Annotated in this window: 105 protein-coding genes and 4 pseudogenes (1 of these 109 running past the window's edge); 56 read left to right on the top strand and 53 right to left on the bottom strand. The window is 39.0% G+C overall.

The window, feature by feature from the left end; genetic code table 11:
• The 6 genes from PSE83_RS05630 to PSE83_RS05600 all read left to right on the top strand — a co-directional run.
• Window positions 1–459: the 3' portion of a hypothetical protein gene (locus PSE83_RS05630; RefSeq protein WP_004265044.1), read on the top strand. 171 nt of this gene lie to the left of the window's left edge; 459 of the gene's 630 nt are visible here — the last part of the coding sequence; its start codon lies beyond the left edge, outside the window; its stop codon occupies window positions 457–459.
• 169 nt (window positions 460–628) lie between these two features.
• Window positions 629–1,006 carry a hypothetical protein gene (locus PSE83_RS05625; RefSeq protein ID WP_239982552.1) on the top strand — a complete coding sequence of 126 codons (378 nt, stop codon included), beginning with the start codon at window positions 629–631 and terminating at the stop codon, window positions 1,004–1,006.
• A 101-nt stretch (window positions 1,007–1,107) separates the two neighbouring features.
• A complete protein-coding gene (locus PSE83_RS05620; RefSeq protein ID WP_004265048.1) occupies window positions 1,108–1,320 on the top strand; it encodes a hypothetical protein in 213 nt (70 codons plus the stop codon).
• Between the two features lie 573 nt (window positions 1,321–1,893).
• Complete coding sequence (locus PSE83_RS05610) at window positions 1,894–2,319, top strand: antirestriction protein (protein WP_036959035.1); 426 nt, start codon at window positions 1,894–1,896, stop codon at window positions 2,317–2,319.
• A gap of 13 nt (window positions 2,320–2,332) precedes the next feature.
• Window positions 2,333–3,169 carry a DUF932 domain-containing protein gene (locus tag PSE83_RS05605; RefSeq protein ID WP_272660712.1) on the top strand — a complete coding sequence of 279 codons (837 nt, stop codon included), beginning with the start codon at window positions 2,333–2,335 and terminating at the stop codon, window positions 3,167–3,169.
• Window positions 3,170–3,830: 661 nt separating this feature from the next.
• The gene (locus tag PSE83_RS05600) at window positions 3,831–4,538 is read left to right on the top strand and encodes a hypothetical protein (protein ID WP_272660711.1); all 708 of its coding nucleotides are present in this window, start codon (window positions 3,831–3,833) and stop codon (window positions 4,536–4,538) included.
• Window positions 4,539–5,450: 912 nt separating this feature from the next.
• Here PSE83_RS05600 and PSE83_RS05595 read toward each other — a convergent pair.
• Together PSE83_RS05595 and PSE83_RS05590 are read right to left on the bottom strand one after the other, a co-directional pair.
• Window positions 5,451–6,104, bottom strand: a complete 654-nt coding sequence (locus PSE83_RS05595; protein WP_232062771.1) for an RES family NAD+ phosphorylase — start codon at window positions 6,102–6,104, stop codon at window positions 5,451–5,453.
• A 340-nt stretch (window positions 6,105–6,444) separates the two neighbouring features.
• The gene (locus PSE83_RS05590) at window positions 6,445–6,960 is read right to left on the bottom strand and encodes a lipocalin family protein (RefSeq protein WP_004261469.1); all 516 of its coding nucleotides are present in this window, start codon (window positions 6,958–6,960) and stop codon (window positions 6,445–6,447) included.
• A 400-nt stretch (window positions 6,961–7,360) separates the two neighbouring features.
• Here PSE83_RS05590 and PSE83_RS05585 point away from each other — a divergent pair, with 400 nt between their 5' ends.
• On the top strand, window positions 7,361–7,492 hold the full coding sequence (locus tag PSE83_RS05585; RefSeq protein WP_004261473.1) for an entericidin A/B family lipoprotein: 132 nt from the start codon (window positions 7,361–7,363) through the stop codon (window positions 7,490–7,492).
• Window positions 7,493–7,817: 325 nt separating this feature from the next.
• On the opposite strand, the gene gss is transcribed toward PSE83_RS05585, so the two are convergent.
• The 3 genes from gss to PSE83_RS05570 all read right to left on the bottom strand — a co-directional run bounded on the left by gss (window position 7,818) and on the right by PSE83_RS05570 (window position 11,201).
• Window positions 7,818–9,728 (bottom strand): bifunctional glutathionylspermidine amidase/synthase, encoded by a 1,911-nt coding sequence (gene gss, locus PSE83_RS05580; RefSeq protein WP_272660710.1) that lies wholly within the window; start codon window positions 9,726–9,728, stop codon window positions 7,818–7,820.
• Window positions 9,729–10,558: 830 nt separating this feature from the next.
• Window positions 10,559–11,008, bottom strand: coding sequence for a lysis protein (locus PSE83_RS05575; RefSeq protein ID WP_272660709.1), 450 nt, complete (start codon window positions 11,006–11,008; stop codon window positions 10,559–10,561).
• Between the two features lie 52 nt (window positions 11,009–11,060).
• Window positions 11,061–11,201 carry a hypothetical protein gene (locus tag PSE83_RS05570; protein ID WP_198633739.1) on the bottom strand — a complete coding sequence of 47 codons (141 nt, stop codon included), beginning with the start codon at window positions 11,199–11,201 and terminating at the stop codon, window positions 11,061–11,063.
• A gap of 143 nt (window positions 11,202–11,344) precedes the next feature.
• Here PSE83_RS05570 and PSE83_RS05565 point away from each other — a divergent pair, with 143 nt between their 5' ends.
• Window positions 11,345–11,551 carry a hypothetical protein gene (locus tag PSE83_RS05565; protein WP_004261484.1) on the top strand — a complete coding sequence of 69 codons (207 nt, stop codon included), beginning with the start codon at window positions 11,345–11,347 and terminating at the stop codon, window positions 11,549–11,551.
• An 80-nt stretch (window positions 11,552–11,631) separates the two neighbouring features.
• Here PSE83_RS05565 and PSE83_RS05560 read toward each other — a convergent pair whose 3' ends face one another.
• Window positions 11,632–12,024, bottom strand: a complete 393-nt coding sequence (locus tag PSE83_RS05560) for a YgiW/YdeI family stress tolerance OB fold protein (protein ID WP_004261489.1) — start codon at window positions 12,022–12,024, stop codon at window positions 11,632–11,634.
• A 261-nt stretch (window positions 12,025–12,285) separates the two neighbouring features.
• The gene (locus tag PSE83_RS05555) at window positions 12,286–12,807 is read right to left on the bottom strand and encodes a YagU family protein (protein WP_004261490.1); all 522 of its coding nucleotides are present in this window, start codon (window positions 12,805–12,807) and stop codon (window positions 12,286–12,288) included.
• Window positions 12,808–13,280: 473 nt separating this feature from the next.
• Here PSE83_RS05555 and hdeA point away from each other — a divergent pair, with 473 nt between their 5' ends.
• Window positions 13,281–13,583, top strand: a complete 303-nt coding sequence (hdeA, locus tag PSE83_RS05550) for an acid-activated periplasmic chaperone HdeA (RefSeq protein WP_004261494.1) — start codon at window positions 13,281–13,283, stop codon at window positions 13,581–13,583.
• Window positions 13,584–13,778: 195 nt separating this feature from the next.
• On the opposite strand, the gene PSE83_RS05545 is transcribed toward hdeA, so the two are convergent.
• The 5 genes and pseudogenes from PSE83_RS05545 to PSE83_RS05520 all read right to left on the bottom strand — a co-directional run bounded on the left by PSE83_RS05545 (window position 13,779) and on the right by PSE83_RS05520 (window position 17,825).
• Complete coding sequence (locus PSE83_RS05545) at window positions 13,779–14,138, bottom strand: hypothetical protein (protein WP_004261497.1); 360 nt, start codon at window positions 14,136–14,138, stop codon at window positions 13,779–13,781.
• Window positions 14,139–14,505: 367 nt separating this feature from the next.
• Window positions 14,506–15,057, bottom strand: a complete 552-nt coding sequence (locus PSE83_RS05540) for a YagU family protein (RefSeq protein WP_004261499.1) — start codon at window positions 15,055–15,057, stop codon at window positions 14,506–14,508.
• 98 nt (window positions 15,058–15,155) lie between these two features.
• Window positions 15,156–15,958, bottom strand: a pseudogene (locus PSE83_RS20410) (antitermination protein Q).
• Between the two features lie 9 nt (window positions 15,959–15,967).
• Window positions 15,968–16,252, bottom strand: a complete 285-nt coding sequence (locus PSE83_RS05525; RefSeq protein WP_228367525.1) for a hypothetical protein — start codon at window positions 16,250–16,252, stop codon at window positions 15,968–15,970.
• A gap of 433 nt (window positions 16,253–16,685) precedes the next feature.
• Window positions 16,686–17,825: a glycerate kinase gene (locus PSE83_RS05520; protein WP_272660708.1), complete on the bottom strand. Its 1,140-nt coding sequence runs from the start codon at window positions 17,823–17,825 to the stop codon at window positions 16,686–16,688.
• Between the two features lie 763 nt (window positions 17,826–18,588).
• On the opposite strand from PSE83_RS05520, the gene PSE83_RS05515 reads away from it, so the two are divergent.
• From PSE83_RS05515 to PSE83_RS05505, 3 genes are all read left to right on the top strand, one after another.
• Window positions 18,589–20,079: an allantoin transporter gene (locus PSE83_RS05515; RefSeq protein WP_004261518.1), complete on the top strand. Its 1,491-nt coding sequence runs from the start codon at window positions 18,589–18,591 to the stop codon at window positions 20,077–20,079.
• A 100-nt stretch (window positions 20,080–20,179) separates the two neighbouring features.
• Window positions 20,180–21,544, top strand: coding sequence for an allantoinase AllB (allB, locus tag PSE83_RS05510; RefSeq protein WP_272660707.1), 1,365 nt, complete (start codon window positions 20,180–20,182; stop codon window positions 21,542–21,544).
• Between the two features lie 70 nt (window positions 21,545–21,614).
• Window positions 21,615–22,910 (top strand): uracil/xanthine transporter, encoded by a 1,296-nt coding sequence (locus PSE83_RS05505; protein WP_094962125.1) that lies wholly within the window; start codon window positions 21,615–21,617, stop codon window positions 22,908–22,910.
• 191 nt (window positions 22,911–23,101) lie between these two features.
• On the opposite strand, the gene glxR is transcribed toward PSE83_RS05505, so the two are convergent.
• From glxR to PSE83_RS05480, 5 genes are all read right to left on the bottom strand, one after another.
• Window positions 23,102–23,983 carry a 2-hydroxy-3-oxopropionate reductase gene (gene glxR, locus PSE83_RS05500; protein WP_094962124.1) on the bottom strand — a complete coding sequence of 294 codons (882 nt, stop codon included), beginning with the start codon at window positions 23,981–23,983 and terminating at the stop codon, window positions 23,102–23,104.
• A gap of 13 nt (window positions 23,984–23,996) precedes the next feature.
• Window positions 23,997–24,773 carry a hydroxypyruvate isomerase gene (gene hyi, locus PSE83_RS05495; protein ID WP_004261532.1) on the bottom strand — a complete coding sequence of 259 codons (777 nt, stop codon included), beginning with the start codon at window positions 24,771–24,773 and terminating at the stop codon, window positions 23,997–23,999.
• Window positions 24,774–24,785: 12 nt separating this feature from the next.
• Entirely contained in the window at window positions 24,786–26,567 is a 1,782-nt protein-coding gene (gene gcl / locus PSE83_RS05490) for a glyoxylate carboligase (RefSeq protein WP_004261535.1), read from the bottom strand.
• Between the two features lie 177 nt (window positions 26,568–26,744).
• Entirely contained in the window at window positions 26,745–27,554 is an 810-nt protein-coding gene (locus PSE83_RS05485) for an IclR family transcriptional regulator domain-containing protein (RefSeq protein ID WP_094962123.1), read from the bottom strand.
• A gap of 74 nt (window positions 27,555–27,628) precedes the next feature.
• Window positions 27,629–28,114, bottom strand: coding sequence for an ureidoglycolate lyase (locus PSE83_RS05480; protein WP_004261541.1), 486 nt, complete (start codon window positions 28,112–28,114; stop codon window positions 27,629–27,631).
• Between the two features lie 324 nt (window positions 28,115–28,438).
• On the opposite strand from PSE83_RS05480, the gene allS reads away from it, so the two are divergent.
• Window positions 28,439–29,365: an HTH-type transcriptional activator AllS gene (allS, locus tag PSE83_RS05475; RefSeq protein ID WP_004261545.1), complete on the top strand. Its 927-nt coding sequence runs from the start codon at window positions 28,439–28,441 to the stop codon at window positions 29,363–29,365.
• A gap of 11 nt (window positions 29,366–29,376) precedes the next feature.
• On the opposite strand, the gene PSE83_RS05470 is transcribed toward allS, so the two are convergent.
• From PSE83_RS05470 to fdrA, 5 genes are read right to left on the bottom strand one after another with little or no spacing between them, the layout of a single operon-like run.
• Window positions 29,377–30,213, bottom strand: a complete 837-nt coding sequence (locus PSE83_RS05470) for an aldo/keto reductase (RefSeq protein WP_004261547.1) — start codon at window positions 30,211–30,213, stop codon at window positions 29,377–29,379.
• Window positions 30,214–30,246: 33 nt separating this feature from the next.
• Complete coding sequence (locus PSE83_RS05465) at window positions 30,247–31,149, bottom strand: carbamate kinase (protein ID WP_272660706.1); 903 nt, start codon at window positions 31,147–31,149, stop codon at window positions 30,247–30,249.
• A 25-nt stretch (window positions 31,150–31,174) separates the two neighbouring features.
• Window positions 31,175–31,987, bottom strand: coding sequence for a DUF2877 domain-containing protein (locus PSE83_RS05460; protein WP_104872850.1), 813 nt, complete (start codon window positions 31,985–31,987; stop codon window positions 31,175–31,177).
• Between the two features lie 32 nt (window positions 31,988–32,019).
• Window positions 32,020–33,285, bottom strand: coding sequence for a DUF1116 domain-containing protein (locus PSE83_RS05455; protein WP_094962122.1), 1,266 nt, complete (start codon window positions 33,283–33,285; stop codon window positions 32,020–32,022).
• Window positions 33,286–33,295: 10 nt separating this feature from the next.
• The gene (fdrA, locus tag PSE83_RS05450; RefSeq protein ID WP_036958432.1) at window positions 33,296–34,966 is read right to left on the bottom strand and encodes an acyl-CoA synthetase FdrA; all 1,671 of its coding nucleotides are present in this window, start codon (window positions 34,964–34,966) and stop codon (window positions 33,296–33,298) included.
• A gap of 358 nt (window positions 34,967–35,324) precedes the next feature.
• Here fdrA and allD point away from each other — a divergent pair, with 358 nt between their 5' ends.
• The 6 genes from allD (at window position 35,325) to PSE83_RS05420 (ending at window position 42,700) form a co-directional block, all read left to right on the top strand.
• On the top strand, window positions 35,325–36,371 hold the full coding sequence (allD, locus tag PSE83_RS05445) for an ureidoglycolate dehydrogenase (RefSeq protein ID WP_164565004.1): 1,047 nt from the start codon (window positions 35,325–35,327) through the stop codon (window positions 36,369–36,371).
• Between the two features lie 235 nt (window positions 36,372–36,606).
• Window positions 36,607–37,839: an allantoate deiminase gene (allC, locus tag PSE83_RS05440; RefSeq protein ID WP_036958433.1), complete on the top strand. Its 1,233-nt coding sequence runs from the start codon at window positions 36,607–36,609 to the stop codon at window positions 37,837–37,839.
• Between the two features lie 58 nt (window positions 37,840–37,897).
• Window positions 37,898–38,683 carry a (S)-ureidoglycine aminohydrolase gene (allE, locus tag PSE83_RS05435; protein WP_004261565.1) on the top strand — a complete coding sequence of 262 codons (786 nt, stop codon included), beginning with the start codon at window positions 37,898–37,900 and terminating at the stop codon, window positions 38,681–38,683.
• Window positions 38,684–38,840: 157 nt separating this feature from the next.
• The gene (gene uraD, locus PSE83_RS05430; RefSeq protein ID WP_104873608.1) at window positions 38,841–39,419 is read left to right on the top strand and encodes a 2-oxo-4-hydroxy-4-carboxy-5-ureidoimidazoline decarboxylase; all 579 of its coding nucleotides are present in this window, start codon (window positions 38,841–38,843) and stop codon (window positions 39,417–39,419) included.
• A gap of 35 nt (window positions 39,420–39,454) precedes the next feature.
• Complete coding sequence (locus PSE83_RS05425; protein ID WP_050763772.1) at window positions 39,455–40,336, top strand: aspartate/glutamate racemase family protein; 882 nt, start codon at window positions 39,455–39,457, stop codon at window positions 40,334–40,336.
• Window positions 40,337–41,011: 675 nt separating this feature from the next.
• A complete protein-coding gene (locus PSE83_RS05420) occupies window positions 41,012–42,700 on the top strand; it encodes a site-specific integrase (RefSeq protein ID WP_272660705.1) in 1,689 nt (562 codons plus the stop codon).
• Window positions 42,701–43,333: 633 nt separating this feature from the next.
• Here PSE83_RS05420 and PSE83_RS05415 read toward each other — a convergent pair.
• Window positions 43,334–43,912: a hypothetical protein gene (locus tag PSE83_RS05415; RefSeq protein ID WP_272660704.1), complete on the bottom strand. Its 579-nt coding sequence runs from the start codon at window positions 43,910–43,912 to the stop codon at window positions 43,334–43,336.
• Window positions 43,913–43,924: 12 nt separating this feature from the next.
• A pseudogene (tssD, locus tag PSE83_RS05410) lies at window positions 43,925–44,400 on the bottom strand (type VI secretion system tube protein TssD).
• 116 nt (window positions 44,401–44,516) lie between these two features.
• On the opposite strand from tssD, the pseudogene PSE83_RS05405 reads away from it, so the two are divergent.
• A pseudogene (locus PSE83_RS05405) lies at window positions 44,517–44,688 on the top strand (recombinase family protein); the annotation flags it as partial.
• Between the two features lie 406 nt (window positions 44,689–45,094).
• Here the strand turns inward: PSE83_RS05405 and PSE83_RS05400 are convergent.
• On the bottom strand, window positions 45,095–45,964 hold the full coding sequence (locus PSE83_RS05400; RefSeq protein WP_272660703.1) for a hypothetical protein: 870 nt from the start codon (window positions 45,962–45,964) through the stop codon (window positions 45,095–45,097).
• 99 nt (window positions 45,965–46,063) lie between these two features.
• On the opposite strand from PSE83_RS05400, the gene PSE83_RS05395 reads away from it, so the two are divergent.
• The 3 genes from PSE83_RS05395 (at window position 46,064) to PSE83_RS05385 (ending at window position 47,586) form a co-directional block, all read left to right on the top strand.
• Window positions 46,064–46,312: a hypothetical protein gene (locus tag PSE83_RS05395; RefSeq protein ID WP_172766927.1), complete on the top strand. Its 249-nt coding sequence runs from the start codon at window positions 46,064–46,066 to the stop codon at window positions 46,310–46,312.
• Window positions 46,313–46,317: 5 nt separating this feature from the next.
• Window positions 46,318–47,070 (top strand): glycine zipper domain-containing protein, encoded by a 753-nt coding sequence (locus PSE83_RS05390; RefSeq protein WP_004261601.1) that lies wholly within the window; start codon window positions 46,318–46,320, stop codon window positions 47,068–47,070.
• Between the two features lie 63 nt (window positions 47,071–47,133).
• Complete coding sequence (locus PSE83_RS05385; protein WP_272660702.1) at window positions 47,134–47,586, top strand: tetratricopeptide repeat protein; 453 nt, start codon at window positions 47,134–47,136, stop codon at window positions 47,584–47,586.
• Window positions 47,587–47,639: 53 nt separating this feature from the next.
• Here PSE83_RS05385 and PSE83_RS05380 read toward each other — a convergent pair whose 3' ends face one another.
• A complete protein-coding gene (locus PSE83_RS05380) occupies window positions 47,640–47,900 on the bottom strand; it encodes a hypothetical protein (protein ID WP_172766925.1) in 261 nt (86 codons plus the stop codon).
• Between the two features lie 154 nt (window positions 47,901–48,054).
• On the opposite strand from PSE83_RS05380, the gene PSE83_RS05375 reads away from it, so the two are divergent.
• From PSE83_RS05375 to PSE83_RS05335, 9 genes and pseudogenes are all read left to right on the top strand, one after another.
• Window positions 48,055–49,491, top strand: coding sequence for an SEFIR domain-containing protein (locus PSE83_RS05375; protein WP_004261611.1), 1,437 nt, complete (start codon window positions 48,055–48,057; stop codon window positions 49,489–49,491).
• A gap of 269 nt (window positions 49,492–49,760) precedes the next feature.
• A complete protein-coding gene (locus PSE83_RS05370) occupies window positions 49,761–50,267 on the top strand; it encodes a helix-turn-helix domain-containing protein (protein WP_036958437.1) in 507 nt (168 codons plus the stop codon).
• 5 nt (window positions 50,268–50,272) lie between these two features.
• Window positions 50,273–50,869 (top strand): annotated as a pseudogene (locus PSE83_RS05365) (IS3 family transposase); the annotation flags it as partial.
• Window positions 50,870–51,249: 380 nt separating this feature from the next.
• A complete protein-coding gene (locus tag PSE83_RS05360; RefSeq protein ID WP_050763773.1) occupies window positions 51,250–51,993 on the top strand; it encodes a glycosyltransferase family 25 protein in 744 nt (247 codons plus the stop codon).
• A gap of 277 nt (window positions 51,994–52,270) precedes the next feature.
• The gene (locus tag PSE83_RS05355) at window positions 52,271–53,290 is read left to right on the top strand and encodes a glycosyltransferase (protein ID WP_164564998.1); all 1,020 of its coding nucleotides are present in this window, start codon (window positions 52,271–52,273) and stop codon (window positions 53,288–53,290) included.
• Window positions 53,291–54,056: 766 nt separating this feature from the next.
• Window positions 54,057–54,743 (top strand): outer membrane protein, encoded by a 687-nt coding sequence (locus PSE83_RS05350; RefSeq protein ID WP_272660701.1) that lies wholly within the window; start codon window positions 54,057–54,059, stop codon window positions 54,741–54,743.
• Between the two features lie 424 nt (window positions 54,744–55,167).
• The gene (locus PSE83_RS05345; RefSeq protein ID WP_272660700.1) at window positions 55,168–56,442 is read left to right on the top strand and encodes an MASE1 domain-containing protein; all 1,275 of its coding nucleotides are present in this window, start codon (window positions 55,168–55,170) and stop codon (window positions 56,440–56,442) included.
• Window positions 56,443–56,469: 27 nt separating this feature from the next.
• Entirely contained in the window at window positions 56,470–57,771 is a 1,302-nt protein-coding gene (locus PSE83_RS05340) for an HdeD family acid-resistance protein (protein WP_004261638.1), read from the top strand.
• 91 nt (window positions 57,772–57,862) lie between these two features.
• Window positions 57,863–58,195, top strand: a complete 333-nt coding sequence (locus PSE83_RS05335) for a DMT family transporter (protein ID WP_371021498.1) — start codon at window positions 57,863–57,865, stop codon at window positions 58,193–58,195.
• Window positions 58,196–58,435: 240 nt separating this feature from the next.
• On the opposite strand, the gene PSE83_RS05330 is transcribed toward PSE83_RS05335, so the two are convergent.
• From PSE83_RS05330 to PSE83_RS05310, 5 genes are read right to left on the bottom strand one after another with little or no spacing between them, the layout of a single operon-like run.
• On the bottom strand, window positions 58,436–59,575 hold the full coding sequence (locus PSE83_RS05330) for a Gfo/Idh/MocA family protein (protein ID WP_272660699.1): 1,140 nt from the start codon (window positions 59,573–59,575) through the stop codon (window positions 58,436–58,438).
• Window positions 59,576–59,586: 11 nt separating this feature from the next.
• Window positions 59,587–60,651, bottom strand: a complete 1,065-nt coding sequence (locus PSE83_RS05325) for a sugar phosphate isomerase/epimerase family protein (RefSeq protein WP_004261652.1) — start codon at window positions 60,649–60,651, stop codon at window positions 59,587–59,589.
• Entirely contained in the window at window positions 60,648–61,724 is a 1,077-nt protein-coding gene (locus tag PSE83_RS05320) for a Gfo/Idh/MocA family protein (RefSeq protein ID WP_004261656.1), read from the bottom strand. The genes PSE83_RS05325 and PSE83_RS05320 overlap by 4 nt, the downstream gene beginning before the upstream one ends.
• 1 nt (window position 61,725) lies before the next feature.
• On the bottom strand, window positions 61,726–62,976 hold the full coding sequence (locus tag PSE83_RS05315; RefSeq protein ID WP_004261658.1) for an MFS transporter: 1,251 nt from the start codon (window positions 62,974–62,976) through the stop codon (window positions 61,726–61,728).
• Between the two features lie 27 nt (window positions 62,977–63,003).
• A complete protein-coding gene (locus tag PSE83_RS05310) occupies window positions 63,004–63,921 on the bottom strand; it encodes a GNAT family N-acetyltransferase (RefSeq protein WP_096863340.1) in 918 nt (305 codons plus the stop codon).
• Between the two features lie 269 nt (window positions 63,922–64,190).
• On the opposite strand from PSE83_RS05310, the gene PSE83_RS05305 reads away from it, so the two are divergent.
• Window positions 64,191–65,171 carry a LacI family DNA-binding transcriptional regulator gene (locus PSE83_RS05305; protein ID WP_004261663.1) on the top strand — a complete coding sequence of 327 codons (981 nt, stop codon included), beginning with the start codon at window positions 64,191–64,193 and terminating at the stop codon, window positions 65,169–65,171.
• A 234-nt stretch (window positions 65,172–65,405) separates the two neighbouring features.
• Here PSE83_RS05305 and fhuB read toward each other — a convergent pair whose 3' ends face one another.
• From fhuB to galE, 10 genes are all read right to left on the bottom strand, one after another.
• Window positions 65,406–67,379 (bottom strand): Fe(3+)-hydroxamate ABC transporter permease FhuB, encoded by a 1,974-nt coding sequence (gene fhuB, locus PSE83_RS05300; RefSeq protein WP_272660698.1) that lies wholly within the window; start codon window positions 67,377–67,379, stop codon window positions 65,406–65,408.
• Window positions 67,369–68,295 carry an ABC transporter substrate-binding protein gene (locus tag PSE83_RS05295; RefSeq protein ID WP_004261668.1) on the bottom strand — a complete coding sequence of 309 codons (927 nt, stop codon included), beginning with the start codon at window positions 68,293–68,295 and terminating at the stop codon, window positions 67,369–67,371. The genes fhuB and PSE83_RS05295 overlap by 11 nt, the downstream gene beginning before the upstream one ends.
• Entirely contained in the window at window positions 68,286–69,068 is a 783-nt protein-coding gene (locus tag PSE83_RS05290) for an ABC transporter ATP-binding protein (RefSeq protein ID WP_004261670.1), read from the bottom strand. Before PSE83_RS05290 ends, PSE83_RS05295 begins: the two co-directional genes overlap by 10 nt.
• A 48-nt stretch (window positions 69,069–69,116) precedes the next feature.
• Window positions 69,117–71,192 carry a TonB-dependent siderophore receptor gene (locus PSE83_RS05285; protein WP_272660697.1) on the bottom strand — a complete coding sequence of 692 codons (2,076 nt, stop codon included), beginning with the start codon at window positions 71,190–71,192 and terminating at the stop codon, window positions 69,117–69,119.
• 288 nt (window positions 71,193–71,480) lie between these two features.
• Window positions 71,481–73,112, bottom strand: a complete 1,632-nt coding sequence (locus tag PSE83_RS05280; protein ID WP_036958441.1) for a sodium/sugar symporter — start codon at window positions 73,110–73,112, stop codon at window positions 71,481–71,483.
• A gap of 263 nt (window positions 73,113–73,375) precedes the next feature.
• A complete protein-coding gene (locus tag PSE83_RS05275) occupies window positions 73,376–74,380 on the bottom strand; it encodes a substrate-binding domain-containing protein (protein ID WP_004261677.1) in 1,005 nt (334 codons plus the stop codon).
• Between the two features lie 153 nt (window positions 74,381–74,533).
• Window positions 74,534–75,565: a galactose-1-epimerase gene (galM, locus tag PSE83_RS05270; protein ID WP_272660696.1), complete on the bottom strand. Its 1,032-nt coding sequence runs from the start codon at window positions 75,563–75,565 to the stop codon at window positions 74,534–74,536.
• Window positions 75,566–75,599: 34 nt separating this feature from the next.
• Window positions 75,600–76,754 (bottom strand): galactokinase, encoded by a 1,155-nt coding sequence (galK, locus tag PSE83_RS05265; protein ID WP_272660695.1) that lies wholly within the window; start codon window positions 76,752–76,754, stop codon window positions 75,600–75,602.
• Between the two features lie 68 nt (window positions 76,755–76,822).
• Entirely contained in the window at window positions 76,823–77,887 is a 1,065-nt protein-coding gene (locus PSE83_RS05260; protein WP_036958442.1) for a UDP-glucose--hexose-1-phosphate uridylyltransferase, read from the bottom strand.
• Between the two features lie 12 nt (window positions 77,888–77,899).
• The gene (gene galE, locus PSE83_RS05255) at window positions 77,900–78,925 is read right to left on the bottom strand and encodes a UDP-glucose 4-epimerase GalE (RefSeq protein WP_036958443.1); all 1,026 of its coding nucleotides are present in this window, start codon (window positions 78,923–78,925) and stop codon (window positions 77,900–77,902) included.
• A gap of 494 nt (window positions 78,926–79,419) precedes the next feature.
• On the opposite strand from galE, the gene PSE83_RS05250 reads away from it, so the two are divergent.
• From PSE83_RS05250 to PSE83_RS05230, 5 genes are all read left to right on the top strand, one after another.
• Window positions 79,420–80,133 (top strand): IclR family transcriptional regulator, encoded by a 714-nt coding sequence (locus tag PSE83_RS05250; protein ID WP_004261689.1) that lies wholly within the window; start codon window positions 79,420–79,422, stop codon window positions 80,131–80,133.
• Between the two features lie 63 nt (window positions 80,134–80,196).
• A complete protein-coding gene (locus PSE83_RS05245) occupies window positions 80,197–81,825 on the top strand; it encodes an OPT/YSL family transporter (protein ID WP_004261690.1) in 1,629 nt (542 codons plus the stop codon).
• 17 nt (window positions 81,826–81,842) lie between these two features.
• Entirely contained in the window at window positions 81,843–83,048 is a 1,206-nt protein-coding gene (locus PSE83_RS05240; protein WP_164564961.1) for an aminotransferase class V-fold PLP-dependent enzyme, read from the top strand.
• Entirely contained in the window at window positions 83,041–83,766 is a 726-nt protein-coding gene (pepE, locus tag PSE83_RS05235; protein ID WP_137018934.1) for a dipeptidase PepE, read from the top strand. Before PSE83_RS05240 ends, pepE begins: the two co-directional genes overlap by 8 nt.
• Window positions 83,766–84,710 (top strand): DUF1177 domain-containing protein, encoded by a 945-nt coding sequence (locus tag PSE83_RS05230; protein WP_004261693.1) that lies wholly within the window; start codon window positions 83,766–83,768, stop codon window positions 84,708–84,710. The genes pepE and PSE83_RS05230 overlap by 1 nt, the downstream gene beginning before the upstream one ends.
• A gap of 201 nt (window positions 84,711–84,911) precedes the next feature.
• Here the strand turns inward: PSE83_RS05230 and PSE83_RS05225 are convergent, their stop codons facing one another.
• Entirely contained in the window at window positions 84,912–85,541 is a 630-nt protein-coding gene (locus PSE83_RS05225) for an NAD(P)H-binding protein (protein ID WP_004261694.1), read from the bottom strand.
• A gap of 209 nt (window positions 85,542–85,750) precedes the next feature.
• On the opposite strand from PSE83_RS05225, the gene hemP reads away from it, so the two are divergent.
• The 9 genes from hemP (at window position 85,751) to PSE83_RS05180 (ending at window position 93,073) form a co-directional block, all read left to right on the top strand.
• Entirely contained in the window at window positions 85,751–85,924 is a 174-nt protein-coding gene (gene hemP, locus PSE83_RS05220; RefSeq protein ID WP_226617232.1) for a hemin uptake protein HemP, read from the top strand.
• Window positions 85,925–86,023: 99 nt separating this feature from the next.
• Window positions 86,024–86,302, top strand: a complete 279-nt coding sequence (locus PSE83_RS05215; RefSeq protein WP_137018932.1) for a hypothetical protein — start codon at window positions 86,024–86,026, stop codon at window positions 86,300–86,302.
• A 52-nt stretch (window positions 86,303–86,354) separates the two neighbouring features.
• Window positions 86,355–88,370 (top strand): TonB-dependent hemoglobin/transferrin/lactoferrin family receptor, encoded by a 2,016-nt coding sequence (locus PSE83_RS05210; protein WP_036958444.1) that lies wholly within the window; start codon window positions 86,355–86,357, stop codon window positions 88,368–88,370.
• A 25-nt stretch (window positions 88,371–88,395) separates the two neighbouring features.
• Window positions 88,396–89,445: a hemin-degrading factor gene (locus tag PSE83_RS05205; RefSeq protein ID WP_036958445.1), complete on the top strand. Its 1,050-nt coding sequence runs from the start codon at window positions 88,396–88,398 to the stop codon at window positions 89,443–89,445.
• Window positions 89,446–89,461: 16 nt separating this feature from the next.
• On the top strand, window positions 89,462–90,283 hold the full coding sequence (locus PSE83_RS05200) for a heme/hemin ABC transporter substrate-binding protein (RefSeq protein WP_094962091.1): 822 nt from the start codon (window positions 89,462–89,464) through the stop codon (window positions 90,281–90,283).
• A complete protein-coding gene (locus tag PSE83_RS05195) occupies window positions 90,280–91,281 on the top strand; it encodes a FecCD family ABC transporter permease (protein WP_094962090.1) in 1,002 nt (333 codons plus the stop codon). Before PSE83_RS05200 ends, PSE83_RS05195 begins: the two co-directional genes overlap by 4 nt.
• Before the next feature lie 2 nt (window positions 91,282–91,283).
• The gene (locus PSE83_RS05190; protein WP_036958448.1) at window positions 91,284–92,072 is read left to right on the top strand and encodes a heme ABC transporter ATP-binding protein; all 789 of its coding nucleotides are present in this window, start codon (window positions 91,284–91,286) and stop codon (window positions 92,070–92,072) included.
• Window positions 92,073–92,376: 304 nt separating this feature from the next.
• Window positions 92,377–92,589 (top strand): HEAT repeat domain-containing protein, encoded by a 213-nt coding sequence (locus tag PSE83_RS05185; protein ID WP_004261718.1) that lies wholly within the window; start codon window positions 92,377–92,379, stop codon window positions 92,587–92,589.
• 265 nt (window positions 92,590–92,854) lie between these two features.
• Entirely contained in the window at window positions 92,855–93,073 is a 219-nt protein-coding gene (locus PSE83_RS05180; RefSeq protein WP_004261720.1) for a HEAT repeat domain-containing protein, read from the top strand.
• 104 nt (window positions 93,074–93,177) lie between these two features.
• Here the strand turns inward: PSE83_RS05180 and fghA are convergent, their stop codons facing one another.
• The 5 genes from fghA to PSE83_RS05155 form a co-directional block, all read right to left on the bottom strand.
• Window positions 93,178–94,014 carry an S-formylglutathione hydrolase gene (fghA, locus tag PSE83_RS05175; RefSeq protein WP_272660694.1) on the bottom strand — a complete coding sequence of 279 codons (837 nt, stop codon included), beginning with the start codon at window positions 94,012–94,014 and terminating at the stop codon, window positions 93,178–93,180.
• Between the two features lie 10 nt (window positions 94,015–94,024).
• The gene (locus tag PSE83_RS05170; protein WP_004261726.1) at window positions 94,025–95,137 is read right to left on the bottom strand and encodes an S-(hydroxymethyl)glutathione dehydrogenase/class III alcohol dehydrogenase; all 1,113 of its coding nucleotides are present in this window, start codon (window positions 95,135–95,137) and stop codon (window positions 94,025–94,027) included.
• Between the two features lie 17 nt (window positions 95,138–95,154).
• On the bottom strand, window positions 95,155–95,427 hold the full coding sequence (frmR, locus tag PSE83_RS05165; RefSeq protein ID WP_004261729.1) for a formaldehyde-responsive transcriptional repressor FrmR: 273 nt from the start codon (window positions 95,425–95,427) through the stop codon (window positions 95,155–95,157).
• Window positions 95,428–95,619: 192 nt separating this feature from the next.
• A complete protein-coding gene (locus PSE83_RS05160) occupies window positions 95,620–96,537 on the bottom strand; it encodes a bestrophin family protein (RefSeq protein ID WP_272660693.1) in 918 nt (305 codons plus the stop codon).
• A gap of 187 nt (window positions 96,538–96,724) precedes the next feature.
• Window positions 96,725–97,051, bottom strand: coding sequence for a DUF1090 family protein (locus tag PSE83_RS05155; RefSeq protein WP_004261735.1), 327 nt, complete (start codon window positions 97,049–97,051; stop codon window positions 96,725–96,727).
• A gap of 556 nt (window positions 97,052–97,607) precedes the next feature.
• Between PSE83_RS05155 and PSE83_RS05150 the strand changes: the two genes are divergently transcribed.
• Window positions 97,608–98,705, top strand: coding sequence for a fatty acid desaturase family protein (locus PSE83_RS05150; RefSeq protein ID WP_004261738.1), 1,098 nt, complete (start codon window positions 97,608–97,610; stop codon window positions 98,703–98,705).
• A gap of 373 nt (window positions 98,706–99,078) precedes the next feature.
• A complete protein-coding gene (locus PSE83_RS05145; RefSeq protein ID WP_036958454.1) occupies window positions 99,079–100,023 on the top strand; it encodes an ATP-grasp fold amidoligase family protein in 945 nt (314 codons plus the stop codon).
• A gap of 71 nt (window positions 100,024–100,094) precedes the next feature.
• Here the strand turns inward: PSE83_RS05145 and PSE83_RS05140 are convergent, their stop codons facing one another.
• Window positions 100,095–101,237, bottom strand: coding sequence for an MFS transporter (locus tag PSE83_RS05140; protein WP_004261743.1), 1,143 nt, complete (start codon window positions 101,235–101,237; stop codon window positions 100,095–100,097).
• 561 nt (window positions 101,238–101,798) lie between these two features.
• On the bottom strand, window positions 101,799–103,415 hold the full coding sequence (prpR, locus tag PSE83_RS05135; RefSeq protein WP_050763775.1) for a propionate catabolism operon regulatory protein PrpR: 1,617 nt from the start codon (window positions 103,413–103,415) through the stop codon (window positions 101,799–101,801).
• Window positions 103,416–103,660: 245 nt separating this feature from the next.
• Between prpR and prpB the strand changes: the two genes are divergently transcribed.
• The 3 genes from prpB (at window position 103,661) to PSE83_RS05120 (ending at window position 107,239) form a co-directional block, all read left to right on the top strand.
• Window positions 103,661–104,548 carry a methylisocitrate lyase gene (gene prpB / locus PSE83_RS05130; protein WP_004261750.1) on the top strand — a complete coding sequence of 296 codons (888 nt, stop codon included), beginning with the start codon at window positions 103,661–103,663 and terminating at the stop codon, window positions 104,546–104,548.
• Window positions 104,549–104,609: 61 nt separating this feature from the next.
• Complete coding sequence (gene prpC / locus PSE83_RS05125) at window positions 104,610–105,773, top strand: bifunctional 2-methylcitrate synthase/citrate synthase (RefSeq protein WP_094962084.1); 1,164 nt, start codon at window positions 104,610–104,612, stop codon at window positions 105,771–105,773.
• Between the two features lie 11 nt (window positions 105,774–105,784).
• The gene (locus tag PSE83_RS05120; protein WP_272660692.1) at window positions 105,785–107,239 is read left to right on the top strand and encodes a bifunctional 2-methylcitrate dehydratase/aconitate hydratase; all 1,455 of its coding nucleotides are present in this window, start codon (window positions 105,785–105,787) and stop codon (window positions 107,237–107,239) included.
• An 85-nt stretch (window positions 107,240–107,324) separates the two neighbouring features.
• On the opposite strand, the gene PSE83_RS05115 is transcribed toward PSE83_RS05120, so the two are convergent.
• Window positions 107,325–108,365 (bottom strand): galactose-1-epimerase, encoded by a 1,041-nt coding sequence (locus PSE83_RS05115; protein WP_272660691.1) that lies wholly within the window; start codon window positions 108,363–108,365, stop codon window positions 107,325–107,327.
• A gap of 234 nt (window positions 108,366–108,599) precedes the next feature.
• Entirely contained in the window at window positions 108,600–109,529 is a 930-nt protein-coding gene (locus PSE83_RS05110; RefSeq protein ID WP_004261765.1) for a cation diffusion facilitator family transporter, read from the bottom strand.
• Between the two features lie 299 nt (window positions 109,530–109,828).
• Between PSE83_RS05110 and PSE83_RS05105 the strand changes: the two genes are divergently transcribed.
• Complete coding sequence (locus PSE83_RS05105) at window positions 109,829–110,266, top strand: universal stress protein (protein ID WP_004261767.1); 438 nt, start codon at window positions 109,829–109,831, stop codon at window positions 110,264–110,266.
• A gap of 211 nt (window positions 110,267–110,477) precedes the next feature.
• Here the strand turns inward: PSE83_RS05105 and eco are convergent, their stop codons facing one another.
• A complete protein-coding gene (gene eco, locus PSE83_RS05100; RefSeq protein WP_096863322.1) occupies window positions 110,478–110,954 on the bottom strand; it encodes a serine protease inhibitor ecotin in 477 nt (158 codons plus the stop codon).
• Between the two features lie 267 nt (window positions 110,955–111,221).
• On the opposite strand from eco, the gene PSE83_RS05095 reads away from it, so the two are divergent.
• The 3 genes from PSE83_RS05095 to PSE83_RS05085 all read left to right on the top strand — a co-directional run bounded on the left by PSE83_RS05095 (window position 111,222) and on the right by PSE83_RS05085 (window position 113,624).
• Entirely contained in the window at window positions 111,222–111,434 is a 213-nt protein-coding gene (locus PSE83_RS05095) for a DUF465 domain-containing protein (RefSeq protein ID WP_004261774.1), read from the top strand.
• Window positions 111,435–111,710: 276 nt separating this feature from the next.
• Window positions 111,711–112,073 carry a nitrous oxide-stimulated promoter family protein gene (locus PSE83_RS05090; protein WP_004261780.1) on the top strand — a complete coding sequence of 121 codons (363 nt, stop codon included), beginning with the start codon at window positions 111,711–111,713 and terminating at the stop codon, window positions 112,071–112,073.
• Between the two features lie 732 nt (window positions 112,074–112,805).
• The gene (locus PSE83_RS05085; protein WP_004261788.1) at window positions 112,806–113,624 is read left to right on the top strand and encodes a helix-turn-helix transcriptional regulator; all 819 of its coding nucleotides are present in this window, start codon (window positions 112,806–112,808) and stop codon (window positions 113,622–113,624) included.
• 240 nt (window positions 113,625–113,864) lie between these two features.
• On the opposite strand, the gene PSE83_RS05080 is transcribed toward PSE83_RS05085, so the two are convergent.
• Window positions 113,865–115,343 (bottom strand): hypothetical protein (locus PSE83_RS05080; RefSeq protein WP_272525296.1); only part of this gene is annotated, 1,479 nt, incomplete at its 5' end.

The following is a 115,343-nucleotide window of genomic DNA, read 5'->3' as shown; positions in this document are numbered from 1 at the left end:
GGTTTAACGAGTCATGCGGTGAAGATAACTTGGGATAACCCTATCGCTATTGATAGCAATCCGAATGTTAAATCGTTAACTTGCAAAGTGCATCTCACAGCCATGCTATCCGATGATGAAAATAACAATTTAAAACAGCGGATTGATGACATTAACCAAAGGGCGATGAAAGAACCCAGCTACGAGAGTAATAAAAGTTTTATCGCAAATGTGAATAAAACCGCTATTAGTATGGCAAAAACTAGGCAAGTCACGGGTACGGTAGAATATACTCTCTATCAGTCAAAGGGACAGGTGGTGACTGAAGTCAGTAATACGCCAGAGGTGAGCCGAGTCATTAATCATATTGGAGATAATTTATTACGCCCTATAGCAAGAGTGTATGCAGCTCAGCGGGGAGAGTTATCATTAAATAATTTTTATTCTATCGATATTCTGTCTATGTTTCGCGCACGATAAATCAGGGGTAAGGCTCTGAATATAAATACTGTCATTAACTATTTAAATTATCGGTAATAATTAAGGAGAGAGCATGAAAATATTATCATCTCTTGCACTCACAGCTACGCTGCTGAGTGCTGTCCCCACCGCTTATGCCGTACCCAACATCTGGGGTTCCGGCTACGGCATGGGTGTATTTGAGTATATCATCACTGATTCACAGGACACTGAGTTAAATATCAGCTGTACCAGTAATCCCGATGATACTCAGGTGTTACAACACAGTGTACTGGTCACATTGCCGGATGGAAGAATACTGAGTTCACATGACGAAAATACCCAGATCACGCTGGTTACCGGCGATGAACAGTATGGCGTTCCCCCGTCTTTAGGCTGGCGTAATGGGGATAATGCATGGATATCATTCATTGATGCTGTTAGAAAAGCAACATCGTTTGAAGTCTGGATTAACAACAAAAAAGTAGCCCGTTTCACCCCCTCCGCCAGCAATATTCATAAGGTACTCGCTGATATGTCAGTCTGTACAACCCTCACTGCGGATTAGTATCAACGCCTCACAACATCCGTTTTGTCTGAAACGGATGTGCTCACATCCCCCCTACGTTTTTTATTGCAGGCTACTACTGGTAGCTCTAAGGTTTCACTATGTCCTTTTTGAAAATGCTTATCACTGCTTTAGGCAAGGTTCTTAACGGGTACGGAGCCCGTCAGGCACAACAGTTTATTGAAATTCACTTTCGCCAAGCTGGCTATGATGACGATTATATCAATATAGCCAGAGAAGCGGTTACGGTGTTTTTCACCGAGTTGATAACGGCGTTGATGACTCGTATTCTGCGGATCCTTGACAGGATCTGATGCCGTTGAGGCTTTTACAACAGACGACCTGAATCACTGCTCCTTCCTGTCCCCTGAAAGTCATTGAAGCCACTGATGTGGTTCTCGGGATATTTGACCGAGATAAGGAGTACCACCAGCCATCCCTAAACAAGTTACTAACTTGATATAAAAATACAAACAGTGATTACCACATTTAAGCTACATCATCCTGTGATAGTCGTGTCTGCGATAGAAGACTATAACCTACTGAATTCACAGGCCAACTCATACAGATATTACCCGCAGAAGTCTGTAGTGGCATCGCTAGGCAACTACACTCAACTTATAGAACCATCTCTGTAGAAATCCTTTTACTTAATGATTTTGAACAACTTATCAGTGATATCATCAATACCATAGTCGATATCATTCCATTTCCCCCACTGATAAAACATACGATCAGTACTGTCAAAAATAGCATCGTATCCATTGCTAAATCCCTGTGGAGCTTTTTCTTTTAGCTTCTTAAATTAACAAAGCATTGATGACATCAAGCGCCAGTCCTTAACGGGACTGGCGCTTTTTTATTTCTTTTTAATGGAGTCTCAACTTATGAATCATTCAACCGAATCCGCTATCACAATGGAATTAGTCCCTGATGAACAACGCCTTGATTTTTGGCTCAACCATTTTGGTGGTGTGAAAGGCTGGACCACCTTTGAAGTAGTGATCTTCACCACGATGGGCCAATTCTGTGATGAGTATCATGGCGGTTACTGGGAGTATGGCGTGCTCAGTAATGGGGGAGCCTTTATCTACCCTGATATCAACGCAGACATCTTAACCCTATTCAACATGCATAATGGCAATGAAGCCACCGTGAGCCAAGAGGCGGCAGGCATTGCAGTGTGTCTAATCCTGTACAGCATCTGGTCATTCCAAACAGAAAGTGAAGTGATGTGTGACCGCTTTTATCAGCTACGTGACTACGCTTCACAACATTCCGAATCCGCTGCCATTTTCCACTTAATTGATTAATCAGGAGCCTATCATGAGTTTATTAGCTTCGCGCTTTGGTTCTGCTAATAGTATCCGTCGTGACCGTCCACTTACCATCGAAGAATTATTTCGTACTGTACCGAGTGTTTTCTCTGAAGAAAAACATGAGTCCAGAAGTGAGCGATACACTTATATTCCAACCATTACCTTACTCGATAGCCTTCAAAAAGAAGGCTTTTATCCATTCTTTGCTTGTCAGACTCGTGTACGCGATGACAGCCGTCGAGAGCATACCAAACATATGCTACGTCTACGTCGTCATGACCAAATCACGGGTATACAAGTCCCTGAAATTATTCTGCTTAATAGCCATGATGGCTCAAGCAGCTATCAGATGTTGCCGGGACTCTTTAGAGCCGTGTGCTCTAACGGTTTGGTGTGCGGTGATGTATTGGGTGAAGTGCGTGTACCACACAAAGGTGATGTTGTTGGCAAGGTAATTGAAGGAGCTTATGAAGTACTGGAAACGTTTGATTCTGTTACTGAAAAGCGTGAACAAATGCAATCTCTCATGTTACCGCCACCAGCACAGCAAGCCTTGGCACAAGCGGCTTTGACGTATCGCTTTGGGGAAGAGCATCAACCTATTACCGAGGAACAGGTTTTACAGCCTCGTCGCAGGGAGGATAAAAAAGATGATCTTTGGACGATATATCAACGCTTGCAGGAGAATTTAATCAAGGGAGGATTATCAGGTAGGAACGCTAAAGGTAAGCGAGCTCGCACTCGTTCAGTGAATGGTATTGATGGGGATATTAAATTAAATAAGGCACTGTGGGTGATGACTGAAAAGATGCACGAGCATTTTTCTGGAAGGGAAAGGGTATAGAAATAACAGCACATTGTTTTTAAATAATGTGCTTTCTATCTATTTTAGTACAGCCTTATTTTTTTAATGAGTGAAATATATTATCGTTTTTATACTATCCAAAATAGACGTGAATAGGTTTTTTAAAGCATAATTCTATAATACTATTGAGCAAATTTTTTTCCGTCATGATGTGAATTTTATAAAATACCATTTTCTCCTTGTCTTGAATCCGACTGCTATAAATCCCCCAACTCAATTAACTATGATTTTATAGATAATCAATTCAATCTCATACTCACCGAAAGTTACTACACTCGTTCAAATTAAAACAATCACATTGCTTACTTGATTTATTTCAATATGGATAGCCTAATTGATTAGATATGCTTTCATAGAATAAATTGTATAAAACCGGAGAAAAGGTTAACAAAGATAACATTTTGAAATTTAAATGATATGCACCTAACTAAAATTATGCAATAATGCAGTTTTATACTGGAGAATAGAGATTGCCCTCTCGTCTCCACCATATCAAGAATTAGCATGACATACGAATATACAACTGTACTGTCTTGCAGAAATGTCATCATAATTTTGATTAAGGTGAAACTTTGAGTATAAGAAAAAAATCATCTAACTCCGGTGTCGACGCTTTACTTGGCTTTGAGTTTCAACGTAATTGTGCGTTGTATTAGAAAAGAGTATTGATAACTTTACTTTCTCACAATGGATAGAAGCCAAAGCTAATATTGCACTATACAAAAAAATTCAGCAAGATATTATCTCATCCGAATTAAAGCTAGAAGATATAAAAACCTCACTGGCTTCTATGGTTACTGAACAAGAAACATTAATAGAGCGCTCAAAAAAAGAAAAATTATTCAATGAAATTTTTACCAATTATTCAAAACAATTATCCCTTAAACCACTAAATGACCCTAGATACTTAAATTTATATAAAATTAACTCATTTCCTCGCCAAGGCGTTGAACTACACAAAACTGTCATGGCATATCATTTTGCTCTAAATGCAATGATAGCAAAAGCAGATACCGCACATCGTCTCCCATTTTTACTTGATGCAATTCTCAAAGAAGATATTGATGATACAAACCTAGAAAACATTTTATCATTCGTGGGGAAAAACCTACCTACCGATACTCAATCATTTGTATCTATGTCTGAACATTTAAAGGACACTGAAGAAGAAGAAGAACGAAAAGCCATTGATAAAGTACAGATTCAAGGGATAATAAATTCATTCTTCCCGAATAATACAAAACTCTTTTACATTGGTAGAGGTAAAATTGAACGTGGATTTCTTTCACAACCTCTGGATGACTATCAAGAAATTTATGAAGAAACAATTAATCTTACATTTATCTAATCTGTCACATTCTAATAATGTAAATGCATAATAGTTAATAGATGTATAAAGGAGGCTTGAACTAAAAATTCAAGTCTCTAGCAAAATCATCCAACCAAAACATTACTAATGTTAAATTTTTAGGTGGGATTAATTCAACAAAATTTATATAGTGCATAGATTATTGTTTCATTTTTTGGTAAAAATGGTACGTTTCTTAAGTAAGAAACCCTAATCGTTCTCTTACATTTTAATCTCAATCAAAATATTTTTAGGCACCTTATTAGGCACTTTTGAAAAGTTGAATTGAACATTAGCACTATAAAATCATTTAGTTAAGCGACGAATTCAGACTCCGACAGCCTAATTAATTGATTTATAACGAGTTTCAAACCATTTCATGTTGAAATTGTGCTGTAGGATGTACTGCATGACGACATTAAAGCTCTCCCACTACCTCTACTATCGAACCAATACATGATAGTTTCGTAAAACCATCCCGACCATTAGCCTTAATCTTCAATAGCCAATATAATCACTGGCAAGCCCTATATTCAGGAACCACGGAAACGGTCAAGGAATACATTGTCTTTTTCCAGCAGCAACTTAGGTTATTAGTCAACGCATGGCGGCAGCGTGAAATAGATGATTTTCATCTGAATATTGATAAGAGAATTGATGAACTCAGACGGGGGCTTACAAACTATTTCACCTCAATCATTAATGGAATTACCAATAGCTTGCAACTACTCAATAAATATCAATTCAGCTCCCTCACGGGAGTTGAATTCAAAGTAAACATCAATAACTATTTATTATTCAATTTTCTTAAAAGAATTAGGCTTTTTTTACCATCACACTAAATTAATTATCCTTTGCTGAAATATATAATAGTTTTCATGTTAAGCCTTGCAAACATAAAGACATGATTCATTAGGTAGAAGTCTTATACCATGCATTATTTACCTGTTCGGCAATAATATTTATCGTTTTTACCTGATAGGGAGCACAACTAACTACATCGACCGAATCTAAATCAAATATTGCGATGTTATAGCCCTCATCTCCGAAATGGCTTTTATATGCTATTGCATCATACCCAGCACTGCGAAAAAGCTCAGCCAGTATTTGAGTCGGTGCGTAATTAGCCTTATCATCCGACCGCGTAACTGGCGTTGAAAATGCGTTATCAATATCAGTCCAAACAGCTTTCTCTTTCTGTTGTGCTGTAAGCTCTTTTCCACCGAGTATATAACTAAAAATAGGCCCAGAAAGTGAGGGCTTACCATGACCAAGCGAAAGATCGAGTACCCTCAATGGAGATAAAAGTTTGCATGTTGCTAAAGATACATTAGCACCGCCCCAAGGCCGCACTTCAGAAATCGCAGTCCTTACTGTTGTACCTACATATAGCACTGGAATGCCTGAGGGATTTGCACGCCCTTCTTTGGCTCTATCAACCAAAGGCTTCATACGAGAAGCTCTAAAACCTAACATATCCTCTTCGATCCAGTTGCCATCATTATCGGTCCTATCACAAATATCTATACCAAGCTGAGCCCTATAAAAAATGCTCCCCTCTTTCAACTCACGATCTCGTCCCTTGATTGTAGCTAGAACAGTATCAAGGAATACATTCTGCTCTTTACTTAAGATGTAACGGCTAGTCTTGCGAACATAGTCTGCGAATTGTGAATAACTGTCCTAACAAGCAAACTCAGACTGATGAATTAAATTCTTCTTACTAACAGCCATATACGAACCCGCTAAACAAAATTTCTGTTTGTAAATTTCTCAGTCTAATGCATATTATTGATTCTGTTAAATCCCCTATCTATTCAATTGATGTGAAACACAAATAACCGACTCATTTAACATTAATAGCTTCAGTAACCAACACTGTAAAGCTAATCACAAGGAATAAATACTATTGGAATATCAATATTCTTTGCCTATCAAAACCATGGTTACTTGCAAAACTAAGGTATTCATTTAATAACTCTGGTGGCATAGTTGGAGTACGTGATAGCACCCATAGATAATCTTTATTAGGTCCAACAACTAATGAATATTGATAGTTATCATCTAGCTTAATAATATTATAGCCGCCGTAAAAGGGCCCAAAGAATGAAACCTTTAAAGCCCCAGTATCCGAGGATTCAACAAAGTAAGCTTTCCCTATACTCTCTTTCCATTTTTTGCTTTCAGAATTCCATCCTCTATTCACTACTTTTACACCTCCGTCATCACGAAGAGAATAGTTAGCAGAGACTTTACTTAATCCTTTTTCAAATCGATTATCTATTCTCGCTACTTCATGCCATTCGCCAAGGTAACGTGATAAATCAAACTTCTCAACAGGTGATATATCTTTTGGCACTTTAACGCTACATCCGTTAAGTAGAAGCATACTTAAAAACATAAAAATTGACTTCACTCGCATGGTAACTCCGTTGAATATTTCTCGATGAGATACTATCCTACAAAAAATTTGTGACGTTACCTAACCAATTAGGTAAGGCTATTGATGATAATAACAAAAGAAAACCAAATAATAAGTATTGAAAAACATAAAGCATACGGATAAATAGCTCTTTTAATATCATAGAGTATACCCTTTATTGCTAATGTAGATTGATCGCCCAAAATAAGTACTAACACTTAAAATATAGCAGCTCATTTTCATTTGTCAGGTATCACTAACTACGGCAATTACACATAAAAATGAGGGTTTAACCCCAATCTTACTGCTGTATACAGCTAGAAATAGTCATCGAATTGTTCTGCTATAATTAAAAATGATCTTTTGAAACTTATAACTTCAAACTTTAAAGGAAGACAATATGTTAAAAAAAATCAGTTTCCTCATCTGCTCATTAGTTGTTGCTTTCACATTAACTGCCTGTAATACCACTAAAGGTGTTGGTGAAGATATAGAAGCAGGAGGAGAAGCAATACAAAGAGCAGCCCAGTAAACATTAATGCTCTTATTTCAAATGCTAGAGGGTATATTTATTTTGAATCCTCTAGTATTTCCTTATTCATTTAACGAGACTCCAATTTGTATTTTCTTTTCCGTATTTGCTTACACTTTATTCATGTAAAACATTTATAAATATGTCTATGCTGATAGTGTGTTCTAAACTATTGTATCAGTTTATTTTGCCTAGATATTTGGGGCTTTTCTTTGCTTTTCAATTTTTTTATAAATAAAGGCCATCAGCTATTAACTGAAGGCCTAAGAAACTACAAAAAATCAGATTTTAATAATGCCACTTTCAAAATATAACTATATTAATTTTAAAATACACTTTCTAACATAATGGTTTTTTCCAAAAAATCATTATCATCAAGTATCCATAATGGCTCCATATTACTATCTTTTTTGATAACTAATGATGGGTCTGAACGTAAACATGCTCCACCATAGTGACCTCCGACAGTAAATGTGCAGACTTGAATAAAACGCCCTGCAACGTTTGGCAAGCACCATAATTGTTGGTAAATATTTTCCTGTTTATCGAATTGGCCAGAAGTCTCATCTAAAATCGTGTCGCACTCACCTATCAAACCGATATTGTCACCACAGCGGCCTGCTATTGGCTTTATTGCATAACCACTCGAGCGTAACTCGTCACTGATATCAAAACTTGTATTCAAAAGATAGGGATGATAGGGAAATAACGACCAAAGAATAGGTAATATCGCTTTATTACTTGGAATGACTGTCCATAAAGGCTCAAAGACACGAATCTCAGGCTTTAATAATACATCAACTAGTCTGACGTCATTATATTCTGAGTGTCCGGTACGAATTTGTAGCGCTGAATGCTCATAGTCTTTCTCACATTCCTGCCGAATTTGCTCAAGAGCAGTTTCCCACGCCCATGTTTTCCAAACACACTCTAATATACGGCCATCACTATCAACGACTTGACCTGTTTCATTCCAAAATAATTCGTCTAAACCATGAATAATTTTATAATCGAATCCCGCTTCAGTAATTGCATGCGCCATGTATTGCGAATGATAATCTTCTTCACTATCTACATCCTGCATAATATGAATAAACGGTTTAGCTGAAGAATGTTCCCATGTACTAGAAAGTAATTCAGTTAAGTAACCACTTGGGTTTTTGCCATCTTTCAGCTGCCCTACTTTTGCCCACTTATCAATAATTACCCCTGCCTCTGTATGACAAGAAGCTGAATCCGCATTATATTCATAGACTTTTAACCCTCGCTCATCCAAACAAAAGTCTAATCTTCCTGTGATCATATCATGACGCCGATTCTTCCAGGATAAACGTATGCGAGGCCAAAGAATTTCTGGAATATTAAAAAGTTTCAATAAGTTATCACTCTTTAATACTTTTTCTGTCGCATGCAGATACATAAGATGAACTTCATTGGTTGCTTGTATCAGTTTATTTTCAGCGGTACTAGATATTGTAAAATATTCATGAAGAGCGCTATTTAGCGCGCGACCTTGTCTAGCTTGAATATATTTATTTTCTATGGGATTTGAGCTATTCAACCATTCGTTATTATAGTCAATCTTATTATCTATTTTAGCAGCATGAATCTTTAGCAACTCAGGATTAGTATACGCCCCTGAATAAGCATGCTCATCACTATCTGTTTGTATCATCCATCCCAAAATTTTAGTGTCTGGGAAAGTATCTGATAGTGTATATCTTCCTTTATCTCTTTTCAGAGACAATTCTCTTGTCCACTGCTGGCCTATGGGCAATTTATGGTGAATGACATTTTGCTCAGCGATACGTACTTTATCATCATAAACCTTGGTGATAATTGCTATATGGCCTGTTTTATTAAACTCACCCCCCTCATCCCAAATTAACAATGACCCCGCGGCAGGCTTAACAGGACTCCCATTAACAAAAGCTTTTAACGGTAAAATGTCATCATCAACTACGTGTCGTAGAAAGCGCAGAGAAAATACTTCATAGGCCATACCAACATCACTAAAAACAGTACCGTAATTGAGGTATAAAAAACGGCGAGCAAACTCAACGCATTGCCATTTATAGCCCATATATTCATTGCCAATATAACTTCGAAAAGAAATATCTTTTTTATTTTCCACATTAGGCAATGAATCATAATCTGATGAGTATATTGCTACGCCTCCTGGAGCATATCCGAGTAAAGTTCCAAAAGGTTCGTATTCACTACTTAATAACCCCATGTTATAGCTCCATCTTAATAATAAATACATGCTAGCCATAACTATCAGTGTACGCCTATAAAATATGAAAAATCCATTTTTTTGATATAAGAAACTTATCAATAGTTAGTTAAATAAAAGCAACCTGTTAGCACAAAAAAGCTCCCAAGAGAGATCGCCATTTATAGCAACAGTTCCGATGCTCCCTTCTGTGGGTTCTTAGTGTTTTAAATATGTCTGCTATATACCGGGTGAAAAGTGGTTTGATTACTATCTTTACAAAACAATGAGTTCTTTTATTTTCACTTTCAAAAAATGACCTATTTAGCGGTATAACTATTTACAAGAGTTACCCTCAGTTAAATAGACCATCCCTTTTAAGCCCCAATCTAGGGGCTATTTTTTTGCCTTTAAAAAGCCTCTGTTTTCTTAAAAGCTCGCTGTTGTTGTCTTACACAGCCATCAATTTAAAATATTTGGAAATACTTTTGCGTATTTTGAAATACCAACTATATTTAAGGCGATATTTAATTGTATAAAGCAACATATTTAGCCCAACGCTGTGTGGGCTTTTTTTATCCATACAATTTCTGGTACTATAACTTTTAAGGCTCTCACCATTACAGAATCAAGATAAAATCACGTTTTCAAAATATGAACCTTATACACAACCTCCCGATCACAACCATACTTATCGTTACCTCCCTATTTCTTTGCGTTGTATTTATTCTTATTAGTGATAACTATCAAGCAGACGTGACAACTCTATTCTTTAAAGCTTTTATATATCTACTTGCAACTATCTCCTTCTTAAACTTACTTTTTTTAATTAGAACTTTCATTGGCTGGAACTAATGTAAGCACTCCGTTCTAATGTAATCTTGCAAATACAAAGTTTGTTTTTCGTTCTCAACTATCATTTTTCTGAGACGCCAATAATCTTGTTCAGCTGCTTCACTAAGTCGTGCGGAGCTTTCATTGCCTCCGCTTTCGAAGGTATTCGATTCGGGTTTTGGACATTTGGCGTTGACGTACACGCGCTTAGTACCATTACTAACATCATTGCGAAGCTTATCAATTTCAGCTTTTGCATTTGAGAGATCCATTGTGTGAGTTTTGTCGAGTTCGTGAAGTGAGTTAATACGTTTTTGGTAATCCTCATTAATTTTGACCTGCTCTGTCAACTCAACGAGTAGTCCGGCATTTTTGGTATTTAACTCACCTATCCTCTCGTGTTGTTTCCACATTCCCCATATGGCCACCCACGCAGCGATATATAACAATGCACTGACTGTATTCATGGTATCCACTATATAGATAATTAAAAGTTAACTTGCCGACTTTTGTAGTGTTCTATAACTTTCTGGCGCGTTTTTCTAAACTGGCTTTATCAATACCGCATGTATTGTCAGTGAGTCTGTTGGCGCCAAATACAATCATTGATACCGCGAGTAACATAAAGCAAATTACTACCACTATAAGTTTCCATGACATATAGCCGCCTCCGCTTCTCTGCGATTACCTCATCGTTATAGAAGATAAAGAAGCCGTACTGACCAGCTTTATTGATTACTTTGCACTTCACGCTTAACCTTTGATAGCATCAAGAATAGCCCCTTAAAAACAGGATAGACAGTATGCATAAAAACAAAGCTATATTAGTATGTTTTGTTATCGCTTTAGTAACAGCTTGTTCATCAAACACTAAACCCCAAACTAAGTCAGATACTTGCGAGATAAAAATGGATACTCCCGAAGGTAACTTGCCTGGGAAAATAGAGCAGTCCAGTGGAAATAGTCCCGAATGTAAAGCGATTGAAAGAGCTATAGATAAAGCTATCTAACATATGAATTAGACAGAAGCTAGTAAGCGAGTTTTCATTGCAGAAAAGCCCCAATCATGGGGCTCATTAAAAATTTACAGCTATTTATTGATAATGGTTACTCGCTTTACATCAACTTCTAATGAAGCCCACTCTTTATCAATTTCACCATCTAAACGAACTTTTGTTTCAGGTGTCACAACCTGTCCACGCCAGCGCCTATCATCAATATCTACAGCAATTGAGCCAGTACTATCTTTAAATTCGTAAAGCTCTTTACCAATCTGTTTAACAATATGACCTTCAAGTGAAACCCATGCATCATCAGGAAGCTCTTTCGCTTGAACGACAGTTGTTACTGCTTGAGCTGTTGCAACAAACCCACCTTTTGGACCAACAGAACCATCATTCGAAACAAATCCACCAGCATGGTTATTAGCTAATACGCCAAATGAAGCTGCTGATAATACGAGCGCAATAACTGTCTTATTCATAATAATTCCTTTTGTCTGTTAATTTTTTATAGTTTATCAATTAAACCTTAACAGAATCTTAAGGCAAATAATTAACACTTTAGATCGGTTATTGCACATAGCAGCACATGTAACTCTGACCAATCGTGACAGAAAATCTTATGTTTATTTTAACTATAAAAAAGACCGCCTAGGCGATCTTTTATGAATAACTGATATAGCTCAGATGAAAAGTTTAACCTGACCATAAGTTTATTAAAGATTAAGAGTGAACATCACTCTCTACTCAGCGTCTTTTTCTTTAGTTAAACAATAACGCAAGTTTTGCCTAATAGCTTCAATAGACCAAATCCAAAAAGCAGTTCCAACAAACTCAGATATTAGTGCTTGATAACCAGCAGTCCAAAGCCAGCCAGACAATCCTAATAATGGTACAACTAAGCCATGAGCAAAAACAGAAACACCGATACCAAAACATATACCGTGTAATAATTTCACCTTAGGTAAGTATTCAGCGATAACACAATATATAACTGCAATAACTATCGAAAATAATATATGAACACCATTCCCGCCCCAATTAATACTATATCCCATCCAATGATAAGTCATAGTATCTATATTTAGCCCAAGCTTTTCTAACAAGACAATGGGAGGTGGGGTTGTTTCTAGCGTTCTCGGAGGAATCAAACCTTCAAAGCCAGATTTAACTAAAGCGGAAAATATACCCGCAATAATACCAACATATATTGCTATACAAATATGCCTAGAGCTTTTCTTTGTCAATTTAAATAGATCAATCATTATACATACACGCCTTATGAATAGATATTATGAATATAGTAGAGAAAAGGGCAATTGTTTATTATTAGTATAATTATTATTTTTAATGTATTGGGATGCTTGAAGCATAGTAACAAAAGATGGCTCATTAAATATAAATAAAAAATCAACGACAATAAAAAATTCAATCGATACCCCTGCTCAGATCCCTGAGTAATTGTCATAGGGTTTAGCCAGTCAGCCTTGACATGCACCAGAATGAAAAAGTAACTCCCAACTTTGCGTGTGGATTTCAAGAACGGCAGACCTACCACTTGAAATTACTTTATCGTTATAGAGAAAAATTGAAGATATATTTTTATTATTTCAATAATCCGACACATGATAGCCATCAAAAAACAACATTCAAATAATGATTATTTTGCTTTTTAAAATAATAAGTTATATTAAAATAAGCATTAGGCAAGTCTCACTAAAAACAATGAGGATATTTTATGAAAAAAATATTATTTGCTAGCATCATTGCAACATCGTTAATGACCACTTCAGCTTTCGCCGCAACAGATGCAAAACCTGTATCTCAATGGACATGCGAAGATTTCTTAGCAATCGATGATGCATTTTATCCAACAGCAATTGGTGCTGCTGAGATTATTACCCAGAAAGGTAAGGTAGAAGACCCTACTTTAGATATTAGTGGTATTGCAACATCCACTCCGTTAATTGTTGAAGCATGCGAAAAAGCTCCCAAAGAATCATTTATTCAAAAAGTCGAAGCTCATTTGAAAAAAATGTAATCTAAAGACCCCACCCCTCTGGTGGGGTTTTCTTTTATTGTGCATAACTACACATGTAACTATGAACAATCGTAACAGCAAGTCTTATGTTTGTTTTAGGTATAAAACCTGACATTACTGACGGGTCTATAACACGTGTAATATGATATATTTATACTTCGGGATGCTATTCTTTTCAAGACTCACCGATCTGCATTAGTTCAATTTGTATCCATACTCTTCACATTGTTCAATAACACTGCGATACTTATATTCATTATCACCAACCAGAACAACTCTACGTAAGTCAATGTTACCTACAGGCTCAGGCATTGATGTGATGAAAGGGATTGTTTCTTTATTGGATTTAGCGACTAAACCGCAATATGCATCATACGGATTAGCAATCATTTTACCGAGTTTGAACTTTGCAGATATTGGTAATTTAAGGTGGTTTTTTATTAGGCTAACTACCTTTGCTTCTTCTTCCTTATTTAGACCTCTCTCTGCTGCTAAAGCACTGCTTGATACAGCCATAATTGAGATGGCTAGTACTACTGAGAATAATTTACTCATTTAATTACCCCCTCATTAAATATGAACATCAGATATCTATTTAATTTAGATAGATAATATTATTAAAGATTAAATAATGAGGCAATAAAAAACCCCGCTTAATGAATCATCCAACTTTATGGGGTCAGATCACATCGCAAGGTTTCATTCTATAAGTTAGGTGACAACGTATTCACTCTTATCACAATAACATCGAATTTACGTAGCGCATTAGTACTTTTTATGAATATATTGGATGTAAAAAAGCCCGCGATTGCAGGCCTCGAATTGGTTTTATGCGACTAGTTATAGAATGTCCATTTTCGGAAAAAAATAAGCCAGTTCCGGACAAAATGCAACACTCTATACCAGTGAGTGCAAGTATTTTTTATCGTACAGTCCAGCTACCACGTATAGGGCGAGCAAAAGATGCTAAAACTGCAATGAGACATATTTCTATAGATACAGCCCAATAAATATGTCCTAAAATCTCGCTAACTAATTCATAACCATTTAAATTCCAGAGCCAACCAACTTTACCCTCATTATATGAGGGATGACGAAATCCAAATAATGGGATCATTATTCCATGAGCAAATATTGTGATCAAAACACCATATAATACACCATAAAACATTCGAATTTTAGGCAGATAAGCTGATATAAAGACGTATACAAAAGCGAACGCAAAACTAAATAACCAATGGTATAAGGTTACAGCACCACCGACCAATGATCCCTGATAAAAATAATCAAGAGAATGAGAATTGATGCCTAACCAACTAAACCACGCATCAATATTCGCTGCTGGTGGTGATATTTCTCCTGCAACTCTCGGGGGCATATTCACTTCAGAGCCCCATTTAACTAATGAGCTAATGAAGCCACCAATAATAGTTCCCCAAACAACTATCTTTAAATTTATCTTATTACTCCACATAAATACCACCTCATGTAAATTTACAAGTTTTTATTTTTGCACCAAATAACATTAAATTTACAGTTTTAAAATAATTTGAATTTAATTAATTACTAAAACTATTTAATTGTTCGACTAAATGCTTGTTCTGCCATACTTTCCTCAACAAAACACTTACTTATCAATATTTCATAGAACGGCTTCCAATTTCTACGCCATGTTCTTTCATTAAGGTCAGGTACTAAATGTCTTATTGCTTTAAATGCTACAGATGACGGTACACGATTGAAGCCACGCCCAGCACAACGAGAACAATCTTTATAAACTGGTGTCACTTGTAATTCACTCTGAACTTCATCTAAGACCTTGCCCTCCCTTTACAACGACAACGGTTTATTAATTGGCTCTTACTATTACATGACTCACAAATCACTTTTTTAGTTTCCACAACATCGCGCTCTGTATTGGTATATCGCTTGGGCTGGCTCTTGGAAAATGACGGAAAAATAGCTTCCCTCGTTGAATACTTTGTTGTAGTAATTTTTTTATCAAGCATTCATTTCCCACTACATGCTGAACACTGGCAAACCGAACCTGCTGATCGAGCGTAATCCTCAAAAGTCATTTTAGACAGAACAATTAAACAGTAGCCCAATTTATTGCCAGCAGCTTTGCGAACTAATTTAGGCGCTATTTTTAGCGCATATTGAGTCAAGCCCTCCACGGTAGAAAATTTATCCTCTTCACTGACATCATTTTTAGCCAGAAAGGCTGTCATCCCAAACTTAGCTCGTGATTCGGTCATCCCGATCGCAGCCATAATATCAGTACCCGTTAAACGGTCTGGTGACGTACAACTGGCTGAGTCACTAAATGTGGGTGACTTAGGATGGAAGTTCTTTAGTGCATTTACTAATTTCATGCTGCCCGCCTATAAATCATCCCACTGAGTACGTAATGTTTTCGGACATTGAACGTTCTTTTTCCAGAATGCATCTTGGCTAACACGTTTATAGAATTGGCAAATCTCCTTGTGAGTGCGCCCGTCTTGGTTAACCATCAAGCGAACATCGTTAGCCCACTCTGTGAAATTTGGCTCTTTCGGCTCTTGCAGTCCAAGCTCTTTGAATACTTCACACTTGCGGCTAAACAGCCATTCAGCGCACTTAAGGTCATCCGCAGATCCCCATTTCTGTAAGTTAGTCCTGTAAATCACTACCTCTGGGTAACGATTTAAAAAATCAATTTTTGACTAATCGCTGGATTCGTTAGAATTCTGCGATGAAGGATTAGTTACTGATGGATCTTGTTTTGAAGTTACTGACGGATCACCCCCAGATTCTGACGGGTCAGGTTTTGAGGGAACAGATTTTGACGGGTCAAAATCTGCTAGTTGAGGAAATGCAATACGTGCCGCTGAAGCCAGCTTCTCAACATTCAGTTGATAGATATTACTGGCATTACGGTTGCCTTTACGACGCTTCTCTATAGATAACCAAATGCGGATTGGTATTAACCCTATCCACTTTCTAACTACCCTGAATCAAAACAGGTTTTCACAACACTAAAACGGATTTTATCTATTTTATACTAAATGTTATTAATTTTATCGAACACTCAACATCCAAAAAAAATAAAAATAAAATTAATTACAATAACTTACCTAACTGTAAAACTTTTGCAATATTATATGCCGCTTGTTGCACGTTCTCCGCCCCCTGCTTTAATGCCTCATCTAACGGGCTTAATCTTGGCAAAATACTGAAAAAAGCATCGATACCTTCTTGGTGTAGTGCTTCAACGCCTTTACCTAATACACCACTTAATGCAATAACAGGGACATTGTGTTTGGCCGCAACCTTGGCTATTCCTAAAGGCGCTTTCCCCCCTGCCGTTTGCCCATCCATGCTACCTTCCCCCACAATAACCAAATCGGTATCAAAGATTTCTTGCTCTAACTTCACTGCATCAATAACGATATCAATGCCGGGTTTAAGCTTAGCATTCATAAATGCAGCGGCAGCAACAGATATCCCACCAGCAGCACCTCCGCCAGATAAATGCCTAAAATCATTCCCTTTAATTTGTTGGATAAGCTCAGCAAAACGATTTAAACCTTTTTCCAATTCCAATACCATTGAAGCCGTTGCCCCTTTTTGTGGCCCGAATATCATCGCAGCACCCCGCTCTCCAACCAGAGGATTATCTACATCACAAGCCACTTCGATCATACAGTGTTGCAATTGAGGAGACAGACTTGACGTATCAATCGTTGCGATATGATTTAAAACTTCACCGCCCAAACCAAGTTTATTTTGTTGATTATCATAAAAAACAACACCTAGGGCTTGAAGCATACCGACACCACCATCAACGGTTGCGCTACCGCCAATCCCTAAGATGATTTTTTTCACCCCTTTTTCAAGCGCATCTTGAATTAGCTGACCTGTTCCGTAACTCGTCGTCAGCATTGGATTACGCTGCTCTGGACTAACTAGCATTAATCCGCTGGCCTGAGCCATTTCAATAACAGCGGTTTCGCCATTGTGTAATAAACCATAGTAAGCACTTACCATATCCCCTAATGGGCCTTTAACCTCAAGTGATACTCGCTCACCACCTGCGGCTGCAATCAATGCATCAACAGTTCCTTCACCACCATCAGCAATCGGTAAACAAAGGTATTGGGCATCAGGGAATACACTTTTAAATCCTTTAGTTATGGCATTTGCGGCACATTCTGCACTCATGCTTTCCTTGAAAGAATCAGGGGCTATGATAATTTTCATATATGGCTACCTATAGAGCGGTTAAGTAATCAGTTAAATAATATTGTTAATTTCGAAAAATATTATCGGTTATCAAAATACACATTCATTTTTACAAATGCGCGCATATTACTGATAAATAGATTAGCTTATTAAATTGAGAGAATTATATTCAGCACCACTTTCTAAAAAACGTTTTAGCACTGAGTATAGCCATTAACTTCTATTCGTCATTGTATCAAAAAAAAATAATTGATAAAGATTTAATTGGAAAAATTTTCCAATTATTTTTTCATAAAAAAATCAATAAGCTGCATTTAAATCAAAAATAATAAAGCATTAAAACAAACTTAAAATGAATCAAACTTCATTAAAATCAAGAAGAAATAGAGTAAATTAACTTAAATTGAACAAAACATCTCAAAAAAAATACAAAAAAAGAAATAATAAAAAACTAAATATTTTATAACGCATTGTTTATTATGTTATTTTGTCAAAAAAAGCGCTCCAGATCTATTTTTTGGAAAAATTTTTTAAATTTATATTGCATCCATCAGTTAACGGTGGCTATATTGAGTTCAAGAATTAATTCCTGGGTAGTCAATATAATTAATTAAACTGACGCTAATAACTATATATAAACCATTAGTTATTAAGTTGATGTATATATAAAAAATAATATTATTTAAAAAATTAAAACAATAACTTTATTACTTTATTAAAAATTCGATTAGTTAAATCTCTCGCTTTCAAATTTAAATTATATGCGTGGAAGGACTCATATATGAACTATTCAGAAGAAAAAGAGATTTATCGTGAACGTGGTTATACAAATGATTTATTACCTAAAACACCGGAGCAACGAACATGGAAAACATTTAACTACTTTACGCTATGGATGGGTTCCGTACACAATGTCCCAAATTATCTAATGGTTGGCGGTTTTTTTATTCTAGGCCTTTCTACTTTGAACATTATGTTTGCCATCGCACTAAGCGCAATATGCATCGCTTTCGTTATGGTAATGAATGGTGCGGCGGGGTCTAAATATGGTATCCCATTCCCGATGCTACTTCGGGCATCTTATGGAATTAAAGGCTCACTCTTTCCTGGCGTATTAAGAGGCTGTATTGCTGCTATTATGTGGTTTGGCTTACAATGCTTTACTGGTTCATTAGCGCTATTAATATTAATCGGGAAAATTTGGCCTGAATTTTTAAATATAGGCAATGGTGAAACCTATATGGGGGTTACCATTCCAGCCTTTATTGTTTTCATCATTTTCTGGGCAATGAATGTTGCCATAGGACTAGGTGGAGGCAAGGTATTAAATAAACTTACTGCCATTCTTAACCCCTGTATTTATATTTTGTTTGGTGGTATGGCAATTTGGTCAGTTTCTTTAGTGGGCATTCAACCTATTTTGGATTATATCCCAAATGGTATTAGTGAAACGCCAAGTAAAGTATTCTTTTTCTTTATCGTTATTAATAGTGTTGTCGCTGTCTGGGCAGCTCCTGCGGTAAATGCTTCTGATTTCACTCAATATTCGACTAGTTTTAAACAACAAGCCATTGGACAAACCGCTGGCCTGTTAGTGGCTTACTTGCTCTTTGCCATTAGTAGCGTATGTATTTTAGCCGGCGCCAGTATTCACTACGGCGTTGATACATGGAACGTACTTGATATTGTTCAAAAATGGGATAGTTTATATGCCTCACTCTTTGCGGTAGTCGTTATTCTGATGGCGACAATTTCCACCAACGCTGCTGGTAATATTATTCCTGCAGGATACCAAATTGCTGCACTGTACCCATCCAAACTCACTTATCGTCACGGCGTTATTATTGCCAGCGTTATCAGCGTATTAATCATGCCTTGGAAACTAATTGAGAATCAGGACAGTATTTATACTTTCTTGGATATTATTGGCGGTATTTTAGGTCCAGTTATTGGTGTCATGCTATCGCATTATTTCATCGTAATGCGTACAAATATTAATTTAGATGTCTTATATACCCGTGCAGGCGATTATAAATTCTATGAGCACGGATTTAATATTACCGCTTTCGTTGTCACTGTTATTGCAGTTATTTTCTCCCTTGGTGGAAAATTCATCCCTGTATTAGAGCCTATATCACGAGTGTCTTGGTTTGCTGGCGTCATATTGGCCTTTGTTCTCTACTCTTTATTCAAAAAAGACACCACTAAGGTGGTTGAAAATAAAGTAAAAGCTACGAATGATTCAGATATCGGCATAAAAAACCCAATGTAATCTGAATTAAATACCCTATTCAGCCCGTTTTAATATATTGAAAACACGCTGAACAGTAATGTTAATAAATGAAATTATAATCTTATCTAAGGAATACCCTATGTCATACGATTTAATCATTAAAAACGGTACTGTCATTCTTGAAAACGAAGCAATTAAAACAGATGTCGCGGTAAAAAATGGCAAAATTGCCGCTATTGGCTCTGGTTTATCTGGTGCAAAAGAAGAAATAAACGCCGAAGGCCTAGTCGTTTCACCAGGTATGGTTGACTCTCATGCCCACATTTCGGAACCAGGAAGAACACATTGGGAAGGCTATGAAACAGGGACGCGTTCAGCAGCAAAAGGTGGCATCACAACTATCATCGAAATGCCATTAAATCAGCTACCTGCAACCGTTGACCGTGAAAGTATTCAAATAAAATTCGACGCTGCCGCAGGTAAACTGTCAGTAGATGCAGCCCAATTTGGCGGTTTAGTCTCTTATAATCTCGAGAGACTGCACGAGCTAGATGAAGTGGGTGTTGTTGGCTTCAAATGCTTTGTTGCCACCTGTGGTGACAAAACTATTGATAATGACTTCCGTGATGTTGATGACTTTCAGTTTTTACGTGGTGCAGAAATTATCAGTAAATTTAACGACTCTCGTGTATTAGTTCACTGTGAAAATGCATCAATCTGTGATGAATTAGGTCGAGAAGCTGAAGCTCAAGGACGCATAACTGCTCACGACTATGTAGCCTCGCGCCCTGTATATACTGAAATTGAGGCAATTCGCCGCGTGCTATATCTGGCAAAAGTGGCTAATTGCCCAATACATATTTGCCATATCAGTAGCCCTGAAGGCGTTGCTGAAGTGACTAAGGCACGTAATGAAGGACAGGATGTTACCTCAGAATCTTGCCCTCACTATTTTGCCTTAACAACTAATCAGTTTGAAAAAATTGGTAATTTAGCAAAATGCTCACCACCGATTCGTGATGAAGCGAACCAAGAAGGCATGTGGGAAAAACTGTTTAATGGTGAAATCGACTGTTTAGGTTCTGACCACTCACCATGCCCACCAGATATGAAAGCGGGTCATGTATTCAAAGCTTGGGGTGGAATTGCAGGGATGCAAAGCTGTGTTGACTTGATGTTTGATGAAGCAGTGCAAAAACGTGGAATGGAACTCCCATTATTTGCCAAATTAATGGCAACTAATGCAGCTAAGATCTTCGGCCTTAAGCATAAAGGCTCCATTACCGTTGGTAAAGATGCAGATTTCGTGTTCATCAAGCCAAACTCACCTTATGAATTAAAAGCTCAAGATTTAGAGTATCGCCATAAAGTCAGCCCTTATGTAGGGCGCAAAATAGGTGCACAAGTTGCACGCACTATTTTACGCGGAGAAACTATCTACGATATTAATACTGGTGTTCGTGAAACGCCTATCGGGCAATTTATTTTAAAACACCAACAGTAATATGATGTAAATAATACAGCACACTCTTTACTGGGTGTGCTGTATTGTTATTTATAACAGGATGTAATTTATGTTTAGTTTGAACAAAGATAATATGTTATCAGGCTTGCAATGGTTCTTTTTTATTTTCTGTAATACAGTCGTTATACCTCCTACATTACAATCTGCATTTCATCTGAGCAATGCCGCCACTTACACAATTACCCAGTATGCTTTTTTAGCCACATCACTGGCTTGCTTAATTCAAGCTATTTTCGGACACAAGCGCTCTATCATGGAAGGTCCTGCGGGGCTGTGGTGGGGAACGATTTTATCTGTTGCATTTGCAGAGTCTGCTCAAGGAACACCATTAGAGGTTATTGGTGGTAGTTTTGCAGTGGGAATTGCCATTGCAGGGATCATCACTGTCATTATCGGTTTGAGTGGAGCAGGAAAGTATTTGGCTCTGCTATTTTCGCCTGGTGTGATGGCAGTATTCATGCTGTTACTCGGCGCTAACTTAATTACTATTTTTTTAAAAGGTATGTTGGGCTTACCTTTTAGTGCCACAACAGATATTGTCCATATTAATTTCAATACATTCTTGTTAGCTTTATTTATCATGGTATTGATCATTGGAATTATTGTCTTACTCCCTCGTCATATTAATAAATATGCTGTACTGATTGGCTCAATATTGGGTTGGTTATTATTTTCAGTTATCTTTCGAAGTGGCTCAACAGGCGTGAGTGGCATTGGCTGGCAGCTATTCCCTCTCGGAAAAATTGAAACTATCAATTATGGTATTGTCACAACCTGTGTTATTGCCTCACTACTAAATACGTCCAATACGTTTGGCGCGATTAAGGGAACAGATTTATTTCATCCAGATTCGCCAGCAACGCCAGCCATGTATCGTCGTAGTTTTATTAGTTCTGGTGCGCTCACTTTTGCCTGTTCACCACTAGGAATTGTGCCTTTCGCGCCATTTGTTTCTTCAATAGGGCTCATTACTCAAACCAACGATTTTAGTAAAAAGCCCTTTATTATTGGTAGTTTGTTATTCTTTGTTATTAGTTTCGTTCCCGTTTTGTCAGGGTTCTTTTCTACCTTTCCTTTAGTGATCAGTAGTACCGTGATGATGGTCACTTACTTACCTCTGCTTTGGTCTTCTTTGTTATTTATTCGTATTTTAGATTTAAACCCGCGCAATATTTATCGGCTTGCTTTGCCTATTTTTATTGGCATATTTTTGATGAGTGTTCCTCCAACTTACATGCAAGATATTCCATTGATAGTAAGGCCTATCATCACAAATGGGTTATTAATGGGAATTATTATTTCTATTATTCTTGAAAATATATTTAAGTGGGATGCTATAAAATAGAAAAGATAAATAAGTAAGATTTTATAGAGGTAATATGCATTAATTATATTACCTCTTTTTTATTCACTTAATGCTATGCAAAAAAAAAGCCCCAGATACATGGGGCAAATAAACGACTAGTTAAACTGCTTACTACTTACATTTACACTTAAAACATGAGGATCATTACATTCAAACAATTAGACTAAGTATTAGTCTCCTAATTTATGGTTAGCCATAATTTCAATTGCCTTGATTAAGGCTGAATGGTCATTATCTTGACCGCCATGTGCGGCACATAAATTGAAGAGTTCCTGACAGGTCGCGGTATTCGGTAAGCTCATCGATAATGCCTTCGCACCCTGTAAAGCAAGATTTAAGTCTTTTTGATGTAAAGAGATCCTAAATCCTGGGTCAAATATGCGTTTTACCATGCGCTCGCCATGAACTTCAAGGATACGCGAGGATGCAAATCCGCCCATTAATGCTTCACGAACGCGTGCAGGATTGGCCCCTGCTTTTGACGCAAAAACTAATGCTTCAGAAACAGCTTCAATGGTTAATGCAACGATAATTTGGTTGGCAACCTTACAGGTTTGCCCATCCCCATTTCCGCCCACCAAACTGATATTTTTACCCATTAATTCAAATAGCGGTTTTACCTTAGCAAAAGTCGAGTCTTCACCACCCACCATAATGCTTAATGTGCCTTGCTTAGCGCCAACTTCACCACCGGAAACCGGTGCATCTAAATACTGGCCACCTAATTCATTGACTTTTCTAGCGTATTCTTTGGTTTCAATCGGGGATATGGAGCTCATATCCACAATGATTTTGCCTTTCAACGCTGTAGATGCACAGCCGTTCTCACCAAATAGTACCTCCCCAACGTGAGGGGTATCTGGCACCATAACAAAGATAACATCAGCGTTTTCAGTCACTTCTTTAGCTGATGAAAATGTCTTTGCCCCTTCATCTGTAAGATAAGCCGGAATTTGCCCACGAGTATTTACAGCTAGCTCATGACCACCCTTTAATAAGTTAGCAGCCATTGGGCCACCCATAATTCCTAAACCGATAAAGCCTAATTTCATGATACTCTCCTAATTATAAATACGGTTTCATCCAGCCTAAACCCGCTTCTGTTGTTGTCGCAGGCTTATATTCGCAACCGATCCAGCCTGTGAAGCCCATCTGTTCTAGCTGTTTAAATAAATAGGTATAATTAATCTCACCCGTTCCTGGCTCATGACGGCCAGGGTTATCTGCGAGTTGAATGTGGCAAATATGCTTTAATAAACGTTTCATTGTCTCAGTTAGCTCACCTTCCATTCGCTGCATATGGTAAATGTCATATTGGAAGTAAATATTGGCATGACCGACACGCTTAATTACATCTTCGACCTGAGCTGATTTATTCAAATAGAAACCTGGAATATCGTATGTATTCACAGCTTCTACCAGTAAACGTATATTCTCTTTTTCTAACTGCTCAGCCGCATAACGAAGATTTGCTACGAGGGTTTCCATCGTTTTTTCTTCACTAAGAGATGAGTCTTTACGCCCCACTAAGCAGTTAATTTGTTTACAATTCAAGACGTTTGCATATTCAATTGCTTTTTTGACGCCTTCTTGAAACTCTTTTTGCCTTTCAGGCAAACAAGCAATGCCTCTTTCGCCACCATTCCAATCACCCGCTGGAAGGTTAAAAAGAACTTGAGTCAGTTTATTTTCATCTAACTCTTGCTTGATAGACTGTGCTGGAAAATCATAAGGAAACATATATTCTACGGCTTTGAAGCCATTTTTAGCCGCCAATTTAAAGCGCTGCATAAACTCTGCTTCAGTAAATAACATGGATAAGTTAGCTGCAAACTTGGTCATTTTCTCGCATCCTTATTTATATTGATAAAATGCGGTCGCGGTTGGCGCATCGGCTTCAGAAGTTGCTATCTCTTCGAATTCAGTCACATTATCCAACTCGGTTCCCATGGAGATATTTGTGACGCGCTCTAGAATGATTTCCACAACAACAGGCACACTGAATTCTTTCATGAGTTTTTCAGCTTGTTTGAATGCTGGCGCAATATCTTCTGGTTTAAAGACACGAATAGCTTTACAACCTAAGCCTTCAACCACTTTGACGTGATCAACACCGTATTCACCAATGGCATCATTATTGATATTTTCAAAGGAAAGCTGGACGCAATAATCCATATCAAAGCCACGTTGTGATTGACGGATCAGACCTAAGTAAGCGTTGTTCACTAATACATGGATATATGGCAATTTGAACTGAGCCCCGACCGCCAATTCTTCAATCATAAATTGGAAGTCATAATCCCCTGATACGGCAACGACCTTACGTTTAGGATCAGCGGCACATACCCCTAATGCAGCAGGTAAAGTCCAACCTAATGGGCCCGCTTGACCGCAGTTGATCCAGTGACGCGGTTTAAAGATATGCAACATTTGAGCGGCTGCAATTTGCGATAAACCAATGGTTGTGACATAGCAAACATCGCGGCCAAATGTTTTGTTCATTTCCTCATAAACACGCTGTGGCTTCACAGGTACATTGTCAAAATGCGTTTTACGTAACAGAGTACGTTTACGCGCTTGGCACTCATCTACCCATTTGCTGTAATCAGGTAAAGCACCCGCTTGTTTACGTGCTTTTGCTCGCTCAACCAAGAGCGCTAACGCCGCTTTAGCATCGGAGACAATCCCTAAATCAGGGCAGAAAATACGGCCAATTTGTGTAGGCTCGATATCAATATGTACTGTTTTACGGTCACCAACATATTTTTCTACAGAACCAGTGTGTCGGTTCGCCCAGCGGTTACCGACGCCTAATAAGAAATCAGATTCTAATAAAGTGGCATTTCCATAACGGTGAGCCGTTTGTAAGCCCACCATACCTGCCATTAATTTGTGGTCATCAGGGATAGTTCCCCAACCCATTAAAGTTGGAATGACTGGCACGTTACAGATTTCAGCTAACTCTTGCAGCTTGTCTGCCGCGTCCGCGTTAATAACGCCACCACCGGAGATAATCAGTGGCTTTTTCGACGCGAATAACATATCCAGTGTTTTATCAACCTGAGCAACTGTTGCCGCTGGCTTGTAAGCAGGTAATGGTTCATAAGTCTCTGGGTCAAACTCAATTTCAGCGACTTGCACATCAAAAGGTAGGTCAATTAATACGGGTCCAGGACGACCAGAACGCATTAAATGAAAAGCTTGCTGCAATACTCGAGGAACCAATGCGGGCTCTAACACCGTTGTAGCCATTTTGGTGACCGGTTTTGCGATAGACTCGATATCGACTGCTTGGAAATCTTCTTTATGCAATTTAGCTCTTGGTGCTTGGCCTGTAATGCACAAAATAGGAATTGAATCAGCAGAGGCGGAATATAATGCTGTGATCATATCCGTTCCCGCAGGACCTGATGTACCAAGACACATTCCAATGTTACCCGGATTTGCTCTCGTGTATCCCTCAGCCATATGAGAAGCACCTTCTACGTGACGAGCAAGATAGTGTTTGATCCCACCATGCTTACGCATCGCACTATAGAATGGGTTTATTGCGGCTCCAGGAACACCGAATGCGGTTGTGATCCCTTCTTTTTCCAGTACATACATTGCAGCATCAACTGCGCGCATCTTAGCCATAACAACTCCTATTTGGAAAATTTTTCCAACTTTATTTTTTGTCTAAAAAAACCGTTTTAAAAACGGATTATCTATGTATTCTGTACTCGTTGGTTGGTCAGCTCATTGATCACCTGCTAACCACCTGTTAAATAGCCTCTTTTTAGCGGATGATTAACACCCGCTGATCTCTGGTCTTTATGATTGGCGCTCACCTAATGCCGCGCTGATATCCGCAGCAACGTCACGAACCAGTTCCCCTAGCTCAGTAAAACGTTCTTCAGTTACCCTTGCACTAGGGCCCGAAATAGATATTGCTGCTATCACTGAATTATTACGATCAAATATAGGTGCCGCTAAACAATTAAGACCCAGAGCATGTTCTTCATTATCAATGACATAACCCAGTTCTTGATAATGCCCTAACGCCTTTCTCAACACATTAATGCTGGTGATAGTTTTAGGGGTGAATTCTTGTAAACCAGAGCGTGTGACAAGCTCTAACATTTCCTCTTCATCAAGTGGGAACAATAATGCCTTCCCAGCCCCTGATGCATGTAATGGTAAACGACTCCCCAACGGTGCACACATTCTCACTAACGCATGACATTCGCATTGGCGAATTAAAACAGCATCTAAATTATTACGAATAGCCAAGTTTGCCGTTTCCCCTGATAGCAACATTAGCCTGCGCATAAATGGCCCAGCAACTGATACGACGTCCCTATCATTCATATATGTGGCCCCAACTGTGAATGATTGCAGACCGATATGCCACCAGCCAAGCTGTGAGTCTTGAAAAATAAACTCTGATTGCTCAAGGACTTTCAGCAAGCGAAATGTCGTTGATAAAGGCAAACCTAACTGCTCAGATAAAACAGAGACTGATGAGCTACCACCTGAGTTAGCCAGAAATTGAAGAATATCTAACCCGCGCTCAAGTGCTTGCGCACCTTTTGGCGAACTTTTATCTGTCTGTGGTCTTCCTTTTGTGCGTGGTTCAGTCATTTATTTTTACCTTTTATGTTTGCTATCGGCAGAAAGGAATTATATTACCTAGCCCTTATTGCCCAATAGAGTAGTTAAGGAAAAACTATTTGACAAGGCTCAGGGAGATCCTTAACGACACAATTGTCAGCACCGCCTCTATCTACCGTTAAAAAATCCGTTTGTGATTGAAATGCATAAATCGGATGATGCCAAACATCACGGTGATAGTTTACACCCTGCTTACCATTGGTGATAAATGCTCGTAAGGTATCAACTGGGATATCATCCCCTGGCTCAGCAACCACCACAATGAAACGCTCACCATTCATTGGGATAAAAGCTTGGCTGGAAAGCGGATGCTTTTCTAAAAGCTTAACATTCATTGGCATATCAATAGGTTCTGAACGGCTAATACTCATCAGAACGGGACTTGCATCTGTAATCTCTGCCTTACCTAAAGCATGATAACGTTCTGTCGTACCATCATTGATATGAAAAAATTCAGATCCTTCAACTTGGATGACGTCTCCATAGGGGGCAAACGCTTCCGGTGTCAGATCAGATAGAACAAGTTCCATTATTTTCTCCTAACACACTAAAAATTTTAAGCCACTATTTTGTACAACCACCTACATGACAAAATCAGTTTATCAGGTTGTATTACATTTAACATCATTTTTTGGAAAATTTTTCCATAAAAAATCACAGGTCACAGTTTTTCATTTTATTTTATATATAATTCCTTAATATTCAGTAAGATAATAATTACTAACAATTCTCCAGAATTTATACTTATCACTTTCAATTATGATGAAGCCTACTTAATGGATGACGTGAAACAAAATGCAGATCTAAAAAATATTATAAATTGGTTTTTCCTTTGACTTTAGGGAGATACAAACATGTTAGATCAAGAAACGATGACAACCTTTATCACTGTTGCGCAGTGTCAGAGCTTTTCTCAAGCCGCAAAACAACTCTACAAAAGTACTGCAACTATCAGTTACCGGATCAAAATCTTAGAAGAATATGTTGGCGTCCAGCTTTTCACTCGAACGACACGAACCGTTAACCTAACATCTGCGGGGGAATATCTCCTTGAACATTGCCGCGAATGGCATAACTGGTTAAGTAATATGCCAAATCAGTTACGGCTGATTAATGAAGGTGTCGAGCAAGAAATTACGATTGCAATTAATAACTTACTCTATGAGCCAAATGCCGTCGCTGACCTACTCCAACACCTAACCGAGCGCTTTCCTTTCACCCGCCTTAATATCACTCGGCAAGTGTATATGGGGGTATGGGATGCCCTACTCAGTAACAAATGTGATATTGCAATCGGTGTCCCAGGTTCTGAATCATTGGACAGCGACATGAATACCTTGTTTTTAGGCAAAATCGATTGGGTCTTTGCAGTTGCCAATCAACACCCACTTGCCTCTATTGATGGTATTCTTAGCGATGAACAACTGCGTTGTTACCCGACTATCAATGTGGAAGATACCTCGCAAGTTTTATCCAAACGCACTGCATGGCTATTATCAGGCCAACGAGAAATCAAAGTGCCTGATATGAAAACCAAAGTACTCTGTCACCTAAAAGGAACGGGGATCGGCTTTTTACCTGCCTCTATTTGCAAACCCTATATTCAAAACCAACAACTGATTGAGAAATCAATAAAAAGGCCTAGAAGACCGTCCCCCTTATCCTTAGCTTGGAATAGCAATCAGCAAGGGGAAGTATTAAAAACGGTCGTGAAACTGTTCAAACTGCGCGATCCCATCATCCAAAGCTTGCTGAGCCCAATTGACCCAGCAACAAAATAACGTTGAATGAATTACAAAATATCCAGATATTGCTTATGTGTTGGCGGTGGAAAGCTTTCATCCAATAAAGCAATATCGTCGTTGTCTAATACTAACTGGCAAGCGTGCGCATTTTGCAACATATGCGCCCTGCTACCTGACTCAGGAATAGCAACGATCCCATCGCCACGGATCACCCACGCTAATGCAACCGTTGCTGGCACGACCTGATATTTTTGCGCAATCATCTTCAACGTTGGATGTCTAAGTAATTGATTGCCGCTGCCGAGTGGTGAATAAGCCATTAATGGCATTTTTTTATGCCGACACCAGTTAAGTAATGAATAATCAATACCGCGGCTACCAAGGTTATATAGCACCTGATTTGTCGCACAATAACGTCCACCCGCGAGGTGATCGTACATATCTTGCAGTTCATTGATATCAAAGTTAGATATTCCCCAATAACGAATTTTCCCAGCAGATTGCAGTTTTTCGAAACCATTAATAGTCTCTTCGAGAGGAATATCGCCAGCCCAATGCAGCAAGTAAAGATCAAGCCTATCCGTTTTTAACCGGCGTAAAGATGCCTCACAAGCATTAACTAATGCTTTACCTCCGGCATTGAAGGGATAAACTTTTGATACTAAAAACGTTTCATCGCGTCGTCCTGAAATTGCTTTACCAATTAACTGTTCAGAAGCCCCATTGCCATACATTTCAGCGCTATCAATTAATTTTAAGCCTACATCAAGGCCTGCTTGTATCGCTTCAATTTCTTCTTTTGCACTTTTCCGCTGCTGCCCCAAATTCCAACTACCCATGCCAATTGCGGGTAAAACATCATGACCAAATGAAACGTTTTTCATTAATACTTCCTTGATTATCAAAGCAATTAATCACTATGGTATAATTCTAGTGCCTGCCTCTCCTTTCAAGATAGCATCTATTTGCTTTAACGCACCAATATAAGCAGGTTTACCAGAACGCTGTACAAAACGGCTGACCGCCATCAATTTCGGTCCCATAGAACCATCATCAATTGCCATAGGGGCAACCTCTGCTACCGTTGCGCATCTAATCACGCTTTGCTCAGGAGTTCCCCAATTCCGATAGACGGCATCCGCATCGGTTAGAATAATTAGGTGGTCAGACTCAAGCACTTCTGCTAATAGTGCGGAGGATAAATCTTTATCGATAACCACCTCACTCCCACAAAATCCATTATCCTGCTGAATAACAGGAACACCACCGCCACCATTACAGATGACAATATGCTTTTGATCTAATAAGCATTTGATGGCATCAATTTCCAGAATGACTTTAGGTTGAGGAGATGGAACAACCCGACGATAATATTTGCCATCGGGTTTAATCGCCCAACCTAGCTCAGCTTCTAAGCTTTCTTTTTCCTGCTTGTCATACACAGGGCCAATGTATTTAGTGGGGTTTTGATAAGCAGGGTCATTGCTATCAACTTCAACACGAGTGAGCAGCGTTGCTACTGGCTGTTTAGGGTGCTTGCGTCCCAGTTCTTGCATCAGCATATATCCAATCATTCCCTGACTTTCGGCCACTAAAATATCCAAAGGATAAGCAGGAACATCGGTATAAGCTATATTTTGCAAGGCCAATAGCCCGACTTGAGGCCCATTGCCATGTACAATCACCACACGATATTTTTGTGCAAGTTGCCCCAAAGTACCCGCAATCGATGCGATAGCTTGGTATTGATTTTCAGCGGAAAGCACTTCTCCACGCTGCAGTAATGCATTGCCACCTAAGGCGATAACAATAGTTTCCATGTTTGTCCTTGTTTATTCGCGAACGTTAACCCATTTCATCCATACCCGCTAACCACACGCCTATTAACGTATCCGCACCAGAAAAATGGCCGACCTGAAGCAGCAAGCGAACCGCCTGTGATAATTTCATCGGCTGCACTAACGCAGTTGCTAATGTTTGTAGTGGAGTAGAAAAGATGCCCTGGGAAGCAAAACGTAAATAGTTCACACTGACCAGAGTCGTTAATGACCCTAAAGAAGGAGTATCTTGAAAAAAGTTTGGTAAGCTGTCGCTGTCAATCTCTGGATTAAGAAAGGTGACCAATAGCATACCTATTAAGATATCATCAAAGCTTGGTGTTAACCCCGGCCCTCTTCCAATTATCGACTGCCAATCAATACGTTCACCTTGAAGGTATCGTTGATAGTTTGCTTTTAATTCTTTTAGCTCTCGACATAATGGGCCGGTTGTCGCTTCACTCAAACTGCCGTGTAAACCACTTTTCGCTTTCGATTGCCTTAAGATATCCCATAGCGCTGTAAACGTTCCATCAGGGAGTTTTTGTGGCACCAACTTGAGCGATAAGTGTTCTTTTGGTGCAATGAGTTGCCAGTTAGGGCTGACCAATCGATCGTTTTTATACTCAACAAACTCATTCTCATCATTAAAAATAGCTTGAAAATCAGTATCAGAGACCATCCAGCCCATTGGGCTTAATCCTCGACCATAGCGATGTAATGTCAATAATTCACCTGAAGGAGTGACAAAATTAAGTGCATGATTAAAGCGTCCAACGCAATTCAATATTCCTGTTTCTTTAGGTAAGTGAGCGCTAACGGACAGTGCTTGCATGATCATTTTTAAACTCCTTCAGAGTGAAAATTATCGATTTATTCGCTGATACCCATTTTTTCAGCTAGCGCAACAATCGCTTTTTCAAAGCAAGCCAGTGGTGCTCTTACCGTACCCGCACCAATCTGACCAATCCCTGCTTCTTTATGTGCGATCCCTGTATTGATGAGCGGTGTTATACCCGTTTCTACGACTCTACGCGCATCCAGCCCAATACACGCGCCTTGGAAATCCCAAGTCGGAATTTGCAGCATCATGTTGTGTTCTAAGTAAATTTCAGTCATTTCCTCAGACACATCTAATGCGGCGCTCATACCACCACTTGCACCAACAAAACGTGTAACACCCGGTGCTGCTACCATCGCTGCACCGCCGATACCGAACGCCTCAGTGATTGCGCTGTCACCAATATCTGGGTTGGCATCAGCTTGGCTGTAACCTGAGAAAAAGAGACCTTCCGGTGTGTTAACTGGCGCAGTAAACCACTGATCACCCATACCGCTGATTTTCACACCAAAGTTTTTACCATTACGCGTTAATACGGTCACAATGGTGCCATGCTGAATTTCAGCGCCAGCATCCATCGCCGATTTGCAGTAAGCCATTGCAAGATTGAGGAAAAATTGGTCTGTGATACTTAAAAATTGCATCACTTGCTGAAGTTCAGTTTTATCGATATCCAGCGCACTCATGATTGGTGCCAGTTGTCTTAATAACAATGCTGAAGTGGCAATGTTGCGTTGGTGGAATTCATCACCCATGGTAATGCCTTGTGCCATCACCGCCGTTAAATCAATGCCATTTTCTAACGTTTGTAAGGTTTTTTTCAGAACAGGACCTAATGAATCACGCATCCAGCGATGACGTACTTGCACATCTTCACCATATGCCCCAAAACGCATGACTTTACCGATTCCTTCATTCATGTTGCAATATGCAACGTTGCCATGGGTCATATTCTTGACAACTAACATAGGCATGTTGGCGGAAGTAATTCCCCCCATTGGCCCCACTGCTTTTACACTGTGACAAGGAATAAATTCAATCTCGCCATTATTCAATAGGTTAAGTGCTTGATCTTCATTATCGGCCCATTTCTCGAATAAACACGCACCGATACAAGCACCACGCACTGGACCACTCATTTCTTCCCAAGTTACAGGTGGGCCCGCATGCAGTAATTTTTTGCCTTGTTGCAAAGTTGGGATGAGATCTTTTGCAGGTTCAACACTTTGCCAAAAAGGACGAGCGGCACGAATACGTTCAATTACTGCGGTATTTGCTTCTTCAATCGTTGAGTACATATCCAAACCCTTATTTCAATTTTTTCAGAATATTAGCTAATTTTTTATTCCCACCAGCGACTGGAGCCCACTGGTAGTGAACAACTGGAATATCATTGGCTTGTAAGTCATCCGCAAAGCTGCGTACGCCCGCGTTAATGACCGAAACGCTTTGCAGGATATCTTGTTCTTTTTGGGGGAATACAATCACAGGTGGAGAGATAATATTGCATGCCAGCGTCACCGCTTCAGGCAGTGAATTCATCACCGCAATACCGGCCTCTTCTAGATAAGCGATTTGTTCGGAGCGCACTTGAGGATCTTGCTCAGTCCCCGTCACGGTAGCGATAACCGCAATCGGTGAGCTACTTGGACGACTTTCTCTTAATGCTTTGATTTCTTTGGCTAGTGTTTGCGCGGAATCTATTTGAGCACCGTAACCAATAACCACATCCAGCAATAACACCCCAACATCATTTTTCTGAGCAAACGCAGCAATTTGCTGGTTGCGAGTAGAAGGGTCAATCATTGGGTGAGGCTTGCCTTGTGTATAAAAGTCATCACCTAAATCAATAATTCTGTGGCCGTCTTGATTAAGCATCATTCCCTGATCGTGAGCTGCGTCTGTTTGCAGTCCTAATTTTTCTGCCAATAACATTGCGCACTCAGCCGCGAGTGTCCCCCCAGCATATAGGCCTGAAATTTTCTTGCCCTTTGCTTGCGGTTGAAATGCTGCTGCTTTTTCAACACGGCCAAGCATGGCCGCAACACGTGCAGTTTCATCCAATGTTTCAGTAAAGTATAAATTTCCATCCTGTTTGATTTCGGGTTTTGTCCCGAGGAATAATGCGACAACTGGTTTTCCTTGAGCCTTAAGCTTATCAATCACTTTGCTACGGATTTCTTTGGCTGGAGGCTTAGAAACAAAGGCGATAACATCACTCTGCGGATCAGATGCGAGTAATTCAATGGCGGTCATGGCACTGACTCCACCAATTTCCGCCGTTAAATCACGACCACCTAATCCAATCGCATTGGTGATACCTTGTCCCGCAAGCGTAATTTGAGATATCAGCTCTTGAATACCAGTTCCCGATGCCCCAATAATGCCGATGTTTCCTTGTGGTGCTACGTTAGAAAACGCTAATGGTGCCCCGGCTAAGTAAGCCGTACCGCAGTCTGGTCCCATCACTATCAGACCACGTTCGCTTGCTTTCAGTTTTAATCTACGCTCATCCGCTTGCGACACATTATCGGAGAACATCATGACGTTACAGCCATCATCTAATGCTTGGTCAGCCAGCTCTGCGGCAAACTCCCCTGCAATAGAAACTAATACAACATTGGCATTTGGAAGCTTATTCTTGGCCATTCGCCAACTACGAACACGCTGGAGTTTTTTCCCCGTTTGCTGCTGTCCTTGAGCCAATGCTTTGAGTGATTCATCCAGCGCTTGTGCAATTTCATCAACAATAACGGTATCTGCAGATTCAGTTTTAATCGCAACACAGATATCATTCGGTGTTGCTTCATCAAAGGATGAATGCCAAAATCCGGTCGCATCAAGTAACGACTTATTTGCTGGTGTTCCCATCATGACGGAGATTTCTGAAACATTTGGAGATTCACTTAGTTTTCGAGATATCAGCATTAAGCTCACTGAATCTTGGAAGCTCCCTTTTTTTATGAAAGCATGGATCATAGTGACATCCTTTAAACAACTTTTATTAATTGAAGTTTTATTTACTCAATATATGAGATGAAAAAGTAAATAGGCATTTATTGAAAAATAAAATTACAAATAAACCTTACAAATAAGTTGAGAATGCTCACACTTTATATATTGTTAGAAATTCCTTTAAAATACACTGGACATTAAAAGAAAAAACACCAAATTTAAAACTATTAGATTCGTTCTAATAATTAAGGGGCTATTTGCATAATTTTTTATAAAATCAAATAAAAATAATCTAGATCACATTTATAGATAATTTAGTTGTTACATTGGTATCAGCAAAGAGTTTTATTAAACTTCGAAAACACTAAAGGGTTATTTATGTATGAAAGTTTCTAAAGAAAAACTCCATCAGCTCATCGCTAATAAAATCCATGCAGCAGGATTATCTAAAGATCATGCTGATATCGTTTCTGATGTTCTTGTCCATGCCGATGCAAAGGGTATTCACTCCCACGGTGCAGTGCGTGTCGAATATTATGCAGAGCGCATTTCGAAAGGTGGCACAAATAACTCACCTAATTTTACTTTTGATAAAACAGGTCCTTGTAGTGCTGTCTTTGACGGTGATAACGGCGCAGGCCACGTTGCTGCAAAACTGAGTATGGACGAAGCCATTAAAATGGCAGAAGAAAATGGGATTGCAGTGGTAGGAGTGCGCCGTATAGGTCACAGCGGCTCATTATCTTATTTTGTTCAACAGGCTTCTAGTGCTGGCATGATAGGTATTTCAGTTTGTCAGTCAGACCCGATGGTGGTTCCTTATGGTGGTGCTGAAACCTACTATGGTACTAACCCTATCGCATTCTCAGCGCCGGGTGAAACAGATAATATCACTTTTGATATGGCGACTACCGTACAAGCCTGGGGCAAAGTGTTAGATGCTCGTTCAAAAAATGCAAAAATTCCAGATACTTGGGCTGTAGATAAAGACGGTAACCCAACAACAGATCCATTTGCAGTAACGGCATTACTCCCAATTGCAGGGCCTAAAGGTTATGGCTTGATGATGATGGTCGATATTCTCTCCGGTGTATTACTTGGACTGCCTTTTGGTAAACACGTCAGTTCCATGTACCACGATTTAACGCAAGGAAGAGAGCTGGGCCAATTACATATTGTTATCAACCCTGCTTATTTTACTGACCCTGTGATGTTCCGCAAACACATCACTCAAGTCATGAATGAACTCAATGCCGTTAAGCCTGCTCCAGGCTTCGATAAGGTTCAATTCCCAGGACAAAATAGCTTAGCAAGAGAAAAACAAAGTGAAGTAAATGGTATCGATATTGTCGATGAAATTTATGATTATTTGGTTTCTGATGATATTTACCAAAAATCCTATGACAATAAATCACCATTTGCCAGCTAAATAAATACGGAAATACGATGATTAATCGGATCTCCTGCCAATATTTATTGCATCGTTCTACCCCTAATCACTCGATAAATAAGAGATTAGGGGTTCCTTGCCAAATATAACAAAGATACAGTAGAACCATTAATTATTTTCTTTTGCCTATGAAAACAAATATCGCGCTTTAGTGACAACACAAACTGTTTTGTTGCTACAGCACACAGTATAAAAATCACTAGGTGGTATGAATATGAAGGACTTTACAAAAGAAGTTAAAGAAACTTCAAATTGGCTGTCTCAACACGGCGCGGTAGAAAATAATGGCATGACGCGCCTGCTTTATACTCAAGAATGGGTTAGTGCACAAAGAGCGTTAAAAAATGCATTCGAAAGTTCAGGTCTATATGCCTATTACGATGATATTGGCAATCTGTTTGGTCAACTCAAGGGCCGTAAATATCCAGATCAAGTGATTTTATCAGGATCACATATCGATACCGTTATTAATGGTGGAAATCTAGACGGGCAATTCGGAATTGAAGCCGCCTTTATAGCTTTAGATTATCTGCAAAAAACATATGGCCAGCCACTCAGAACATTAGAGGTTGTTTCCTTAGCGGAAGAAGAAGGTAGCCGCTTCCCTTACGTGTACTGGGGTAGCAAAAATATTGTCGGTATCGCCAAAAAGGAAGACGTTAAACATATTTCAGATGCTGAAGGGGTCAATTTTGTCGACGCAATGTCGCAAGCTGGTTTTAAATTTCGCCCCGCCAACCAAAAACCTCGCAGTGATATTAAAACCTTTGTTGAATTACATATTGAACAAGGTAACGTTCTTGAACGTGAACATATTACAATTGGCGTTGTGAATAGCATTGTTGGTCAACGTCGTTACAATATAACCTTAAAAGGTGAAGCCAATCACGCAGGCACAACGCCAATGGGGTATCGTAAAGATACTATCTGTGCCTTCAGCCGTATTTGCTATGAATCCACTGAAAAAGCCAAACAGTATGGTGACCCATTAGTACTCACGTTTGGTCGAGTAGTTCCCCACCCAAATACGGTGAATGTGGTCCCAGGCCAAACTGATTTTACGATTGATTGTCGCCATACCGATAAAGCAACGCTAGTTGAATTCACCGCTATGATAGAGAACGATATTCAACGAATTTGCGCTGAAATGGGTATTGAGGTAAAAATCGACCTCTGGATGGACGAAGCACCAATTCCAATGGATGAGCAGCTAGTTACTTTCGTAAAAAAAATTTGTGATGAAAATCAATATAGCTATAAAGTCATGCACAGTGGTGCTGGCCATGACTCACAAATATTTGCCCCTATTGTTCCAACCGTCATGATGTTCGTTCCCAGCATTAAAGGGATCAGCCATAATCCTGCGGAAGCCACTACATTAAGCGATCTCGCTGAAGGAGTGAAATTACTGACGGAAGTTTTATATAAATTGGCCTATCTGGAATAGATGTTCTGCAACATATAGCCAAAACAACAAATAATGAAATTACTTAGGAGAGGTTAAAATGGGTTATTTAGATAATCAAATTGGCTACCCAAATGATATTTTGGCGTCACGTGCAATTATCAAAAAAGATAATTATGCCATCATTCCACCTAACGGGGTTGTTTGTAATATCATTCCCGGTTTTACTGACTGTAATATGACAATTTTATCCACCCCAAAATTAGGAGCTAGCTTTGTTGACTACGTCGGAACCTTATTCAATGAAGGTGGTAACTTAGCGGGTTTTGGTGGCGGTAAAATTGAATGTATTATTTATGTCATTGAAGGCGAACTAATTGCTTATTCTGATAAAGATGAACATAAATTAACCCAAGGTGGTTACCTGTATTGCCCAGCGGGTGTCACCATGCGCTTTAAAAATAATAACAAGGGTAACCCTTCACAAATATTTTTATACAAACGCGTTTATGAACCAACAGAGGGCCATAAAGCACACGTGGTTTGTGGTAACGTCAATGAGCTTCCTAAAATTGATTATGAAGGAATGCACAACGTCCATTTACAAGACTTATTACCTAAAGACCTTGGTTTTGATATGAATATCCATATTCTAACCTTCCAACCAGGTGCTAGCCACGGTTATATCGAAACCCATTATCAAGAACATGGTGCGTTAATATTATCGGGTAAAGGTATGTATAACCTCGATAATGATTGGGTTCCTGTCAAGAAAGGCGATTATATTTTTATGGCATCATATGCACTGCAAGCAGGTTATGCTGTTGGCGACGAAGAATTTAGCTATATTTATTCTAAAGATTGTAACCGTGATATTGAACTATAATTTCAAATAACTATTTTGCAATTCATTATCTATATTCTAAATTATTTGAATTGTAAGAAAACAGAATAGTCTCACTCGCAATCAAAGGCATTAATAAATAATGCCTTTGATTTCTTTAAAATTAAAATCAACTTTACCATTATATAAAGGAATAGATATGAAATTAATTAAATGCGCTTTAATTTCTTTGCCTTTGTTACTTTCTGCACACTATGTAACTGCCAGTCAAGTTTATAATATTGATGAAGTAAATAAAATGAGTGTTAATGATTACGAAAAAACATTCTCGAATATTTTTGAAGATACAACGTGGCCTATTGTCGAGAGTGCCTCTAAACGCCCTTTTACTGGGTTTGTTAATATGTATATTGATCTTGTTAATGTGGTTGAAAAATCGGGAGCAGAGAAACAATTAGAGCTCATTAAATCTCATCCTCAATTAGCGTGCAAAAATTTGCGCAATAATAACATCGCAGCCTTATCACAAGGGGAACAATCAGGTGCTGGGCTCAATGAATGCACAGAGGAAGAGGCCAAAGAACTAGCTAAATTAAATAAAGAATATAATGAAAAATTTGGTTTCCCTTTTTTATTGGCCGTTAAAAAAGCCACTAAACAACAAATTTTCTCTTCTCTTAAAACCAGAATCAATAATACCAGAGATCTAGAATTTAAAATTGCCTTACAGCAAGAATACAAGATTGTCCTATTTCGTTTATTAGATACCGTTCAATAATCACATTTATGTTATTTCAACTAAGGACAGTTCAAATGAATATGAATAGCAGCCGTAGAAATTTTATACTCGGAGCATCGGCTTTAGCGACTATAGCGGTTACCCAAAAAACTATCGCATCTACCGACTCAACGGCCAATAATTTAATGAAAAAAATACGTTTATTAGTCATTAATCCAAATACTTCTGAGAAATTTACTCAGCTCATCGTCTCTGAAACACGTAAAGCTGCAGGAGATAATGTCGAGGTTGTTGGGCTAACATCCAGTTTTGGGCCTGACTATATCGGCAGCGAGGTTGCTATCGGTATCGCAATGCATTCACTCATTGATATGATGGCTAAACAACTTAAAAAAGACGCACAATTTGATGCCGCGATTATTGCAGGTTTCGGCTGCGGCGAAGCCTCTATTTTACAAGAGATGGTGCCTTTTCCAGTCATCGGCTTACTCGAAGCATCTCTGTCCACTGCCCTGCTATTTGGACGTAAATTTTCAATTCTCTCGGGAGGCGAAAAATGGAAGCCTATTTTGGAAAAACAAGTTGAAAATTTTGGCCTAGCAAACCGGTTAGCTTCCGTGAGAACTGTTTCAATGACAGGTGCAGAAATCGTTAACAATCCAGATAAAGCTTATGAAATGATAGTGAAACTCAGCGATACCTGTGCACAAAAAGATGGGGCATCCTGTGTCATTTTGGGGGGAGCTGCACTCGCAGGTTTCCCCGCAATCCTTCATGAGCGAGTAAGTGTTCCACTGATTGATAATCTCGCAGTAACCATTTCAACGGCACTCACTCTAGCAAAGTACGTTCCCCAGCCAAATCGTAACCAGCAAACGCCATCACCTAAAATGGGCAGCCAAAATTTATCACCAGAACTTTCTGATTTTCTTTTAAAAAAACAACAGATTAGTTAAAATTACACCAATGAATTTATCGAAGGTACTATTAATATCTATATGAATACGTCTCAATTAATGAAGATGGATATTAAAACTTATGTTAACCGAAAAATATTATGGCCCGCATTAGGCATGTGGGCCTTTTTTAGTTTAATTTCTAATAGACTAATTATAATTCACCTTCAGCAAAACCCACATTTCACACTAATTATCAATAAGTTAAAGTTTCTGGTTAATTTAAATTATGGCCAATAATATTCAATACCGTAAGAACCAAGGATGTTATTCTAGGTTTTAAACAACATTATTCATATCCTGAACAACATCCATTATGTTTTATACAAGAGCCAATAATGAATAAACCTTGAAGGTTATTAGAAAATTAATAGTATTACAGCCACTATGAATATTTCCAATATGAAAAATTATACCTTATTTAAAGCTAACCGAAAAAAATATAGTTTTTTACGTGAATTTAAGTAATCATAGACTCAAGAAATAAACTAATTCATTTTTAGGCACCTTATTAGGCACTTTTGAAAAGTTGAATTGAACATTAGCACTATAAAATCATTTAGTTAAGCGACGAATTCAGACTCCGCCAGCCACTATCTAACGACCTGATTCTTAACAAGTTTCAGGTCGTTTTTCTTTCTATCATGTCGAAATTGTGCCGCAGGAATGTACCGCATGACGACATTAAAACTCCCCCACTACCTTTACCAACGTGCTAATACGTGGTGGTTTCGTAAAACCATCCCGACCACAAACGCTCGCCATGACATCCGGCTGAGCCTCAAAACAAAGCAATTGCATGCAGCCCGATCATTAGCCTTAATCCTCAATAGTCAATATAATCACTGGCAAGTCCAATATTCAGGAAGCCCCAAGATGACCAAGGAACACATTGCCTTTTTTCAGCAGCAACTCAAGTTATTAGTCAACAGATGGTGGCAGCGTGAAATGGATGATTTTCATGGCAACCTTGATAAGGGCATTGATGAACTCAATGATTTACAGCACGTCGCAACGGGGCTTATTGAGTTTCATCACAAGCGTATTATTAAAAAAGAGTATCGGGACAATGCCAAAAACCAGATAATAGCTGCCACGTTACTAGATGAAATCCAAGAGCAACAATTGGATGTCACCTCTAATTTAGCCGAACAAGACTACCAGCAACTGGCTCTAATGGTTGACCAAGCCTCTTTGCAGCACTATCAACGGCTCAATACATATCTATCAAACCCAACACCTGACTGGTTAACCGCACCCGTAGCCTTTGAAGTTGAATCAATCATTGATGGTAAGCCACGTTATCCTCTATCTAAACTGATTAGCGAATATCAAGAAGAAAGCCAGCAAAAAGGGCACAGCCAAAAGACCAAAAATAAGTACGCCCAATGCCTTGCCTTAACAATAAGTTACTTTGGTGATGTGCTTGTTGATACGATCACACCCGAGCAAGGCAGACATTTTCGAGAGTGTTTAAAGACATTTCCTACTGGGATTAAAACAAAAGAGATGCAGGCGCAGCCACTGAGTGAAATCATAAAAAAACATCCACACGCTCAAACCATATCGGTAAAAACGGCGAATTCACACCTGCAAAAAGTGTCCCAGTTTTTTGATTGGACAGTGAAATTAGGGTATTTAACCCGCAATCCTATCCCTCAAGAGCCGCTTCCAACTCCACGCGTTAACCATAAAGACGATAGAGCCGTCATCACTGACGAGGAAGCCATACGAGTGTTTCAGCATCCCCTATTTACGATGCATCAAGGCGTCAAAACCAAGAAGATACAACAGCCTTACCACTTTTGGTTACCGCTATTGTGTTTATTTACGGGTATGCGTCCCGGTGAAGCTTACCAGTTGTTCACTAGTGACATTGAAAAGGTGAATGACATTTGGTGTATTCGTGTGGATAGCCGATATGAAAAGCAGCGGTTGAAAACACCGAATGCCAAACGCTATATCCCAATCCATCAACAACTTATTGACTTAGGCTTCTTGGTATTTGTGAACGATAAAGCAGGCACACATCGTGAAAATACACGCCTGTTCCCTGAAATTATGCTCATTCAAGACTCTTTTGCCGCCAAGCCCGGTGAATGGTTCAACCGTAATTTACGAGACCGTCAATCGCTCCCTGAGCACGTCACACTCTATAGTTTTCGTCATTACTTTAGAGATAAGCTGCTCGCTCTGCATCCGTCTGATGAATATTTGAATAAGATTATGGGGCACCAAACCAGTTCTTACGGTAAAGCCTTACCAAAGGAACAACAAGCCATGCATGAACTGGTGAACAAAGTCGATTTTTCAGCCATTATTGCTCAGGTAAAGCCTTATGAAACATTGGATATCTTCCACTAATAGTGGATAAACCAATAGACTACTTTTAGTCTACTTGGGGCCAATTTGGGTATCGAAAATTATTGTACGTTAAGACTATTTTTTAACCTTTTACCTTTGTCTCGTCTCAGTCGACGAAACTTACCTAAACCTTATCTCAATTGCCCTTCATGTGAAGGGCTTTTTTTTGCCTAAATTTAAAAGAATTCTTTCAGTTCACTTTTGTTTCTAAATACCATGTTTCTTATCACATAGTCTGCTAGATAAGCCACGATGGGAATAAGAAAAATAAAATGAATGATGTAGGAAGTAATGAATAAATCTGAAAGCATTTTAGATGTTAATGTGTATCTGTTTGGTTGAAATTCATTAATCCCCCATACGCTGATATTTATCAGATAAGGAACTAAGATATAAGCTACCAATCGGTATTTTTTATTTATTTTTAGTTCTTTTTGTGACGCATAAATAACAAAAAAAAGAAAGGCAATCAAATAGATAAAAAGCGCCAAAGAAAACGTTTTTTGGTACTCAATTGCCAGTTTTAAATTTATCGCGTGAGGGTAAAATTTGAAGAAATACTCATGCACGGTTTCTAAATAGAAAAATGCCACGCTAAGGGAAAGAGACAGGAATAAGATTAAAAATCTATTTTTAATAAGCACCGGATAAAATACCTCCGCGCTTAGGGTAATGCAGTTCTATTAGCTTATCTCTGAATGTCCAAGGGTCTTCACGAAATAGTTTGTTTTCTTCAAGTGCATTAAATATGCCGCCACTTTCTTTCAAAACATAAAAAACAGTGTCAGCATACATAGCCCAACCCGCAGTACCATAATTATAAATTAGCTCGGTGATTTTTTCTGCTTGCTCTCTGGGTACTGTAAATTCAATTATTTGGACGTCTTGACCATCCCACAACTGAAAAGACAGATAATCATCCCAATTAAATTCAGGATAATGGAAAAACTCCCCTGAACCTCGAGGGGTACGGTATTCTTCGATATTGTTATAGCATTCTTTTGAGGGGCATTCCGAATACCCACCAGACGGGTCATATAGTAAAGCGTCCTCTCCTTCTCCCACGACCAAGCCAGTATGACCAATACCCCAGTTATAGTTAACTATTACAAATATTTTAACGGGATCTTCTATCAATGAAGCTATGTATGGTTGTGGTGATGATACAATCGGCACATTAAAACGGTTGAAATACACATCGTTGATTTTCATTGATATTTCCCATTACAATGCTTCACTTCGAATACTATATCCCGATGCGTTAGCCTGAATGTGAGTGTAAGAGATACTCTCGTATAAAAGAGATACTTTCTCAAATGACTGTAGCTCATTTTCAGTTAGAGAACTGGGGGATTCGTTTGTAATTCTAACAATACTGGCTTTCGTTAATCTTATTTTTTATAAGGCATCAATTTACCGCTTTTATCAACACGGTAGTACTCAAAGACACAATCTAATATTTCATTATGAGATATGGCAGAGAGTAGTAGTGCTGAGGATTTATCGTCGGCTTTGACCATGATAAACGGAGCATGGGAAACATTTTGTTTTCTGGCTAAGTCATACGTTGTTGAATAAACCAGTATTTCATCCGTATGATTTTCTTGATACCTGTTACCTATCGAGTCATAACTTGAACAACCTGCAGAAATCAATCCTTGTTTGTTACCTTGCATTGTTAAATAAATAATATCAGCCATAATGACCTCTTAATTAGTTGTTAATTTAACTTAGGCTAGATCAACCATTAGTGGATTTACAATAAGTTAACTCTTAGTTCAGTTACGATTATCAGTGTGGCCTTAAAAATTCGCAGGTAAGTCGTCGTCAGCGGCAAAAACTGGAGTGTTGAACGCGCTCATATACTCGGCAAATACAAAGGTAAGTAAGCTTATCAGGAACGACACCAAAAAGTCATGTATTACAGGAAGGTTAAAAAACTCAGTATCCGAGAAACAGCTAAGGCAACGGGCTATAGTTCTTCGTAGGTTTGCAGGGTTCAGGATCTTTATAAATAATTGGGAACTGGTTAAAAACAGCCTTAACGTACAATAATTTTCGACATCCAAACTGATCCCTACTTACGAAATCGAGATTGGGAATGTTGTCGGCTACTGCGGGAGTGTAACGTTACATTATAAGAGAACGTTACAACGAATGACCATGATATCAACGTGTATCGCTGTTACGACTGTTACGTCATAAAAATACGTATCTGAACGAAAATTAGAACAGACTAAAAGTTAATCTAAACGTTATTTCTATTATTACGTATTTAGTTGCGTAACAGTCGTAACAACGATACAAGCCAACATTGAAGCACTTTTTGTTACATCCCGCTGGTGGTGTAACGTAACAAGGAGAGGTAACCCTCCCCCTTGTTAACTTTCATGATTAAACTGTATAGCTTTCCAGTACCTCACTCTCCTCATCGCTTTGGCCTAAGCGTGTACCTGATACAACATAGGTTTTTTGCTCTTCTGCTTGCTCAACATCGAGTATTTTCCCTGATATAGGGTACACGCGGCGGAGACCACCACCCTGCAATCGCTTAGTTACTGATGATTTGTTAGGTAAAAAACCTAATTCAACCAATATGTTGGTGACACTTTTATGGTCAAGTCCCTGACAAATATCGTTGCGAAACGATTCAGGGAAAACACAAAAGTCGTTGCCATCTTTGCAACCCCAAACAGGTCCATTCATATTTTGTCCAAATCGAGAGTCTCCCCATTTGAGTAATCGACCTCTAACAACTTCAAGTGCTTGGTTAGATTCGTGTGAGCCTTCGCCTCTTTCTAACAGCCATGCATCAAAACAGGTTTTTACCCCACGAAAAGCCTCGCCCTCTTCCCAGCCAGTAATGTTTGCCGCCAATTCTCCCGCTGCCGCAACGAGAGCAAACCGATTTGCAGCGCGTTTTATCTGTCCATCCGCATTATCGGGTACATATTGTAAAAACGCTGTCATCAGCTCCCTTAGCTTTATCGAGTACTCAACCTTATTACCCGCTAACGCCTTCAAGAACGCTCTGGAAGCGACACCATGGTACTGCTTGCTATTGCTATTTAACATTTCAGCAAAACTTGCCGCATCAGAAAAACCATGAAGTTCTTCAAAAAGACCTAACCCTTTTCCAGCATCTGCAGGAATGTCGATAAAACGAACTTCTTGTCCCGCCTTGACCATTTTGCCTGCTTGGCTCATTAAATTAGATAAGGAAACTTCACCTGCTGAAACAAAAATGAGCCTCCATGTTTTCAACGATGCCGCCCCACCAGAACGGTTTGCTCTTTGCTTGCTCGACCCATTATAACCTCTCAGGAGCAACTGGAGAGTCTCTAGGCCACACTAGCACCTTAGGTGACACTGAAATGTTTTCACGGTGATATGGGACAGCTAGAAGGCTTTGCCAGACCTAACGTTTTTGGCGGTGTTGACTACTTGAGTTCAACAGGTTCATTCCAAGCCATGTCTATACCCGATTTTCAAGGTATGACGTTGCATGATGTTGTCGATGGTTCATCTGAACACATCTCAATGATTGGGGATAACCTCACTGACGAACACGTTGATGGATTGTCCGGTTTCTTTCATAAATTTCTGGGATAGTTAACATGGACGACTTTCAACGCATTGAAGCCACTGCATTAACTATCATGATAATGCAAGCTACCGAATTCATAGAAAAAGAAGATGATACTGACAGTCTTGTCGATATACCCTACACACTGTGCAAATCACTTTGCGAAGCGAACAATTCGGAGCTTTATATCCACTTAAAACTAACTGATGAGCAAAGAGAGAAAAGCATCAATACAGTTACAGCTATGCTAGCGGATAATGATAATTGGCTAAGTCAAGCTGCTCATCTCTATAATCTATTTTTAAACCCACTGGGTAAAACTATACGAGACACCATCACTAAACAATATGATGAGAATCCACTGGTTAGAAAGATCACTCGTTTATACCGTGGGTTTGGTCTTGACTTAATGCTTGGCGTCTGTGATGAACTCATTAACCAAGGTGTACCACCTAACAAGTTATTAGCTGACTTTTCCAATTATCAACTTGCCAACCTTCCCTGTGATAACTTTGATGAGATCCTGCAAGTTAACGTTGATATTGGTGTTGTTTCTGGTCAAATTGACAGTAAGGAAGCGAAGTATGGCGAATTGGCAGGTAACGTAGGCGGCTTTGTTGCGGGAGCCAAAGCAGGAGCAATCATCGGTTCATTCATCCTCCCCGGTGTTGGCACAATCATTGGTGGTGGAATTGGAGCTGCCGCAGGCAAGGTATTCGGCAAACAAATTGGCAATCTTGCAGGTCAAGGGTTTATAAAACCGAAAGATAATACGCAAAAATAAATAAATGTAGCCTTAAGGATTACTTATGGCTACATAAAATAAAAACCACTATTGGAATTATTTATGAACTTTAAAAGTATAGTATCAACCACATTATTGTTTGTGACCGTTAGTATCAGTTGCCAAAGTGCCATTGCTTCAAATCAATCTTCTAACACAAAGAACTGCAACATTACCTTTCCGTCACAACAAGACTTAGAGAATGAAGGCGTTGATTTTGATCCCAGCATTTATAGTTGTAAAGATTTGGCACAACTACAGTCAAATGCTCAACGTAAGCAATTGGACGCATTAAGAATACTAGGAATAATGCATGAGAGAGGATACCTTGTTGAACAGAATACTGAAAAAGCTATCAAATTGTTAGAAGAAGCCGCAAACTTAGGGGATAAGCCATCACAACGCTACCTTGGCGAATCAATGCTACTAGTCATAACAAAAGAAAACGCTGATGGTACATATAGCATTGACGATAGTAGACAACTTTACTGGAAACAGAAAGCTGATTCCAAATAACTCCACACATAATAGCAAGCCCAAATCTGATGGGCTTGCATACACCAAATAGTTTATTTTTTACTAGTACGTTCTTTATTTGCCTGTGATAACACCGATGCAGCAAAAGTTTTAGTTTCGTCACTATACTTTGTGCTTTTTAACACATTAGATGCAATAGTTTCCATATCTGCCCCTGTTTGCTTCGAGCTACTTGATTGCGAAAGAACTGAAGCTGCTAAGGTTTTTTTGATTTGGGATGCATTTTTGCTTTGAATAGTTTTAGCTGCCTGAGATGCTAACTGCTTCGAACTTTGCTTCTTATTGACTGTCATTTCTTACTCCTTTAAGTTTAAGTCAACTTTCAATATATTGTATTACAAACTTCATGTAAATAACTACATGTAGTATTTTTAGGGTTCCCTTTCATCTCCAAGCGGTTATAATTCAATCTGACTACTTAATCTGTTTTTTGGAATTGATAAACTCATGGATAACCCTAAATTATTCATATCGTATAGCTGGTCTAATCCTGACCACGAGCAATTTGTGCTAAATTTAGCAACTGAATTAAGAGAGTCTGGAGTTGAGGCCATCTTAGACAAATGGGATCTAAAAGAAGGCCATGATGCCATTGCATTCATGGAAAAAATGGTTACTGATCCTGAAATACAAAAAGTAATAATCATCAGTGATAAAATGTATGCTGAAAAAGCAAATGGCAGAGCTGGCGGAGTTGGCACAGAAACACAGATCATATCGAGTGAAGTATACCAGCAGCAAGAGCAAAGCAAATTTGTCGCTATTGTTACAGAAAAAGATAGTAGTGGAAAAGCATACTTGCCTGTTTATTACAAATCTCGGATGTATATTGATTTCAGTGAACAAGACAACTATAACGAAGGCTTTGAGCAACTTTTACGCTGGATTTATGACAAACCTCTATTTGTTAAACCTGAAATAGGAAAACGCCCATCATTTCTTGATGATTCAGATAGTATCACGCTTGGAACAACTGCCAGCTATAAAAGAGCTATCACTGCTATCCGTGAAAATAAATCATTCATGACTGGTGCTATTGATGAGTACCTAACAATATTTTCCAATAATCTTGAAAATTTCAGAATTACAGAAAGAAATGGCGAATTTGATGATCAACTAATTGGTAATATAGACAAATTTCTACCATTCAGAGATGAAGCTATCTCACTATTTTCAAATATCGCACAATATGCAGCAACAGAAGAAAATATAATCAAACTTCACCGTTTTTTCGAGGCTTTAATCCCATATAGATATAGACCAGCCAATGTTAACCGATGGTCTGAATATGACTTTGATAACTTCAAGTTTATAATCCATGAAATGTACTTGTACATAGTGGCTATTTTAATCAAAAACGAAAGGTTCGAGTTATTAAACAAATTTTTAACGCAGCAATACTATGTTGGTGACATTTCTGACTTTAACAGAAACTCAATGGTTGGATATGATATTTTTCGTGAGCACCTTATCTCATTAGAACATAGAAATATAAGACTAAAACTTAACCGTCTATCACTATCCGCTGATTTATTAAAACAACGAAGTACCCATGCTAACATTAGTTTTGAGCACGTAATGCAAGCTGATTTTCTTTTATACATTCGATCAGTAATCCAAAATGGTAGCACGTACTTCCTCTGGTATCCTGACACTTTAGTATATAAAGGGCGTTTCAATCAAACTTTTGAAATATTTGCTAGAGCATCCTCAAAATCTTACTTTGATAAAATTAAAAGCCTACTATTGATTGAAAGCGTTTCAGACCTAGATTTATTAATGGGTTCATTTAAAAGCAATCGAAAAGATTTACCACGTTGGCAATTTGAATCAATTGATCCTGAATCATTACTTGGATATCAGAAGCTTTCAACTATACCATAAATATCAATTCAGCTCCGCATAAAGGGAGTTGAACTCAATACAAACCTCAATACCCCTCACTCTTGCAGCCGCAAACCAGCTGTGCCACACTATTGTGCCATTAACTTCATCGACATAGATAGAAGAATCAACTAGTTGTATTGGGGAGGAGCTTCAAGCCAGCTCCACCAAATTATCTTCTAAGGACGTCCAAAGAAGACTGAAAAGCCCGCTAACTCAATGTGAAGTGCCCCCCAATAGTTGGACTACCAATTACTGGGGGTCTTTTTGTGTCAAAATACAGTCGCGATTTAAAAATTATCATTGCTAACCAATGTCTAGCTGGTGAAGCGTCTCGAAAACTTTCTAAAATATATTCGATACCCTCTCGGCAAATTCGATATTGGGCTCAAGTCGTTGCTATTCATGGAAATAATGCTTTCCAGCCCACTCCCCATTTACGTTGTGCAAATGCAAGATTTCAAGCACTGAAACTTATGTGGACAAACGACTGGTCTCTCGGTCACACTAGCGCCATTCTAAACTTAACGACGCCTGGCATCCTATCTATCTGGCTTGATAGATATAATGAAAATGGATTCAAAGGGCTTGAATGTGGACCCAGAGGACGACCGTCAATGAAACACCCACGTATAACACCTGTACGTTCTGATGATGAAAAAACACTCGAAGAACTTAAAGAAGAACTGGCGTATCTACGTGCGGAAAATGCTGTCCTAAAAAAGTTGGAAGAGCTGGAACAGATAAAACGACGCCAAGCAAAGAAAAAACGTTAGTTGTTTTAGCTCTGAAAAATAAATATCCCTTAAAACACTTACTCTGTGCATTAAAACTTGCAAAAAGTGTGTTTTATTATCATGTTAGCGCACTTAAGAAACCTGTGAGCTATGAGAAAGAGCTGGCACGGATTGAGTCTATTTATCATGAGCATAAAGGGCGTTATGGCTACAGACGTATTCATTTAACGCTGAAAAATGAAGGGATTAGCCTCAACCATAAAACAGTTCAGCGATTAATGGGATTACTTAATTTAAAGTCGACAGTCAGACCGAAAAAATATCGCTCATACCGGGGTGATATGGGTAAAACAGCGCCAAATTATCTCAATCGAAATTTTACGGCAGCCAAGCCGAATGAAAAGTGGGTCACAGATGTGACAGAGTTTAAAGTGAATGAACAAAAAGTTTATCTGTCGCCCATAATTGATTTATATAATCAAGAAGTTGTCGCGTATAGAGTTGCTAAAAACACTCGCTTAACGTTGGTCATGGAGATGCTAAAAAGTGGATTATCTCGATTAACCAAAGCACAAAAGCCATTGTTACACAGTGATCAAGGTTGGCAATACCGAAATCCTAGTTATCAGAAACTGAAGTGACCCCCAATAATTGGTAGTCCAACTATTGGGGGTCACTTCAAAGGTGCGGGTTTTCTTTTTTATAAAAAAGTGAAATTAGATATCTCATTTCACCTGAATATCAACTTGTATTTTGAAATAGATGATAAGCCACACCATAACGGTAGCTTTTTGCTGTTAGATAGCGTTACTATTTGATAGTATAAATCCTCTATTTTTTCTCGATGGTGTAAATAGCTTACTACTTTTTACATACTGACATACTGATAAAAAAGCTAAAAAATTAGGCATGTAACTTGAGAGTAATTGTCATTATCGGTTCAGTGATTGCCATTTGTGTGTAAGTGCCATATTCTCGGCGCTATAATACATCATTAAATCAACCCTACTTAGGTATTCAAGTGATTGTTTTTATTATCAACCTAAAAGAAAGTTCTGAGCGTCGAATGAAAATGCAAGCTCAACTCGATAAAACTAAACTAAAATATGAATTCATCAATGCGGTAAACGGAAAAAATCTATCAGACACTGAACTTAAAAAGGCTACTCATGACTACCCAAATTGCATGCTAACAAAAGGTGAAATTGGGTGCGCACTAAGCCATTTATCGATTTATAAAAAAATGGCAAATGAGAATATCGAACAGGCATTAGTGCTAGAAGACGATGCTATATTACCTCATAACATCGAAGATATAATTTCACAAATAAAAATTTTTGATAAAATCAGAAAGCCTAACATATTTTTATTATCTAAAATAGATAGTTACATAAGAAATCAAAACCTAAATGATAATATTTTTAAAGTCTATCAAGCTATTGGCTCCCATGCATATGTTATAAACCTAAAAGCAGCAAAAAACATCATTAAAATTCAAAGCCCCATCAAATATGAGTCTGATATGTGGAGGTATTTTAGATATTTTAATTGCGCGAATATTTATGGGCATATCCCTACTCTGGTTATCTCTGATGATGAATCAAAACTAAATTCATCCTTGGAGGAAGGTAGAGCTCCTTTATTAAAAGCTAGAGAGCGTTATAGAAGCAATCTAAAAAAAATGTTCAAAAATTATCAATACTATCGAATACGAGATATGCTATTAAAGAAATTCTACTTTACCATTAAAGAGAATATTGAATGATAGGAATGCGTTAAGTTAACTTTGCGCTTTTCATCTTAATTAAGACCCAATCATTCCTTATACTGGCGTAAACTAGAATTTTTCATCTGTTAACTATACCACTACATACTAGAGTTTTTCCAATGTAGTACTATATCCATTAATTAAATGTCATTTAAAAACATGAAAAACCTTGACAACCTATGCTAAATCAATATTTAAACACATAATAAGGGCTATGACACATCTCATTTCAGAGCTATAATCATGATAAACTAAACATAAATTGGATACATAAATGATTTTTTTTGAAAATGCAATACAGGGAAAAACGTCATTCACCAACAAAGATGTAAATAAAGATTTATCAAAGAAAAAATTTAATGTTGCATATGGTGCCGATAAAAATTTCTTGTTCGGCACAGGAGTATCCATTGTCTCTGTTCTGCTAAATAATAAAGATATAAATTTCCACTTTCATGTTTTTACTGACTTTTTAAGCGATAAAGATATTCAACTATTTAGTCAAATTAGTAAGCAGTACAAAACTAGCGTCACACTCCATACGTTAAATATGGATATATTAAAAAAACTACCAACAAACCAGGTATGGTCCCATGCTATTTATTTCAGGCTTATTATTGCCGACTATTTTTATAAGAAATGTGACAAAGTTTTGTATTTAGATTCTGATGTGGTTTGCACCGGAAGTATTCAAATTCTTAAATCACTAAATTTATCCTCTATGCCTATCGCTGCTGTTATGGATATCAGTGAGCCTCATTCGGTAGAAATGGCTAACTTATTTAACGTTGAAGGGATTAAAAAAGGATATTTTAACTCGGGCGTTATGCTGATAAACCCTGATGAGTGGAATTATAGGCAGCTAACTGAAAAATCAATGTCAGTATTTACTGATAAAAAATTACAACCAGTTATCAAATATTATGACCAAGATGCTATTAACATCGCTGTTCATGGTGATTGGTTAAAATTAGATAATATTTTTAATCATAGAATAAACTTAAATGATAGATATAAGCATAAGAAAAACAACGATATTTCTAATGCTGTTTTTGTACACTTCATTGGTTCGACTAAACCTTGGCATAATTGGTCTAAGTATTATCATGAAGTTCGTTGCTTCCTAAACGCCAAAGAAAAATCTCCATGGAAAGATATAGATTTAATGACACCTCAAAATATCACACACCACAAGTATGCGTCTAAGCACTTTAGATACAAAGAAAAATATTTATCATCATTTTATCATTATGTTCTATACACGATTTTAAAAATAAAAGGAAAAAAGAGGTAATAATATTTGGCTTTCACAATTAAAAAATAGAAAGCCAAACAATAATGTATCTCTGTAGTTATTAGTTTTAACTAACTCGATACCACCCCATCAGCATGATATAGGCGTTTGTTACTACCAAAGCTGTTCCTAAACCTAAGTTTCCGTATTCCCTGAATAGGTATAAGTGTGCACATTATTGCTCGAAGTTGAACCAGTCCAAGTTTTAGATACATCAAAAACATATTTATGTGAGCTTCTTATTAGAGAAAAAATAGATTTCTACTTTTCAGATATAATGAGAGATAAACGTTTATCTATGCATAAGAATAGTAAAAATAATGAAATTGATTATAGAGAAATAGCTATTCAGCTAAAAAAAGAATTTATGAATATTTTCTCTATAAATCAAGCCGTATAAACTGAATGTAAAATACCTCCAAAGTACTTACACAATGACCTCCATGTGCACGCCAAGTGCACATGATTGAAGCTTAGTAAAGATACCCTTTAATAATCAATCAATTAAAAAATTACGGACACGGGTTCAACCCCGCCAGCAAAAAAGAACGGCAAGTTTTATATCTTTTAAGGATAAAAATCTTAGCAATATGAAGCATTAATTAGAAGATAAAATGCTAATTTCATGCTGAATGCGATAATCCAAGTAACATCTATATTATCTTGTTGAAATAAATTGAACATTTCAATCAAATAACCCTCCTTTACTAATAACCATGACCTGCAATAATCCCACCTCGATATAGTAAACAAAGGAAATTATAACATGACTAAATTACACTTATTATTAGTAATTGCTGTATTTGCAAGTGCAGGTGGAAATGCCTTAGCCTCTATGAATAATGAAGGCTATTATGCTGCTGCACGGCTCTCTAAGGTATGGCAAAAAGCAGATAATATGGACACCAGTAGTAGACCAGGCATTGGTCAATTTGTCTCTGGTGATGATAAAGATGATTTTTATAATGGCTCTTTAGCTGCTGGCTATCAATTTGGTAATGGTTGGCGTACAGAAGCGGAATATACTTTTAATAAAAAAGCAGAGTATACTAGTGGATCAACAACTTTCCCGACCAGCTTGAATCACCATAAAACAGAGTCCCAACGATTAATGCTAAATGCTTATCGTGATTATGAAATTTATCAGGGAGTTTCTATTTATGGAACCGCTGGTGTTGGTATCGCAAAAGTTAAATCGTCTGGATGGCAAGGAAATGTTTCACGTCAATACGCAAGTAACACTGATACAAACTTGGTATATTCTCTCGGTGCTGGCGTCAGCTATGAACCTATTAATAAACTCAATTTTGACTTAGGCTACCGTTATGTGGATCTAGGTAAAATTGAAAGTGGCATGAACCGATTTGCTAATGCTCGAGGCTTACAAGACGAGCAAATGAAAGCACACCTTAAATCTCAAGAAGTTATATTTGGTGTCAGATACTTATTTTAGTATTTTTATAGTGTTATCTCATTGGTAATGTCTCAAAAATAGCTAACTCTTGTTAGCTATTTTTAATTGTGGTGAATACGTTCAATTTTTGCCATTATTGCTCGAGTATTGCTTTATATGACGTTGGGTATCTTTCACGAATAGCTGTCTATGAAAACAACAAGCCATGTTTTATATTTTAAAAAATTCAGATTTGGGGTGCTATTGGCTTTGACTGGGAGCGTAATGTTCATTGAAGTACCTACAGAGCCGAACTCATACTAAAATAAGAAATAAAAAGTGCCTAAAAATACAGGAGAAAATATAATAATAGCTATACCTCAAGATATCATTTTGATATTTTTTGAAAAGAGAAATGATGTAGACCTTTTTGCGTTAAGATAAGGCCAAACATAACTTTATGATGTATAACCTGAAATAAACTATGAAAACATCCTTGCTATCAAATAAGACCACACTAATCGTAATAATAGGATGGCTATTACTTTATTACGTAACAGGTGAAATCTCCGAAATACTTACACCAGAGAATTCAGATATTTCTGTTGTCTGGTTTCCTGCGGGTGTCGCAACAACCGCTTTTTTATGTATGCACAAGCGCCAATGGTTACCATTACTGATTGGCTTCGTTGTATTAAACTTGATTCTGAATGGCTTCGATAATGAGCAAATCACCCTTTCACTTATATACGCCACTCTAGCTGTACTTTCTTGTATTGCTATTGCTTGGATTGTCCGTAGGTATGCTCATAGAGGAGATGATCTGCAACTAATATTGTTATGGCTATCGGCAGTAATAATTGTCAGTTTTGCAGATGCAGTTTTATTTTCTATCAGTTTGTATTGGTTTGATAATACATCACTTAATGATATTTTCTGGGATGGTTTTATTGCTGATATTACTGGCAACATATTTGCGACAACAGTGATTATGGGGCTAATTAATACCCATTTCAAAAGGGTGGTGCCTTCTTTCAAAATTAATATAATTTGGGGAAGTATTGTTTTTATTCTTCTTATTATTAGCACAATATTAATATTCAATGATACTGCGATAGAGATGTACTATTCCTATTTTCATCAGCATCGTAATACTGCTAAATTATCACTACTCTGCATCCCTATTTTGCTTGCTGTTACCCTGTCTATGCTATGGGGAAACAGAGGAGGATCAATCGCACTATTAATACTTGCCACTATTACAATCTATTACACTCGTAATCAGCAAGGACCTTTTTACCTTCATGGCCTATTTCGCCATGAATCACTGTGGTTAATACAGGGATATTTGACCGTAATATCATTATTAATGGTTTTTTTACGGGTTGTCGCTCGAAGTACTCATAGAATTGATGACACACAAGGGGCTTATAAACCGCAGCACCTAGTATATCAACTTAATCTAGATAATGGTGCTATAGAATGGGGAAATACAGATTGTTCATATCCGAAGGCTGATTTAATAACCCTTTCCGATCTAAGGCAAATTATGGAATCTATTCACCCTGACGACCGAGAAAAACTCGCTCGACATTGGGAACAAGAGCAAGCTCAGACCACTCTTCCAATAATAACCTTTTGTTTGAAAGATAAAGAAGGTCGTTGGTGGAATATAGAAGATCGTGGAAGTGTTATTTTTAGTCATAACAAGCCAGTAATGATTGTTGGGAATTGGTTTATTTTGGGTGAAGTATCCTAAAATTGATGTAATAACAAAGGATAAGTGATGCTACAAATTGCATTATTACTTTTCGGTGCCGAATTTATCAGAGGAAAAGCACATTACCTCTGGGGGATTGGGCTCCTTTGGTGTTTTATTGGTATCTTTATTTTTATTGATGGTATTGATGGTATTCTTTTTTTTCCAATACATTTGTTTGGTTTTCTATTGTTACTTGAAAGTCTGATCACATTAAGTGTCGCTTCAAGTGGAATTGGGACACAAAAAACGATACTCTTCTTTAAAGGTGGTTTGTTTTTATTCTGTGCATTGGTTATCTTAATTAATCAAACATATAGCAATGTATTATTGTCAGCAATGTTCGGTTTTGTTTTTTTTATTACCGGATTGTTTGTTGTTGCATCAGCTTGGATCGTACGTTTTCCTGGATGGCAATTAATCCTATTATGGGGCGTAATTGAAATGCTGTTTGCCTTTTTTCTGTTTACCCATCACCAAGCAACAATTTCTTTTTTCATCGGCTTTTTGATGATAGGAAGTGGATTTGGATGCCTGAAGTTAGCATTTCGAGCCCGTCATATTCAACGAGGAACATCCATATTTGAACTAATGCGTCCTTTACCTGTGTCGTTTAAGAAAAAAGGAGCAATGCGACCAATAACAGAGAACCCACAATCTTCCCCTTTAAATAGAGAAACTGAACAAGATACTATTTTGACTGTTCATATCTGGACCCCCGAAGGCTCCGCAAACCAACGCCCTGTACCACGGCCAATTATTAATCGTTATATTGCGGCTGTTGATTCTGAGGGGGTAATCTCTACGGGGCATGCATCTCTAGAACTCTATCCGCACCTCTATATCAGCTTATACCCTGAAGAAGATATTGATCGCTCTCCTTCAGAATTTTTCAGGCTACTAAAAGCAACCGCTGATAATAACGTTCCGGGGCGTTTCTTGCCTAATTATCAAGCTGAAGCATCCGAATGGTGTGAATCTGACAGACAGATTGTTTTCAATGTTTATAACTATGCTTCTTTATTGAGTTTTTGGGAAAAATATCGCCAGTATCCTATTTATAACCTAACATATCAAAACTGTTCCAGCAGTGTTGCATATGGTTTGGAAGCTGCGTTGGATGGTGTTTTGTCTATGCAAAAGAGAAGTGATTTTATCGGGATTTTAAATGTACTTTGTATGCCAGAGTTATGGATTGCGGCTCAAATTCGTCGGCGTGCGCTGATGATGGCATGGACCCCAGGATTAATTATGGATTATGCACGTGCTTTGCGGGCTATTGTACACCCCGTTCCTGTCCCTTGGTATAAACGCTTACTTAGGCGTTGAGTTTCATAGCTATGATGACATTTTTATCTCAAACATAGTTTAGAATTGTCATTTTGGAATGTTTGCTAAATAAGTTAAAGAGGTTTTTATGCTGAAAGTGTACGCAATCTTAATGGTGTCTATCATAGCTGAAACAACCGCGACAACCATGATGAAGGCGTCTGATGGGTTTACCAAGTTGGTGCCCAGTATTATTGTCGTTATTGGTTATGCCATTTCTTTTTATGGCTTATCCCAAGTTGTAAAAAGTATGAATATTGGTATCGCCTATGCGATATGGGCTGGAGCAGGAATATTTCTTGTTTCAGCATTATCGTTTTTTGTTTATAAACAGAAACTTGATTTTCCAGCATTAATTGGTCTGGCATGCATTGCGCTGGGAATTGTTATTATCCAGCTGTTCTCTAAATCAATTACTCATTGAGTGTCGAAATTACTCAACAAGAATGGATTAAATGACGACAATTACAAAGAGAAAATCATTATTACAGCCTCTGTGTGGTAATATATTACACAGAGGTTATAACTGTAATTAATGGGATTCTACCAACTCATTAATATGATAATATGTCAGCAAATTTCATATTTTCTGGCTGGGTTTCTTTTTTAACTCGGTGATAGTACTCTCAATTTCACATTAGCCTCATACCATCCATCACAGAGATTATGATGAGCAACGATATTGCGTAAAATCAATCCATTGACCACAGTTATCATCGCTACGTTTTGCAGCATCAATAAAAGCCATCCCCTGTAGGCCAATTTCAATACCCGGTAATAGCGGTGATGCGCCACCTCCCTCGCGTAAACGTGTTGCTGCCTCACGGTAAATCTGTGCAAAACCTTCTAAATATCCTTCGGGATGCCCGGCTGGAACCCTTGACATCGCACGGTTTTCCTCCCATTGAGACATTGATCCCCGTGACACACAGTACATGGGCGAATCAAACGGTTTTAACCATAATTGATTAGGATTTTCTTGGGAAAATGAAAGACTCCCTTGGCTGCCATATATGCGTAGTCGCAACCCATTTTCTTCACCACAAGCCACTTGGCTCGCCCATAGACGCCCTTTTGCTCCGTTGTGATAACGCATTTGCACACGCACATCGTCATCTAGCACTCTTCCTGGGATCATTGATGTGAGTTCAGCACAAATGGACTCTGGTAACATCCCTGTGACGAATGAAGCTAACTGCCACGCATGAGTACCGATATCGCCGATACAGCCCGTCCCCGCTTTTTTTGGATCGGTACGCCAATTCGCCTGCTTGTTTTCAGTTTCCTCTAATCGTGTTGCTAACCACTGCTGCAAATACTCCACTTCAATATAACGAATTTCTCCTAGTTCCCCTGCTAATATCCGGCTGCGCGCTTCACGAATTAACGGATAAGCACTGTAATTATGCGTGAGAATCAGTTGCCTACCCGTTTCTCGCACAACATCAGCAAGCTGCAAAGCTTCTGAGTATGATGTACACAATGGTTTATCACAGATAACGTCAATACCTGAGCGCAAAAATTCAACGGCAATAGGGGCATGCAAGTGATTAGGCGTGACAATCGCAACAACATCAATGCCATCATCACGTGCGGCTTCACTTTGCGCCATTTGCTGATAACTGGCGTAACAACGTTCAGGAGCAAGATGCAGCCGTTGCCCTGTACGTTGACAATTTTGCTCGTTTGAAGAAAATGCGCCTGCAACTAACTCAAACTCATCATCCATACGAGCCGCTAATCGATGCACTGCACCAATAAATGCACCTTCCCCGCCCCCAACCATTCCCAGCTTTAGTCTCATCGCCTTATCCTTTATTTATCACTTACGATCCCAAGTAATGCTCTGATTTGTTGAAGATTAGTATCTACCACTGCAAAATCATCAAAGGCATGATCAACCACTGGAATAATATGATTGGCGATAAAATCGGCTCCCTCTTTCGCCCCGGCATCTGGGGATTTAAGGCAACACTCCCATTCCATTGTAGCGACACCGGAAAAACCGTACTGAGTTAATTTGCTGAAAATAGATACAAAATCAATCTGACCATCCCCTAATGAGCGAAAACGCCCTGCACGCTCAACCCATGATTGATAACCGCCATAGATACCGCTACGGCCATTTGGTGAATATTCCGCATCTTTGACATGAAATGCGCGAATGCGTTGATGATAGCAATCAATAAACGCAAGATAATCCATTTGCTGGAGCAATAAATGACTTGGATCGTAGAGAATATGGCAACGCGGGTGGTTATCCACAAGCCCAAGAAAACGCTCAAATGTCACGCCGTCGTGTAAGTCCTCCCCTGGATGCAACTCGTAACATACATCGACGCCACACTCGTCAAACACATTCAGAATAGGCAACCAACGCAGCGCAAGTTCAGCAAATGCTTCGTTAAATAGTTGCGCATTGTGAGGGGGCCAAGGGTAAAAATAAGGCCACGCCAGTGCGCCTGAGAAAGTCACATGCGTAACTAACCCTAGGCGCTGCGAGGCTTTTGCCGCTTTGATGAGTTGCTCCACCGCCCATTGTTGGCGCTTTAGAGGATTACCTCTGACACTCACTGGGGCAAAACCATCAAAAACAGTGTCATACGCTGGATGTACCGCAATCAATTGGCCTTGTATATGAGTCGATAACTCACTGATCTGAATACCATATTGCTGTAACATGGCAACCAACTCATCGCAATAAGTTTGGCTTGTGGCTGCCAAGTCTAAATCAAAGATACGTGGGTCGATCGTTGGCACTTGAATATATGTAAAACCTAGGCTTGATGCCCATTCAGCAAGGCTTTCTAATGAGTTAAAAGGGGCTTTCTCGCCAATAAATTGTGCTAGAAAAATACCTGGACCTTGGATTGTTTTCATGACTCACTCCCTAAAATCACAGTGCGCTGTGTACGCACAGCTTCATCCGCAGCAAGAACAATTCGCAAGCTATTGAGTGCGTCTTGTAAATGCTGTTCTAATGAAAATTGTTCCGTAATCGCTTGAATAAAATAACGTTGTTCACTTAGGCACAGCGCCAAATGGTCTGGCTCATCTTGGCAGTCAACCCAACGGTCAGGATGTTTAAAAGCATTGTTTTTATCAAGCTCTGCATAATGAATACGTAAAGAGTCAGTGCGTGTGTGCCCATCAACATTGTCGCTATTTCCTTCTCCATGCCGAGCCATTATCGAAACCGCACCGCGAGGGCCTATAACATCTTTGATAAAATACGCCGTTTCGCTGATCATTGGTCCCCAACCCGCTTCATACCAACCTACTGAGCCATCATCAAAACGAACCTGTAATTGACCGTAGTTATACATATTGTCTGGTAATTCATCGGTCAATCTTGCGCCAATAGCGCTGACACTCACTGGCTGAGCTTGGGTCATTTGGCACATCACATCTAAATAATGAACGCCACAGTCAACTATCGGTGACAGTGATTGCATCAGGTTACGGTGTACATTCCACATCTGCCCATGGCTTTGTTGATTCAAATTCATTCTCATCACTAATGGCTTACCCAGCTCATGCGCTAGATGAATGAATTGTTGCCATGATGGGTGATGACGCAAGATATAACCCACCACCACTTGTCGATGGGCTTGTTTAGCAGCAGCAATGACGCGCTTAGCCCCTTCAACCGTAGTGGATAACGGCTTTTCAATAAACACATGACAGCCAGCCTTGAGTGCTAACAATGCATAAGCTTCATGCGTATCAGGGTATGTCGTTAAGCAAACCGCATCTGGTTGCGTTGCTTTTAATGCCTGTTCGTAATTATCAAACGTGGCATATTCACCACCTAAATGTTCATTGAGAGCATCTTTTGAATGACCACGAGCCACCAGCCCGCATATATCAACGCCCTCCATTCGGTGGTAAGCCTCTGCATGAGAGGCTCCCATATTGCCGCAACCAACGACTAAGACGCGTAAATTTGCCATCTTATTTCTCCTCCACTGGCTTTTCTTTATAGTTGAACGTGAAGAAGAACAATGCGGCAATCAGTAACGCACCAATCGCTGGGTACCACCAAAAACTTTGCCATTGTGGCAGAGCCGCTGCGCCTTCCGTTGTGACAATGCTATTGAACAGCATTCCACTGATTTGTGAACCAATTAACATCCCCACGCCATAGGTAAACAAGACCAGCAAGCTCTGCGCCTGCCCTTTTACTTTCTCGCCAGCAACTTTGTCTGTATAGATAAAACCAATAACAAAGAAGAAGTCATAACACATACCATGTAAGAAAATACCGATATAAATCATCCAGCGCAGTTCTTCAGCAATCCCTAAGGCAAACATGACATAACGTAAGCACCAAGATAGCATCCCAATCAGCAACATCACTTTAATACCAAGACGAGCAAAGAAGAATGGTATCAATAACATAAAGAACAGTTCTGACATCTGCCCTAAAGACATCACGCCACCAACGTTAGTAAATCCTGTCGCCGCAACAAATGGCGCCGCATAGGCATAGTAAGCCGCCAATGGGATAGAGATCAGCATTGCACAAATGATGAAAACTAAGAAATGACGTTGCTTGAGCATGGCAAACGCATCTGCGCATAACAAGTCGCGCATCGCAACAGGTTTACCACGCTCTGGTGCTGGCGTGTGTGGTAATGTAAAGCTGTAAATCGCTAGTACCAACGAAGCTACTGCCGCCAAGGTGAAAATTTCTGTACTATCTGATAACCCTGTTGAACCGACAATCAGCCCCGCAACAATCCAACCAAATGTACCGAATGCACGCACAACTGGGAACGCTTTCTCACTGTTCGGTAAACTATAAAAGGCAACGTTGTTACTAAGAGCAATAGTTGGCATATAGCAAAGCATATAACCAAAGATTATCCATAACAGACCGCTATGGTCCCCCGTAAAGTAACTTGGGATCATCCATAACAAACCGGCACCGATGAGATGCAGCACGCCAAGCACTTTTTGTGATGCAAAAAAACGGTCAACTACCATCCCTAGTACAAAAGGAGATAAAATAGAGGCGATGGGCCCTGTCGAATAGGCATCACCAATAATTGCTGATAAACCATATTTCCCCATGACAACCCCTAGCGTGACATACCATGCCCCCCACACAAAAAATTGAAGGAACATCATTAACGCCAATCGCGGCACTACCCATACATGGGCAGTATTTTTACCACCTTGAGCAAGACTATTCGTACCCATAAGACCCCCAATAATTTCTATTTTTTATTAGCCACTTTCAGGTAAAAAGGACGGCATAACCACGCCGCTTGGTTTCTGCACAGCACCTTTGACTTGCGCAAGATGCAATTCACAAATTCTACCGCCCCATCGTAATAGCGCTTGGCACAGTGCGCTTCGCTCTGTGGGAACTAAAACGACTGGCATCGCACCACGATGATGTTTGTCTAGCATCCAACCGAGTAAATCCAGCGCTACCTCATCACGATAGCTGCAGCCGGGCCCTAACATCCTCGATGCGGGGTGTGCGATAGAGGCAAGATAACCTTCGATGCGCTGGTTATGTTCCCAGACTGCAATTCGCCATAACCCGCTGGTGTCATTTAAAAAATATTCAATATCCCGCTGACGACTAATACCTAATAAATCCGCTTCCAATTGTAAAATAGCCGGTAAGTCTTCGGTTCGAGCATCTCGCACAATTCCTTCGGTCAAGCGAGGGAGATTCACGCCTTGCTCTGGTACTGAAATCACCATGTCTTGGTAAATTGCATAAGGTGTAAAACCGCCGCGGCGATAAAGAGAATAAGAGTCTAAATTCAGGGCACTTGAAATTAAGCGAATGGGTAAATTTCCGGCTAATTCATCCGCTTTGGACAGTAATTTCTTTGCAATACCCTGTCCAAATGCGTCGGGATGGACATTCATAATCCCAAGGCCCAAATGTGTTTCTCGTGGGTGAAAAAAACACGAGCCAAGAATATTGAGTTGTGAATCACGGGCTACCCAGTGGTAGTCAGGATCAAGTTGTTGGTATACATCAACAAATAAATGGCACTCTTCAGGCGCAGACTGAAATATTGCGCCTAAACCATGTTGTTGATACCAGGCATTCGTTGAGTGATAAATCAAATGCGCGACTTCACTCCGATCAGTGCATTTCGCAAGCTGTAGTTGTATATCCATTCATTACCTCTCATGTTTTATTGTTTATAAAATGAGGCTTTTCACTAAATGGCAGCTAAATCCAAAAATGAAATCGATTACATTTTTACTGAAATCGATTTCATTTATAAAATATAGCCAAATTGTTTCTTTCAGCAACTAGCTGAATGGTTCAATAATGACCTAAAAGATAAATTTGCAATCTGCATCACAAGTTGCTTGTATCAATCGTACTTTTCATCACGATGTTGCATACTGTGCATGGCAATAGACAAAAGGAAAAGTGAATAATGTCGATAGAAAAAGTGGCGAAAATTGCAGGAGTCTCTGCCGCAACGGTTTCACGGGTATTGAATGATCAACATATTGTAAAACCCGCAACTCGAGATAAAGTTCTCGCCGCCATCGCTCAGTGTAATTATCAACCTAATTTATTAGCGCGCCAGCTACGTACCTCGCGTAGTCGCATGCTATTGGTGCTTGTGTCTAATATCACTAACCCCTTTTGTTCATTGGTTGTACGTGGTATTGAAGAAGAAGCGGAACGCCACGGCTATCATATTTTGTTATGTAATTCTGAATCCAATCCAACGCGTGAATCCGCTTATCTGAGTTTACTCAGAGGTAAGGTTGTTGATGGCGTCATCACTATGGATGCTGTGAGTTGTTTGCCGGGGCTTACTGATATGATTGGGGATTTTCCGTGGGTACAGTGTGGTGAAGGGGATCCAGAATTTCGTGCTTCTTCGGTTACTATTGATAATTCACAAGCTGCTAGCGCAGGCGTTTATCATTTAGCAGCGAAAAATCGCCAACGCATTGCATTAATTAACAGTGATATGCGTTACCTCTATTCACAACAACGGGAACAAGGGTATCGAAAAGCACTCGCTGAACTTGGCTTTGAATATTGTAAAATCGAGTATGTAGAAGAATTAGATTACACCGCGGGGGCGAAGGCCATGGAAAAGTTACTGCAAAATGCGCCCAAACCCGATGCTGTATTCGCGATTTCTGATGTCATCGCAGGCGGTGCAATGAGTGTTTTGCATCAGCAGGGATTGCATATTCCGAATGATATTGCTGTGTTAGGGTTTGATGGTGTGCCCTTCGGTGAAGTAACCACACCGCCATTAAGTACCATTGTGCAGCCGATGCATCAATTTGGCATCCGTAGCGTTCAACTGCTACTCAATAAAATTAAGCACCCGCAGCTCGATGACAGCCATGAAATCCTCGAATGGCAATTAATTGAACGCGGCTCAACTTAACTCACTTTTTTACTTCCATTCTGGGGCTGTGATATTGAAATAATACGGATAAGAAACGACGCTATAATTTTTCTAGTGAAGCGGTTTTGTCTCCTGTATCAACCCATATTTTGATCAATACAGAAGTCGTACCTTCGTTAACAACCTTCAATGCAACACTACCCAAAATTCATTGTTTAGTGTTAGTTAACTCGCCTTGAATAAGGCTTTAACTAACCACATTTACACCATAAATTATGACTTGATTTTATTCATCGCCATCAGCAATAAAAAATATCCACCACCTAAAATAGCGACAAAAATTCCAGCTGCAATCTGTGTTGGATAAATAATAATTTGGCCTAGCCAATCTGCCCAAACCATTAATATACTACCGATCAACCCACTAATAATAAGTTGTTGTTTCGCCTTTTTAGCGCCAACTAAAAAAGCCATATGGGGTGCAACTAAACCAAGAAATGCAATGGGGCCAACAGTGGAAGTGACAAAGGCACACAATAATGCAACTAAGATTAATAGCAATATAGTCGCTAATTGTGAATTTAGTCCTCTTCCCTGTGCAAATGTTCGACTAATTGATAATAAAACTAGCCAACGATTTAACGTGATCGCTAATATAGTTAACACAACAACACTGATAGAAAAAATAATGGCCTGTTGCCCTTCCACACGATAAGTTGAGCCTGAAAGCCATAATAATATCCGATAGCTACTCAATGTCCCTTGAGCTAAAAAGAACTGAACAAAAGCTTCTAACGTTGCCGTTAGGCAGATCCCTGTCAAAATTAAACTTGCTGGTGCGTATTGGTGCCGTTTACCTAGGTATAACAATATTCCTAATACAATCAGGCTCCCGATTAAAGCAACACCCCAAAATGAGGTTTGAATAGCCGTGCCTAATAGTAGGCTAAATAGAACGAGTGCCGCTGTAGCCCCTGAAGAAACCCCTAAAATATCTGGGCTGGCCAACGGGTTATAAATAATCCTTTGTAATAAAACCCCCGCAATACTCAATGCTAATCCAGCAAATGTCGCCGCTAATAAACGAGGCCATTTAATATCCCACTGAAAACTTGACGGCAGTTGCCAATAATATTGTTCACCATTCGTTTGTAAGCAAAGGGAAAATACAACTCCACTTACTAACAATAAAATAAGAATAGATACCGTGGTTTTAGAAAGTATTATTTTTGTTGGTAATAACCCTATCGATAATTGATCTTGGGCTGTCATTGTTCGGCGGCTAAACCAGATCAATAAAGGAGCACCAATAGCAGCTGTCATTACACCCGTAGGAACCACAATATTAAGGTAATTTGTTAGTGCGATTGCCCCGCTGTCTGCAAGAAGCAATAAAATAGCCCCTACAACTGCACTATTTAATAACTCTTGCCTTGTACTCATATTACCCATTCGCCGTACTATATTTGGAGCTAATAAGCCAATAAAACTAATAACCCCTACAGTTGAAATAGTCGCCGCCACTAACCAAGATGCTAAAACAATAAAAAGTAAAAAAATCGGTAAAACGGATAAGCCACGAGCTTTAGCCCCCTCATGGCCTAATTTCAATAATGTCAAAATACGTGGGGCGAAACAGATAATAATAATAATAACAGGGAACAATAAAGGTAATAAACCAACCACTTTTTGCCAGCCATCTTGCGCTAAATTTCCAGCTCCCCACATAAAAATGTTTTGTGCAAATTGCGAATTTAATGTAATTAATGCAGTCGCTATAGCACCAAACAAAATATTTATGACCATTCCTGAAACAACTAACGGAATGCCTGTCATATTACGAATACCTGCAATTAATATTACTAAACCAAATGCAAGTAATGCTCCCACCATCGCAGCTAGCGTTTGATATAACCCTATCTCGTTACTAAACCAAATATTGACTACCACTAATGCTAACCAAGCACCGGATGATGAACCTAATGTTAGTGGTGAAGTAAGATTATTTTGTGTTAATTGCTGCATCAAACTGCCCAATAAACCAAAAGTTGCTCCCACTAATAATGCCATAGCAAGGCGTGGTAATTGGCCATATAAATAAAAATAATCAGCAAATGTATCGGCTGAAGCTGGATGAATAACTAAAAATAATTGCTGACTGAGTGTAACCCCAGGTTCGAGCTGAAGGTTAATCAGCGCGATCACCATTAATACAAAAAATAGTATTGAGTGCTGTTTAGTTGTCATTATGAGGAGCAACCTGTAATAAGCTTTCTGTTAATGCTTCCGCCATTAATTGCAAGGAAAAGACACCACCATAATTCCAAACGGGACGAACACTATTTATCCGCCCTTGTTTAACAAAAGGCATCGACTGCCATAATATGGAATCATTCAGTTTTTTTTCTTCTACAAATGGTTTGATGTATAACACGTACCCATCATTTATAAACTGCAATGAATTTATTCGTCTCTGCTCTATTCCCCAAGGACGTGCGGGGACTAAAATAGCAGGCTTTAATGCAAGCTGTTCAAGAACATAATTGAGTGTTGAATTCTCAGTATAAAGAAAAATAGTGCTTAAACTTGAAAACCGGATAACAGCAACACTTGGTTTCGTTGTAAAAGCACGTTCAAGTTGTGATCTTAATTCAGCAAAACGTTTATCCATTTTCACTAAATATTCATCGGCAAAAGACGTCTTCTCAAATAAGCGAGCCAACGTTTTAAAATGAGCAATGGCTACAAGCCCTGAATCATCTTGACGTGCAAAATTTGATAAATAAACGACTGGCGCTATTTTTTCCAATAAAGGCAGTAAATCTTCTTGCGCGCTACTTGCAATAATAACATCAGGTTTCAATGCGGCAATTTGCTCTAAATTAGGCTCAGCTCGCGTACCCACCTCTTTGACCGAAGAAGGAACAGCTGGGTCAACAACCCATTGCTTGTAACTCTCTAATTCCGTGGCCCCAACAGGCGTAATTTCAAGCGTTAATAGCTGTTCCAGCAAATCCCAATCTAAAACCACAACGCGCTGAGGCGGCGAATTGAACTCGACAATACCACGACTGTCCGTAACAGAATAAGCCCGTGTATAAAATGAGCATACTAATGTACTTGTTAATAAAATAAGGCCAAGCAAATTGATTCTTAAGCGCATACGATAGCAACCCTATGATGTTCTGACTCTGGAAAACTAGGGTGTGGTATTAATTTAATCGGAGTATCGTAGAGTGACGATAGCCTTGCTTCATCATGGAGAAGAACGCTTTTTCCCTCAAATTCTATTTTCCCTTTTTTTAATGCCACGATGTGTGTTGCATACCGTAAAGAAAGGTTGAGGTCATGAAGGATCACAATCACACCAATCCCATGAACTTTATTAAGCTCACTCAATAAATTCATTAACTGGTATTGATGGTGAATATCTAATGCAGAAGTCGGTTCATCCAGTATTAAAACTGGTGATTGTTGAGCAAGTAACATGGCAACCCATGCGCGCTGGCGCTCTCCACCAGACAAGTTGTCCGCTAAGTTCGCGGAAAACCCCTCAACCCCAGCTTTCTCCATCGCTTGTTGGATAATAATTTCATCGTCAGCTTGCCAGCGACCAAGTGCACCTCGCCACGGAAAACGCCCTAACCGCACAAGTTCTTTCACAGACAGCCCCGCTGAGGCTGGCAGTTTTTGTGGTAAATATGCGATTTTTTGCGCTAATTCTTTCGTTTTATATTGAGAAAGACTCGTGCCATTTAAATCAATTTGCCCGCTATCCGGTGCCATCTGCCCAGAAAGGAGATTAACCAGTGTAGATTTTCCTGAACCATTATGACCAAGAACCACTGTGAGTTCTGTTGTGGGTATATTTAACGAATCTATAGATAAAATAGAACGATGATCGCGAACGATATTAATATTTGCTAATCGAAACATAGAAAGGACTCAAGGCATGCCAACATTATTAGCATGCCTTTTTTAAAATTACCAAGTGTACTTTGTTTGTAACACAAATGAGCGCGATTGGCCGTAATAGCACCAGGTATCACAGGATGAAACATACTCTTTATTGAGGATGTTATTCATATTGAACTGGAACTGCCAATTGTTCGATAATTGATATATCGCGGCCATATCCCAGAGCGTCGCACTAGGAACAGAAAGGTTGCTGCTTGCTGGGTTATCCTTTGATTGACCATAATAGCGAATACCAGTTCCGAGTTTTAACGACTGGTTACTCACGATTGGAATTTCGTAGTCAGTCCAGACAGTCGCCATATGTTTGGGGATCATACCAGCCTGTTTACGTCCCTTACCACCTGTTTGATCTGTTTTCGCATTGGTATAAGTGTATGTCGCTTTAATATCCCAATTATCAGTAACACTTGCAAATAGTTCTGTTTCTATACCTTGTGAAGTGACTTTACCTGTTTGTGTTGCAACAGGGTGTTCAGGAGTTGTGACTAACGCATTTTTTTGTTCGATATCGAACCAAGCAATATTCCAATAACCATCCATAAAATAAGGTGTATATTTGATACCTGCTTCAAATTGCTCACCTTTAAGTGGTTTATACAGTTTTTGGGTTGTTGGGTCGATTGTCGATTGAACTTCAAAAGATTGAGAGTAATTTAAATAAGGAGAAATACCATTGTCAGCAATATACATTAAACCCGCATTTAAACTCATCTGCCCATCATTTCTAGACTCATCTTCTGCTTTTTTATGTGCTTTATTTTCAGTTTTTACCCAATCATAACGTGCACCAACGACCCCAATCCATTTGCTATCAAGCTTTGTTTGGTATTGTGAATAAATACTAGCTTGTGTTTTATCAATAGTGCGATGAATGTTATTTGATGGGGCAAGTGGGGTATAGTGCCCATAAACTGGCTTCCACGGGTTAATTTTACCAAAAGCATAATTATCCTGTTCATCGCCTTTGGTTTGATGATATTGGAATTCAATACCCGCAAGTAAGGTATTTTCAAACCGCTCACTATCCCATTCACCGACGATATTGTTATCAAAACTAAAACTTTGGTTTTTACCATCGCGAAAAACAATACCTTGCCCCAATTCCTGCACGGTAGGGTCTGCATTAAAGAAAGCATAAACACTTCTGAGTGTTAGGTCGTTGTAACCATAATTTACACGCTGCGCAAAACGCCACTCATCATTAAATTGATGTTCTAATAAATAACCCACTGAGAACTGAGTCCGCTTGTATTTATCGTAATCAGGCTCACCTAAATTGGTTGATGGCTTAATTTTACCGTAATTAGAGTGAATTAATGTTCCCGCCGCTGGGAAAAAAGGATTCGTGGGCGTACCATCATCGTGCAGATACGTCCCCATTAACGTAAGTACTGTCTGATCAGACAAGTCAAATGCCGCACTTGGCGCCAGATAAATACGTTTATTATCCGTGCCTTTGAGTTCCCCATCCGATTTTTTCATCGTTCCCACTAAACGGTAGCGGGCACCTGCATCGGCTGATGCTGTAGAAAGATCAAAGCCTAGCGCTTGATGATCGTTATTACCCGCTTCTAAAAATATTTCATTTTTAGCATTAATAGATGGCTTTTTCGTTACTAAGTTAACAGCGCCTCCAGGAGTGGATTCGCCAAAGAGAACGGCTGATGACCCCTTCACGACTTCAATACTTTCCAATCCATAAGGTTCAAGTAGCCAAGTGTAGTAGCCATCTCGATATAACCGGCTATTATCTAAATAAGTTGCGGCATCAAAACCGCGAACTTTGAACCAGTCCGTATCATTATCAGCCCCATAAGGTTGTGCAACAACCCCCGAGGTATAGCGAAGTGCTTCATCAATTTTTTGCGGAGCATGTATGGTCAAATCTTGTTCCGTAATAATTGAAACAGATTTTGGCGTTTCTTGCAGCGCAGTATTCACTTTGAGTGCTTGTGCACTGACAATGAAAGAGTCTTTTTTGTCGCTATTTTGTTCATTTGCCATGGATTGGTTTTGAACAGCCAGCGCTAATAGGGTGAAAATGGCAACCTGATGTAAACGAAATAAACCTAAATTTTTCACAAAATAGTTCCAATGATAATAATAATAAGTCTCAGTATTATTCCTAAAAATAAGTCAAATTAAAATCAATTTGGCATATTTGCTTATAACAAATAGTTATTAAAAAAATCAGATTAAACACAATTAACCATACATAAGGAAGGGAGATTATTAGTCAAGAATAACGAAAATGATCTCGATGCGAGTATTAGGTCATTATTTAAGTTAACAAACGCAAAAAATAAGGCGGGAATGACCTTTCCCGCCTCGTGCTATCATTTTACTTATCAGCTTGTTAGAAGTTTTGGATTACCAGAACAGCGCATATAGCACACATAAGATAACCATAATTGCGTATGATGCGATATTGAAGCCTGTCGATGTTTTAAAAGTCTCCGACGTTAGGATAATAGCCCCTTCACAGTCATCTTCTTTTGCCGTTGTCAGGCTAATTAAACCAATCACCACCGCAGTAAAGAAGAAGGTGTACATCATTTGGTCAAGGAATGGCATACCTAACGGCATTAGTTTTAAGAATAATGCAAACGGAATTGAGAGCAGCACACCGATAATCGCGCCTTTCGCATTGGTTTTCTTCCAAAATAGACCTAATAAGAATACCGCTAAGATACCTGGGCTAACTAACCCGGTATATTCCTGAATATATTGGAAAGCTTGTCCAATGTTACCCAGTAATGGGGCGATGAAGCATGCGACGATTAACGCAACAACTGCACTAATCCGCCCGACATTCACTAATTTATGGTCCGCGGTTGATGGAGCAATGTATTCTTTGTAGATATCCATGGTGAAAATAGTTGCCACTGAGTTCAACATGGAAGCTAAAGAAGAAACGATAGCCGCAGCTAATGCCGCAAACACAACCCCTTTAGCGCCTACGGGTAAGAATTGTGTTAACCATGGGTAAGCTTTGTCCGCTTGGGCCAATGTTGGCATATGTTCTTGTGCCATCGTTCCTAATCCCGCCAGTAATGCAGGGTCAGAAACTATCACAAATGCCGCAATACCCGGTACGACAACAAGGATTGGGACAATAAGTTTGAGAAATGCTGCGAAAACCAAGCCTTTTTGCGCTTCATTAATAGACTTAGCGGCTAATGCACGTTGAATAATATATTGGTTGAAGCCCCAGTAATATAAATTGGCAACCCATAAACCGCCAATTAACACTGCAATACCGGGTAAATTACTAAACTGTGGGTTGTCTTGGCTTAAAATCATTTCAAAATGCGCAGGCGCTTCACTTGCCATACGGCTCATACCTGCGAATAACCCCGCATCACCGCCAATATAGCTCACCGCCATTATCGTGGTTAAAAAGCCGCCTAAAATTAAGAAGAAAACTTGTACAACATCCGTCCACGCAACCGCAGATAGCCCGCCATAAAGAGAGTAAATCACTGCAAATAATGCTAAGCCAAAAATAGCATAATGCATTGGAATACCTAGGATTGTTTGTAATGCTAACGACCCTAAATAGAGAACTGAAGTTAAATTAACAAAGATAAATAATGCCAACCAGAACACGGCTAAGATCGTTTTTAACGTTTTATTGAAACGTTTTTCAACAAACTCTGGAATGGTAAAAATACCTTTATCAATAAACACGGGCATGAAGTATTTTGCGACAATGATCAGTGTTAGTGCTGCCATCCATTCATAGGATGCGATAGCCAAACCTATTGAAAAACCAGAGCCCGACATACCAATAAATTGCTCTGCTGATATATTTGCCGCAATCAGTGAAGAACCAATAGCCCACCAAGGTAATGTTTTTCCTGCTAGAAAATAGTCTTTTGTACCTTTCTTTTGTCCTTTTTTATCTCGAGAAACCCAAAGACCAACACTAATAATGATAAGCACATACAGAATGAATATTCCGTAATCTAATGTGCTTAACCCAACCCCTTCAGTTTGCATAATCAAATTCCTTCGCCAAGTGATAACAAAGCAAGTGTAAACGTTACCACAAAATATCACCGTTAGATGAATCACATATTTTCACAATATCCTCTAAAGAATTAACTTAATGGACTAAATAGCAGAAATTAATGTAAATTTTCATAGGTGATAGAAGAGAAGGTACCAGGAAGTAATCTAGATTTTAATAAATTCGTGAAGTTCATCAAATATTAATGAAAACGTTTACACTTATTTTCGTAACGCTATGGCCTATAAAATACTTAGGCGTGCAAAGGTCTAACTGAATTACGTTGAACCAATGTCGGAGAGTAAATCAAACTTTCACCTGTCGTTTTTTCCCCTCTCGCTAAAGAAAGTGCTAGTTGTGTGGCTTTTTCTGCCATCATTTGGATAGGATAACGAATTGTTGTTAAGCGTGGATGGATGTAGCGGGCAATCAACACATCATCAAAACCAATAACCGAGACCTGTTCTGGTGAGTGAATTTCATTTTCATCTAATACCGCGATGGCTCCCGCGGCCATAAAATCGTTGTAACCCACGACCGCTGTGATTTCGAGTGATTTTATCAGTAAGTTAGTCATCGCTTGCTCCCCACCTTCCCCATAAGGAGCGCCATATTCAATATAACTATCAGACAGTTGAATACCATTATTTTTTAACGCATCTCGATAACCCTGTAAACGCTGTACCGCATCCTCAATTTGGTGATTTGATGAAATGTACGCAATTTTAGTATGCCCATGTCGAATAAGATGTTCTGTCGCTAAATATGCGCCCTTGTAGTTATTTAAAGAAATACAACGGGTTGCAATTTCATCAATATGGCGGTTGATCAGTACCATACTTGGGACTTCTTTTGCATATTGAAGCAGTTCAGCATCATCCAGGGCTTTAGAGTGGATAACCAAAGCATCACAGCGGTTGTTAATCAACAACTCAATCGATTGGCGCTCTTCCTTGGCATTATGGTAACCATTACAAATCAGAATATGTTTACCATTTTTATGCGCTACGGCATCAACGGCTTTGACCATAACGCCAAAAAAAGGGTCGGAAACATCGTTAACTAACACCCCAATGGTATTTGAACTTTGGTTCACAAGAGCTCGCGCAGCGGCATTGGGACGATAACCTAGCTTATTCATTGCACTCTTTACTGATGCAATAGAAGCTTGGCTTGCCTTCGGTGATTGGTTAATCACTCGAGAAACAGTTGCAACCGAAACACCTGCTTCTTTTGCCACATCTTTGATTGTCGCCATTGTGCACCTCTACAATTAGGATGGCTTATTAAACAATGAGCTAGAATTAAAAACAATGGCATAACGCATATTAAAATTATTTAAATTAAAATAATGGGGTTATCGTGCAAAAAAGAAAACACCGCTTAGATGCGGTGTTAATCATATATAGATTTAGAAAATAAATTGATAGCAGGTTTCACTACAATAAATTTGATTAGGCTGTGAAATCGGGCTGTATCGTTCTCCCCATTCAGGGTGATTAACAGCATCAGGTGGAAACTGTGTTTCAAATGCAACCCCAGAAAAAGGCGTATAAGATTTTGTTTTACCCGCAACTGAAACTAAATAATTCCCTGTATACAACTGCATAGAGGGCATCGTTGTAGAAATATTCATCTTTACGTCTCCCTCAGGAGCAATCAACGATGCCACCGTTTGCCGCCCATCAATACGGGCTGTATCTAGCATAAAAGTGTGGTCATATCCCCCAGCAGAAATTTGGTCGTGATCTTGTAGAAAGTCACGGCCAATGAGTTTGCTTTGGCGAAAATCAAAATAACTACCAGTGACATTACGCCACTCTCCGCTAGGGATCCCTGCTTTATCTGTGGGTAAATAACAGTCACTGTAAATCGTAAGTGCATGATCTAGTGCTGTCTTTTCACTGCTTTCACCCGCCAAATTAAAATAAGTATGGTTGGTTAGGTTTACAGGGCAGGCCTTTGTAGTTTGGTGCTTATAACGGATAATCACTTGATTTTCATCCGTTAATTCATAACTTACCTCAACTTTCAATTCCCCGGGAAAACCTTGGTCACCATCGGGTGAAATGAGTGAAAAAATAGCCTGTTGGGTACTAGGTTGTGAAACGGCCCAAATCCGATAACTAAAATTGTCCTGCCCACCATGTAAACAATGCGGCTCTTGATTGGCTGACACTGAATAATTTTCACCATGAATAGAAAAACGTGCATTCGCTATACGGTTAGCTACGCGCCCGACTGTCGCGCCCAAATACACGTCTTGTTCCTTTTGTTTATCCATGTTTGGTGAACCTAGAACCACATCACGTTTCCCATGTATTAGCGGCAAAATACAACTTACCCAGCTTGCCCCTAAACTTGTCAGGACAATTTTCATGTCATTTTTATTGGTTAACTCTACGACTTTGGGCGTCTGATTTTTTTCTTGAGTAAACAGCATGTTATATCAACTTTTTCAATGTATTGATTTGCTTTTAACGTACCACACTCGCACCTGAGCTTGGTTGGCAGACATAAATATCGGCTTGTAGACCTGTCATTTTCTGGTATTGCGCTTCTACCGCGTCAATCACCGGTTGAACACATTGTTGCTGCATCAATGCAACCACACAGCCGCCAAAGCCTCCTCCTGTCATTCGTACCCCTCCCTGAATACCTAAAACGGACTTAACGATATCCACTAAAGTATCAATTTCTTTGACGGTGATTTCAAAATCATCACGCATAGAAATATGGGATTGCGCCATTAACTTACTTAACTGCAATAAATCGTTTTGTGTTAGTGCTTTTGCTGCCGCTAAAGTACGTTCGTTTTCACTGATCACGTGTTTGGCTCGCTTAGCAACGATAGGCGATAATAGATGTTGCTTCTGTAAAAACTCATCAAATGTGATGTCACGTAACGCTTTCACCCCAAACAAATTAGCGGCTTCTTCACATTGTTGGCGGCGTGTATTGTATTCACTTCCAACCAAACCCCGTTGCTTATTTGAATTGATTATCATCACAACCAGATCATCAGGTATGGAAATAGGAAATAGCGCCAAACTGCGGCAATCAATCAATAGAGCATGGCCTTCATCACCACACGCTGAAATCAGTTGGTCCATAATACCGCAGTTACAACCAACAAATTGGTTCTCAGCTTGTTGGCCATTAAGCGCGATATCTTGCTGGCTAATATCTAATTGATACAAAGCCTTAAGTGTTTGTCCAATCACAACTTCGAGTGAGGCTGAAGAACTTAACCCCGCGCCTTGCGGCACATTACCACTGACTGCAATATCGCAACCATTGAATAAAAGCCCTCTTTGTAAGAGAAACTTCACGACACCGCGAATATAGTTTGCCCACATTTTTTCAGGCAAAAATGCAATTTCGCTATCCAAACTGAATTCGTCACATTCATTATGGTAGTCAGCCGCAACGACTCGGATGATACGATCATCACGTTTAGCCGCTGCGGTCATCGTTTGGTAATCAATCGCACAAGGCAAAACAAAGCCATCATTATAATCCGTATGTTCACCGATAATATTCACTCGCCCCGGCGCTTGAACATAAATTTCAGGTTGATAACCAAAGGTTTTTTCAAACGACGAGGCAACAGTTTGCTTTAACGTTTCCATTTTTAATTATCCTTAATGCGTAATTTGGTTAACCCAGCAAACAGCTAAGTTAATTATAATTTGATTAATTATTTAGTAGTTTGACTTTGTTTATAATGGCAGTCACTCACATCACGTAAACGTTGTGCGGCCTGTTCTGGTGTCAGGTCTCGCTGAGTTTCAGCTAACATTTCATACCCCACCATGAATTTTTTTACCGTCGCTGAGCGCAGTAATGGCGGATAAAATAAGGCATGTAGTTGCCAGTGATCGATACTTTGGCTTTCATTAATAAAAGGTGCAAAGTGCCATCCCATTGAATATGGGAAAGAGCAATGAAATAGATTATCGTAACGGCTTGTGAGTTTTTTTAGCGCAACAGCAAGGTCTGCACGAATGGCTTCATTCATTTCATCCATACGGCGAATATGCTGTTTTGGCAATAACAGGGTTTCAAATGGCCAAGCTGCCCAATAAGGAACAAGTGCAATCCATTCTTCAGTTTCAACAACAATTCGTGAGCCATCTTGTTGCTCAGCTTTAATATAGTCAATTAATAAGTTGCTGCCATGACGTTGATAATATTGCGTGAGAAAATGGTCCTTACGTGCAATTTCATTCGGTAAAAAATCACTTGCCCAAATTTGTCCATGAGGATGCGGTTGAGAACACCCCATTATTTCCCCTTTATTTTCAAAAACCTGAACCCAAGCATAACGTTCACTTAACTCAGCAACTTGTTGCCGCCATGTTTCGATAACACCTTCAATTTCAGGTACAGACAGCTCTGGCAGTGTTTTACTGTGATCAGGCGAAAAGCAAATCACTCGACTAACCCCACTCACCGATTGTGATTGAAACAATTCAGATTGATTATCAGGTTGGGCGCAGGGTTGTGCTAATAACGCACCATGGTCATTTTGGAATACATAAGTCCCTTGGTAGTTAGGATTCACTTCCCCGGAAACCCGTGTATTGCCAGGGCACAAGAAGCAATGCTCATCATATTGAGGTAAATTTTCTATTGATGGTTTTTCATCTTTGCCGCTCCACGGGCGTTTTGCTCGATGAGGGGACACTAACACCCACTGGCCTGTTAATGGGTTATAGCGACGATGAGGGCAATCCGAAGGGTTAAAAGGCAAAATATTCATCTCATGCATCTCCTAAACTTCATAACCATTGGGATTATTTGATTGCCAACGCCAACTGTCAGTCGCCATATCCTCAAGAGTTCGCTCCGCTTGCCATCCTAGTTCATGGTGCGCTTTTTCTGGTGTTGACCAGTATTCCGCAATATCCCCAGCACGACGTGGTTCAATCACATAAGGAATGGCTTTTCCAACTGCTTTTTCAAATGCATGTAACATTTGCAAAACACTAGTGCCGTTACCCGTGCCCAAATTGTAGCAATGTACCCCTGCTTGATTACCAACCTTTTGTAGAGCGGCAACATGGCCATCAGCTAAATCCATGACATGAATATAATCCCGAACCCCCGTTCCATCCACCGTAGGGTAATCGTTTCCATAAATCACCAATTTTTCTCTTTTTCCTACCGCAACTTGGGTTATATAAGGTGTTAAATTATTTGGGATCCCTTGTGGGTCTTCGCCCATCAAACCTGATGGATGAGCACCTACTGGGTTGAAATAACGTAATAATGTTAATGACCATAACGGGTCTGAGTGAAATAAATCAGATAAACAACGCTCAACCATATACTTGCTGGTGCCATAAGGGCTTTGTGTATTACCCGTTGGGAACTCTTCGGTGATAGGTAAACGACTGGGCTCGCCATATACCGTTGCTGACGAACTAAAAATCAAACTTTTCACGTTCGCTTCCTGCATACAGCGCATTAATACCAATGTCCCATTGAAATTAACATCATAGTATCTAAGCGGGTTTTCTACTGATTCACCAACCGCTTTTAGCCCTGCAAAATGAATAACTGAATGAAATTGATGAGAAGAAAAAATGTGAGCTAGCTGTTGCTCATTTCGAACATCACACTGATAAAATACTGGGCGCACACCGGTTAATCTTTCAATACGATTAAGCACTTCTAGCTTTGCATTACACAAATTATCAATAATAACTGGTGATAGCCCAGCCTTTATCAATTGAACACAAGTATGACTACCAATATACCCAAGCCCGCCTGTAACGAGAATTTCAACCTGTTGCATCTCTCTTCCCCCAATACTGCTTAAATTGCATTCTGTCTTCCAACTTGTCATTGCTACGGAGTATAACAACGAGTTTAGATAAGATTCTGTGATCAATCTCGACTTAGTGTAAACGTTTACACAAAAATATAAAATAATCTATTTCTCACATAAATAAATCGCATCAGGAAAAGATCATTCAAGGTAAACAAATTCTCCTGTTTTCACCAATAACTCATTTATCCATTTGCGTCCTTTTGATTGTTTCGCTAGTAGGAACAGCTAAATACTAAAAAAAATAGATTAACTTCAAATAGTTATAGAGAAAGCAAGAAAAAAAAGATAAATGATAAGAACTGTTTTAGTGACCTACTTAACACAGATGCAACAAACCATTTACTTTGCATATTGTTTCATCTAAATATGTTTGTATTACCAAACGGCACACTGTTCCCGTATAAGGAACAAAAATATAACAATAGTGCTAATTCAATTAATTATAAACAGGGGAAGCTATGAATAACCGACTACAATCTGCTGGTTTCGTATTAACCTTGTTAGATTACTTTTCAATCAACAAGCCCATATGGGGAGTACGTGAGTTAGCTCGTCATCTTGATAAGAGCCCTTCCGTCGTACAGCGGGGTTTTAATATTCTAGAAGAGCAAGGTTTCTTACAAAAAAATAAAAATAAAGAATATTTATTAGGCTTGCGGTGTATTGAAATCGGTCATTTAGCCAATAACACACGCCAGTTTTCACAATTAGCGAGTGACTACTTACGCCCTCTCGCTGATAAAACACATGAAACCATATTTATTTATCGCCGTTACAATGATATCGCTATTTGTAATTTCATTTTAGAAAGTGACCATCTTATCCGCTTTACATCTAAAGAAGGAGAAGCGTTGAGCTTGCATGAAGCCCCATTTACACAAATCATTTTAAGCTCAATGGATATTTCATATATTGATGAATATCTTTCTAAACATAATTTGCAAAATAACACCTTATTAAAAAAGCAATTAAGTCTCTATGCTGAAGAAGGATATGCATATTCAAAAGAAGCTTATTTAGCAGGAACACAAGGGTTATCCGTTCCTATATTTTCTTTTGAAAAAGGGGTATTAGGCTCGTTATGCATTGCAGCATCAAGCCAAAGTAAAAATTTAACCGAGTATTATCCATTATTAAAATCCACAGCCAGTAAATTATCTACCATATTTTAAATCCATGGTGAAATAATAAGATAAAAAGCAGTTATTAATTATTAAAATAAAATAGGTAACTCTATGAATATATCTCATGATAAAAATGATACTGAGGTACGTGTATCTATTTTTTCTCCAGCACTACTCATCGCAATAATTATATTATCTTTTGTTGGTGCTATTATTGGTATTCAGATTATTGTCACACTAGGTATCTCCGCAAACACATCAATTATCGGTGCTGTTCTCGCCATTTTATTATCTCGTGTCCCACTTTCTATATTCGCATCATTTAAATTTATCGATGCGCAAAATTTAATTCAAACTAGCATCTCTGCAGCAACCTTTGCTGCAGCAAATGGTTTAATAGTAGCCATTGGTGTGCCTTGGGTATTGGGTATGCCTGAATTAATTTATCCGATGATGGCTGGAGCTTTCGTTGCGATTATCATTGATGGCACGATTTTATATGGCTTGTTTAATACCCGCGCCTATCCTGCCAGTGCATCTTGGCCTGCCGGTGTTGCCACCGCAGAAACTTTGTGGGCAGGAAATAAAGGTGGAAAGCGGCTTGGCGCATTGCTGACAGGCTTTGCTGCTGGAGCCATCGGTGCAAGTTTTGGTATCCCAATGGCATCCGCAGGGATCGCGTTGATTGGCAGTATTTTCGCGTTATTCATGTTTGCTGTTGGACTTCTCATTCGCGGTTTTTCTGAGTCAGGGCTAATTACTTATAATTTATATGAAAACTATGTCCCACACGGTGTGATGATTGGTGCAGGTATCGTCGCATTAATCCAAATCGGAGCCATTGTATTTCGCAACAAGAAAGATAGTCAGCAACAAAGCGAAGATAGTGATGAATTACGCCAAAGTAGCAAACGTATCAAGTCAACCTTAATCAAAGGGGCAACGTTCTACTTTTTAACCGCATTAGCACTCACATTTATTAGTCAAATATTTGTCACTATGACATTGCCACAACTTATTGGATTCCTCATTTTTGCGACCTTAGCCGCTTTAATCCAAGAGATGATTGTAGGTATGGCTGCGATGCATTCTGGCTGGTTTCCTGCAACTGCAGCAGCTCTTATCTCATTGATGATTGGTATTTTACTGGGGTTTCCCCCCGAAGCATTGGCCGTTTTAGTTGGGTTTTGTGCCGCGACAGGCCCTGCTTTTGCCGATATGGGTTTTGACCTAAAAACGGGATTTATGATCCGCGGTTATGGTAAAAACCAATCTGCAGAACATTATGGGAGAAAACAACAATATTTTGCCGCTATTATCGGTTTTTGCTGCGCCTTGGTGGTGGTTGCACTTACCTACGATTTTTATTTCGAACAAGACAAAATCGTTCCTGCATCAAGGCTTTATGCCGCTACGATCCAAGCAGGAAGCTCCTCAAATGTGGCAATGATGTTGTTATTGTGGGCCATACCGGGTGCCATCATTCAGTTAATTGGCGGTGCTAAAAACCAGATTGGCGTACTCTTCTCAACTGGCTTGATGATTAACTACCCTATTGCAGGTTGGACGGTTCTTACTGCACTCGCGGTTCGAATTATCATTGAGCGTTTCTTCAATATCAGTTCCGATAAAATTTCAACTTTCGCTGGTGGGCTTATTGCTGGCGATGCTCTTTACTCCACGGCTAAAGCATTCCTGCCAACCCTCAAAGCGAAACTGCTTTCCTTCTGGGCTAAATAACTTTATAGGGAATAATAATGACGAATATCTGGTCGCAAGTGCAAAAAGACACTCTAGTTTCACAACATTACGCTTATTTTGATACGGGAGCCGCTGCGCCACCGCCAAAACCGGTAATAGACGCAGTAAAGCGCTATCTTGATAAAACCGCAGAGCAAGGGACTTATTTACCGAGCTTCCGCAAGCAAACCTATGAGCAAGTTGAAATTTGTCGACAAAAATTGGCCGCATTTATCGGTGCAAAGCCCAGTGAAATTGCATTTACCAAAAATGGCACAGAATCTATCAGCTTGATTGCTAGAGGTATTTCTTGGCAAGCTGGCGATGAAGTGATAATTCCGGATACTGAGATGCTCAGCAATATTGCAATTTGGCAACTGTTAGCGCATGAAAAAGGAATAAAAATTATTAAGGTGAGTGCGGATAGCTATGGTGTCCTTTCACCTGAATCTATCGAGCAAGCGATAACCTCTAAGACAAAGCTCATCAGTTTCGTTGCGCTATCTAACATAACTGGGGTAATTCAACCTGTGCAGGCTATTTGTGAGATAGCCAGAAAGCATGGTGTACTTAGCCATATTAGTGCTTCACAAGCCATTGGAATGTATAACGTTAATGTTCAAAAATGGCAATGTGACTTTATGTCATCATGTGGCCGAAAAGGGTTAAGAGCGATAGAAGGCAGTGGAATTCTGTTTGTTCGTGAATCATTGGTACCATCATTAACCCCCACACTGGTCGGTTGGTGGAATAGCTCAATTGACCCACAAACAGGAGACGTTATTCTGCCTCAAACAGCAAAACGCTTTGAAGCGGGCTGCCCAAATGTTCCGGCCATTATTAGTTTAGATTCGGCTTTAGACTATGCTGTAAATATCGGTATTGAACAAATTGAGAATCGCAACCAAACACTCACTCAATATGCGATGCAGCAATTATCTCAACTTTCTGGTGTCGAAATTTATGGCCCTAATAATAGCCACCAGCGAATAGGAATAATTCCATTTAATATTAACGGAATCCCCTCTGATGTATTAATGCAAAAATTAGAAGCTAAAAATATCATTATTGAATCAGGTCACTTTATGGCAACCGCTATTTTAAAGTTCTATCAAATAGAAAAAATGGCCCGCTTATCAATTCATTATTTTAATAGTGAAAAAGAAATCGATTTATTAATTAATTCAATAAAAAAAATCAAAAAGGAATATAGCAATGACTAATGCGTTATTAATGAGTAGTTCACGTATGGGGAATATGAATTATTTACAACATGCGGGCGAACAAATCCATCGTTTATTACAACATAAAAAACAAAATATTCTATTTATTCCTTATGCCGCAGTTACATTCAGTTTTGATGATTTTGAAGCAATTGTAAAACCGGTATTTAATGCTTTAGGTTATGAATTAACATCAATTCATCACTTTAGCGACCCTGTTGCGGCAGTTAAACAAGCACAAGCGATTGCTATTGGCGGCGGAAATACCTTTGCCTTATTAAAACGCCTATATGATGCCAACATAGTGGAGCTGATTTCACAACGAGTTAAATATGAAAGCATTCCCTATATGGGATGGAGTGCAGGCAGTAATGTTGCAACACCGAGTATTCGCACCACCAATGATATGCCAATTGTCCAACCCCCTACATTTAGTGCGCTGAATATTTGCCCATTTCAAATTAACCCGCATTTTATTTCTGGTAAACCAATTGGCCATAATGGGGAAAGTCGTGAAGAGAGATTAAATGAGTTTTTAACGATTAACCCCATGGAAGAATTGATCGCACTATATGAAGGAACTGCATTATTTATTGAAAACCACCATGGCACCATTTTAGGTGAGCAAAATGCCCTATGGTTACGGGGACCTAATAAGATTGAAGAAATTGCTACCAACAAGCCATTCAAATTAAATATTATTAAAGGAGTGCAATAATGTCTTTGAATTATCTAAGCCAAGTTTATGACTTATTAGACACCCCTGATGTTGATGGCGAAAAAATGGCAGCGCTACTTCATTCTGTTGGCTCAAATGATGCCATCATCACTGTTACTTCTATTCCTTATGAATCCCCAGAGGATACAAGTCAGTTATGCCATTTTATAAAAGTATTAATCCCAGGCTCTGAGGGCAAACACCGTGGAGGCACTTACCCGACTTTAGGCATTATCGGTCGTTTAGGTGCACAACAGGCACAACCGAATCGTATTGGAATAGTTTCTGATGCTGATGGGTCAATTGTCGCTTTTGCCAGCGCGATGAAGTTGTTGGATATGGCGGCAAAGGGGCAGAGCCTCAAAGGAGACGTAATAATTAGCTCTCATATCGCCACGCATGTTTCGATTACTCCTCATGACCCTGTCGATTTTATGGGGATGCCAGTTTCATCTAATACCATGAACCAATATGAAGTCGATAAACAGATGGATGCTATTTTATCCATCGATACATCAAAGGGAAACAGCATCATTAAGCACCGAGGGATTGCGATTTCTCCCACGGCTATGCAAGGCTATATTTTACGCGTCGCACCTGATTTAGTTCGCTTACTGGAGTATGCAACAGGAGATGTGGCAAAGACGTTTCCTATCACCACACAAGATATTTCTCCTTATGATAACGGTGTTTATCACTTTAATTCTATAATGCAACCGCATATTGCAACACAGGCTCCTGTTGTTGGCCTTGCCATTACGGCTAAATCGATTGTCCCCGGTAGTGAAACAGGTGCAAGTTATGAAAGTGAGTTAATCGATGCCACACGCTTTACCGTGGAAGTCGCTAAGCAATTTTGTTGGGATAAAATTCGATTTTATCAGCAAGATGAATATGAAACACTTTATGATTTATACGGTTCATTAGCACAGATTCAGGGGTAACCTTCGAAGAGTAAAAGCCCACATTTGTGGGCTTTAGGTTGATGACAAACATAATATGTTTGTCATCAATCAGTATGTTTACCAACCCTATATTAACTTTTGTAATTCCTAAATCGGTTAGCATTTCAGGCATCATAAAATTGAAGCTTTTGTGTGTGAAACAAAAAAACAACATAACCAACAAAAATGAACTAGCCAGTGTTATATAAGCTGTTTAGATGAAATAACACGAACCCCTTTCGTGGGATTTATTGCAGCCTCAAATAATGCCTTCGCAATATTTGTTGCGGGGCTAACTTGGCAGCTCGCGGGCAATATAGATGATAGACAGGAAATAATACGAATCACAACAACTTCACCCAAACGCACTTTTTGGCGGTCACCATGAATCACATTCGGGCGAACTAAAGTTAAAGAATCAAAACCCAGTAATCTTAAATCTTGTTCAAGCTGCCCTTTTACTCGGCTATAAAAAAAAGGTGACTTAGCGTTTGACCCCAAAGCAGAAGTCAATACAAATGTCGAGCAACCCCATTTTTTGGCTAGCCTTGCACAGGTTAAAGGATAGGTGTAGTCCACTTGACGAAATGCCGCCTTTGAACCAGCGGCTTTGAGGGTTGAGCCGAGCGCGCAAATCACAGCATCGACTTCCCATAACGCAGCCTCGTCAGGTAAATGGTTAAAATCAACAATAGGTGCTTGTAATTTCTCATGTTCTGCTAATGCATGTCGTGTTGGCGCTATCACCTGAGTCACACGAGAGTCTGCAAGTGCCAATGATAAAACATGACTTCCCACAAGCCCTGTCGCTCCTAACAGTAATATTTTCATTTTATTCACCCATGCAATGAATAGAGAAACTCAATTATAGCCTTGTAAGTGGGGAACCACTAGATTAATGCTGTTTTTTCGTACGAACTTAGTTTTTTGTGGCTCTTTTGTTGTTTGATTGTGAAAATTACTTGATATTGGCAATCATTCTAAAGATAATCATTCTCAATATCATTTCGATTATCAACAAACTTAGTATGGTAAATAATATGACAGCCCCAGTTGCAGAAAATACCGTCGAAACGGCGAAACAACCCGTTAAAACTGACGTGATAGAAAGCCAACAATTATTGGGCCCTGCCGGTAAGGTCTCAATTCAACATAATGGCGAGCTTTATCAATTGAGACAAACTCGTACAGGTAAGTTGATCTTAACTAAGTAAGCCATACCCAAAGTAAGTCGTACCAAAACTTAATTCGCAAGCCACCTAGGTTAATTATCCAGGCAGCCAGCTTAATCTAAACATAGGAAAAGGTTTCTTATGGAGTTTAAACTGACGTCTGTATTTCACATTTGTGCCACTAAATATCGGATCAGCAAGGATAGCCACTCGATACCTGACTATCGCGCAGCGGTAGCGTTAATGTGCCACATCCCAAATAGTCCTGCTGAACACCAACCAGTTACTGACTATTACCTCAGCTTTATACCTTCATTAGTTGTTTACTCCTCTTGCTATGTTCAGACACCGCTTACATGCAATTTTTCCTGTGTCATACCGAATTCAGGTCCTCCAGACCAATACATCGCTATCAATTAATACGAATTCACTCTGCTTAATACAGATAAAAACTATATGGAGTATCACAATTATGTCCCCTGTTTTGCGAATGTCAGTCCTAACCAGTGCCATCTTAGGCGTGATAGCAAGTGCTCAAGCACAAACAACAGAACCAACACCAAAAAAAAATCATCATGATGTGATGACTGTCTATGCGACAGGTAGCGAACGTGACAGCTTCGAAACCCCGATGATGGTCACGGTGATCAAAAATAATTCACCTGAAACGCAAACAGCCAGCACCGTCAATGACATTTTACGCAAAGTTCCCGGGATTGGTGTCACCGGTACTAGCCGTGCAAATGGGCAAGATATTTATATGCGCGGGTTTGATCGACGCGGCATTTTGACCTTAGTGGATGGTATTCGCCAAGGCACAGATACAGGCCATGTCAATGGCACCTTTATCGACCCTGCTCTGATTAAGCAAGTTGAAATTATCCGTGGCCCTTCTGCCCTACTCTACGGCAGTGGTGCCATGGGCGGTGTGATTGCTTGGGAAACCGTTGATGCCAAAGACTTATTACGTGAAGGCCAAGACCACGGTTTCCGTGTCTTTACCGAAGCCGCCACTGGCGATCATAGCTTCGGTTTCGGCGGCACTGCGTTTGGCCGTAGTGATAACCTTGATGGGCTATTCAGCTTTGTCACGAAAGAAACCGGTAATGTCCGCATGAGTAATGGCGATGACATGAAAAACAAGGAAACCATTGGTAACCTGCTGGCAAAAGGAACATGGCAAATCGATGATGCACAAAAGCTTTCTGGCCAAGTGCGTTATTATAATAATGATGCCAATGAGCCGAAAAACCCGCAAGAAATTAATGTAGGGAGTGACAATCTAAAAGTTAACCGTACCACTCGCCAACGTGATGCACAGATAACTTATCAAATTAAACCGGGCTCACAGGAATGGCTAAATTTTAAAGTCACGCCTTATTACTCCGATATTAATATCACGGCAAAAGGCCAAGGAACCCCCTATGAAGGTCGTACACAAAAAACTTATGGCATAAAAGCTGATAACCGCTCTAACTTTTATGACTTGCCATTAGCGTCACATAACCTGACTTACGGCAGTGAAGCTTATAAGCAAAAACAAACTCCTTATGCAAATACCACCCAATTCCCCGATGCGGACATCACCTTTGCATCCGGCTTTTTACAAGATGAAATTAGCCTAAAAGATTTGCCTGTTTCCTTTATTGTCGGTACGCGCTATGACCACTATAAAGCGACATCTGATGGCAATGAAGATGTGAAAAAAGGTAAATGGTCATCTAAAGGTGCCGTTAGCATCACACCAACAGAGTGGTCAATGCTATTTGCGTCATATTCAGAAGCCTTCCGAGCCCCTTCTATGATGGAAATGTATAACGACGAGGTCCACTTCCAAATGGGGCCAATCGTTAATAGATGGAAACCAAACCCTAATCTGAAACCTGAATCAACCCGCACTGCAGAATATGGTTTTGGTCTGCGTTTCGATGACCTATTGATGGAAAGAGATAACCTACAATTTAAAGCCAGCTATTTTGATACCAAAGCTAAAGACTATATCAATACTTACGTAACAACCCCTGATTTTAGAAATCCTCAAAATAACTACACCACATCAATCAATACTAAACGTGCCAAAATTTGGGGATGGGATGCCTCAATGGATTATAAAACAGACTATTTCAATTGGAGTTTGGCTTATAACCATACTGAAGGAAAAGATGAATCTAATGGAAAATCAATAACATCAATTAAACCTGATTCTGTCACCAGTAATCTGGCCGTACCTATTGCAGACAGCGGTTTTTCAGTGGGCTGGCTAGGGGAGTTTACGCGCCATACAGAATTCAATAAAGCCTCTAAAGCAGAACAACAAGCCGGCTATGCCGTACATGACTTCTATGTGAGTTATCAAGGTGAAGGACAACTCAAAGGGTTAGGAACCAGTGTCGTGTTAGGCAATGCATTTGATAAAGAATACTACTCATCACAAGGTATTCCTCAAGATGGACGTAATGCCAAGCTGCTTGTCAGCTTCCAATGGTAATTCACACAATATTAAGGAGATAAACGTGAATTCAGCACTTTACGAGCGTTACCAACAAGCAAAAACAGATAACAAAGCCAAATACGCTCGCGATCTCGCCGCCTATTTAAATGTATCTGAAGCTCAGCTACTGCATAGTCGTGTTGGTCACGACAAAGCTGTTCGTTTAAATGTCGATGCCCCCACTTTGTTGACAGAATTAGCCACTGTTGGGAAAGTGAAAGCGATTACCCGTAACGAATATGTGGTTCATGAGCAAGTTGGTCGTTATGACAATGCAACCTTTAGCCCACACGGTGGGTTAATTTTAAACCCTCGCGCCCTTGATTTACGGATGTTTTTCAGCCATTGGGACGCTATCTTTGCTTTGACGGAAGACAGCAAACACGGTGAGCGTCATAGTATCCAATTTTTTGATAAACAAGGTGACGCACTACATAAAGTTTACACCACCGATGAAACAGATATGGCGGCATGGCAGGCATTGATTGAAAAATATGCCACCCAAGATAACCCGGAGCTCATCCATGAAACAGCAACTGCATTTACCAATCAGCCCGTTAGTGAAGAGCTAAAACAACAATTAGAACAAGAATGGCGCAACATGACAGACGTTCACCAATTTTTTGTTCTACTCAAGAAAAACAACCTCAGCCGCCAGCAAGTTTTCTCTGCGGTTAGCGATGATTTGGCTTGGAAAGTGCCTAATGATTCCTTCAATCAGCTGATTAACACTGCGTTCAAAGATCAAAACGAAATTATGATTTTTGTGGGCAACCGCGGATGTGTGCAAATTTTTACTGGTGAAATCAAAAAAATCATGCCATATCAAAGTGAAGGTTCAGACTTAAAGTGGCTAAATATTTTCAATCCTGATTTCACCTTGCACATGATTGAAAATGGTATTGCCGAATGCTGGGTCACACGCAAGCCAACACAAGATGGCCATGTGACTAGCCTTGAAGTCTTCGATAACCAAGGAAATCAAATCGCACAAATGTATGGGCAGCGTACGGAAGGGACTCCAGAGCAAGAGCAATGGCGCCAACAAGTCACCGCATTACCACGCATTTAAAACTAGGTAACTTATTATGAAACAATGGCTTCTAATCTTATCAACGCTGTTTATCTCTTTTTGTTCTTATGCAACAGAACGCATCGTCACCTTAGGGGGTGATGTGACTGAAATTGTGTATGAACTTGGAGCACAGGAACAGCTCGTCGCCCGTGACAGCACCAGCCTTCATCCAGAGCAAGCCACCAAGCTCCCAGATGTGGGCTATATGCGTATGCTTAACGCAGAAGGCGTGTTGTCAATGCGCCCGACTTTAGTACTTGCGAGTGAGTTAGCTAAACCCTCAATGGCTCTTTCGCAAATCGAAAAAAGCGGCGTAAAAATTATTAAGGTGACAGGGAAACCGAGTTTAGAAGCCATTCCAGAAAAAATTACCACCATCGCTAATGTGGTCGGTAAAACAGAGCAAGGGAAGCAATTAGTTAATCAATTTAACCAACAGCTCAGCCAAGTAAATACGGCTCCTATTGACAAAAAAGTCTTATTTATCATGAGTCACGGTGGTGTTATGCCTTTAGCAGCAGGACGGCACACTGCGGCAGACAGTGTCATTAACGCGGTAGGGGCAAAAAATGCCATGAGCAGCTTCGACAGCTATCGTCCTCTATCCCAAGAAGGCTTGCTGTCAAGCCAACCTGACTTAATCATTTTTACCAAAGAAGGTATTAAATCATTAGGTGGAATAGAAAAAGTGTGGAAATTACAAGGAATGTCAATGACCCCCGCAGGGAAAAATAAAGCGCTTCTGGTTGTCGATGACGTCGGTATGCTCACTTTCAGTTTAGGTACGCCTAAAGTCATGCAACAACTACGTGAGGCATTAGAAAAATCCCAATGAGTCGCTTTAAAAACCCATTTTTGGTGATTATCGTATTATTGTTAGCACTTGGCGGTTTAGTTCTCATCGCGTCGAATGCCGGCGCAATGAACTTCTCATTAAAAGCACTGTGGCAGGCATCTGCCACAGACTCGGATTGGCAGATATGGCTGAATATCCGCCTTCCTCGCGTGTTAATTGCCATCTTAGTTGGCCTTGCCTTAGCAGTATCTGGCGCCATTATGCAAGGGTTATTCCGTAACCCCCTCGCTGATCCTAGCTTACTCGGTATCAGTAGTGGCGCGGCTTTATCCGTTGCCGCATTTATTGTTTTCTCTGTTTCATTACCCACCGTGATGCAAGGTTATGGCCATGTCGCTGCTGCTTTTATTGGTAGCCTAGCCGTATCTTTTATTATTTTTAGCTTAAATCGTTCATCAAATGGTAACCTCGCAAAACTACTTCTCGCGGGTATCGCTATCAATGCGCTGTGTATGTCATTCATCGGTGTTCTTAGTTATATCAGTAATGACCAACAACTCAGAACATTTAGCTTATGGATGATGGGCACGCTCGGTAATGTTGACTGGGCATCATTGGCCATCGCCGCTTCAGTTATTCTTCCTATTTGTATTATCTGTTTAACACAAGGAAGTAAGCTTAATATCCTACAATTAGGGGACGAAGACGCCCATTACCTTGGGCTCAATGTTGAGCGTACCAAGTTTATTTTATTATTCCTCAGCGCCATGTTAGTTGGTTGTGCGGTTGCCATGAGCGGTGTTATTGGTTTTGTCGGTCTCGTTGTTCCCCATCTCATTCGCATGACTCTCGGGCCAGACCATCGTTGGTTAATTCCTGGTTCCGCTATCGTAGGTGCGGGCTTATTACTTATTGCCGATACTGTAGCAAGGACTGCGGTTGCACCTGCTGAAATTCCTGTTGGTTTACTGACAGGGTTAATTGGTGGCCCCTACTTCTTATGGCTAATTTTACGGCAGCCTTCGGGGAGGATCTAAAAATGCAAACAAAATCGCTCTTGTTAGAAGCACAAAATTTATCATATAAAATCAGTGAAAAGACGCTTATAGATAATGTGAGTTTATCGATTGATCAAGGGGAATTTGTGGTGATCATTGGGCCAAATGGCGCAGGGAAATCCAGTCTATTAAAATTACTAACAGGCTATAATACCCCGACTCATGGCACATGCTTTATTGAAGGCCGAGCAATGACTGACTGGGACCATAATGCGTTAGCCCGAAAACGTGCTGTGATGAAACAGCATAGCCATTTGCAATTTGCTTTTACTGTTGAAGATGTGGTTGCAATGGGCAGAACCCCCTATGGTTCAGAATATAAACACACCGCCATCAATGAAGCGTTAGCACAAACCAGTTGCCAATCATTGCGGCAGCGGGATTACCGCCAACTTTCAGGGGGTGAGCAGCAACGCGTTCAATTAGCTCGAGTATTAGCACAATTATGGCAACCGACAGCTCAACCCGCATGCTTGTTTCTCGATGAACCCACTTCTGCGCTTGATCTATATCATCAACAGCATAGCTTACGGTTACTACATCAACTTACACGTCAACGACCGTTAGGTGTTTGCTGTGTATTACATGACCTTAATCTAACCGCATTATATGCAGATAAAGTGTTATTAATTCATAATGGAAAGCTTGTCGCTCAAGGTTCCCCTACCGATGTTTTAACGACTGAAAACTTAACTCGTTGGTATCAAGCTGACTTAGGTGTTACTCAACACCCTGAAAATAACACGCCTCACGTTTATTTACGTCACTAACTCAGGCTTAATAAGCACTTTATTTAACTCATTTTAAAGGTAAAGTGCTTTATTATTTTTACCTTAATAAAAAATTATTTAGTCATATCTATTTTAATAGATAACTAATGTCTTTTAATATTTTAAATTTTTTATATCAATAATCCTTACTCTCTTAATGCACTCTAGTTAATAAGATAGTTAATAGCCTGAAAATGCGTAAAATCTATATAATGTATTAATAAAGCATTAAATTTCAAAAATAAATCTCAAGTAAATTCACTTAGAATACCTTGGTATCGCATAGGTATTTCAAAGGGTTTACATGGAAAATAACATAATTGAAACATTAATTGAATTAACACATCGTGGAAATGATGATGTTAAAATTGCAGCTATTTCCGCATTAGGTGATTATAAAGCGACCGTTGAACAACAAAATGCGATCAACCGTTTAATTGAACTCTGTAGAGATCCCAATAAGGATGTTGCGGTGTCTGCAATAAAGGCACTGAGTAAACTCTCCCACCATTTTTAGTATACAAATAATATTTTTTTATCAATCCGTTAAAGCACAGGTTTTTTAATTAATCTTATTTAATCTTTCTAATCCCTATATATGAATAGGTATGATTTTTGCTACCTATTCATACACAAACCTAATCATACTATATCCATATTAGTTGTGTTTTTTGATATTAACAAATTCTTTCATTTAGTAGCATCTCTACATTGAAATTAATATTTTGAAACAAATGGATTTTAATTAACTTTATTTCTTAATACCCTGATTAGGATAAAAGATGGATAACAAAGTCATAAATACATTACTTGATTTAACGAAAAGAAAAAATGATGATGTAAAAATAGCTGCCATATCCGCTTTAGGTGATTGTAAAATACGACTGAAACAACATAATACGATTAATCGACTACTTGAATTATGTAATGACCCAAATAAAGATGTCGCAATCAGTGCGATTAAAGCAATCAGCAAGCTCTCCCATGGAGGGTTAGAGTAGCGATTTAGGCATGATTAAAACGTTAAGGAATAGCAAGGTGAAACCAACTATTGGCCTCACCCTACAATATATCTAACACTACAATATACCTAACACTACCATACTCAGCTATTATCGTTTAAATAGCGTGCATGAAATTCAATATGTTCACCAATAAAGCTACTAATAAAATAGTAACTGTGGTCATATCCATCACGTAAATTCAAACGATATTCAAATTGCTTTTTGTCACAAATATCTACAAATAACTCGGGTTTTAATTGTTCTTGATAGAAAGGATCCGCAGTGCCTACATCCACTAAAATAGGTGGAATAGCCTCCGCTTTTCCGATTAATTCAACAGTGTCATATTGAGACCAGCTAGCTGTTTCTTCCCCCAGATAAGCCATAAAGGCTTTGCGCCCCCAAGGAACTTGGGTTGGAGCAACAATAGGAGAAAATGCAGATAAACTAGAATATCGGCCTGCATTTCGTAAGCCAATCATTAAAGCCCCGTGTCCACCCATAGAATGGCCAAAAATAGAACGTTTATCAGATACAGGCAAATGTGTTTCGATTAAATCAGGTAGTTCAGACACAATATAATCATACATTCTGTAATGATGACTCCACGGAGCTTGCAGAGCATTCACATAAAAACCTGCGCCTTGCCCTAAATCATAAGCCTCGTCATCAGCAACCTCAGCACCGCGAGGGCTAGTATCTGGTGCGATTATAACCACGCCATGTTCTGCCGCAAATTGTTGGGCTCCCGCCTTAGTAATAAAATTTTGTTCATTACAGGTTAACCCTGATAACCAATAAATCACTGGGCAGACGGTTGTTCTCGCTTGTGGTGGTAGAAAAGCTGCAAACTTCATTTCACAGCCGAGCACGGTGGATTGATGTTGATAAACATCCTGCCAGCCCCCAAAACACGCATGGCGTTCAATTCTCTCCATCAAAGACTCCTTAATCATAGTGAATAACGGTGCGGATTGATTTGCCTTCATGCATTAAATCAAATGCGTCATTAATACGCTCTAATGGCAATGTGTGCGTCACAAATGGAGACAGCTCAATATCACCCTTCATGGCATCTTCAACCATTTTTGGCAACTGGCTACGGCCTTTCACACCACCAAAAGCCGTACCACGCCATGACCGCCCTGTTACTAATTGGAATGGACGAGTTGAAATTTCTTGCCCTGCCCCTGCGACACCAATGATAATTGATTGGCCCCATCCTCGGTGTGCACTTTCAAGTGCTGCACGCATAACATTAACATTACCAATACATTCAAAGGTATGATCAACTCCCCACTGGGTTTTCTCAATCAACACTTGCTGAATCGGCTTATCAAAATCATTAGGATTCAAACATTCTGTCGCACCAAATTGGCGCGCTAGTTCAAACTTAGACGGGTTAGTATCAATGGCAATAATACGGCCAGCCTTTGCTTGCCTTGCCCCTTGAATAACCGCAAGACCAATCCCACCGAGGCCAAAAACTGCAACTGAGTCACCTTCTTGTACTTTAGCCGTATTATGTACAGCACCGATACCCGTGGTCACGCCACAACCTAATAAACACACTTCTTCATGATTGGCTTGAGGGTTAATTTTAGCCAAAGAGACTTCGGCAACAACGGTATATTCACTGAATGTTGAACAACCCATATAATGGTAAACAGGCTGGCCATTGTAAGAAAAACGTGTGGTCCCATCAGGCATCACACCTTTACCTTGTGTTTCCCTAACAGAGACACATAAGTTCGTTTTGCCTGACTCACAAAAAACACATTTTCCACATTCTGCCGTATAAAGTGGGATGACATGGTCACCAACGCTAACGCTAGTTACACCTTCACCGACTTCAACAACAACGCCCGCGCCTTCATGCCCTAATACCACAGGAAATAACCCTTCAGGGTCATCACCTGACAAGGTAAATGCATCAGTATGGCAAACACCCGTATGGCTAATTTTGACTAACACTTCCCCAGCCTTTGGTGGCATGACATCAATTTCGACAATTTTTAATGGCTCACCAGGACCAAATGCAACTGCTGCACGTGATTTCATCGTTATTCCTTCTTTATTTACCGCAAATAAGTACGAATTAATGAGATGGCATCGTCTACTGAGTCTTTTTGCAACTGTGTTGTTGCTGACTCTTGAAGCCCTTCCCGCAAATGACTCTCTAATACCCCGGCCATCAAACCATTAACTGCCCCACGAATAGCAGCAATTTGTTGTAAAATGGCGGCGCATTCAACCTCATCTTCCAAGGCTGACTCTAAGGCAAGCAATTGCCCTTTCAACTTTCTGACCCGCGTAAGAACTGCTTTTTTTTCTTTTGGGGAATGTGGCATATTTAAGCCCCTTTAGTATACATAGGGGGAGTATAGTATTGATAAGATTATCTGTACAGAATTCCTGATTTGTATGACCCAAAAAGACAAAATAATATTCGATAGAAAAGAAAAAAGAGGAAAGAGAAATAAGGAGAAACAGTAAAACGTGAATATCACGCTTTACTGTCTTCAAGAATGAATAGATTAGCACTACAACAAGTTAAAATATTTATCTGGCTGGTACTGAGGGGGAAGTGGTTGAATATCTAACATATCCAATGCATTGCGTTCAATACTATTACAAATGGCATTCAGCGGTAAATCATTTGCAGCAGTCCCAAAAGGATCTTCAAGTTCCTCGGCTAGTGCATCCCACGCTAAAAAAGTGTAAGAAATAAAAACAGAAACAAATGGCGTCATATAATGTAGGTCAACAACCAATGCAAATGGAAGTAACGAACAAAATAAGTAAACAGTTCGCTGCAAAATTAGTGTATAAGCAAACGGGATCGGCGTGTTCGTAATACGTTCGCAGCCACCAAGAACTTCCGATAGCGCATTAATATCTTTATTAATAGCTTGAAAGAGTACATCACTGATGACTTTTTTATCGCGTAATTCCCCCACCTTTAGGCCAATCTGCAATAATATTCGGCTAGTGGGAAACGGACTTCGGATAACCTCATCAAAAATAGTACGGGGTAATAACCTATACATATCAATGATTGGGCTGGTTTTCCTTAACTCATGTTTAAGGCTCCAACCAAAAGCAATCAGCAAATTAGCAAATTCCTTTTGGGCGGCCTGATCATTAGGTAATAACCCTTTAATATTTCTTAGAATATTTCTTTGGTTAATTAATAACGAAGCCCAGAGTGTGCGAGCCTCAATCAAGCGGCTGTAACATGCATTATTGCGAAAACCTAGGAATATTGCGATGGCAATCCCTAGTAAGCTAAAGGGGGCTATTGTTAAGTGTATACCTAATCGCTCATACCATTGGAAACTTAGTACTGCTACGATTGATATCATTATATTTAGAGAAAGCCGAAATGTTATTTTTGACAGTACAGAGCCATGCCAGTCGAATAACCGAAAAAACCAGTGTTGATGAGGACGAATAACCATAATAAAAAGTATACAATATTAAAAAACGACGTTAACTTATTATTTCACTGATTAATTCAATGCGCTATAGCTAGACAAAAATTAAAGTGAATATGACAATAATTACGACAAGCAGCTATAGCGCTAAATTCATCCAACACGGTTTTTAGCTTATAAATAATATTTGATTTTAATATTACGTATTGAGTTAATTTTTAGCCGCTTTTAAGCGTTCTATTTCATCTTGTAATGCTTCTATCTGCTGCTCTAAACGATCTGCTTCAGTAAAGCTATAACGATGATTTAATTTTGTTGGCCCAGTCGCCCCCGAATAATGGTCGTAACAGTTATTTTGTACATTTGAAATAGCGCGCTCTAACCCCGCAACTCTATTTCGGTTACCATGCATTTTGGCGTATTTTAGCTGTTTCTCTAGTTGATAGATTTTTTTATCACAACCATAATATTGATAACCTGCTTGAGCGGACACAGGAATAATCAGTGTTGATAAAATTATTAACAGTATTTTTTTCATATAACATTCCTTATTCGAAAAATAATTTATCTGTGGCTATTTCATCATGTTGACGCATTATTCATATAGGCAAGCTCCTAATTTAGCTTAAGTAAAACAAATATAATGGATAATTAAAACAAACCCATCTAAAATGATAACTATATTTTATTATTAACAACTTAAATTAGATTGAGTATTTTTTTCACATAATTTATTACAGACAGACACATTTTTCCCTGATACCTTAATATTAAAGGATCACTCTACAAGGATGTAGCTAGTTTTTATATTTCAGAAAGTTAATAAGTACGTGTTTTGACCAAATACTTTATAGAATATATATCAGTTTAATTAATGGTTAACTCGTATTTAATTGTTTACTTTGCACAAATTCTCAATTTATATCGATATTTCTCAAAAATATTCATCCAAAATACCAAAAATTATTATTCTTGATAAAAATTGATTCAGAATAAGTCGAAATATTTCTCCCCCTTCATATTTATTTTGCGACGCTTTACTTAGTGAAGATATACTCTTTAATTAAAAGAAGATAACCTCAAATGAGAGTAGCATGCATCACACTGACTTCGAACTCACGTTCGCAAATGCTAACGAACAACAATTTCATGCTGCATTAAAACAAGCTAGTCAAGAATATCTGCAAACTAAGCAAGATCACGTATTTGCCAGCCGATATGATCTTACTGCAATTGCTATCTTGTTTATTTTTGCTCTTCTGAGTTACCTGCCAACACTCATAACAACATCTACCTCAATTTACATATTATCCTATTTTGTATTTGTTTTACTCATCATGCTATTGAATGTGATTGGCCAGCACGATGCCTGTCATAATACCTTATTTAAATCAAGCTGGAAAAATCGGTTATTTGGCCGTTTAGTGACATTACCTTTAGGTTTAGAGCCAGAGTTTTGGCGTACACGCCATGTTCATTATCACCATCACTATGCCAACATTGAGCATTATGATTTAGATACTGAAGAAAATGGTATATTCCGCCAAACGCCATTTCAACGCTGGCGGCCTTTCATGAAATATCAACATATTTATTGGCCTTTCGTTGCATCATTATCACTCACATGGATAGCACTGGTTTTTGATTGGTCGGACAGAACAGGGAAAACACGCTTAAAAACACAGAAAGTTTTACAGGGTAAACTGGGTTGGACGCTATTTTTAGGTAGCAAAGTATGTCACTTAATATTAATGATTGGCACCCCACTGCTAGTGGCTCACAGCCATGGGATCAGCTTAACAACAATACTTATCACTTACTTATTGAGCCAAATGATTGCATCCATTTTTGTCATTTATTTATTACTCGGTACACATTGGGCAGAGACGCAGTTTTTCACTGCGCCTGAAGATAAACAGATCAAGCATGGTTGGTACCATCATAATTTTGTCACGGCTTGTGACTGGCTACCGACCCCCCATTATTTATGGCGTTTAACTGGGGGACTAAACTACCATCTTACACATCATATTTTTCCTCATTGGCATCACCGCCATTACCCTGCTTTAGCTCGCATCTTAGCCCAATTGGCGCAGCAATATGATATGCCATATCGTTGTATTGATTACAAACAACTCGTTGCGGCTCAAATAAGATTCCTAAAAAAGATGGGGCAGCCGCCATTAAAATAGTTATCTTAGTAAGTTATAAATAACAATTCTCTCAAATGTCCCCTCTATTCCCTTATTTTAGGAGGGACATTATCTAAATAAATCCTTAAGGTCTATCTTCTTTACTTTTGTTACACTTTAAATAAACAATACCCTTATTATTAATGACGAATAATTAAAACGATCGATTGAATTATTGATATAAAAGTGTACGGATATCCGGCTATTATTAACAAAATGAACATTATTTATCTTTTGTTTAATATTTATTTATTAAGAAATTATTAAATTGACCGTTACATTTATTGATGCTTTATTTAAGTTATAAAAAATATAATCAAATAAAAATTAGATTTTAATTACACACTACAATTTTAGAATGGTTGGTGCTCGCATGAAAAAAGCAGAGTATTTTATAAAAAAATTACGTACACTCATAGTGAGTGACAAAACATATCTCACTAATAAATTTACTAAAAAACTCAATTACCGCCCTGATTTTAAAGCCCCAAAAAGTTTTAATGAGAAAGTAAATTTCAGAATGTTGCGAGATAAAAATCCATTATATTCACAATTTGCAGATAAACTCGCGGTAAGGGAATATATCTCACGAACAATAGGAAATGAATATTTAGTACCTATCATCGCCACTTATAAAAGTGTCGATGAAATTGATCTAAACAAACTGCCAGAGCGTTTCGTTTTAAAATGCAATCACGACAGTGGTAGTAGCATTATTTGTCGCGATAAAGCACACTTTGACTGGCTAAAAGCTAAAAATAAATTAGATTTTCATTTAACTAAAAACCTTTACTATATTACTCGAGAACGTCATTATAAAACTATTCCCGCACAAATTATGTGTGAAGAATATATTGATTTATTCGCTAATAAAAACCGGAAGTTAGTACCAGAAACATGCAGGATCCATTGCTTCTCTGGTAAGCCTGCCTATGCAGAGATTGATTACTCAGACGAATTTGGCAATGAATTTATTAATATTTATGATATCAACTGGCAGTTACAACCCGTGACTTTTGGTTATCCAAACATGCTGGAACCCGTATCTGAGCCACCACTATTCAAAGAAATGTTACGGTTAGCGGAAATACTCGTCACACCTTTTGATTATTGCCGTGCGGATTTTTTGATGTCTGATGAAAATACCTTGTATTTCAGCGAACTTACATTTGCCCCAAATGCAGGTAGAACAGAAATATCACCGCTATCATGGGATTTCAAATTAGGGGAGCTTTGGGAGCAACGCATTGTACGTAATACAAAGCATTCACCCATTGAAGCACAACTGTCACCTTCAACCGTCAATAAAAAGAAATAATTAGAACGACAAAAAGGCCCTGTAAGTAATTCACAGAGCCTTTTATTTAGCAGTTTTATTTGTCGATAAAATTAATTTGCTAACACACTGGCTTTACGACGTAAGCTCGCAATTAACATATAAATCGCAGTCACTAACAGCACAATAAAGAAGAAATTCACTAAACCATTATGTTGGCCTAAAAACGTCCCTGCTGCGATAGGCCCCATTGCTGAACCTATACTGTAACTAAACAGCATCACTTGTGTTGCTGCGACGATATAGGAGGAATCTAAGTTATCACACGCCAACGTTATCGCCACAGGATATAGGGCAAAAGTTGACATACCGAGTAGCGCTAAAGCGACAATCATAACTAAGTAGTCACTCGAAATATAAATAACACCCATAGCAAAAACACCTAATAATGAAACCATCGCAAGTAATAAGGTTTTACTCATTAAAACAGATAATTTGCTAACAACTGGCTGTATTAACATCCCACCAAGAATAATTGAAGCCATCAACACACCGACTTGGTCGGTGGTGAATTGGTCTTTTTTCAATGATAACGGCATTAACCCATAGATAGTCCCCATGGTAATACCAGAAACCATACAACCGATAATTGCAGGTTTACTTAAACGAGCAATTTTTTTCAATGACAGTTTTTGATGCGAACCACTTTCTGGCTGGCCTTGACGTACTAATAACGGTGGCATTACCGCTAATAATAATAACCCTAATACCACCATAAACGGATAAGCACCATGGGTTCCAATAACACCAATAGCAAGCTGGCCAAGAGTGGTTCCGCCATACAATGACGTCATATAAAAACTTAAACGTTTAGCACGCTCTTTCGGATTATCGCCAATCAATAACCAAGATTCGACAACCACAAAAATCCCCGCCACTGCAACCCCTGCAACTAAGCGGTTTGGCAACCAAGCTTCAATGGTCGGGGTCCACGGCAGTACAATAACTGTCGCGGCAAGCATCAATAAAAAGCCAATAAAGGCGAGACGATGGCCTATTTTGGCAATAATTGGTTCAATTAACATTGAGCCAATTAATAAACCAATATAATACGCACTCGCTAACCAACCCGCATATTGCGTATCAATACCAAAACTTCCCATCGATAATGGGATTAAGCTCATTAAATAACCCGATGCAATAGCAAAAATCGTTAACCCTGCAACAGGAACGAATGCATTGTCGCGTTTGCGCATGATAGTAGTGGACTGATTCACGCCCAACTCTCCAACTAACAAAATAAATAATATGCGCTGCAACTACATCGTTGAATACGACAACATTGTGTTCTCAAGAAAGAACACATTTCGGCGATTAGTGCAGTAGTAAAAAAACAAAGATAGGACTAATTTGAGCGCAATATAGAACGTTCAATCATGAAGTTAAAATGAGAAAATCTAATGGTGACTAGCAAAATAATTTATGTGAGAAAAATCACGTTTTTTACGATAGTGAATTTAGTGAAAGAACAACAAGAAAAACAAAAGTAATACTTAAAAATCAAAATAATAGATAAATATAAACATCACTGTTTTTTGTTACGATTTGATACAACTTAAGTCATATGGAAAAAATCCTAAAAGCACTTAATAACAAAATAATTTATTTGTCACTAAACACGACTGAATGAATTTAATTCAACAAGTAGTATTCAATGATTCCATGAATAAAAACAACCTAATTATCTCCTTTATGGCACTCTCACTAATCCATTACCTTTTAATCACCCCCCCTCCTGAATGAATACAAATTAATTATTATTTAGTATCGTGATTTACCTGATTTGCTTTCTCTAATAAAGAAAGACGCCGCCACAGGGTTGTTCTGCTAATACCTAAGTACTGAGCTACGGCTTTACGATCACCACCAAACCTATTCATCACGTCAGTAAGCGGTTCCTTACTTTTATCGATAACAACCTCATGGCTTGTTGCATCCCATTTGCGCTCAGGAGATAGACTCGCCAACATTTCCTCACTAATGGCCTTTTCGGGGTATGCGCTACAATAAAGTGCAACTCGCTCCATTAAGTTTCTGAGTTCTCGCACATTACCGGGCCATGAATACTCAACAAAAAAGCGTTTACACGCAATTAACTGCTGTACACGAAAAGAAGGCAACGGCTGCATTAAGCCTGCAAAGGCTAACTTAAGTAACCGCTCCGCTAATACAAAAATATCATCGCCACGTTCATTGAGTGCTGGAACTCGCATTCTCAATACCCCGAGCCGATAAAATAGATCGGCACGAAAATGCCCTTCTCTTACCCAACGATCTAAATCGCAATGAGTCGCACAAATGACTCGTACATTGACTTTTAACGGTTTATACCCCCCAACACGCACGACAGAACGCTCTTCGAGCACTCGTAATAATTTTGTTTGTAATGCAATCGGCATTTCACCAATTTCATCTAAGAACAGTGTTCCCCCATTCGCCAGTTCAAATAGCCCTGCTCGGCCACCCCGGCGAGAGCCAGTAAAGGCTCCTTCTTCATAGCCAAATAATTCGGCTTCTAATAATGTTTCAGGGATCGCCCCGCAATTCACGGCCACAAAAGGCATTTGCTGTTTACTGCGCTTATGTTGATTAAATAAGGTATATTCGTGATGAATCGCTTGCGCCACCATCTCTTTCCCAGTTCCACTCGCACCTTGAATCAATACTGTTGCATCAGAACGTGCGTACAACATAATAGTTTGCCTAACACGTTCCATCGGTAATGACGAACCAATCAGGTCATTAATGGTATAACGGACTTTTGCGGGATTAGGAGGGAGATATTTGTCTTGCGAATGGTTTTCACGCCTCGACATTCGGCTTAATTCGATAGCGTCTGAGAATGCTTGTCGTATGGTTTGTGTGGAATAGACAAAAACCCCTGTCATCCCCATTTCATCAGCTAAATCCATGATGAGTCCAGCCCCTACAACAACAGAAATTCCCATTGCTTTTAATGCCTTAAGCTGAGATCTTGCATCTTCTGCGGTGACATAACTACGCTGTTCAATTTGCAAACCAAAACGTTGCTGAAATTCATCTAATGAGGAAAGTGTTTTTTTATAATTAATGATCCCGACTTTATCGCTAATCTCTCGGGCTTTGGCCAATGCTTGCATGACATCGAACCCACTAATTTTCACGATAATAACAGGAACTGAAACATGGCTTTTTAAATAAGCACCATTTGAACCTGCACTAATGATGGCATCACAATGTCCACCCTGTAATCGTTGATGCACGGCCTCTACCGCCTGCTCAAAACCAAGGTTTAGTGGGGTGATTTCCGCTTGTTCACTAAATTCAGGGCTGATATCTCGAAACAGTGTAAATAACCGAGACACTGAAACAGTCCAAATAATCGGTTTTTCCATCATCGCCATACCTTCTTACCATGTTTCATTTATGTTTCAATTGACAATATCTTGTTTCAACGAAACACACCAACCGATTATTTTAAAATTGTTTTTCCCGTCACAAATCAAAAAAAACAATATCAGTTTGATTTTAAACACATTTGCATACCCATGTAATTTAGAGCCAGATTGGCACGTCAATTGCTATATGACTATAGTTATCTCAATTTCATTACAATTAATTAACATCATATGAGGCTATTATGTCGTCATTTAGTGCAGGACAAAAATTTCGTGAGGCTATCAAGCAAGAATCTCCATTGCAGCTCGTTGGAACTATCAATGCCAACCACGCGCTCCTTGCAAAACAAGCTGGCTATAAAGCTATTTACTTATCTGGAGGTGGCGTCGCTGCGGGGTCACTGGGCATGCCGGACTTAGGTATTTCAACGTTAGATGATGTTTTAATTGATATTCGACGCATTACTGATGTATGTGACTTACCACTTATGGTCGATGCCGATATTGGCTTTGGCCCTTCTGCTTTTAATGTCGCCCGCACGGTGAAATCCTTTTGTAAAGCCGGTGCGGCAGGGTTGCATATTGAAGACCAAGTGGGTGCAAAACGTTGTGGCCATCGTCCTAATAAAGAAATTGTTTCGACACAAGAGATGGTCGACCGCATCAAGGCGGCTGTTGATGCACGAACCGATGACAGCTTTGTCATTATGGCTCGAACCGATGCATTAGCGGTCGAAGGCATTGATGCCGCACTGGAACGTGCACAAGCCTACTTAGAAGCCGGTGCGGACATGCTTTTTCCAGAGGCAATTACTGAGCTTTCTATGTATCAACAGTTTACAAGTAATACCTCAGCTCCCGTACTGGCCAATTTAACTGAATTTGGTCAAACCCCTTTATTTACTCTTGATGAACTACGCAGTGTTGACATTGCCATTGCGCTGTATCCACTGTCTGCGTTTCGAGCCATGAATAAAGCCGCTGAACAGGTTTATACAACATTACGCAAAGAGGGCACTCAAAAAAGTGTCATTCCACTTATGCAGACTCGAGAAGAGCTGTATCAAAGTATTCATTATTACGATTATGAACAAAAACTGGATGCGTTATTTTCCAAGAATAAATCCTAATTTTTAAGCACTTATCATTACTAAAAGTTGCATCGCCTCTGTCCCCTACAAGGAATAAATGATGAATGAACAACTTAGTCGTACTGAAACACCTCAATTTAAACCTAAAAAATCCGTTGCACTTTCAGGTATTACTGCCGGAAATACCGCACTTTGTACCGTTGGGCGTAATGGTAATGACCTGCATTATCGCGGGTTTGACATTCACGACTTAGCCACACAATGTGAATTTGAAGAAATCGCGCATTTGCTCATCCATGAAAGGCTGCCGACAGCAACCGAACTCGTTGCATATAAAGAAAAGTTGCAATCTCTTCGAGGGTTACCGGCAAGTGTTAAACAAACGTTAGAATCCATACCCGCGAACGCGCACCCAATGGACGTCATGCGCACAGGCGTATCAATGATGGGCTGCGTGTTACCCGAAAAAGAATCTCACCCTTTTTCCGGTGCTAGGGATATAGCAGATCGCTTATTAGCGTCACTGGGTTCGATGTTGTTGTATTGGTATCACTTTAGCCACCATGGAAGACGTATTGAAACCCAAACAGATGATGATTCAATTGGTGCGCATTTCTTGCATCTATTACACGGTAAAAAGCCCCCTGCTCAATGGGAAAAATTTATGCATATTGCGGCAATTTTATACGCAGAACATGAATTTAACGCATCGACATTCGCAGCAAGGGTTATTGCGGGAACAGGCACGGATTTTTACTCTGCGATGACAGGTGCAATTGCCGCTTTGCGTGGCCCAAAACACGGGGGGGCAAATGAAGTTTCATTAGAAATTCAGCAACGTTATGCCTCAATGGAGGAAGCAGAACAAGATATTACAGCGCGCGTTAAAAATAGTGAGGTTATCATTGGGTTTGGCCACCCCGTTTATACCCTCGCAGACCCCCGCCACCCTATTATCAAGTCTGTCGCTTTACAGTTATCAGAACAGAGCCTAAATCGACATCTTTATACCGTTGCGGATCGAATTGAATCCGTAATGAAACGTGAAAAAAACATGTTTCCAAATTTAGATTGGTTTTCTGCTGTGGCTTATCACCTTATGGGCATTCCCACCGCCATGTTTACCCCATTATTTGTTATGGCACGTACCGCTGGCTGGTCAGCACATATTATTGAGCAACGACAAGATAATAAAATTATTCGTCCTTCAGCCAACTATATTGGTCCTGAAAATCAATTATTTACTCCTATAGAACAGCGTTAAAAGGTAACCTAATGACAACACAAACCGTGCGTTCGCAACAAATTGAATTTGATAAAGTGATCAGCGATATTGTTGATTATGTAATGGATTACCCAATTATTTCTGACCTCGCCTATGATACGGCTTATCATTGCCTGCTCGATACCCTTGGTTGCGGTATGGAATCCCTTGAATACCCTGCATGTAAAAAATTATTAGGGCCTATCGTTCCAGGTACGATTGTGCCAAATGGCACAAAAATCCCAGGCACCCAATTTCAATTAGACCCAGTGCAAGGCGCATTTAATCTTGGCACAATGTGCCGTTGGCTCGACTTTAATGACACTTGGCTGGCTGCCGAATGGGGCCACCCGTCGGATAACCTTGGTGGTATTTTAGCCACTGCGGATTGGCTTTCTCGTGAAAACATTGCGAAAGGCAAGCCCCCGCTAGTTATTAGAGATGTTTTGACTGCATTAATTAAAGCGCATGAAATTCAAGGCTGCATCGCACTAGAAAATGCCTTTAACCAAGTCGGGCTCGACCATGTTATTTTAGTCAAAGTGGCATCAACTGCGGTTGTTTCTCATCTATTGGGGCTGGAAAGAGAACAAATTCTCAATGCTGTTTCCCAAGCGTGGATTGATGGTCACAGCTTACGTACCTACCGCCACAGCCCCAATACAGGGTCTCGCAAGTCATGGGCGGCAGGTGACGCCACCTCCCGTGCTGTACGGCTGGCTTTAATGGCTCAAAAAGGGGAAATGGGCTATCCAACGGCGCTAACGGCTAAAACCTGGGGCTTCTACGATGTTTTATTTAATGGACAACCTCTGCGTTTTCAACGCCCTTATGGCTCCTATGTTATGGAAAATGTGTTGTTTAAGATTTCTTTCCCTGCTGAGTTTCATTCCCAAACAGCAGTAGAGGCAGCGTTACAACTCCACCAAACCCTCGAAAAATCAGGAAAAACGGCTCAAGATATTGAGTCTATTGCCATACGCACTCATGAAGCTTGTATTCGTATCATTGATAAAAAAGGCCCATTACATAACCCAGCAGATCGTGACCATTGCATTCAATATATGGTCGCTATCCCATTAATTTTTGGTCGTTTAACGGCTGCTGATTATGAAGATAATATTGCCAAAGATGAGCGTATTGATGCATTACGTGCAAAAATGCATTGCACTGAAGATGCACAGTTTACCCGAGACTATCATGACCCTGAAAAACGTTCGATTAGCAATGGGTTAACCATTACATTGAAGGATGGGCAAGTGCTTGATGAAGTTGTTATCGAATATCCTGTTGGCCATAAACGCCGCCGTAAAGAAGGGATGCCATTGTTATTAAATAAATTTAGAATTAATTTAGCAAGGCAATTCCCAGAGGCTCAACAAATTCGAATTTTAAAAGCCTCTCTCGATAAACCAATGCTAGAAAAAATGCCCGTCAATGAATATATGGATCTATTCGTTATTTAAGACTAAGGAAATTATTAACTGGCGAGCATTAACTGGCGAGTAATTCAGCGCCTTAATATAGAGGCGCTGAATATTCACTATTGTATTAGAAAACAAATTGGTAACGCGTTTGGTTTTGATACATTTTTTGAGGAAATGCAATCGAACTGTATTGTTCTCCCCACTCAGGGTGATTGATTGCATCTGCTGGAAACTGAGTTGCTATCACTACCCCTGAATAAGGGACATACGTTCGTGTTTTCCCCGACGTTGCAAGCAGGTTATTTCCACTGTACACATGTAATGCAGGCTGCGTGGTTGCGATATTTAGCCGCACATCACCACTTGGTGCCCCGAGGGTTGCCACCGTCTGCAGACCATCGGTTAATGTATTGTTTAATATAAACGTATGGTCATACCCCCCAACTCGACGTTGGTCATCATCTTGTAAGAAATCTCGGCCAATCCGTTTACTTTGGCGAAAATCAAAATTTGTATCTGCAACGTTATACCACTCTCCCGTTGGGATACCGTCCATATCTGTCGGCAAATATTGGTCTGCATCAATATATAAATCATGTTCCAAAGCCGTTCTGACCGAGTCCTCCCCCGCTAAGTTAAAGTAGATGTGATTCGCAAGATTAACAGGGCAAGCTTCTGTCGATTGATAAGTATGGTGAATAACGACTTGATTATCTTCTGTGAGTTCATAGCTCACTTCAACGTCTAACTGCCCCGGAAAGCCTTGATCACCAACAGGCGACGTCAAAGAAAAAACAGCTTTTTGAGGTGTTGGTTGAAAAATACCCCATATGCGATGGCTAAAACTGTGTTTTCCACCATTCAAGCAATGTACACCTTGGTTATTCGCAAGTTGATAATGCTGTTCATTTAGCGTGAATTGTGAATTGTTTATGCGGTTAGCAACTCGCCCAACGATTGAACCAAGGTATACCCCTTGTTCCATCTGTTTAGCCATATTGGGTGAACCTAAAACAACATCTCGTTTTCCTGTTGCTAGCGGAAGTATACAGCTAACCCAACTAGCTCCTAGGCTACTGAGAATAACCTTCATACCATTTTGATTAGTAAGGGCAATAACCTTTGGGGCGCGAAATGTCTGACATTGTTCTTGAGTTAACCGCATTTTTTCCTCAATCGTTCAATAATCACTATAGAGAGCATTTTTTGGGGTTTGCTACATTTGCCCTATATTTTGAAACAAATACCTTATTGTGCCATCTTGAAACTGCTTATTAATTTTCGCCTTGTTATCAATCAGGTGCAATAATTAATGTGTTGATTTTACATAATAGCTTGCAATAAAAAACCGAGCCACTTTAAAGCTCGGTTTTTATCGAAAAATAAAATAAATGTATGATTAATGCTTAGCGTCTTTGTCATACGGGTCAAGGTGGGTCATAACATCCAAAATTAATGGGTTTTCCATCAATTTTTTACGCACATTTACCGCAATTTCATGGCCAACAGTAATACTCATATTTCCATCAAGCTCTAAATGCACATCCACCAATAAAAAGTCACCCGATTTACGTGTTTTTAAATCATGATATCCCGATAACTCACTAATATTATCCAAAACAGAACGGATTTCCTGCAAAGTTTCTTCGTCTGCGCCTTTATCCATTAAATCTTGCATGGATTGATTGGTGAATTTAAACCCCATCCGAAAAACAAATGTCCCTACAATCAACGCGGCCAGTGGGTCAAAAATTTTAAACCCACACAGGCTACCAACAATACCAATGGCCACCACTAGGGAGGAAGCCGCATCGGAACGAGCATGCCATGCATTCGCCACTAACATACTGGAGTTTACTTTTTTCGCGACATGCAACATATAGCGAAACAGCCCCTCTTTTGCGACTAAAGCAATCAGTGCAACAATCAATGCAATTGAGTGAACTTCAGGAATTAACTCAGGTTTCAGTAATTTTTCAATCGCTGACCAAACCATTCCCACGCCCACAATTAATAAAATAATACCTAATATTAATGAAGCGCCATTTTCATAACGAAAATGACCATATGGATGGTCTTCATCTGGCTTCTTGTGGCTTTTCTTATTGGCTATCAGCACCACAAAATCAGCGACCAAATCCGATAATGTATGAATACCGTCAGCGACTAACCCGGAAGAATGAGAAAAAATACCAACAATTATCTGCCAAATCGATAAGAAAATATTTACGACAACACTGACTAAGGTACTTTTTTTTGCGGCTTTAAATTTTATTTGTTGGATTTCAAAATCACTTTTTTTCTGTGTTGAAGCATTATTCATAGTCATAAAATGGGTTCTTTAATGAAAAACAAAACAATTATCATTCAAATAATACATTTAAATCAATTAGTTAAGCAAATTACCGCGATCTTCGCATATATTTTGTTAAAAGTCTCTGTGTGATTTGTAAATAACACTGAGAGTTGATAATAATTATTCTTTCTTTTCAAAGAAGAAGCTATGTCATTTTTAGATTATCGCTATAAATGCGCACGTTATAGCATTTATTACTTTTCATTTAACTTATAGTATATTGTAGATAACCTTTTGTAATTAATTTTAAATAATACGAAAATGAGGTAGCTATGTATAAAAAAATCCTAGTCCCTATTGATTTGTTAGAAGATGAATTAAACCAAGAGATCATCAAACACGTTGAGGCACTAGCGCAACTAAGCTCAGCTGAAATTCATTTTCTATCCGTTATTCCGAGCCTTGAGTTATTTTTTGGTATTGAAATTGCCGCATTACCAGAAAGCAACAAAGATTCTGCGGAACGCTCAATCCTTGCAATGCGTGCGTTAGAAGAAGTCATTAAAGATATCAAAGTTGCTGATGAACGGATTAACTGCAAAATTGGTATTGGTTCAGCTAAAGATGAAATTTTAGATTATGCGCAAGAAATTAGCGCAGATCTCATTGTTGTTGGCTCCCATCACCCAAGCACTTCAACCTATTTATTAGGTTCAACAGCCTCTGCAATCGTGCGCCATGCGAAAACATCTGTCTTCGTTATTCGCTAAATTGGTTTCTATAAAAAATGCCGCTAAATGCGGCATTTGAGGTTGTTGACAAAGCGGGATAAAAGCGTGGTTTTTCCCGCTTTGTGTTATCAGCCGAAAATCAATAAATTGATTTTCCTGATTTATTTTCAAAACCTATTAGACTTACCGCCAAACATAATATGTTTGTCAGCAGTCTGAATGCCGCTAAACGCGGCATTTTCTTTAATATTTATTTTGTAACTGAATCAATTAATTTATCGTCTGTAGACCAGATACGATATTTTACTTGCATATCTTTCGGAGCATAAACCACAATCGGTAATTTACTGTTATAACGCACAAATGCATCATCGCCTAATTGAGTCGTCACAAAACGGTCTTTTGCAGGCTCAGAGCATCCCATCATAGTAGATGCAGGGCCTTTTACTTCGTCGAGTTTATAATAATCATAGCCCCAGCCTTCCAACGTCTTTCTGTCTAGATCACCCATAAACCATTGGCGGTTACAATCTGCTTTGATCGTTTTTCCAATAACTAACTCAATCATAAAGTCATTTTCATTTTGTTGCTTGGTTAATTCAATCACATGACGAGTCATACCCGATTCTGCTTTTGGGTATGGCGCGATCTTTTCCAAATCTTCCGTTGCTACTGCACAAGATGAAATTAGTGCCGCCGCCATTACAGATAAAATCGCTTTTTTCATTATTTATTCCTATTTAAGAACACAAAACCAATTTTTAAAACCAGTCTTTTATCCATGTTAAGTCATTTACACCGTAATTATCACTATAGATGATTCTTAATTACAAAAATATAGATAACTCAGGTAAAAGCCATGTAATACTACTTAATTCTAGTAGAAGGATCATAAAACTAATAAAAATTATGTAAATTACAAGCTATTTGGATGTACAAAATGCATGCACTGTTTATACTGAAACTGAGGCTTAATATATTCTGAGGAGGTAGTATGTTATCAGCAGATCAAGATTTAGTTTCAAAATTAATCTCTACACATCCCCGTTTTCAAACTCTTTATGAAAAACATCATCAACTCGACAAAGAAATCAGTAAATTAGAAGGGCCTTCTGGTGCTGGTTACAATGAGCATGTCGCTAAGCTAAAAAAAGAAAAATTACATCTTAAAGATGAAATGCAAAAAATAATGCTCTCGAGTCAATAGGTTATTACGATAATAGTATTAGTTGTTTTTCTCAAATAATGAAATTCAAAAACTGGGCTAACATCCTAAAAGATAATGATATTCTATCGATCATTTAATGTTAGCTAGCGTTGTTTCACACTAATATAAGAGGGTATTTTTTTATTACCCTCTTTTTATTACGTCGAAGAACTCACCATTTTATTGAGTCCCATCAATAAAAACACAAAAAAATTATCATAAATCAGCCATAAATTGTATATTAAATATATGTTTTGTTTTTATAGAGAATTTTCTATGGTTGGCAAACGCATACACCGTGAAATTAAAACGATTGAAAAAATGATAAAAATCTATGAGAAAGCCTATCCAGCACCAGCAGAATCACCTGATTTTTATCAAAAACTATTTTCCTATGCCGTTAATAGATTAGAAAAATGCCGATATGGAGAAGAAAAACCAGCATGTAAACAATGTCCAATCCATTGTTACCAACCCAAAATGAGAGAGCAGATGAAGCTAGTTATGCGCTGGGCTGGCCCGAAGATGTTAATCCATCACCCAATTCTCGCTATACGTCATTTACTTGATGATCGTAAACCAGTCCCTGATTTACCAGCTAAAGTAAGCAAGCGAGCAACTCAGAAACAAGAGCCATAATTAGTGAGCCTATAGCTCAAGCTTAGTCCTCTATTTAAAGCAAAGTACAACATGAGGAGAAATAATAAAGCACAAAGATGTTGAAAAATGGCGAACAACAAGTAGTAACTCTAAGGAACTATTTATAAAAATATATATTTAAAATACCTATTAAAGCAATTACAGAAACCTATCAATTAATAAATGAGACTCAAGTCACAAATAAACAGCAATACCCACACATCTTAATAAATTAAATAAATCATATCGATTAAAAAAATAAATAACTTAGATTAACAACCATTAATTACATTAATAAAATTAATAAATAATAGTTTTACCGAAATTTAGAGTCATCATTAGTATAGCTAAAATTCATATTACTATGCTAAAAATGACAAGTAAGCAAAAAGCAGAAAAAAAACACGGTTTAGGTGTAAAAAACGATAACATATTAACATACGACTAATTTTATCAATTCAGATTAAAAATCCAAACTAATTAAAATTATAAGTATAATAATTAAATTACCCCACCAATGACACAAAAAATACCGAGCAATTCACAAAAACAACTCGAAAAAAGTATATTTAGAAACATTTATTTATATTTAGAATTATAATGTGACACAAAATTAATCGATTTATATAATTTCAATCATACTAATAACATCCATGCTTTATATCACCAGATAGGAATAGTTGAATATTTTATTTTGAATTTATATTTAAATACGATTAAAAAGGTATAGTCATGCAAGCAATAAACTCACCAAATCGACACTTCATTAAACAGATAAACATTGATAGTAACGCGGCCCATAACATTATTGACTTAGAAACTAAAGGGCTTTTAATCATAGAACAAGGCTCTGTGTTACTAGAAACCCCAGCTAACTCACAATCTTTAAATGAAGGCGATATTTTATATCACAAGCAGGGAGCTTACTCATTACAGCTCACTGAAACAACAAGTTGCAAATTACTTTGGATATCCTTGGATGATAACTTTTTGCGTAGTTTCATCGCCAATCATGGCACTGAGTTAAGCGAAATAGACCGCAATGAAGGCTTACCCTGTGATATCATTAAATTTAATTCATCCCCTCTCATTGAAGAAATCAAATCAAGCTTAAATACATTTGTTAATAACGAATACCCTGACGTCATTTTCTCACTCCGAGTTAGTGAATTACTGTTATTACTAAGCTACAGTGAACAAGGTGCTTTATTGCTATCTAATTTTAGACAGCTAAGTAGTCGCCAAATAGAACGTCTACAAATGTTTATGGAAAATAATTATCTTAAAGAGTGGAAATTAAGTGAGTTCGCACGTACTTTTGGTATGGGATTAACAACATTTAAAGAACTGTTCAATACCGTTTATGCAACGTCACCACGCGCATGGATCAGTGAAAAACGTATTATGTATGCACACCAGTTGTTAATTAATACTACAATGAGTATTGTAGAGGTTTCTATGGAAGCAGGCTTTTCAAGTCAATCTTACTTCACCCAAACTTATCGAAAACGGTTTGGCTACACACCGAGTCGGTCAAGAATAGCAGCTTAACCGCTCAGTAAGACTCTAACTCATGCCCTGTCAGTTATAGAAGTTTAAACTTCACTATAATCTGGCAGAAAGGCAAACATCAAATCCTTCCTTTAAATATTCACATTCACTTCTTATACTTCTTATACTTCTTATACTTCTTATACTTCTTATACTTCTTTCAGATTGATACATCACAAAAAAGGTAATTTGCCTTTCAGTGACAAATTACCTTTAAGATAACCTTAAATAAAAGCTATGCTATTTCGCTTTGATTATTTTTAAATCAATAATTGACATGGAGTTTGGTGGTACCTCACCTGGTATGCCTTCAACGCCATACCCACCTTCAGGTTTAATATAGACTTTAACCATTCCCCCTTCCCCTGCTCGTTCGACAAAGGAGTTTAATGGTGCAGGTAACTGATTATAAGGTAATGTGACAGGGTTTTGATCGGTATACAACACCGTAACCTTACCGTCAGTTAATTGCTCTCTCATAATAAAAGTCACGTCTTTATTTTTCACGTCTTTTATCGGTGAGCCAACTTGAATGATTTTATAGTAAGTATTGCTATCGAGCTTACTGTATTTTTGAGCGGTAATTTGCTCAATAATTTTTTGGTTTTTCTTCGCATTTTCTGCGGCAATCACTTTTGCATCTTTGCTAGGAGGAATTCGCCCAGCCAGACCAGTACTCGATTTCGAACCACCTCTTGCTTTTAATGCATCATTTTCATTTTGTAATTGAGTTATCTGTCGATTTAACGCCATAATTTGTGATTTTAAAGCTTCATCACTCGAAATGGATTTACTTGAATCCAATTCCGTTTGTAGTTTTTTCAATTTCTCTTGTGCTAATGCCAACTCTTTTTGAGAGTTCGCTTTTAAATCACCAAGAAGTTTATTCGTGTCTGTCAGTTTTTGCTCAATTTCAGACTGTTTCTTTGTTTTAGCCGCAATATCACTTTCAAGTTTGCTGATTTTGTCTTCTTGAGCCTTAGTCTGCTTAGTAAATTGCTGGTTTTGCTGGTCAAGTTTTTTCTTCTCACTTTCTTGGGCAGCAAGAGCGTCACTAATTGATTTTTTCTCAGATTCTAACTTGGCAATAGCGCTTTCTTTTTCTTTCAATAATGTAACTTGTTTATTTAAGTCCGCAGTTAACGCTTTAACTTGCTTGTCACTTGCTTGACCTACTAGCGCTGTTTGTTTTTCAACATCTTTTTGTAATTTCAGCAGTTCTGCATTAGCCTGTTCCAATTGTTTTTGAGCATTAACAAAATTTTGTTCATTTTGTTTTAAGTTTTCTTGCAATTGTTGCTGTTGCTTTTGGCTCTCAACATATTGTTTTGATAAAACATTCTGTGCTGCTTGCTGCTCAGCCAACTGTTTTTTTGCTGTTGCTAATTCAGACTCTAACGTAATTTTTTGTGCTAATTTGGCAGTTTGCTCTGCTAAAGATGCTTGGATCTTATCTGCTTGCTGCGCTTTCTGTTTCAGTTGCGTAACAAGCTGCTGGTTTTTCTCCGCTAACGCTTTTGCATCTGCTTGCTGTTTGGCGAGCGCCTCACGAGTTACTTTACTTTCCGTTTCAGCTTTCTTCAACCCGTCTTCTTTTTGCTTCAGCAAAGCGAGTTGTTTGTTTAAATCTGCCGTCAGCGCTTTAATCTGTTGGTCGCTGGCTTGATTCATTAAAGCTGTTTTTGTTTCAACTTCATTCTTCAGCTTCTGCAAATCCGT

Origin of the sequence: Providencia sp. PROV150 (assembly GCF_028481025.1) — a bacterium.
Classification (GTDB): Bacteria; Pseudomonadota; Gammaproteobacteria; order Enterobacterales; family Enterobacteriaceae; genus Providencia; species Providencia hangzhouensis.
The sequence above is the reverse complement of the archived record's forward strand: the minus strand, read 5'-3'. Positions and strand labels throughout refer to the sequence as shown.

What these genes read in the sequence shown, in the direction of transcription:
- PSE83_RS05325 (WP_004261652.1), bottom strand. Translation starts at nt 60,651, where the DNA reads ATGAAAACAATCCAAGGTCCAGGTATTTTTCTAGCACAATTTATTGGC.
- PSE83_RS05590 (WP_004261469.1), bottom strand. Translation starts at nt 6,960, where the DNA reads ATGCGAGTGAAGTCAATTTTTATGTTTTTAAGTATGCTTCTACTTAAC.
- PSE83_RS05170 (WP_004261726.1), bottom strand. Translation starts at nt 95,137, where the DNA reads ATGAAATCACGTGCAGCAGTTGCATTTGGTCCTGGTGAGCCATTAAAA.
- galE (WP_036958443.1), bottom strand. Translation starts at nt 78,925, where the DNA reads ATGCAACAGGTTGAAATTCTCGTTACAGGCGGGCTTGGGTATATTGGT.
- PSE83_RS05315 (WP_004261658.1), bottom strand. Translation starts at nt 62,976, where the DNA reads ATGGGTACGAATAGTCTTGCTCAAGGTGGTAAAAATACTGCCCATGTA.
- PSE83_RS05305 (WP_004261663.1), top strand. Translation starts at nt 64,191, where the DNA reads ATGTCGATAGAAAAAGTGGCGAAAATTGCAGGAGTCTCTGCCGCAACG.
- PSE83_RS05180 (WP_004261720.1), top strand. Translation starts at nt 92,855, where the DNA reads ATGGATAACAAAGTCATAAATACATTACTTGATTTAACGAAAAGAAAA.
- PSE83_RS05520 (WP_272660708.1), bottom strand. Translation starts at nt 17,825, where the DNA reads ATGAAAATTATCATAGCCCCTGATTCTTTCAAGGAAAGCATGAGTGCA.
- PSE83_RS05425 (WP_050763772.1), top strand. Translation starts at nt 39,455, where the DNA reads ATGAATATGAATAGCAGCCGTAGAAATTTTATACTCGGAGCATCGGCT.
- PSE83_RS05555 (WP_004261490.1), bottom strand. Translation starts at nt 12,807, where the DNA reads ATGATTGATCTATTTAAATTGACAAAGAAAAGCTCTAGGCATATTTGT.
- PSE83_RS05155 (WP_004261735.1), bottom strand. Translation starts at nt 97,051, where the DNA reads ATGAAAAAAATACTGTTAATAATTTTATCAACACTGATTATTCCTGTG.
- PSE83_RS05110 (WP_004261765.1), bottom strand. Translation starts at nt 109,529, where the DNA reads ATGACTATGAATAATGCTTCAACACAGAAAAAAAGTGATTTTGAAATC.
- PSE83_RS05385 (WP_272660702.1), top strand. Translation starts at nt 47,134, where the DNA reads ATGAACTTTAAAAGTATAGTATCAACCACATTATTGTTTGTGACCGTT.
- PSE83_RS05380 (WP_172766925.1), bottom strand. Translation starts at nt 47,900, where the DNA reads ATGACAGTCAATAAGAAGCAAAGTTCGAAGCAGTTAGCATCTCAGGCA.
- PSE83_RS05140 (WP_004261743.1), bottom strand. Translation starts at nt 101,237, where the DNA reads ATGCGCAAACGCGACAATGCATTCGTTCCTGTTGCAGGGTTAACGATT.
- allE (WP_004261565.1), top strand. Translation starts at nt 37,898, where the DNA reads ATGGGTTATTTAGATAATCAAATTGGCTACCCAAATGATATTTTGGCG.
- PSE83_RS05585 (WP_004261473.1), top strand. Translation starts at nt 7,361, where the DNA reads ATGTTAAAAAAAATCAGTTTCCTCATCTGCTCATTAGTTGTTGCTTTC.
- PSE83_RS05225 (WP_004261694.1), bottom strand. Translation starts at nt 85,541, where the DNA reads ATGAAAATATTACTGTTAGGAGCGACAGGGCTTGTGGGAAGTCATGTT.
- glxR (WP_094962124.1), bottom strand. Translation starts at nt 23,983, where the DNA reads ATGAAATTAGGCTTTATCGGTTTAGGAATTATGGGTGGCCCAATGGCT.
- PSE83_RS05310 (WP_096863340.1), bottom strand. Translation starts at nt 63,921, where the DNA reads ATGGATATACAACTACAGCTTGCGAAATGCACTGATCGGAGTGAAGTC.
- fhuB (WP_272660698.1), bottom strand. Translation starts at nt 67,379, where the DNA reads ATGACAACTAAACAGCACTCAATACTATTTTTTGTATTAATGGTGATC.
- PSE83_RS05330 (WP_272660699.1), bottom strand. Translation starts at nt 59,575, where the DNA reads ATGAGACTAAAGCTGGGAATGGTTGGGGGCGGGGAAGGTGCATTTATT.
- PSE83_RS05345 (WP_272660700.1), top strand. Translation starts at nt 55,168, where the DNA reads ATGAAAACATCCTTGCTATCAAATAAGACCACACTAATCGTAATAATA.
- PSE83_RS05185 (WP_004261718.1), top strand. Translation starts at nt 92,377, where the DNA reads ATGGAAAATAACATAATTGAAACATTAATTGAATTAACACATCGTGGA.
- PSE83_RS05620 (WP_004265048.1), top strand. Translation starts at nt 1,108, where the DNA reads ATGTCCTTTTTGAAAATGCTTATCACTGCTTTAGGCAAGGTTCTTAAC.
- fghA (WP_272660694.1), bottom strand. Translation starts at nt 94,014, where the DNA reads ATGGAGAGAATTGAACGCCATGCGTGTTTTGGGGGCTGGCAGGATGTT.
- frmR (WP_004261729.1), bottom strand. Translation starts at nt 95,427, where the DNA reads ATGCCACATTCCCCAAAAGAAAAAAAAGCAGTTCTTACGCGGGTCAGA.
- PSE83_RS05320 (WP_004261656.1), bottom strand. Translation starts at nt 61,724, where the DNA reads ATGGCAAATTTACGCGTCTTAGTCGTTGGTTGCGGCAATATGGGAGCC.
- PSE83_RS05085 (WP_004261788.1), top strand. Translation starts at nt 112,806, where the DNA reads ATGCAAGCAATAAACTCACCAAATCGACACTTCATTAAACAGATAAAC.
- PSE83_RS05455 (WP_094962122.1), bottom strand. Translation starts at nt 33,285, where the DNA reads ATGTACTCAACGATTGAAGAAGCAAATACCGCAGTAATTGAACGTATT.
- PSE83_RS05245 (WP_004261690.1), top strand. Translation starts at nt 80,197, where the DNA reads ATGAATATATCTCATGATAAAAATGATACTGAGGTACGTGTATCTATT.
- galM (WP_272660696.1), bottom strand. Translation starts at nt 75,565, where the DNA reads ATGCTGTTTACTCAAGAAAAAAATCAGACGCCCAAAGTCGTAGAGTTA.
- PSE83_RS05565 (WP_004261484.1), top strand. Translation starts at nt 11,345, where the DNA reads ATGCATAAAAACAAAGCTATATTAGTATGTTTTGTTATCGCTTTAGTA.
- PSE83_RS05460 (WP_104872850.1), bottom strand. Translation starts at nt 31,987, where the DNA reads ATGATCATGCAAGCACTGTCCGTTAGCGCTCACTTACCTAAAGAAACA.
- PSE83_RS05195 (WP_094962090.1), top strand. Translation starts at nt 90,280, where the DNA reads ATGAGTCGCTTTAAAAACCCATTTTTGGTGATTATCGTATTATTGTTA.
- PSE83_RS05625 (WP_239982552.1), top strand. Translation starts at nt 629, where the DNA reads ATGGGTGTATTTGAGTATATCATCACTGATTCACAGGACACTGAGTTA.
- PSE83_RS05390 (WP_004261601.1), top strand. Translation starts at nt 46,318, where the DNA reads ATGGACGACTTTCAACGCATTGAAGCCACTGCATTAACTATCATGATA.
- galK (WP_272660695.1), bottom strand. Translation starts at nt 76,754, where the DNA reads ATGGAAACGTTAAAGCAAACTGTTGCCTCGTCGTTTGAAAAAACCTTT.
- PSE83_RS05275 (WP_004261677.1), bottom strand. Translation starts at nt 74,380, where the DNA reads ATGGCGACAATCAAAGATGTGGCAAAAGAAGCAGGTGTTTCGGTTGCA.
- eco (WP_096863322.1), bottom strand. Translation starts at nt 110,954, where the DNA reads ATGAAAAAAGCGATTTTATCTGTAATGGCGGCGGCACTAATTTCATCT.
- PSE83_RS05250 (WP_004261689.1), top strand. Translation starts at nt 79,420, where the DNA reads ATGAATAACCGACTACAATCTGCTGGTTTCGTATTAACCTTGTTAGAT.
- prpB (WP_004261750.1), top strand. Translation starts at nt 103,661, where the DNA reads ATGTCGTCATTTAGTGCAGGACAAAAATTTCGTGAGGCTATCAAGCAA.
- PSE83_RS05605 (WP_272660712.1), top strand. Translation starts at nt 2,333, where the DNA reads ATGAGTTTATTAGCTTCGCGCTTTGGTTCTGCTAATAGTATCCGTCGT.
- allB (WP_272660707.1), top strand. Translation starts at nt 20,180, where the DNA reads ATGTCATACGATTTAATCATTAAAAACGGTACTGTCATTCTTGAAAAC.
- PSE83_RS05120 (WP_272660692.1), top strand. Translation starts at nt 105,785, where the DNA reads ATGACAACACAAACCGTGCGTTCGCAACAAATTGAATTTGATAAAGTG.
- PSE83_RS05350 (WP_272660701.1), top strand. Translation starts at nt 54,057, where the DNA reads ATGACTAAATTACACTTATTATTAGTAATTGCTGTATTTGCAAGTGCA.
- PSE83_RS05210 (WP_036958444.1), top strand. Translation starts at nt 86,355, where the DNA reads ATGTCCCCTGTTTTGCGAATGTCAGTCCTAACCAGTGCCATCTTAGGC.
- allC (WP_036958433.1), top strand. Translation starts at nt 36,607, where the DNA reads ATGAAGGACTTTACAAAAGAAGTTAAAGAAACTTCAAATTGGCTGTCT.
- PSE83_RS05480 (WP_004261541.1), bottom strand. Translation starts at nt 28,114, where the DNA reads ATGGAACTTGTTCTATCTGATCTGACACCGGAAGCGTTTGCCCCCTAT.
- PSE83_RS05230 (WP_004261693.1), top strand. Translation starts at nt 83,766, where the DNA reads ATGTCTTTGAATTATCTAAGCCAAGTTTATGACTTATTAGACACCCCT.
- PSE83_RS05090 (WP_004261780.1), top strand. Translation starts at nt 111,711, where the DNA reads ATGGTTGGCAAACGCATACACCGTGAAATTAAAACGATTGAAAAAATG.
- PSE83_RS05470 (WP_004261547.1), bottom strand. Translation starts at nt 30,213, where the DNA reads ATGAAAAACGTTTCATTTGGTCATGATGTTTTACCCGCAATTGGCATG.
- gcl (WP_004261535.1), bottom strand. Translation starts at nt 26,567, where the DNA reads ATGGCTAAGATGCGCGCAGTTGATGCTGCAATGTATGTACTGGAAAAA.
- PSE83_RS05290 (WP_004261670.1), bottom strand. Translation starts at nt 69,068, where the DNA reads ATGTTTCGATTAGCAAATATTAATATCGTTCGCGATCATCGTTCTATT.
- hemP (WP_226617232.1), top strand. Translation starts at nt 85,751, where the DNA reads ATGACAGCCCCAGTTGCAGAAAATACCGTCGAAACGGCGAAACAACCC.
- hdeA (WP_004261494.1), top strand. Translation starts at nt 13,281, where the DNA reads ATGAAAAAAATATTATTTGCTAGCATCATTGCAACATCGTTAATGACC.
- allS (WP_004261545.1), top strand. Translation starts at nt 28,439, where the DNA reads ATGTTAGATCAAGAAACGATGACAACCTTTATCACTGTTGCGCAGTGT.
- prpC (WP_094962084.1), top strand. Translation starts at nt 104,610, where the DNA reads ATGAATGAACAACTTAGTCGTACTGAAACACCTCAATTTAAACCTAAA.
- PSE83_RS05200 (WP_094962091.1), top strand. Translation starts at nt 89,462, where the DNA reads ATGAAACAATGGCTTCTAATCTTATCAACGCTGTTTATCTCTTTTTGT.
- PSE83_RS05095 (WP_004261774.1), top strand. Translation starts at nt 111,222, where the DNA reads ATGTTATCAGCAGATCAAGATTTAGTTTCAAAATTAATCTCTACACAT.
- PSE83_RS05160 (WP_272660693.1), bottom strand. Translation starts at nt 96,537, where the DNA reads ATGGTTATTCGTCCTCATCAACACTGGTTTTTTCGGTTATTCGACTGG.
- pepE (WP_137018934.1), top strand. Translation starts at nt 83,041, where the DNA reads ATGACTAATGCGTTATTAATGAGTAGTTCACGTATGGGGAATATGAAT.
- PSE83_RS05505 (WP_094962125.1), top strand. Translation starts at nt 21,615, where the DNA reads ATGTTTAGTTTGAACAAAGATAATATGTTATCAGGCTTGCAATGGTTC.
- prpR (WP_050763775.1), bottom strand. Translation starts at nt 103,415, where the DNA reads ATGGAAAAACCGATTATTTGGACTGTTTCAGTGTCTCGGTTATTTACA.
- gss (WP_272660710.1), bottom strand. Translation starts at nt 9,728, where the DNA reads ATGGGGTTATTAAGTAGTGAATACGAACCTTTTGGAACTTTACTCGGA.
- PSE83_RS05280 (WP_036958441.1), bottom strand. Translation starts at nt 73,112, where the DNA reads ATGCAAACTGAAGGGGTTGGGTTAAGCACATTAGATTACGGAATATTC.
- PSE83_RS05560 (WP_004261489.1), bottom strand. Translation starts at nt 12,024, where the DNA reads ATGAATAAGACAGTTATTGCGCTCGTATTATCAGCAGCTTCATTTGGC.
- PSE83_RS05240 (WP_164564961.1), top strand. Translation starts at nt 81,843, where the DNA reads ATGACGAATATCTGGTCGCAAGTGCAAAAAGACACTCTAGTTTCACAA.
- uraD (WP_104873608.1), top strand. Translation starts at nt 38,841, where the DNA reads ATGAAATTAATTAAATGCGCTTTAATTTCTTTGCCTTTGTTACTTTCT.
- allD (WP_164565004.1), top strand. Translation starts at nt 35,325, where the DNA reads ATGAAAGTTTCTAAAGAAAAACTCCATCAGCTCATCGCTAATAAAATC.
- PSE83_RS05575 (WP_272660709.1), bottom strand. Translation starts at nt 11,008, where the DNA reads ATGAATACAGTCAGTGCATTGTTATATATCGCTGCGTGGGTGGCCATA.
- PSE83_RS05420 (WP_272660705.1), top strand. Translation starts at nt 41,012, where the DNA reads ATGACGACATTAAAACTCCCCCACTACCTTTACCAACGTGCTAATACG.
- PSE83_RS05485 (WP_094962123.1), bottom strand. Translation starts at nt 27,554, where the DNA reads ATGACTGAACCACGCACAAAAGGAAGACCACAGACAGATAAAAGTTCG.
- PSE83_RS05105 (WP_004261767.1), top strand. Translation starts at nt 109,829, where the DNA reads ATGTATAAAAAAATCCTAGTCCCTATTGATTTGTTAGAAGATGAATTA.
- PSE83_RS05145 (WP_036958454.1), top strand. Translation starts at nt 99,079, where the DNA reads ATGAAAAAAGCAGAGTATTTTATAAAAAAATTACGTACACTCATAGTG.
- PSE83_RS05545 (WP_004261497.1), bottom strand. Translation starts at nt 14,138, where the DNA reads ATGAGTAAATTATTCTCAGTAGTACTAGCCATCTCAATTATGGCTGTA.
- hyi (WP_004261532.1), bottom strand. Translation starts at nt 24,773, where the DNA reads ATGACCAAGTTTGCAGCTAACTTATCCATGTTATTTACTGAAGCAGAG.
- PSE83_RS05215 (WP_137018932.1), top strand. Translation starts at nt 86,024, where the DNA reads ATGGAGTTTAAACTGACGTCTGTATTTCACATTTGTGCCACTAAATAT.
- PSE83_RS05540 (WP_004261499.1), bottom strand. Translation starts at nt 15,057, where the DNA reads ATGTGGAGTAATAAGATAAATTTAAAGATAGTTGTTTGGGGAACTATT.
- PSE83_RS05375 (WP_004261611.1), top strand. Translation starts at nt 48,055, where the DNA reads ATGGATAACCCTAAATTATTCATATCGTATAGCTGGTCTAATCCTGAC.
- PSE83_RS05260 (WP_036958442.1), bottom strand. Translation starts at nt 77,887, where the DNA reads ATGAATATTTTGCCTTTTAACCCTTCGGATTGCCCTCATCGTCGCTAT.
- PSE83_RS05355 (WP_164564998.1), top strand. Translation starts at nt 52,271, where the DNA reads ATGATTTTTTTTGAAAATGCAATACAGGGAAAAACGTCATTCACCAAC.
- PSE83_RS05295 (WP_004261668.1), bottom strand. Translation starts at nt 68,295, where the DNA reads ATGCGCTTAAGAATCAATTTGCTTGGCCTTATTTTATTAACAAGTACA.
- PSE83_RS05190 (WP_036958448.1), top strand. Translation starts at nt 91,284, where the DNA reads ATGCAAACAAAATCGCTCTTGTTAGAAGCACAAAATTTATCATATAAA.
- PSE83_RS05570 (WP_198633739.1), bottom strand. Translation starts at nt 11,201, where the DNA reads ATGTCATGGAAACTTATAGTGGTAGTAATTTGCTTTATGTTACTCGCG.
- PSE83_RS05610 (WP_036959035.1), top strand. Translation starts at nt 1,894, where the DNA reads ATGAATCATTCAACCGAATCCGCTATCACAATGGAATTAGTCCCTGAT.
- PSE83_RS05415 (WP_272660704.1), bottom strand. Translation starts at nt 43,912, where the DNA reads ATGAAAATCAACGATGTGTATTTCAACCGTTTTAATGTGCCGATTGTA.
- PSE83_RS05340 (WP_004261638.1), top strand. Translation starts at nt 56,470, where the DNA reads ATGCTACAAATTGCATTATTACTTTTCGGTGCCGAATTTATCAGAGGA.
- fdrA (WP_036958432.1), bottom strand. Translation starts at nt 34,966, where the DNA reads ATGATCCATGCTTTCATAAAAAAAGGGAGCTTCCAAGATTCAGTGAGC.
- PSE83_RS05515 (WP_004261518.1), top strand. Translation starts at nt 18,589, where the DNA reads ATGAACTATTCAGAAGAAAAAGAGATTTATCGTGAACGTGGTTATACA.
- PSE83_RS05465 (WP_272660706.1), bottom strand. Translation starts at nt 31,149, where the DNA reads ATGGAAACTATTGTTATCGCCTTAGGTGGCAATGCATTACTGCAGCGT.
- PSE83_RS05115 (WP_272660691.1), bottom strand. Translation starts at nt 108,365, where the DNA reads ATGCGGTTAACTCAAGAACAATGTCAGACATTTCGCGCCCCAAAGGTT.
- PSE83_RS05150 (WP_004261738.1), top strand. Translation starts at nt 97,608, where the DNA reads ATGCATCACACTGACTTCGAACTCACGTTCGCAAATGCTAACGAACAA.